Source organism: Methyloligella sp. GL2, from assembly GCF_013341275.1.
GTDB lineage: Bacteria > Pseudomonadota > Alphaproteobacteria > Rhizobiales > Methyloligellaceae > Methyloligella.
Map to the genome: position 1 here is coordinate 757,501 of NZ_CP054476.1, position 114,327 is coordinate 871,827.

A 114,327-nucleotide genomic window follows, 5' to 3' on the forward strand; every position below is an offset into this window, starting at 1 on the left:
AAGTCCAAGGGTTCCTGCGTAAAGCTAATCTGCGCAGGGTTAGCCGGCCCCTAAGGCGAGGGCGAAAGCCGTAGTCGATGGGAACCACGTTAATATTCGTGGGCCAGTGGGTGTGTGACGAATCCCAGACGTAGTTAGATCTTATTGGATTGATCTGGCTGCTAAGGGGTTCCAGGAAATAGCCCCCACATCAGACCGTACCCTAAACCGACACAGGTGGACTGGTAGAGTATACCAAGGCGCTTGAGAGAACTGCGTTGAAGGAACTCGGCAAATTGCCCCCGTAACTTCGGGAGAAGGGGGCCCCGTGCTCGGGCAACCGGGTGCGGGGGGCACAGACCAGGGGGTGGCGACTGTTTACTAAAAACATAGGGCTCTGCGAAGCCGCAAGGCGACGTATAGGGTCTGACGCCTGCCCGGTGCCGGAAGGTTAAAAGGAGGAGTGCAAGCTCCGAATTGAAGCCCCGGTAAACGGCGGCCGTAACTATAACGGTCCTAAGGTAGCGAAATTCCTTGTCGGGTAAGTTCCGACCTGCACGAATGGCGTAACGACTTCCCCACTGTCTCCAACGCAGACTCAGTGAAATTGAATTCCCCGTGAAGATGCGGGGTTCCTGCGGTCAGACGGAAAGACCCCGTGAACCTTTACTATAGCTTTACACTGGTATTCGTGATGGCATGTGTAGGATAGGTGGGAGGCTTTGAACCAAGGGCGCCAGTTCTTGGGGAGCCACTGTTGAAATACCACCCTTGCAATTATGGATATCTAACCGCGGCCCGTTATCCGGGTCCGAGACAGTGTATGGTGGGTAGTTTGACTGGGGCGGTCGCCTCCCAAAGAGTAACGGAGGCGCGCGAAGGTTGGCTCAAGCTGGTCGGAAATCAGCTGTCGAGTGCAAAGGCATAAGCCAGCCTGACTGCGAGACTGACAAGTCGAGCAGAGACGAAAGTCGGCCTTAGTGATCCGGTGGTCCCGTGTGGAAGGGCCATCGCTCAACGGATAAAAGGTACTCCGGGGATAACAGGCTGATGATGCCCAAGAGTCCATATCGACGGCATCGTTTGGCACCTCGATGTCGGCTCATCACATCCTGGGGCTGGAGCAGGTCCCAAGGGTTCGGCTGTTCGCCGATTAAAGTGGTACGTGAGCTGGGTTTAGAACGTCGTGAGACAGTTCGGTCCCTATCTGCCGTGGGTGTTGGAGATTTGAGAGGAGCTGTCCCTAGTACGAGAGGACCGGGATGGACGCACCTCTGGTGGACCTGTTGTCGCGCCAGCGGCACAGCAGGGTAGCTACGTGCGGAAGGGATAACCGCTGAAAGCATCTAAGCGGGAAGCCTTCCTCGAAACTAGATCTCCCTTGAGAGCCGTGGAAGACCACCACGTTGATAGGCTGGGTGTGGAAGCGCAGCAATGTGCGAAGCTAACCAGTACTAATTGCTCGATCGGCTTGATTGCTTTCATTGTCAGTGCCTCTCTATTCGTCCTACCGCGCTCTTGCGCTACTTGAGGACGAACGGATTGCGCTTGTCGCCCCCTGGGGCGAGTTTGAGTGCAATTCGAAATGGAGCAGGCAGTCAGCGCTTCGTGTTTTTCGAGCCTTTATGGCTTTGAGCACGAAGCGCGTAAGATCAGATTTGGAGAATAACCAGTTCTTCGTCAGCCTGGTGGCTATGGCGGAGTGCCCCCACCCGTTCCCATCCCGAACACGGCCGTGAAACACTCCAGCGCCGATGGTACTAAGTCTTAAGGCTTGGGAGAGTAGGTCGTCGCCAGGCTTACCAAGAACTGGAAGCTTCTCGCCTCTTACGAGGCTTCATCGAGACATCCCCTCTATAATCACGACAGAGACTCTCTCCGACCGCCGCCGGCATCCGCCTGCGGCGGTTTTTTATTGCCCGGTTTTCGGTGGCGGACGGGGCGTCGCCCTTCGAGACGGACCTTCGGCCCTCCTCAGGGTGAGGCGTAAGGCGGTGCTTTCAATCCTCATGGTGGAGGACAATCGCCTGCGGCGGTGCGTCTTAGAGCCAACGGGTTGCGCGCGCGAGCCCGCCCCGCCATAGTCCGGCGCGACAGCAAATCACCTGACACTGCAAACAGAAGGGAACGATCACATCATGAGTGAGCGCATCGTTATGAGAGTGGGCGAGAGCCTGGTTGCAGGCCCGCCCATGACGGCGGCCGAGCCGGAAGTGGCGATCGGCGAGATGGACGGCCCGATGGGCACGGCCTTCGCCAATCTGCTGGGCGATCAGGTGAAGGGCCATTCTCGCGTTCTGGCGCTGATGAACACCGATATCATGGTGCGCCCGCCGACGATCTGCGTCTCCAAGGTCACGGTGAAGGACAACCGCTACACCTCGATCCTGATGGGCACGGTGCAGTATGCGATCGCGCGCGGCGTGCTGGATAGCGTTGCCTCCGGCGTCATCCCGAAGGAGAAGGCCAACGACCTGGGCATCATCGTTTCGGTCTGGCTCAATCCGGGCATCGTCGATGTGGAGGATCTGGATCATCAGGCGCTGTTCGAGGTGCACCGCAAGGCGACCGCCCAGGCGATTCAGAAGGCGATGAATTTCGAGCCTTCGATTGACTGGCTGCTGGAGAACCAGGACAAGGTGGTCCACAAATATTTCGAGAAGGGCCTCAAGGGCGAGTAAACCAACGCCCTGATTTGGCAGAAGATTTCAAACCGCCGTGGGGCTTGCCTCGCGGCGGTTTTTTTATGGGAGCTCGGCTACCAGCCGAAGCTGGATTTCTGGATCTGGCTTGCGGTGGCGCCGACCGGCTGGGCAATGGGCACGGCGGGCGGCGGTGCTTGAGGCTCTGGGGCGGGGTCGGGCGCCACGGAAGCCCGCATGATCGACGGTGCCGGCTCCTCGGCTTCGGCGAGCGCCGCTTTCGGCTGCTCCAGCGCTTTCTTCGAGGCAACCGCGGAGATCGGCGGCTCCAGCGGTGGCAGCTGGCGTCCGCCGCCCTTCTTCTTCCTATAGAAGGCATTGCCGCCGGCGACGGTGACATAGTCGACATTGCGGTAGGGGATTCGGATCGTCATGGCGTGGAAATACATGGCGTCGCCGACTTGCTTGGAGCGCTTGCCGGAGAGCACCTCGTCGGCCATCTTTTCCGCCATGACCTTCTCGCGGTCGGCCATCTTGCGGGTCATCACGCCGGGGGCGAATTGCCGGTGCTGGCTGACCACGCCGCAGATGGTGTTCGGATAACGGGTCGAATCCACCCGGTTCATCACCACGGTGCCGACGGCGAGAAGCCCGTCCTCGCTGGTGCGGTTGGATTCGAAATACATCGCCCGGACCAGGCAGTTGCGCTCGCCCGACGCCGTCTCGGTGCCGCTGCCGAAGCCATCGAGGCCCGTACAGCCGCCGAGCAGCGCCCCGGCGATGCCGATCGCCAGAAAGCCGAAGCGAATTTTTACCGGTCGCGTCATGCCCCCGTCCGACCCTGCCCCGTGCGATCCAATCCTGTCGTCTTTTTCAGTGCATGGCGAATGTGTCAGGCCGGAGGCGGCGGCGTCCAGCCTTAGCCCCCATCCGACCTCTTGAAGCGCAGCATATTAAGCGGTCAGGCGTGCTTGGCTATAGTCGGGGGCATGGCAAAACAAAGCGCCGGCATTCTGCTTTATCGCGTCCCGGGGCGCGCGGATTCGCTTCAGGTTCTGCTGGTGCATCCGGGCGGGCCTTACTGGGCGCGTAAGGATGCGGGCGCCTGGTCGATCTCCAAGGGCGAATACGAAGCTAACGAAGAGCCGCTTGCCGCGGCGAAGCGCGAATTCGCCGAGGAGCTTGGCATCCCAGCGGAGGGGACGTGCGTGCCGCTCGGCGAGATCGCGCAGGCGGGCGGCAAGCATGTCACCGGCTTTGCGCTGGAAGGGGATTTCGACCCTGAACGCTTTCGCCCCGGCCTGTTTGAGATGGAATGGCCGCCGAAGAGCGGCCGGCGCCAATCTTTTCCCGAGGTGGACAGGGTGCAGTGGTTCGGGCTTGCCGAGGCGCGGATGAAGATCAATCCGGCGCAGATCGCGTTCCTGGAGCGCTTGCAGGAGCTTCTCCGCAACGGCTGAGCTTCTTGCTCCCGGCTTACCCATGCCCGGCGGAAAGGCAGACGCGCCGATACTATAGGCATCGGGGCGGGCACACTTTACGGTAGAAATGTGGGCTGGGGGCGCCGGTTGGCGCCGTATCGGGGCTGGGCAATGAGACGATTGCAGGATTCGCCGGCGCGAAATCTGATCCGTATCGGCGGCTTCATCGTGGTGGTGGTTCTATTCTCGACCGCCGGCTATCTGAAGGCCGGCTGGAGCTTCGAGGATGCCATCTACATGGTGGCCATCACCGTGTTCACCGTCGGCTATGGCGAAGTCCACCCCATCGACACGCCCTATTTGCATGGGCTGACCATGCTGACCATGATCCTGGGCTGTACCGGCATGATCTTCTTCACCGGTGCCCTGGCCCAATTCTTCACCATCGGCCAGATCCAGAAAATCTTCGGGGAGAGACGCGTGCAGACCGAAGTCGAGAAGCTTTCGGGCCACACCATTATCTGCGGTTTCGGCCGTATCGGCATGGCGGTGGCGTTGGCGTTGAGCGGCGGCGGCGCCGCTTTCGTGATCCTGGAGGAGAATGAGCGGCGTGCGGGCGAAGCGCGCGATGCCGGCTATCTCTGCCTGGAAGGGGATGCGACCTCAGAATCCCTGCTCGCCGCGGCGGGGATCGAGCGGGCGCATACTCTGGCGACGGTGCTCTCTAACGATGCCGCCAATGTGTTCATCACCTTGAGTGCGCGCAATCTCAATCCGGATCTGGAGATCATCGCCCGGGGCGATGCGGTGACCACCGAGAGCAAGCTGGTGCATGCGGGCGCCAACAAGGTGGTCATGCCAACTCATATCGGGGCGGAGCGGATCGCCGAGATTATCCTCTATCCGGAGACCTCGCGGTTCATCCGGGATTCCGACCGCATGCGCGATCTCGACCGCACCTTGCGCAATCTCGGTCTGGTGATGGAGGTGGTGGTGGCGCCGGAGGGTGGCGCGCTGACCGGTGTCACCATCGCCGAGGCCGAGCGCCGGGCCAATGGCGTCTTCTTCGTGGTGCAGCTCAACCGGGCTCATGGCGAGCCGATCACCCAGCCGGACCGGGATTTGCGCATCGAGCCGGGAGACGGGGTGGTGGTGGTCGGCCGCAGCGCCGAGGCGATCGGGGCGATGTTCTCCGCTCCGGCGCAGATCCGCGCCGGACGCATGCGGATTTAGGGCGCCACTCGGGAAAGCGGCGGAACGCGATCCGGTTCGAAACGGTTAGGTTGGCATGAGAATGAGGGAGGTCGCATGAGGCATTTGGTTCTCGCCGCCGCCGCTATCGTGCTTGCCGCGATGCCGTTCGGCGTATGCGCCCAAGACGCCAAGGAGGCGACGGACGACATGCCCAACATCGCCGTAAATATCTTGCCGGCGCCAAAGACGGATGCCGATCTGAAGCTCTCCTCGACAGCCTTTGAGGATGAGGCACCGATCCCGCCGGAATACACCGCCTATCACGACAATCTTTCCCCGGCGCTCAGCTGGGCGGCCGGACCGGAGGGCACGAAGAGTTTCGCGCTTCTGGTGGAAGATCCGGATGCGCCGGTGGCCAAGCCCTTCGTGCATTGGGTGGTCTTCAACCTTCCGCCGGATCTGACCGGACTGCCGGAGAATGTCGCCAAGGAGGCTAAGCCCGACGCGCTGAAAGGCGGGGTCCAGGGCTATCAGGGGCTCGGCAAAAGCGGCTATTTCGGACCGCGGCCGCCGGATGCGCCGCCGCATCGCTACTATTTTCAGCTCTTCGCCTTAGACGATACGCTGGATGTGCCGACAGGCGCAGATCGCGATGCGCTGGTTGCGGCGCTGCGAGGCCATGTGCTCGCCCAGGACGTGCTGATGGGCAGCTATCAGAAGGGAGCCGGCGGCGAATAGGTCGGCCGGCTGGACTAGAGCTGGGGCGGCCGCTTGAAGCGGGCCGCCAACCGGCTGATGCTGTCTGAGCCGCGTTTCGATTGGGTTTGCACCCATTGGCTCGAAGCCGCGCCGGCTTGCGCCAAAGGCGCCCGCCCCAGGAGCCGCCTGACAGCATTGCGGAGCCATATGGCCACCGAATTGAGCCGGGTATGGAGCGGTCCGCCATCGGCCAGTTCGGTCTCGAAGCGTTCGAAGACGATCCAATACATGCCGCGCACCACAAGCCCCATGAACACGCCGGCAAACACAACATCGCTGAAGAAATGCCCGCCGCCGGCGATGCGAACCAGCCCGACGAAAGACCCGACGGCGAGGGCGATCAGCAGCGCCCTGCGGCGGCGGCCTCCCACCACGAAAGCCAGGGCGAAGCCGAGCGCATAGATGGAGGCGGCCTCGCCGGCGACGAAGGAGCAATTTTTCTCGCATTGATTGGAGCGTTCCAGCGCCGGAGTGAAGTGCTCATTGCCGCCGAATTGCTCGATATAGCGGGGGCGAGCGCGGTCCCAATGGTCCTTCAGCAGCGAGTTGGCGATAAGCCCCGGGCCGACGATCAGCACCATGACCAGGCAGAGCCATTGCGGGAAGCCGAGACCGGAGAGGCGCTTGCGGAAGAAGATCGAGACCAGAAGCCCGATCGAGGCGCAGATCGAGGCAAGCAGGAAGGTGAGTTTGAAGGAATTGCGCAAGAATGCGCCGAGCCCGGCCGAGCCGGTGAGCCAGAATTCCCGGTCGCCGAGAAAGAACAGCCTGCTGACGGCAATATCGATTTGCGGGAAGCCGACGAAGATAACGGAAGCGGCGAGCCCGACAGCGAGGGTGAGCAATAGGAAGCTCGGGCCTTGAGCTCCGGGCTCCCGGCTATGCTCCTCACTCCTCATCGGCTATGCCTTTGAAGTTTTCCAGAGCCTCGAATGTCACGCGCCGCTTACTCTTCGGCCCTGCAGGTATCGTCACGGTTTTTATCTCGCGCACTGTCTCGAAATGATCGTCAACGCGATTTCGCGCCCCGCGTAAGGTCACCAGCAGGACCGGTTCGGCATCGGCGCCGCTGAACGGCCGGGTAAGCTCGAAATGGTCGTGAGGCGGCCCCGGACGGCGCCAAGCCCTTATCGGAACATCGCTTTTGCCTAAGTAATATAGAAGTTCCGTGACGAGCTGCCGATCGTCGGTGACGATGGTGCCATATTCATGCTGGCTAAGAACCTTCCGGGTTTCCTCCCCGAGCTGGCGCCAACCCAACATCCGGGCATAAGGATCGGTCTTTCCGGGGATCAGCCCCTGGTCGGCCACCACAGGCCCCACGGTGAGCGCCACGAACGCGATGGCGTTGACGGCCAACGTGGCAGCGAAAAGCGCCATGCGCTTGCGCATCAGCATGGTGGCGACGACGAGGATTGTCGCGGCCGGAAAGGCCGTGGCGGCCCAATTGGCGTGGGCCCGGGAGAGAAAGGCCAGCACGGTCACCAGCAGCACAATAGGGATCGAGAAGGACAGCAGCAGCTTGGTTTCCTCGCCGCTTGCCTGGCGGATGGCGCGGATCGCGATCCAGATCAGCATCGGAAACAGCACAGGTCCGAACACGCCGCATTGGGCGAGAATGAATTCCAGCATGTTGACGGGGTGGACCGGAATGCCGCCGATGCCGGCATTGTCCGCCGTGTGGGAGAAGGTGACCAGCCCGTGCTGCAGGTTCCAGCCGATGTTGGGGGCGAGGAACAGCAGCGGGATAGCGATCAGCGCGGCGCCCTTCCAATCCTTGAGCAGCCAGCGTCCCCGCGGCTCCACGGCGAACCAGATCGCGGCGCAGAGATAGAAATACAGCATGGCGTATTTCGACAGGGCGCCGAGACCGATAGCGACGGCGAGAAGCAGCGCGAAGCTCCAGTTTCGGTCCTGGATCAGGCGGATGCCGAAATAGAGCGCCGCCGACCAGAAAAATAACAGCGGCACGTCGGTGGAGACGATGTTGGACGAAAACGAGATGCCGGGCAGGGTGGCGAAGACAATGGCGCTCCAAAACCCGGTGCGGGCGTCGAACAGCTCTCGTGCGGCTAAAAATAGGAAGATGGCACTGCCAGCATGGAACAGTGGCGAGGAGAGCCGCACACAGGCTTCGCCGTCGCCGCAAAGGCTGGTGGTGCTCCAGATCGACCAGGCGATCAGCGGCGGCTTGGAGAAATAGCCGAAGGCCGGCTCTTGCGCCCAGGCCCAATATTGGGCTTCGTCGAAGAACAGATCGGTTTGCGAGAAGCTGAGGGAGAGAATTCGCAAGCCGGTCAGCACTGCGAGGCTCAAAATGAGCGGAATGTCCCAGCGGCAACGGTCTGACGCCAGAAAACCCCCGTCTCGGTAAATCCCTGCCGTCGACATTCGCCCCCCGATCCTAGGTGTATGCTGACGCCAAAAATGATATGGCATCGGCCCTCAATCCACGCCCCGAAGGGAGCCCCATGCGGATCAGCGTCGTCATACCGGCCTATAATGAAGAGGGCAATATTGGCCGTCTTGTGGAAGAGACCTATGCGGCTGTTCCACAAGACGTTCTTGGCGAAGTCATTGTGGTCGACGATGCTAGTGATGACGGGACCGAGGCTGAAATTCAAGCGCTTCGGCCCAAGTATCCGAATCTGCGCTATCTTCGCCACGAAAGCCGGGCAGGGCAGAGTGCCGCACTGCGTTCAGGCGCTTATGCCGCAAAGGAGCCGGTGCTCGCCACCATGGATGGGGACGCCCAGAACGACCCCAAAGATATCCCGAAATTGCTGGAAAAGCTGGGCCAGCCGGGCTCAAACGGGCCGGCGCTGGTCGGCGGGATCCGTACCGAGCGCAAGGATACCGGATCGAAGCGTTTCGCCTCCCGTGCGGCCAATTGGATCCGCGATTCCATCCTGAAGGACGACTGCCCGGATACCGGCTGTGGAATCAAAGTCTATTGGCGCGACGCGTTTCTGCGCCTGCCTTTTTTCACCAGCATGCACCGTTATCTACCTGTCTTATTCCTCACCTATGGCTACTCGGCTGCTTATGCCCCGGTCTCCGATCGGCCGAGGCAAGCCGGGCAGTCGAAGTACACGAATCTGGGGCGTGCACTGATCGGGCTATACGATCTTTTCGGCGTGACATGGCTGCGCAAGCGGACCATGGTACCGCCGGTTTTTGAAGTGAAGCTGCCGCCCCAGTCTGATACAGATGAGGGAACGGCAGGTCAGCGCGACTGACGCCGGCTATGGGAATTGAAACGTGACCGCAGCAGAAAGTTGGTTTGCGCACGCCTCGTGGACCGAGGTGATCTGGCTGGTGGTGGGATTCGCCGCCCAGATGATGTTCGCCATGCGCTTTTTGGTGCAGTGGGTCTATACGGAGCGCGCGCGGCAAAGTGTGGTGCCGGAGGCGTTCTGGTATTTCAGCCTCGCCGGCGGTTTGATGCTGCTGACCTATGCGATCTACCGGATGGACCCGGTGTTCATCCTCGGCCAGGCCATGGGGCTGATCGTCTATATCCGCAATCTCTACTTCATCTGGCATCACAAGCGCGCGCCGGAGCACCCGCCGGCGCCGGCCGAGTAGGCTTTAGCACCGCTCCTGTCGCTCGGAGGCGAGTATGCAGGAGCGCTTGAACCGGAAGCTCCCCGCCTGGGTAGAGCGCATCGTGCATCTGTCGCGCCGCGACAAGCTGGTGCTGATCGGGTCCGTCATAGCCTTCGGCATGTTCTTCATCGACCCGGCCGTCTATCGATGGGCGCGGGATCTCGATCCCAATGTGCGGGCGATCTTCAAATTCATCACCGATATCGGGAAGTCCGGCTGGGTCCTGATCCTCACCGGCACGCTGGTGATGACCTGCGTAGCGCTGGGCTACCGCGCCAGCCACCGGCGCTTGCGTATCGGGCGACTCTATGCCGGGCAGGTGATCGCCTTCATCTTCCTGGCCGTAGCGACGACGGGGATTGCCGCTTCGCTGTTGAAGAACAGCATCGGCCGTGCACGGCCGAAGCTATTCGAGCTGGACGGCTCGTTCCATTTCTCGCCTTTCGCTTTCGACTCCGATTTTGCCTCGTTCCCGTCGGGGCATTCGACCACGACCTTCGCGCTGGCCACGGCGCTGGCGCTGCTAATGCCGCGGATCGCGGTGCCGATCTATGCCGCCGCCGCCTGGATCGCGGCGAGCCGCTTCCTCACCGGCGCGCATTACGTCTCCGATGTGGTGGCCGGCGCGGCGCTCGGTATCGGCGGAACCTTGCTGCTGCGGGAGGTGATGTGCAGACGGCGCTCTCTGTTCGAGCGGCGCGCGGAAGGGGCACATCTGCGCGGTCAGCGGCTCGGCGATTGGGTGCTGACCGAGCTTCCCGATGCGGTGATGGCTTGGATACGCAGCGTCGTCGTTGCGCCGGTCATGGGGCTTTGGCGTGGCGACAAGCAAAAAGACACGCGGCCGCCCCGCGGCGGGGTTTCGCTGCAGGAGCTTGCCGCGGCACCGGAAGGTATGGGCGCCTTGTTCGCATCGCCCCATAGCCGGGTTTCCGATCCGATCGAAGCGGATCTTGCGCCGGACGCAACCCCCGGCCCTCTGCCGATGCCGTTTGCGGCGCACAGGGGCGGCAATGCCGAAGCGTCGGAGCCCTGCCCGCTCGCTGGCGCCGGAACGCCGCCGCAACAGTAAGCCAGCCCGTTTTTTCGCCGAACGGACCGGGACGAGGGCCGGTCCCGTGTGTTGCACGTTTTTCACAAGCTGCAATCTATGGTCGCATATGACGCATCGCGACCGACCGACGCGCGCGACATCACGGCGCGATACATCCCCCAGATGAGACGTTAAAGGTGCAAAAGGCGACGCGCCGAAAGGGAGCCGGCGCGGCCCGAAATAGCGAAAAGATCATGCGGCGGAGATCTGAATATCGAATGTTGAAACTCACGAAGTTTCGTCTCCTTGAGATTGGTTTTGCCTTGCTCCTCACGATTGCTGCTCTGGTCGTTCTCGGATTCAGAGTCTGGGCGGGCGAGCCGTTCACGGCGACTCACTTGGCGGAGAATCTTCCGTTGGCCGATGTCGAGCAGGGGCCTTTGAAATAGCAGCCAGGCAATAGCAGTCAGCCTTGGGGCGAGGGCCTTTCCGTAGCGCCGGGCAGCGCCTGGCGGACGCGGCAACTGCAAGTCATTTTCATTGTAAAAGATAGAACTTGCCAGGCACGGCGCCGGCGTCTTTAGGTGCGCCGGACGGCAACGGTTTTAGCGCGGCGAATTTTGCTCAGGATCTTCAGACCCCGGACGGCGGAGACGCTGGCCATCGGCAGTATCGTCGTGGCCTTTGTCGTGCTCGCGCTGAAATATCTCGCCTATCTGATGACCGGCAGCGTGGCGCTGTATTCCGACGCGCTGGAGAGCATCGTCAATGTCGCCACCGCCGTCACCGCCTTTATCGCGGTGCGGATGAGCGCCATCCCGCCGGACTCCAACCATCATTTCGGACATACCAAGGCGGAATATGTCTCCGCCGTCGCGGAGGGCGTGCTGATCGTGTTGGCGGCGTTCTCCATCCTGCGCCACGCCTATTTCGCGTTTCTCGATCCGCAGCCCATCGCCGCGCCGGTGGAAGGCCTGGCCATCAATGCGGGGGCGAGCGTTCTGAATGCCGGCTGGTGCCTGGTGCTGTTCCGGCGGGGCGGACGGCTGCGGTCCGAAGCGCTGGTTGCCGACGCCAAGCATCTTCTCACCGATGTGATCACCTCGATCGGCGTGCTGATCGGCGTTGCCGCTGTGGCGTTGTCCGGCATCCTGGTTCTCGATCCGCTGATCGCAGGCGTGGTCGCGCTCAATATTCTCTTCATGGGATGGCGCCTGATGCGGGACTCGATTGGCGGTCTGATGGATAAGGCGGCGCCGGAAGATGTGATGGAGCGGATCCGCGAGACCATCGCGACCAATGCCGAAGGCGCTATCGAGGCGCATGACGTGCGCTCCCGGCTTGCCGGGCGGGTGACCTTCATCGAGTTTCATCTGGTGGTGCCGGGCTCGATGGATGTCGCGGAGAGCCACAGGATCTGCGACCGGATCGAGGCGGCATTGGGCGAGGCTGTGCCGGAGGCCGCCGTCACCATCCATGTCGAGCCGGAAGAGAAGGCCAAGCATCACGGTGGAGTGCCGATCGTCACCGAGTTGCCGAAGCATCCGCGCCGCTGAGTGAGCGTTTATTCGGGGCGCGGCTGCGCGAACAGGACGGGTCGGGCCGGCGTGCATATGTGTCGGCAGACGAAATGCGCCGCCGGGCCGCGCCTCACGCCATCGTGGTGATCGAGCGCCGGAAGCGGGCGAGCGAGAGGGCGAACAGCGCCGCGCCGATCCCGATGAGCGCGAGGAATTGCGGCCAGACGATCGAAAATCCGGCACCGCGATACAGGATGGCCTGGGCCAGAGACACGAAATGGGTGTTGGGCGCGGCCAGCATGATGGTCTGGACGAATTCGGGCATGCTCTCGCGCGGCGTGGTTCCGCCAGAGAGCAGCTCCAAGGGCAGCAGCGTCAGGATCAGCAAGAGCCCGAATTGCGGCATCGACCGCGCCAGCGTGGCGAGGAAGATGCCAAGGGAGGTGGTGGCGAAGAGATGCAGCGCCGCGCCGGTCAGAAAGAGCGGGATGGAGCCTTCGATCGGCACCTGAAGGAAGCCCTGCACGATGAACAGGAGGGCGAAGGCGCAAGCCACCAGAACCACCAGCCCCATAGACCAGATCTTGCTCAGCATGATCTCCGCCGGGGTCAGCGGCATGACCAAAAGATGCTCGATGGTGCCGTGCTCGCGCTCGCGGATCAGCGCTGCACCGGTCAGCACGATGGAGAGCAGGGTCACGTTGTTGATGATCTCCATGATGGAGCCGAACCAGGCGTGATTCAGGGTGGGGTTGAAGCGGGCGCGCAACACGAGATTCACCGGCAGGTCGGTGACCGAGCGGTGGCGGTCGACGAAGGCGGCCGCCTCTTCCTGGATAATGGTCTGGACGTAGTTGTTGCCGGTGAAGGCCTGGGTCATGCGCGTCGCATCGATATTGAGCTGTATCGTCGGCTGGTCGCCTGCGAGCACATCGTGCTGGAATTTCGGCGGGATGCTGAGGGCGAAGGTGTCGAGCCCGGCATCCATGCGCGCATCCATCTCGGAGAGGGTAATGATCCGTGGCCGCGAGAAATAGGGCGGCTGGAATGCATCGATGATGCGCTCCGAGAGCTGGGAACGGTCCTCGTCGACGACGGCGATGGCTGCGTGGTTGAGCGTCTCGGGCATGCCGGTGGCGGCGGCGTAGATGGCCAGGGAGAAGGCATAAAAGACGAAGACCATCATCATGCGGTCGCGGAACAGGCTGCGCAGCTCCTTCACGCCGAGACGGAAAATATGAGCGACCCGCATGATCAGCGCTCCTGCTTGGCGAGAAAGAGGGCAGCGAGGCCGATCAGCACGGGGATGGCGATGACCAGCGGCACGAAGTCGGCCTGCAGATCGGAGAAGTCCAGCGCCTTGGAGAAGGTGCCGCGGGTGATGGTCAGGAAATAGGTGGTCGGATAGATCTCGCCGATGAGACGTCCGACGCCCTGTAGGGAGGAGACCGGATCGATCATGCCGGAGAAATTCACCGCCGGCAGGATGGTCAGGATGGCGGTGCCGAAGATGGCGGCGATCTGGCTGCGGGTGAAGCACGAGATCAACAGCCCGAGGGCGGTCGCTGTGCCGACATAGAGCAGGGCGCCGAAGCTCAAGGTCAGGAAGCTCCCCTCCAGCGGAACCTCCAGGATGGTGACCGCGAAGAAGGTGAGCAGCAGGAAGCTGATCACCGACAGGACGATATAGGGGAATTGCTTGCCGAGCAGGAATTCCAGCCGCGTCGTCGGGGTGACGTAGAAATTGATGATCGAGCCGAGCTCCTTCTCGCGCACCACGCTGAGCGCGGCCAGCATCGACGGGATCAGCATCAGCAGCATCGGGATCATCGCCGGGATCATGGCGACCAGGCTCTTGATATCCGGGTTGTAGCGGTAGCGCGCTTCGATATCGACGGGCGTATCCAGCGCGTCGGCCTGGCCCATCTCGGTCGCCTTGCGCGACAGCCAGAGGGAATGCATGCCCTCCACATAGGCCTGGACGGTTTCCGCCCGGGTCGGCATGGCGCCGTCGATCCAGGCGCCGACCGAGACGTCATCGCCTCGGGCCACGTCGCGGGCGAAATTGGGTGGGATCTCGATCGCCAGGCTGAGCTCGCCGGAGCGCATACGGCGGTCCAATTCGTCATAGCTGGTGATCGGGTCGTGCTCGTCGAAATAGCGCGAGCCGGCAATGTCGAGAATATAGTCGCGGCTGGTGCCGGTCTCGTCGCGGTCGAGCGCGGCGAAGGAGAGCTCCTCCACGTCGAGGCTGATGCCATAGCCGATCACGAACATCAAAATGACGCTGCCGACCAGGGCCATGGTCAGGCGGACTGGATCGCGAAAGAGCTCCAGGGTCTCGCGGCGGGCATAGCAGTAGAGACGGCGCGGATCGAACAGATTGCGCCAGGATGCTGGTTGCGGCGGGGCCTCTTCCGCCTCGATGAGGGGCTGCAGCGCGGCCTCGGACTCCGCCTCGACGGTCTCGCCGGTGGCCTCGGCGAGATAGGCGATAAAGGCTTCTTCCAGGTTGGCGGCGCCGCGCTGAGCGATCAGCTCGTCGGGCGCGCCGGTGACCAGCACCTTGCCTGCGTCCATGAAGGAGATGCGGTCGCATCGCTCCGCTTCGTTCATGAAATGGGTGGAGATAAAGATGGTGACGCCGTCGCGGCGGGACAGCTCCACGATGGAGCGCCAAAACGCGTCGCGGGCGATGGGGTCGACGCCGGAGGTCGGCTCATCGAGGATCAGAAGCTCCGGCCGGTGGATCATCGCCACCGCTAGGGAGAGGCGCTGGCGGTGGCCCAAGGGCAGCGCCGCCGGCAGGCTGTCCATCACGTCTTGCAGATCGAAACGGGCCGCCATCTCTTCGCTGCGGGATTCGACCTCGTGCTCCGGCACGTCGAACAGCCGGGCGTGCAGCACCAGATTCTGGCGCACGGTGAGTTCGCCATAGAGGGAGAAGGATTGCGACATGTAGCCGACCCGCCGGCGCATCGCCAAGCTGTCATTGCCGACCGGCTGGCCGAACAGCCAGGCCTTGCCTTCGCTGGCCGGCAGGAGACCGGTCAGCATCTTCATGGTGGTGGTCTTGCCGCAGCCATTGGAGCCGAGGAAGCCGAAGATCTCACCGCGGGTGATGCGGAAGCTGACATGGTCGACGGCGGTGAAATCGCCGAAGCGCTTGGTGAGGTCCTTGGCCTCGATGGCGACCTCTTGGTCGTCGGCACTGCGCGGCGGGATCTCGACGGGTTTGTAAAGCGCGCGCTCTTCCTCGGGGAGAAGGGCGATGAAGGCCTCCTCGAGCGTGGTGGCGCCGACCTGGGCCATGAGCTGGTCGGGGGTGCCGCAATCGAGGAGCTTGCCGGCATTCATGGCGATCAGCCATTCGAACTGCCGCGCCTCTTCCATATAGGCGGACGCGACGACGACGCTCATGGCCGGGCGGTCCCCGCGAATGCGCTCGATCAGCGCCCAGAACTGGCGGCGGGAGAGCGGATCGACGCCGGTGGTTGGCTCATCGAGGATGAGAAGATCGGGGTCGTGGATCAGGGCGCAGCACAGGCCGAGCTTCTGCTTCATGCCGCCGGAGAGCTTGCCGGCGGGGCGGTCGCGGAAAGGGGCGAGCCCGGTCGCCTCGGTGAGCAGGGCGATGCGCTTTTGCCGCTCTTTGCTGCCATGGCCGAACAGGCGGCCGAAGAAGTCGATATTCTCCTCTACCGACAAGGTCTCGTAGAGATTCTTGCCGAGGCCCTGGGGCATATAGGCGATGCGCGGACAGGTGACGTTGCGCGCTGCCTGTTTCGACATATCGGCGCCAAGCACATGCACCTGGCCGTCTTGCACGGCGCGAGCGCCGGCGAGCAGCGACAATAGGCTGGATTTGCCGACGCCGTCGGGGCCGATGAAGCCGACCAGCTTGCCGGCGGGAATATCGACGGTGATGCCGTCGAGGGCCGCTACCGTCTTGTAGCGAAGGCTGACATGAGAAAGGCGCGCCACCGCATCCGATGGGCCGGTGGCCGCCGGCTCGGCGACCTTATCAGTCACTTGGCAAATTCACCTTGAGCTTGTCGGGCCAGGGGGCATTGGGGTCGAGGCGGACATAGGCAACCCCGGGGAGCCCCGTCTTGACGTACTGGATGTATTTTTTCAGGAGCTCTGGGGCGATGGTCGCCTTGATGCGGAACATCAGCTTCTCCCGCTCCTCGGCGGTCTCGACCGATTTGGGCGTGAATTGCGCCACATCGGCGACATAGGAGACGGAAGCCGGGATGACGTATTCCGGCGCCACGTCCAGAACCAGATGCACCTCGCTATCCAGCCCGACGCGGCCCGCCTGCAAGGTGGGCAGGAAGAAGGTCATGTAGACATCGGAAAGATCGACCATGTTGAGCACGGTGCCGCCGGCGCTCAGCACCTCGCCCGGCTCGGCCACGCGGTATTGCACCCGGCCGTCGCGGGGCGAGGTCAGGGTGCTGTCATCGATATCGGCCTTGATGCGCTGAATGGTGGCGTCTGCCGCATCCAGATCGGCCTTGGCGCCGATGACTTCGGACTTGGCCGAATTGATGGCCGCCTGCGCTGCGGCGAGATCCGCCTTGGCTGCGCTGAGCGCGGCCTGGGCGGCGCGGAAGCTGGAGGTATCGTCATCCAGCCGCTGCACGGGCACCGCCTCCTTGGCCACCAGCTCCTTGCTGCGGTCGAGATTCTTTTGCGCGATGTCGAGCTCGGCCTGGCGCTGCGCCACCACCGCGGTGGCGGCTTCCTGTTCTGCTTGGCGCTGGGTGACCAGTTCCTGGGCGGTCTTGATGCTGATATCGGCGCGTTGGCTGTTGGCTTGCGCTTCGGCAAGCTCGGCCTCCAGCACCTTGGTATCCATCTTGGCGAGGGGTTGGCCGGCGGTGACGAAATCGCCCTCATGGGCATAGATATCCTCGACCCGGCCGGCGATCTTGGCGGCGATATCGATCTCGGTGGCCTCGATTCGGCCATTGCCGCTGGCAATGGTATCGGGCAGTCCGGAGGGCCATAGATAAAGCCAAGCCACCCATCCGGCGGCCCCAATCACGGCGACAACGGCGAGGGCGCGCCAGTAACGTTTCAGATAGTGCATTGCGGAAATTCCCAGCCTGATCCCGGCGAACGCTAGCACGATCAACAGCTGTTGTCTGGCTTCCGGATCGCCGCGCCGCAAGCTTGCCAGCTTAGTTTCAGAATTCTGTTACAAGGCTTGATTGCCGGGGCAAGACCGACTACATGTCTCCTCCACGGGCCGGGCGCAATGCACCGGTTGGAGTTCTCAATCTCCTGACGAATCTTTTCGCGATTCGGCCGTGCTCTCTTAAATTTAAGAGATATCGATTTTGGCGCGGGGTGGAGCAGCCCGGTAGCTCGTCAGGCTCATAACCTGAAGGTCGTAGGTTCAAATCCTACCCCCGCAACCAATTTTCCTTTCTTGGTAACTTCGCCAACATCGGCCGGCCTCTAGGTTGGCCGCCCGTCCGCGAGTTACGGCTGGGTGCGTCCATCTGTTCGGGGCGCGCAAGCATATCCTAACCCCGCGATCGAATTTTCTGATGTGAAATTCGAATCCTTTTACATTGGGCGGCACAGCCGCGTCTTGCTGGCGTGCTTTCGAGGGGCGTTGACCGTTATTGTAGGTCGCTAGCCTGACCGAATGTTTTTGAGCCGTGAGAGGAATGGCAACGGCATCGACCGATGCGCTCATAGCGGACAGACAAACGTTCGACCGTCCGCTATGAGCCGTTGATGTAAGACGAAGCTTAGTTTTCTGCTTTGGCTACGATGCCGTCCACACCAGCCTCATAGATCCCGGCGACTGTCTTTGTCGCATCGTCATCCGATGCGCCTTTTGCCTTGAATGTGCCCGACCAACTCACCATCGAGCCATCGCCCTTGGGGGTTACGCTGATGACAGACTCGTAATCGTCGACGGGCAGCGGGCCTTTTAGGATCTTGTAAGTGTAATGCATATCCTTGTCGTCGCGAGAAACCAGCTCCTCCTCGATCGTACCTCCACCTTTCAAGCTCAGCGTCCGTACCTGATGGCCGTCTGCGGTCGATGGAACGCACTTGATGATGGCGGGGTGCCAGGAAGCGATGCCGCAAAAATCCCCGACCGCGGCCCAGGCTTTCTCAGGCGAAGCGGTTGTCTCCTTGGTGGCTTTTGCATCCAACGCAAGGGCAGACGTAGCCGAACAAGTCAGCAGAACAGTGGCCGCCAAAACAATCTTCTTCATTTTGCTTCTCTCTCCCTAGTTGCCGTACGAACCGGCTTGAAAAATGCGGAAGACTTAACGTCTCTCACAAACTTATGTTCGCGGTTCTGTGAGCTTTTTTGCTCCGTAATTGTTGTCTCAACCGCTATTGGCATCTTAACTAAGCCGACTTGCGTTGACTCTCGACAATTGGACGATCAGTTTCGACCAAACGACACGCAATGGGAATCGGAATGCCGGGACATAAAGATTGGTTGGTAATAGAGGTGCCACCGATCACGGCGCTGCCACGGCCGGTCTTCCTCACTTCGCAATCCATCCCGGCGCGTCATCGCTTCCCGCTACACAATCACGTATGGGACCAGCTCACCTACGCGACGGAAGGCTTACTGCAGATAACGGTCGAGGAAGCTTGGTCCGTTGTTACCCCGCAGCAAGCAATCTGGATCCCAGCCGGCATGCGTCATACGACTGGTGGCCTCAGCGATGCGAGATACAATTCCGTTTACATTGCTGCGGGAATGGCGTCGCAAATGCCACAACGCTGCGCTTGCCTCACAGTCTCGCCGCTTCTGAGGGCTCTGATCCTGGAATTGGAGGCAATCAGCGACCACAAGGAATCGGAAGAGTATGTCGAGCGTATCGACAAGCTCGTCGTTGATCAGCTTCACCGTCTGGATAAGGAGGATTTCTGCCTCCCGTGGCCGAAAAGCGCGATGCTGCGTACGATTTCGGAAGTCTTATATGAGGCACCTGACGATGCGCGAGGCCTCGACTATTGGGCGGCGGAGCTAGGCGTATCCCCGCGGACCCTGACGCGTCGCTTCGAGAAAGAGGTAGGGCTCAGCCTGCGTGCCTGGCGCCATCGCTTGCGCCTGTTCCGGGCATTGGAGTGGCTCGGCTCTGGTCGCAACGTCACTGGAATTGCACTGGACTTGGGATACGCCTCGACCTCGGCCTTCAGCTACATGTTTCGCAAGGAGATGGGGTGCTCTCCGACCGATTGGCTAAAGCGTTAGCTGGGGGTTGAGGCACCGTCGCTTCGTCGAAAGCGGTGCATTGGAACTCAGGTCGCAACAATGACGGCCCGCATTAAAGATCGACGGCGTCGTTGTGACGATGCGCTTCCCGCACCGTCGACTTCGTGCCTAAGGCCAGTGAAGCGGTGGCATCATCAAAGAATGACGGCGCAGACAGAATGCTCGCCGCCAACATCGCGCCTTCAAGACAAGCCAAGACGTGAGCTGCTTTTTGAGGCGACAACCCACCCGTGACAAGCTTTTCCCGTGCGAGCTGGAAGAAGCGGCGCACCTCCTCCAAAACCTCTCCCGATAGAGTTGCGGGCGTTGCGCCGAGAGCAACGCAGAGACACATTCTGCCGTCGTGAAGCAGCGAGCGCCGGAAAGATTGGGTCCAGGTTTCGATTATGTCGTGCCCCTCACCAGTCTCCTGATCGATGGCTAACATAAAGCGGTCGATGTAGCGGCGAGCGACGGCGACGGCCAGACTTTCCTTGGTCGGGAAGTGGTAATGCACGCTGGAGCTTTTGACGCCGACATCAGCGGCGATCTCGCGAAAGCTGAAGCCATTATATCCCGCAACTCGTATCCGACGCTCCGCGGCGTCCAATATGGCGGCTGTCGTGTCGCTCAATTTTTTCACCTCTCTATCTGTCGATAGATAGGTGTTGCCACCAGTCAAGGCAATAGCTAAGACTTCTCTATCTACCGATAGATAGAGAAGGGAGATTGTTCATGAGCTTCGAAGGAAAAGTTGTGGCGATTACCGGTGGCAGCTCCGGAATCGGCAAGGAGACGGCTGCCCGCTTCATCGCAGAAGGCGCAAAGGTTGCTATCAATGGACGTGATCGTGAGAAACTCGAGGCAGCTGCGCATGAGATCGATCCGAGCGGGGAGAACGTCGTCATTTCAGTTGGAGACGTTGCCGATCCTCAAACGGGCGAGGCGCTCGTCAATGCGGCTACATCCCGTTTTGGAAGGCTGGATATTTTGGTCAACAATGCCGGCGTCTTCTCGCCGAAGTCTTTTTTGGATTTTACGGAGAGCGACTACGACTTCTTCCTCGACACCATCCTCAAGGGGAAGTTTTTCACCGCTCAGGCCGGTGCCAAGGCCATGAAGGACACAGGCGGTACCATCGTGCAGACCGGGTCGATGTGGGCCATTCAGGCAATTGGAGCAACGCCGTCATCGGCCTACTCCGCCGCCAATGCGGGTGTCCATGCCATGGTTCGCAATCTGGCTATCGAGCTGGCACCATTTAAAATCCGCATCAATGCGGTCGCGCCGGCGGTTGTGGAGACTCCCGCTTTCAAGGTCTTTATGACCGATGAGGAGATCGAAGCGGCCCTGCCGGGCTTGAACGCTTTTCACCCGCTCGGCCGGAATGGCCAGCCCAAGGACATCGCCGATGCGATCCTGTTCCTCGCTTCCGATCAGGCGTCTTGGATTACAGGCACGGTGCTCTCCGTCGATGGCGGCGTCACCGCTGGACGACATTGAGCGAAGAGCGTCGCTGAAACCGGTCGCCGCTCCGTTGGTATTGATATTGGAAACCAGCGGAGCGGTTGCTCGGCAAGCCATCTAAAAATTTGGCTTTTGTGAGTGGATGGTCAGTTTAGCGCGCAGAGCTATGCCCCGCATTCGATCTTCGCGACGCCGTTGGACTGGGAACACGTTATGAGGGGCCTGGAGGACCTAGTTTCCAGAGACGCCTAGCGCTAGGAGGAATTGTGCCAGAGCGAAGACTGAATGCGCCACGATCACGTATGCAATCATGAGAGCGGGATTGGGGGTCTTCCGTGCGAAGAGCCCGCCGCCTAGTCCCGGCATAAGTATCATGAGGCCGGCGAGACTGCTGACTACGACGCCGATCATAAAGACAGGAAAAACGGTGGGCGCCGCGATATAGCCGATGCCCCAGAAAAGCGGAAGCATTGCCGCGTAGGCCAAACCGACCAGGTAGTGGAAGATCCATCCGATTGTCCACTCCTCCATGGAAGCCGGCGTTTCGTTGTCTGTATCCAGCACAAGGTTGCCGTGCGGTATGCCTAGAAGCCAGCGTCCGACCATGCCCCAGTGTGTGCCGGGGAACCCCGCGAATTTGTCCAGGAGCAGGGCCCAGAGGTCCAGCGCGATCGTCGAACCTATGCCGACGATGAGTGTAAATTCGATGAGCTGAGAGAGCATCATGATAGGTTAATCATTCCCGCCACGTGACGCCCCGGGAACGGTAATCTGAAGGGGCGGTGAGGATAGGTCTCTCGTGAGAATCGGTACAATAAACTTTGTTGTCGAGCGAAACTCAGTTCGAAAATGAATGATGAAGAGAGACCGATAGAATCGCCCCGGGCTTCTGGGCTCGGCTACTGGGAGCAGTGGCTTTAGGCGGCCGCGATGGCGACTGCCGGTACCACTTCAATGTCCACATCGGCCTTCCTTGCCAGGTTGCCGACGACGCAGACCTTGTCAGCGGATGCGATGGCAGCCTCGCCGGCCATCTGGTCGGCTTCGCTCGAACCCGCTTTGAGCGTCACATGCGCTGTATGACGGATCGAGAAAGACTTGTCGTCGGCAACGGCCTCGGTCGTGACCGATAGTGTCTCGACGGGCACTTTCTTGTTCTCAGTGATCGCTCGCAAAGTCGCCAGGAAGCATGCGGCCGTAGCCGAGGTGAATAGCTCCTTGGGATTCGCGCCAGCGCCACTGCCGCCGAGGTCTGCGGGAATGCCGATTTCGACCTCGAACTTCTCTCCCGCAATCTGTCCCTTGCCCTTAAAGCCGCCATCCCAGGCGGAATTCAGCTTGATATTGGTTTTGGACATGTCGTCCTCCCTTGTTGAGGTCGCATGCGGGGTCTCCGACGCGCCTTCTCATCTGCTTGATTGTTTGGAGAATGTTTCGGTGTTCAGACCGCGTTGTTCACGGCGTCGACGTAACGCGCCTTGGCGTGCAGGCCGATGATCGTGTCCAGGGGCTTGCCGTCCTTGAACACCAGGACAGTGGGAACGCTACGGATGCCGAAAGCACCAGCAATTTCCGGAGCCTTGTCAATGTCGACTTCGGCGAAGCTAGCGCGTTCGCCCAATTCGCCCGCGACTTCATCGTATATTGGTTCCAGTGCGATGCAGGGGCGGCACCAAGTCGCCCAGAAACGCAGGACTTTGACTTGCTCCTCTCTCTGCATGAACGCATCGAAATTGCTGGTATCGAGGCTTTTGACATCAGCCATGTCGGGATCTCCTTAGCTTGGTTTTTTGGTCAGGCCGAAGCGCTTTGCGCGTTGCCGGCCGTTGCTTCGAGGGCAAGGCTCACGAGGTAGCGGTCAGCCTCCAGAGCCGCCATGCAGCCCTGGCCCGCGGCTGTCACCGCCTGGCGAAATTGATCGTCGGCGACGTCGCCAGCCGCGAAGACACCCGGTACGGCAGTCGCGGTGCTGTTCGGAGCGGTGTCGAGATAGCCGCCGTCGTTGGTCGGCAACTGCCCGGCAAAGACCTCAGTCGCCGGGCTATGCCCGATCGCAATGAAGACACCGTCGGTTGCGATCTTTCGAACGGCGCCGTCCCGGGTGTCGCGTAAGACGACCCCGGTCACGCCACGGGGGGCTTCGGTGCCAACGATCTCCGCAATCTCGGCATTCCAGATGACCTCGAGCTTTGGGTGGGCGAGCAGACGATCTTGCATCACCTTCTCGGCTCTCAGCCTGTCGCGTCGATGAACGAGAATGACTTTGTCTGCGATGCCAGCGAGGAAAAGGGCTTCCTCCACGGCCGTGTTGCCGCCCCCGACCACAACGACAGTGCGGTTACGGTAGAAGAAACCGTCGCAGGTCGCGCAGGCTGAGACGCCGAACCCCTGGAACTTCGCCTCCGACGGCAGGTCTAACCACTTCGCCTTAGCCCCTGTGGCAATAATCAGTGCGTCGGCGGTATATTCCCTGCCGCTATCCCCCGTAAGGCGAAATGGGCGCTGGGAGAGCGCGACCCGGGTCACAAGATCGGTCACGACCTCCGTCCCCATGCGCTTTGCTTGCTCCTGCATCTGCTCCATGAGCCAGGGGCCCTGGATTGGGTCGGCATAGCCCGGGTAGTTTTCCACATCGGTGGTGATCGTTAGCTGACCGCCGGGCTCCATGCCTGTCAGCAGGAGAGGGGCCAGTCCGGCGCGGGCTGCGTAGATAGCTGCCGTCCAACCAGCGGGTCCTGATCCGAGAATGATGAGGTTTCGATACATGACCTTGCCTTTTGTCGCTAAGGCAGTCATATATTCCGCGAGGGCGTGTAATTAAGTTCTAATATGAAATCTGTTTTAATTCGGAAAACGAATTAATTTAACGCTATGGAAATCAAACAACTGCGCTGTTTCGCCCACGTCGCTGAAACGCTGAATTTCAACCGTGCCGCCGACAGGCTGAACATGTCGCAGCCGGTGGTGACCAAAACCGTCGCTCAACTGGAGCACAAGCTTGGGGTGAAGCTTTTCGAGCGCACGACGCGGCGCGTGTCGTTGACACCTGCCGGGGTGGTGCTGCGGCGCGAGGTTGAGGGGTTGTTGGCCCATCTCGATAAAGTCCAGCGTGCGGTGCGGCATGAGATCGGCGCGGACAGCGGACGGTTCGCGATTGGGGTTACGCCGCTGGCGATGCAGACCGTCTTCCCGCAGGTCATCCGGGGGTTCCGCGAGGCATATCCCGAAATTGATGTCACGATCCGGGAGTTCACGACGGAGGCCCAGGTCAAGGCGTTGTTGGCGGCGGAGATCGACGTGGGCTTTCTGCTTGCACCCGCCACGGCGGCGGAGCTTGAGGTGAAAGTGATCCACGAGGAGGTGATGCGTCTCGCTATCCCGTCGGATCATCCGCATCTGCGACAGTTAAACGATAGCTCAATACCGCTTTCTGCTTTTGCAGGCGATACATTCATCATCCCGCCAAGGTCCCAAAATCCCGGCGTGCATGACGAGATCATCCGCGCCTGCGCTGTTTCGGGTTTTCGCCCCCGGGTACAGGAGTGTCATGAAAACCAGAGCTGTCTTTCTCTGGTCGAGGCCGGAATCGGGGTGAGCTTCGTGATGAACCAGATCGATTGCGTGGCGCGAGGTGACGTGCATATCGTCGATCTCGAAGCGCCGGCGCCGGTGCTTAGTATCGCGTTGGCCTGGCGAAGCGATGACCCGCTGCCGTTTCTGGAAAAAATCCGTTCCCTTGCATTCGGTATGGATTTGACGGCGGAGGCATAGCCTCCTTGGTCGCTATCGACGGCAAGCGCTAGCACATCATCTAGCACAAAGATTTCCTCATCCTAAAATTATTGTTGTATATCAATAAATTATATCACAGGCCGTTCGCCTCATAACCTGAAGGTCGTAGGTTCAAATCCTACCCCCGCAACCAATCTTCCCAACCATATTAGGCATTGGGTCGGCCGCCGTTTAATCCGGCCGCTGTTTGGTCGCGGCGCGGCCGGGGGGCTGAAGCCCGATTGTTGTCAGTTCCCGCGCGCGACGACAGCCAGAATGAGCCTTTAGACAGAGCCTTGGACTGAGCCTTGGACCGAGCCTTGGCGATCCTCCGCTTAGAACTCGGTCAGGCCGCGGGGATTGGCCGATGGAGCGGGTTTCGTCTCAGTGGGGCGGCCGCTCATCCAAGGCGGATAGATGAAGCGCTCGGTGTTGTAGGGCTCCGGCGCGATCATCGCCAACGGCGCTCTGAAGTCGTGGATCTGGTAGAAGATATGCGGCATGCCCAGCGAGGGGTCGGGCGTCAGCACCGGATAGGGGACGACGGCCTGCCAATCGGGATGATAGCGGATGGTGCCGTGCACGGTGCGGTAGATCATGCCTCTGAGGGCAAACGCCACTTTCCTGTTCTGCTCGAAATCGCCCGGCGCGCCGGAGCCGCCGGCCATCGCCGCGCCGACGGCGTAGTGATGCAGGTTGCTATAGGACTGGCAGCCGATGGTCGGCGTCGAGCCATCGCCGAACCTGGCCTTGTAGCGGGTCTCGAAGCGTTTCCCCATTTCGTCGCGGAGCAGGCCGATGATCGAGGAGACGATGACGCCGACGCTCGCCTCCTGGGCGATATCGGCGAAGGTCCGGTGGACCGCGCCGTATTGCAGATAGACCAGGCAGTCCATCGGGTTTTCCACGAATTGGCGTTGGAAATGCGCCAGATCGCCGGCGTAGAAATGGGTGTTGGCGAAAACGGCCGGATCGGTCGCCCGGACCTCCTCGATGACGTCGCGCCACTGGCTGGTCGGGGTCTGCACGATCTTCGGCCCGAAGCAGACCTGCCATCCATAGCTGGCCGCGGCCTTGGCCATCGAGTTGGAGATCACGATGCTGTAGGGCGTCGATCCGGAGACGATGGCGATGCGGTTGGATTTCGGGGTCCATTGCCCGCTATCCCGGAGCCAGGAGAGGAATTTGATCAGGCCGGGGCCATACCAATAGTCGGCCGGATCGGCCATGAAACAGCCGAAATACCGGTCTGGATCGCTCATCACCGTATCGTGGTGCTGGAGCAGCGTATTGGCGTGGACATAGATGATGCCGGCATCGGCGATCGGCTCGTATTCGGAGTTCTGCGCGCCGATATTGTAGCCGTTGACGATGGCGTGGACCTTGTGCTTCTCGATCAGGAGCCGGGCTGCGGAAACGACCTCCTTCGCGGTCTGCCGGCAGGTATCGACGAAGAAGGGTTTGATCGGGCGGCCGAGCAGCCCGCCGCGCGCGTTGAGCTCTTCGCAGGCCAGAATGATGCCGTTGCGGAACTCGGCGCCGTCGGCGGCCGAAGGTCCGGTAAGGGGCACCATGCTGCCGATGGGCACGAATTCGGAACTGTCGTCCACGTCGATTATCCCTCAGTTGAAAATGCGCGACCGGTGCTTCTGCCGCTGTGACAGGCTCAAGGACCCATCGTCTGTTTTAGAAAGTCCGGCTCGAAGAGAAGATTGTGCATCAGCACCCGCAGGCGCGGCGGGCTGACCGGCTTGACCAGAACCGGGATACCGGCCTTCTGGATGTTGCTGATCACCTTCGGCTCTGCGTCTGCGGTGACGACCATGGCGGGCATTTCAGGATCGTCGACGAGGTCGCGGACCGCTTCGATTGCCTCAAGGCCGGTTCGGGTCTGCAGATTGTAATCGGCGATGATCAGCTCCGGGGTGACCAATCCTTCCGAGACCAGCCGTATCGCCTCGTCCTTGTTGGGCGCGGGGTGCACGTCGATGCCCCAGCGGCGCAACAGCTGGGCCATGGATTCGCGCAAGATCTCGTCATCCTCGATGAGCAAGACCGGCGTTCCGGCGAATTCGCCGCCGACGGCTTCGCTGACATCGGCGGCGGGGCCGATATCGCTGTGCCAGATATTGCCGAGCGGCACCCAGACCGAGAAGATCGATCCCTTGTCCGGCCGGGAGCGCACGCCGATCGGATGTTCGAGAAGGTCGGCCAGGCGTTTCACGATATTGAGGCCGAGGCCGAGCCCCTTCCTCTGCTTCCGGCTGTCGTCGGTGACGCGGTAGAACTCGTCGAAGACGCGGGTACAATCCTCTTCGCTAATGCCGCGGCCGGTATCGACCACCTCGATGCGCAAGCCCCGCCCCTCTTTTCGGCAGCCGACAAGCACGCCGCCAACTTCGGTGAAGCGGATGGCGTTGGCGACGAAATTGCTCAGGATCCGCTCCAGCAGCGCGCGGTCGGTCGACACCGTCTTATGGGGGGTGACGAATCTGAGGTCGATCCCCTTCTCCTGGGCCTGATGATCGAATTGTATCTGGATGCGCTCGAACAGCTCCGAAAGCTGGAACGAGGTGATGCGCGGCTGAATCCGGCCGGCATCGAGCTGGCCGATCTGCAAAAGTGCGCCGAGGAGGTCCTCCATGATGGAGGCGGACACGCCCATGGCATGGAGAATTTCGCGACGCTGCTCCTCATCCTGCTCCTGCAGGCAGTTGTAGATCAGGATCTTCAGCGAGGCGAGCGGTTGGCGCAGGTCGTGATTGGCAGCCCGCAGAAAGCGCGATTTGGCTTCGTCGGTGGCTTCCGCGGCTTCCTTGGCTTCGCGCAGCTCCCGCTCGTTGCGCTTGACTGCGGTGACGTCGGTGAAGGTGACCGCCATGCCGTCGGCGCGGGTTGGCCGCTGCGCGACATGCATGGTGTTGCCGGTCGCGAATTGGAAGTCGGAATCGCTGAGGGTCCCGAAGTCGCCGATCTTGTCGTGCGCCCATTGTTCGGGATCGCCGGGAACCACCCATTCTTGCGAATGGGCGACGGCCGCGACGTAATCCTCATAGCGCATGCCAAGAGAGACGGGCAGGGCGCAGCTGCGATGGAAGCCTTCGTTGATGTAGACGAGTTTGCGATCGGACGACCAGATCAGAATGCCTGTATCGAGGACGTCGAGTCCTTCCCAAACGGCGTCCAGCTCAGATTCGCCTTCCGCAGCCTGAGCCGGCGCGTCAGCCATTGGCAGCACTAGCGGCGCTGCCGAAATGCGTCACAGCGTAGTGCACAGCGCTCGTCCGGTCGGGGAGGTTCAATTTCTTCATCGCGTTGCCGAGATGGATACGCACGGTCTGACTGCTGAGGCCGAGCTCTTCGGCGATATTCTTCACCGACGATCCGCTGCCGAGCAGAACCAGCACATCGCGCTCCCGGCTGGTGAGACTGCTTAAGTCTCGCTCTTCGGAAGTCGCATTCTTGGGGCGCTCCGCAGGCGCCGAAGAGCGCTCGATGATGCGGCGCGGGAAGGAGACTTCTCCGGCCAGCACGCGCTCCAGCGCCCGCACGATCTCGGGCCCGGCGGCCGATTTCGGGATATAGCCGATGGCGCCTTGCTCGACCGACCGGATGACGTGCTCGACATCTTCATGCACCGAGACGACCACCACCGGAATGTTGGGGTACTTCGCCCGAAGCGCATGCAGGCCGCCGAGCTCCTCCGAACCGGGCATGACGAGGTCCAGCAAGATCAAGCTGGTGTCGGGGTGCTCCGCCAGGAGCTCCATAAGCTCGCCGAAACTCTCGGCTTCGTAAATCTCAAGCTCCTGCTCCAGCCTGCGCATAATCTGCTTGAGAGACTGTCGGACCACCCAATGGTCGTCTCCGATAATGACCTTCATTCTGGAACGTTAGCTCCCTTCGCGTCGGCAGCGCGTGCGTCTAGAAGTGCCATGCCGGCGCGGCTGATTGATTCTCTATATCCGCTGGGGGATTTCGTTCACATATGGTCATAGTTCGTGACCGATTCCAAGCAGGAGGAATGATAAATAACATCTTTTAGTTGCACGAAAGATGCTGGGCCACCCCGCTCTAGAGGATCTGCTGCGCGCTCTCGGGCTGCCGGATCGTCAGGTGGATCGTTAACAGATCCTTTCTAAGTCGCTCATTTGCCCGATAAATTTGCGCAATGCACGTGAAAAAAACGCCAAGCGCACACGCTTTCGGCATTTGCGGCACTCTCCGATAAAAATTTTCGGCTGGCGCAGAAAAGGCATTGACGGCCTCCCTGCAATTCGCTCAAGTGTCTAGACGTTAATTCTAGTTCACTCACCGAATATCTAGCGTTGTGTGTCTAAGAGGCATGCGCGCTTCGCCATCAGGGGGATCGTATCAATGGACTTTACCCGCCGAAAACTCCTCAAGACGACGCTCGCTGCTTCTGCCGCATTTTCAGCGCCGCATCTCTGGCTCCCGGCTTCGAAGGAAGCCTGGGGCGCGACGGTGAAGAAGGGCGAGCCGATCAAGGTCGGGCTTCTCTTCTCGCTTACCGGCGCGCTCGCCGTACCGGAGGAAGACTCCACGCTGGTGCTGCAATACGCCTTCGACGAGATCAACAAGAACGGCGGCATCAACGGCGTGCCGGTCGAGCCGGTGATCGTCGACGCCAAGTCGGACTTCAACGTCTACACCGAGAAGGCCAAGGAGCTGATCATCCGCGACAAGGTCATCGCGCTGTTCGGCTGCTACACCTCGGCGAGCCGCAAGGCGATCCTGCCGACCGTGATGCAGCGCAATCATCTGCTCTACTACCCGACCTGCTACGAGGGCGCCGAGTGCACGCAGAACGCCATCTGCACCGGTCCGCTTGCCAATCAGCATTCCAAGGACCTGATTCCCTTCATGGTGAAGAACTTCGGCAAGAAGGTCTTCTTCGTCGGGTCCAACTATGTCTGGCCGAAAGAGTCGAACAAGAACGCCAAGATCTGGCTGGAGGAGGCCGGCGGCGAGCTGCTCGGCGAAGAGTATGTCCCGCTCGGCAGCTCCGAGTTCGGTCCGGTGTTCAATAAGATCCGCGACACCCAGCCGGACTTCATCTTCTCGACGGTCGTCGGCGCATCCGACATCGCCTTCCACAAGCAGTTCAAGCAGGAAGGCTTCAAGGTGGACAAGATGCCGATCGCATCGCTCACCACGGGCGAGATCGAGACCCGCGCCATGGGGCCGGAATTCGGTGCCGGCCACTTCCTCTCCGCGCCTTACTTCCAGAGCCTCGACAACCCGACCAACCACAAATTCGTCGAGGGCTTCCTGTCGAGCAAATACGGCAAGAACGGCGTGACCCACTACAACATGGAGGAGACCTATCTCTCCGCCTATGTGTTCAAATACGGCTTCGAGAAAGCCGTCGCGGCGGTCGGGGTCGAGAACGTCACGCCACGCATCATCCGCGATCATTCCGGCGGTGTCCGGGTGGAGGACAATGTCTCGCCGGAAGGCTTGGTCTGGATCGACGAGGACAACTTCAACACCTGGCTGAAGCCGAAGATCGGTCAGTGCCAGGGCGATGGCACCTTCAAGGTTCTGAAGGCGTCCGAAGGCCAGGTCCAGCCGCTTCCCTTCTCGATCTATCCCGACTCGGGCACCTGCACCAAGGACGGGCTGAAGGCGCCTGACGGCAAGATCCGCACCAACGTCATCTGACGCAAAACCGGGCCCGCGTTGTCACGGTGGCGCGGGCCCGGCTCCCGACTGAAACGAATTTGAAAAGTGCAAGGCGCGCCGTCGTTGCGGCGGGCGAAGGGCCGATTGCGGCTCCAAGCACGGGGGACCTTACGGATTATGGATCTCGGGACGCTCGCGAACGCTCTCATCCTCGGCGTCAGCATTGCCAGCATCTGGCTTGTTGCGGCGCTGGGGCTGACGGTTATCTACGGCACTGCCGGCGTGATCAACATGGCGCATGGCGAGCTGATCATGCTCGGCGCCTACAGCACCTATATGCTGCAGGTCTATCTCGGCGTTCCCTATCTCATCTGTATCCCGGCCTCGTTCGTGATCGTGGCGCTGGTTGGGCTTCTGCTCGAGCGCGGGCTCATCCGCTATCTCTACAATCGGCCGCTCGACACACTGCTGGCCACCTGCGGCGTGTCGCTGGTGCTGATGCAGAGCGTGCGGCTGATCTTCGGCAGCGATCCGAAATACATCTCCGTGCCGGAAATCTTCTCCAGCAATATCGCGCTCGGCTCGGTCTCCATCTCCACCTTCCGCGTCATCATCTTGGCGGTCACGGCGCTGCTGGTCTTCGGGCTGTGGTTCTTGTTCTACAAGACGCGCTTCGGCGTGCAGGTCCGCGCCGTGATGCAGAACAAGGAGATGGCCGCCTCGTTCGGCATCAATGCCGGCCGCGTCTACATGCTGACCTTCTCGCTCGGGGCGGGGCTTGCCGGCGTCGCCGGCTCGCTGTTCGGCGTGCTGGCCATCGTGCTGCCGACCATGGGCGCGAGCTACGTGGTGCAGTCCTTCCTGATGGTGGTGGTCGGCGGCGGTTCGCTTGCCGGCAGCGTCGCGGCGAGTGCCGCGACCGGGGAGATGCAATCCGTGCTGGCATCGTTCACCAACGCCACCTTGGCCCGCTTCATCATCTTCGTGCTGATCGTCGTGTTCCTCCGCTTCCGGCCGCAAGGGCTGTTCGCGCAAGGCGGGGTGAGGCGATGAGCGCGGTCAGCAAGCGGCAAGCGAAACGGGGCTGGTAATCATGGGCAATATCTATCACGACAAGAAGCTGCAATGGCTCGCCTATGCGGTGTTCTTCGCCGCCATCGGTATCGTGCCGCTATTCGTCGGCGACGCCTTTCTGCTCAACCAGCTCGCGACCTACGGCATCTACGCGATGTTGGCTCTGTCGATCAGCTTGTGCTGGGGCTTTGGCGGCATCCTCAATCTCGGCCAGGGCATTTCCTTCGGCCTTGGCGCCTACGGCATGGCGATGACCATGCAGATGCAGACCCAGACGGACTCCAACCCGATCCCGCCCTTCATGCTGAACAACAGCCTGGAGCATCTGCCGTGGTTCTGGGAGCCGTTCTCCAGCACGGCGGGCGGGCTGATCTTCGCGGTCGCGGTGCCGACATTCTTCTGCGCGGTGTTCGGCAGCATCATGTTCCGGGCGCGCGTCTCCGGTGTGTTCTTCACCATCATGACGCTGGCTATGCTGTCGGCATTCTACACCATCATCCTCGATCAGCAGGCCTATACCGGCGGTGCCAACGGCTTGACGCCGCCGGCCTCGCTGCAGATCGGCAGCTTCGAGATCGATCCCTATAGCGCCACCGCCTACTGGATCGTCTTCGCCCTTCTATGCGTTGCCACGGTGCTGGCGAAGCTCCTCACCCAGAGCTCGTTCGGGCTGGTGACCCAGGCGATCCGCGACGATGCCGAACGGGTGCGCTTCCTCGGCTATAACGTCGCCGGCTACGAGACCGCGATCTACACCATCTCCGGCATGATCGCCGCCATCGCCGGCTGCTGCTGGGTGATGCTGGTGCAGTATGTGTCGCCGGCTCAGCTCGATGTCAGCCTCAGCCTTTCCATGGTGATCTGGGCGGCGATCGGCGGACGCAACTCGCTGCTCTGGGCGATGATCGGCGCCTTCCTCATCCAGGGCGGCCAGAGCTATCTCGGCGACCAGTTTCTTTCGACCTGGCTTCTGCTTCTCGGCGGCTTCTTCATCGTCGTGGTGCGGTTCCTGCCGAACGGCCTGGCAAGCCTCGCCGAGGCGGGGCTCGGCTGGCTGAGCGCACGGCTTCCGTCGAAGTCGGGCCGGGCCATCGAATCCGTGACGGCAGAGGAGGGGGCATAAAGATGTCGGGACTTCTCGAAATCCAGCATCTGTCGAAGAGCTTCGATACGGTCCAGGTGATCAACGACTTCAGCATGGAAGTCACCGAGGGCACGATCTGCTGCCTGGTCGGTCCCAACGGCGCCGGCAAGACCACGACGATCGATCTGATCACCGGGCGGGTGAAGCCGACTTCGGGCAAGATCCTGTTCGCCGGCAACGACATCACCGGCCAGGACGAGCATGTCACGGCGCGAGCCGGGATCGGTCGCAAGTTCCAGGTGCCGGCCGTGCTGCGCGACATGACGGTGCGGCAAAATCTGGAGGTCGCCTATAGCCGGCAGACCAATCCCTTCACCAACCTGTTCACCTTTCACCCGAGCGGGCTGAAGCAGAAGTTCGACGAGATTGCGACGCTGGCCGGGCTGACGCACCGGCTCGAAGAGTTCGCGGGCAATCTCTCGCATGGCGAAACGCAATGGCTGGAGATCGGCATGGTGCTGATGCAGGAGCCGCGGCTCTTGCTGATGGACGAGCCGATTGCCGGCATGACCGAAGCCGAGATCGAAAAGACCACCAGCATCTTCAAGGATCTGCGCAAGAGCGCGACGTTGGTCGTGGTGGAGCACGATATGGGCTTCGTGCGCGAGATCGCCGATGTGGTGACGGTGATGCATATGGGTTCGCTGCTGGCGCAAGGCGACATCGCCGCAATCGAAGCGGATGCGCGCGTGCGCGACGTCTATCTCGGCGAGGAGGAGGAAGCGGCATGAGCGCGTTGCTGCAGCTGGAAAACGTCACGTCCTATTACGGCGCGACGCCGATCCTCAGGGACTTTTCCTTCGAGCTTAAGAAGGGGCAATGCGTCTGCGTGCTCGGCCGCAACGGCGTCGGCAAGACCACCTTGATGCGCACCATCATGGGGCTGACCGACAAATCGACCGGCGCGATCACGATGGACGGCGCCGAGATCGGCAACAAGCCGACCTATGTGCGGGCGACTTACGGGCTCGGCTACGTGCCTCAGGGGCGCGGCATTCTTTCGGATTTCACGGTGCGCGAGAACATCCTGCTGGGCACCTTCGCGCGCAAGGATCACGCCGCCGGTATCCCGGAGCTTTGCCTGAAGATCTTTCCCTATTTGCGGGAGAATCTCGACCGGCGCGCCGGGCTTCTTTCCGGCGGGCAGAAGCAGCAGCTCGCCGTGGCGCGCGCGCTCGCCGTCGATCCGCAAGTGTTGCTGCTGGACGAGCCGACCGAAGGCATCCAGCCCAACATCGTGCACGAGATCGGCGAGATCCTGCAGATGCTGAACAAGGAGCTCGGCATCAGCCTGATCCTGACCGAGCAGCATATCAAGGTCGCGCGCAAGCTCGGCGACGCCTTCGTCATGGTCGATAACGGCCGGGTGGTGGCAAGCGGGCCGATCGCGGAAATGACCGACGAACTCGTCGAGCAACATATGACGATCTAACGGTTTGGGAACGATAGTCGGCGCCCCCATCCGCGGCGCGCCGAACGATCGAGTGAGGAAGTGAATCAGCAACCAACGGAGCGAAACATGATTCCAATTCCGAAGAAGGGCACGCCGGAGCGTGAGGAACTCATTCGGCTGCACAGGGAGTGCGTCGACTCCATGAAGGGCGTCGCTGGGTTCTCGGTGCTGAAATGCGAGACGCCGGGCGACACCACCGTGGTGACTGGCGGCGTGCACGAGTATCCGACGCTCCGCCGGGTCCTGATGCGCATGCGCGGCGAGTCGCCGGCGGGCAAGCTCATCACCATCTGCACCAAGGTGGACAAGGAATGGCGCATCGGCCGCCTGTCGGGCATCCGCGGCGTGCCGCCGGAGTTCGTCAACGACAAGGTCTACACCGATGAGCAGGAGATCCAGCACGACATCTTCCTGATGCGCCTGGACGAGCTGCCGGAGACGGCGGGCATGCCGGAGAATTTCGAAGAAGGCTGGAAGCACCGCGACGACAACTGGCCGGTGACCTGAGCCTGACCGCTCCGGGCTAGGGGGCGTCCGCCCCCGGCTTCAACGAAACCATCGATTCTTGCCGCGTCTTCGAGACCCTGAGGACGCGAACGGCGGAGCTTTGCTCCACGTGCATTGAGAAACTGGAGACTACTATGTGTGCCATGAGGCTGACCGGATACGCCGATAAGTTCGGCGTTCACCCCGGCGAGAAGATCAAGTTCTACGTCAATTGCGACGGCCCTTCGGAGTTCAAGGCCGAGGTCGTGCAGATGATCCACGGCGACACCAATCCGCGCGGGCCCGGCTATATCGAGCGGCCGATGGATACGGCGGCGAACGGCGTCTACAAGGGCCGCAAGCAGATCATTCACAGCGGCTCCTACGGCTTTGTCGAGGATGCGCCGCAGTTCCACGTCGACAGCTTCACGCTGCAGTGCTGGATCTGGCCGACCACGCCGAAGACCCATCCGCGCTATTGGAAGCACGGCGCGCAAGGGCTGGTGACCAAATGGATGGACGGCAAGGGCTATGGCCTCTTCATCAACGAAGAGGGCTGCGTCGAGCTGCGCATCAACGAGCACAAGATCAGCACCGGCGTGCCGATCCGCGATCATGCCTGGCACTTCATCGCCGCCAGCTTCGATGCGGAGACCGGCGAGGTGGTGCTGTATCACGAGCCGCAGATCGTCTATGCGCTGGATCCGGTGATCGAGCCGGTGAAGACCACGGTGGACACCACCATTGCCCATACCGCCGCACCGACGGCGCTCGGCGCTTATGTGGAGAAGATCGACGGCAACGATGCGCTGGCCCAGTCTTCGCTGCCGGCCGGCGTCTGGTTTGCCGGCAAGTATAACGGCAAGATCGACAGCCCGCGCATCTGCAACAAAGCCCTCAACCGGTTCGAGATCGAGCAGATGAAGGGCGGTGCCCAGCCCGGCCTGACCGAGCGGCGCAATTCCGGTCCGACCGGCGCGCTGTCGGAGGTGATCGTTGCGGCCTGGGATTTCTGGGACGGCATCGACACCATCGCCGCCAAGGATAACGGCCCGTATGGCTTCGACGCGCAGCTGGTCAATTGCCCGACCCGCGCGCTGACCGGCTACAATTGGTCCGGCCAGAATTTCGACTGGAAGTTCGCCACCAAGGAATACGGCGCCATCCACTTCCATGACGACGATGTCGACAATGCCCGCTGGCAGGTCGACGTCGAATGGGATGTGCCGGCAGAAGGCATCAAGAGCCGCTTCTACGCGCTGAAGCTCACCACCGAAGACGGCGATGAGGACTACATTCCGTTCTGGGTGGTGCCGGAGATCGGCAAGGAGCAATCGAAGATCGCGGTGATGGTGCCGACCATCAGCTACATGGCCTATGCCAACGAGCATGTGGCGTGTAACGCGGGCGGCGCGGAGCTGTTTGTCTACCGCGTGCCGATCATGCAGCAGCAGAACATGTTCCTGGCCGAGCACCGGGAATATGGCGGCTCGATCTACGACACGCATACCGACGGCTCGGGCATCTGCCTGTCCTCGCGTCTGCGTCCGATCCTCAGCATCCGGCCGAAATACGATCACTTCCTGGCGCAGGCGCCGTGGCAGTATCCCGCCGACCTCCACCTGATCTATTGGCTGGAGACGATGGGCTACGAATACGACGTCATCACCGATGAGGACGTGACCTATGAAGGCCTGGCCCGGCTGGAGAACTACAACGTCATCATCACCGGCTCGCATCCGGAGCATAATTCCGGCACCCAGCTCGACGCTCTGCACAACTACACGCAGCGCGGCGGACGCCTGATGTATATGGGCGCGGATGCCTGGTACTGGGTGCATTCCTACCACCCGGCCTACGAGTCCGAAGGGCGCGGTGTGCTCACCGAGATGCGGCGCTGCGAATCCGGCATCCGCACTTGGCGCGCAGAGCCTGGCGAGTATTACCACCAGGGCACCGGTGAGCTCGGCGGCATGTGGCGCTTCCGCGGCCGCTCGCTCTACTCGGTCGCCGGTGTGGGCATGACCAATGAAGGCTTCGACGTCTCGACCTATTACAGCCGGACGCCGGATAGTCTCGACCCGCGGGTCGCCTGGGCCTTCGAGGGTATCGATTATGACGAGCCGATCGGCAATTTCGGCCTGGTGGGCGGCGGCTGCGCCGGCCTGGAGCTCGATATCGTCGACGTCACGCTGGGCTCGCCGCCGCACACGCTTGCGGTTGCGACCTCGGCCGGCCGCCATACCGAAGCCTATCTGTTGGTGATGGAAGATTTCGGCTTCAACCAGCAGGGCTTGGACGGCACCACCCATCCGCGTGTGCGTGGCGACATCGCCTTCCACGAGACGCCGAATGGCGGCGGTTGCTTCGCCTTCTCGTCGATCGCGTTCTGCGGCTCGCTTCCCTGGAACGAGGGCAAGAACAACGTCTCGACCCTGGTGGGCAATGTGCTCGACCGCTTCATGCAGGACGGCCCGCTGCCGGCGGCGCCGGCCGAGGCGATCAAGCATCGCGGACGGGCGGATTACGACACGCCGGAGCCTGCCACGCAGGCCTAAGGCTTAGGCGCATTTGTGGTGTCCGCGGGCTTGGCCGCGGGCACCTGCCCCTCCCAGCCGCAGCAAATGCGCCATGGTGCGGGCGGCCTTGCTTAAAGAGCCATCTAAGCAGCCGCCCGTGCCGCCGGGAGATCGAATGGAACTGTCAGACGAAGGGTTTGCTCGATGCTTCATCGCCCCGATTTCGGCTTTCAGGCGGAAGGCCACGACCTTTGCAGCGCGAGCTTTTACGCCGAGGCGCTTGACGGTCTCGGCGAGGCCAGCGTTTTACCGCCGGTGGTGTTCCGCTCGCTGCGCTTCAGCCTGCTCGAGGACGAGACGATCTGGACCCGCGACTGGGTCGCGATCGGTTGCGGCCACGAAATCCCGGGCGAAGGCGATCTGCTGCCTTTCACCGTCGGCAATCACGGCATTCATGTGCAGCGCGCCGGCTCCGGGCTGACCGGGCGCTTCAACAAGGCCCAGCATGGCGGCTGCCGCGCGATCCCGCTGCAATGCCAGACCGGCAAGAAGACCAAATGCTCTTTCACTTCTTGCGGCTATAGCCGCGACCGCAGCGCGATCTCCGCCGGCGAGCTGGGCGATGCCACGCCGGCCATGGAGCAGTATCTCGGAGTCCAGCCGGAGCGGCTGCTTCCGGTTCATGCTGCGAGCCTCGGGCCGCTGATCTTCGTCAATCTCGATGTCGCGCCGGCGACAGACGAACCGGCCTTTTCGGGTCTCGAACGCGCCGGCGGATTCTTCCAGACCAGCATGCAATGCATTGCCTCGGGCTGGCTGGAGTTCGCCGCCAACTGGAAGCTGCTCGGTCAGCATCTTTGCGACGGCAAGCCGGTCTCGGAAGACGAGGAGCAGGACTGGCTCCTCGCCGAAAGCTTCATTGCGGGCAAGCCGGCGGAGGTTGCTTGGTTGTTTCCCAATCTGGTTTTGATGCAGGCGGCGGGCGAGACCTGCGCCATCGTCCTGCAGCACACCGCGCTCGGCCAGACGCTCTGCCGCTATTTCGTCTTCGGCGACGTGCGGGACGGAAGCTCGGCCTTCTGGACCGGCGAGATCGAGCGGCGCGCGGCCAAGGCGTGTGCCGACCACCAGGAGACGGTGCGCTGGGGCACCAATTTCCGCTCCGAGACGATCGGCGCTCCGCTTCCGCGGCAGTCCGATCCGCTTGGGCTTTGGATGCAGCGCATGGTGGCGCGCCGGGTCATGCAGACGCCGAGCGCGCCATTCTCCCAACCGCTTTATCAGCACGCCAGAGGTTGACCGAAATGCTCTCACTCAATCTGAAGATCGACGAGAATTCCGCGCTAGCCGGCGCCGTCCGCGCCTATGAGAAGGGCGCGTTCGAGACCGCGTTTGCCTTGTTCTCCGGGCTTGCCGAAGGAGGCGATGCAGACGCCAAGGCCTGGCTTGCGGCGATGTACGCCAATGGCGACGGGGTGGAGACCTCGCTGGCGAAGGCGCGCGCGCTGTACCGCGAAGCCGCCGAGGCCGGGAACGTTCTGGCGCAGACCAATCTCGGCGCCATGCTGGCCATGGGGCAGGGAGGAACGGCGGACGAAGCCGAAGGCGCGCGCTGGCTGACCCGGGCCGCCGAGCAGGGCGATCTCTTCGCGCAATATAATCTGGCGACGCTTCTTTCCAAAGGAGACGGCATTGCCGCCGATCCGGAGTGCGCCGCCAAATGGTATCGGGCGGCGGCGGAGGCCGGGCATTACCCGTCTCAAGCGCGGCTCGGCTATCTCTACACGAACGGGATCGGGGTGGAGAAGGACCGGGTCGAAGCCTTCGTCTGGCTTTCGCTCGCCGCTCAACACGGCGTCGGCACGGCGCTGAATGCGCTGGAGGCCATCGTCTCGCAGATGTCGGCCGAGGAAAAGGGCCGCGGCGCGGAGCTGGTCGCGGCCTGGCGGTCGCGCACGTCGGAGATTTCCCGTCATGCCCGCCTGCAGCCGGATCCGGCATGAGCTCGTCCGTTTTCAGCCCGCAGCAAATCAAGTTCGAGTTCCTCAGCTACATCAAGGAATTTGGGGCCCTGCCGGAGGAATGGCGGGTGGGCTGCGCGGCGGACGCGCAAGAGGCGATGTTCGGTCGGAACGGCGTCGACCGGGAGCGGGATATCTGGCTGTGGAAGCCTGCGCTCTCGGCTAAGGCCGCCGCCATCGTCTATCGCTATCTGACCGAGCAAATGCATGTGCCGAGCGCCGAGGATGAGTGCCAAGGATCGCAAATATTTCTCTATAGACGGACGCCAAAAAACGCCGCGGGAAATGGCGCAACTGGCTGATTATGCCTGTAAATTACGCATCTGTGACGGATAGGCAACGCGCCTCTTAAACAGAGCTTTCTCTACTCTTTTTAGCTAGATAAAATATCTAGAGTCACCCTAGAGTTATCGCGTAAGTTCAAACTCCAGGGGGATAAAAATATGTCTTCGATGAAGCTGTCGCTGGCGACGGGATTGTTGGCGATGACCATCGCCGTCTCGTCTGCCCATGCGGAGGATGTGGAGCAGTCGCTCGACTCGACGTCGTGGCCGGTGGATATCCTGGTCGGGACCAAGTTCACCACCGACTACAATCTGCGAAGCGTCTCGCAGACGCAGGGTAATCCGGCTGTGCAGAGCTATGCCGAGATCAATCTCGATAACGGTCTTTATGCCGGTTTCTGGGCCTCGAATGTCGATTTCGAGGGGACCGATCCGTATGCCGAGTTCGACTATTATGGCGGTCTTCGCCATAGCTTCGACAAGCTGACGCTGGATGGCGGTTACGTCTATATCGATTATATCGGCGAGAATCCGGGCCCCGAGCTCGATTTCTGGAAGATCTACGGCATCGGCAAATACGCGCTTTCCGACGACATCACGATCGGTGCCAACCTATTCTGGACGAGCTCGTTCATCGGCTATAACGGCATTGACGGCACTCATTCGTCGGCCTTCGCCAGTGTGGCCTTGCCGCAGTTCGGCCTGCCGGAGAGCGTCGGGACTTATCTGTCCGGCGAGATCGGCCGGCAATGGGTGAGCGACGATTTCGCACCCGATTACACCTATTGGAATGCCGGCGTCGGCTTCACCTACAAGGCGGCGACGCTTGACCTTCGCTACACCGGATCCGACCTGAGCGAGGCCGGCTGCGCCGCGTTCATCGGGCAGCGGGATTCCTGCGGCAACCGCTTCGTTGCCAGCATCTCCTTCGACACGTCTTTCGATCAGCTGCGTTAAGCGCAGACTCGCCAGATGTCCCTGAGGGCTCTAGCCGGGTGATTGCGGATCTTCCCATCCGTGCATCCGGCTAGAGCCGCCCATTCGGCACTACGACGATTTCGGATAGACGCCGCGCCCTTGCAGGGTCTCCAGCATCTGGTTCTTGTCCTGGCTGACGTCGTCCTGCCCCCTGTCGTATCCGGCAGGCCGGTTCGTGACCATGGCGGCGAGCGCTCCGATGGCGCGCGTTCCGCGATCCGCTTCCGCGCAAGCGTTGGCTGGATAGATTCTTTCTCTTCTCAGGACAGGTTTTTGTGAGACGGGGCGACATGCAAGGCTTGTCGCATCGAGGCGATCACGGAGTGGGCGATGAAGGGCGAACCCAAGCTGCGGATGCCGGAAAACTGGACGCCGCCGGTTCCCTCCTACAGTTCACGCGTCGTGCCGGAGGAGGGCCATCTGGTCATCCTCTATCTGGGGGCGCAGGCTCGGTCACAAGACGTCTCTCGCGCCGCATTCTTAGAGATTTCCAGCTTTTTCGACGATGTGGACGACAGCCCGTATTGGCTGGATCGGGCCGCCTATTGCTCCGCCTCCGGGTATTGGGAGCACATCGTCATCGCTTATTTCGTGAGCGTCGAAGCCTTCGAGGCCTGGGTCACGGCGAGCGGGTTCGGAACTTGGTGGGCGGACAGCGCCCGGCTGAGCCAGGATGCCGGTCTCTGGCAGGAGCGCCTGGTGCTCTCGGGCGATCGTATCGAAGCGCTTCATTCTTCTCCTAATAAGGATGCGCATTCCCATGGCGGCGAGATCGTCGGTCCGATCCGGCATCATGCGTATTGGGGCGGCATGCGCGACCGGCTCCAGGTATCCCGCCACGATCACCTCGAAAGCGCGGTGACGGGGTATCCCGAACGGGGGGAGGTGGAGTCATACGGCCGGCGCGTCGTCGTGCCGGTGCCGCAGAACCTCGCGATAATCCGTTCGGGTCAGGACAGGCGGTTCGCATCTGTCGAAGAGCGTGCGCTTTACGACGAGATCGTGCGCGGCAATCTGCTCAAAGGCATGGCGTATCTGGAAGAGCGTGGCAGCGAAGTCGGGTGCTTTGCCTGCCGGTACGTCACCGAAATCGACGCATCCGGCCAAGAGACGGACCGCAATTTCGGCCATTGTCTGTTTCGCAGCCTCGAAGACCTGGAGAATTGGGCGAAATCGCATCCGACCCATCTGGCCATATTCGGCAGCTTCTTTGAGCTTCAGAAGCGCTGCGACAACGATATGACGCTGCGCTTCTACCACGAGGTCGGGGTCACCCCCGCATCGGGACTGCATTTCGAATACGTCAATTGCCATCCCGAAACCGGGCTTCTGGGATATTTTTGCCCCGGAGGCCGTCACGCATTTTTCCAAAAGCCAGGAGCATGAGTGCATGAAGAAGATCAAGGCGGCGGCGGTACAGGCGGCCCCGGTTTTTCTCGATCTGAACGGGTCGATCGATAAGGCAGAGAAATATGTCGAGGAGGCTGCGGCGAACGGGGCGGATCTCGTCGCCTTTCCGGAAACCTGGCTTCCAGGCTTCCCGTTCTTTATCTGGTTGGGAACGCCGCGGGAAAGTCTCGCTTATTTCCCGCGCTATCACGCCAACAGCATGGAAGTGAATTCGCCGGAGATGCGCCGGCTGCAATCGATCGCGGCCAAAAACAAGGTCACGCTCGTCATGGGCTTTTCCGAGCGCGATGGCGGGAGCCGGTATATGGCCCAGGTGATCATCGGACCCGATGGCGAAATCCTTCTGACCCGGCGTAAGCTTAAACCCACCCATGTGGAGCGGACCATCTTCGGAGAAGGCGACGGCTCCGATCTTCGAGTCGTGGATGCCGAATTTGGGCGTTTGGGCGCCCTCAATTGCTGGGAACACGTACAGCCGTTGATGAAGATGGCGATGTATGCCCAGCATGAGGAAGTGCATGTCGCCGGCTGGCCGAGCCTTTGCGTCGGACGCGACGTCGCTTATGCCTTGGGCCCGGAAGTGAACAATGCGGCCAGCCAGATTTATGCGGTCGAGGGCGGGTGCTACGTGCTTGCTCCCTGTGCCGTCGTCTCTCAGGAGATGTTCGACATCATGTGCGACACGCCGGAAAAAGCCCACGTGCTCAATCCGTATGGCAGCAAGCCGGGCGGCGGTTTCACCATGATTTACGGTCCGGATGGCCGTGAGATGTGCGACCCGTTGCCGGAAGACCAGGAAGGCATTCTGTACGCTGATCTCGATCCCGAAACGCTTATTCTCGCCAAGGCGGCCGCCGATCCGGTCGGTCATTATGCGCGCGCCGATGCGGTTAGGCTTGTCGTCAATCGCAAGAAGCGCGTCGTGATGGAGGAGATCGATAACGAGGATCGTCGTGCAAAGCCTGCCGGGAGCGGGCAGCAAGACGATGGCGAAGAAGATATCGTCGAATTCAGCGTCCAGTAGCTCCAGCCCTAGCGAGGGAGACCTGCGCCGGGCTTTATCGAGACTGGAGCGGCTCATTGCGTTTCCCGCCGTTCGGCGGCGGGGAACCATGAGCGGATCACCTGTTGTACACTCCGTCCTATGAGGAAGAGATTGCCTGCGTGGGCGTGAAGTCCACGCAGGCCAGGCTGAAAGCGCTGGGAAAAATCCTAGGCGCTAAAGCGAATCCCGCCGCAGCGGCGTGGTGGAGCAATGGATTCCGCCGCCATTCTTATGCATGGCGGAATAGGGGATCGTCTTCCAGGTGACGCCGTGTTTGGCGAGCCGGTCGAGGGTGCGGTTGGAGGCGCCCTCGGGCATCAGAAGCCTGCCGGGCGCAACGGCCAGCCCGTTGACGATCCAAGGATCGTCGGCCGGGTCGATCTCGATCAGATGGATGCCGCGCGCCTTCAGCTCCTCCAGGAAGGAATAGGGTAGGCCGAACGGGTTCACCAAGGCGAGATCCTTGTCGACCATCAGGAAGGAGACGTCGATATGGATGTCGTATCCGGTGAGGTCGACGATCAGCAGGTCCACACCCTGGCGCTTCAGCACCTCGCCGACCTGCTCGGCGCCTTCCCGATTGACGCGGACGCCGACGCCGATCGCCGCCGTCTTCTCGTCGATCCAGGTGAAGCTTCCGCCTTCCATGACGCCTGTGCCGGAGACGGTGCGCAGGATCGGAATGCCGATATTGGCGAGCGTCCGGGTGATGGGCAGCTCCTCGCCCCGGCGGATGCGCGCGCCCATACGGCAGACGATGGCGCCGCCCTTCACCATGATCAGCGGATCGCGCGTGTAGCAGAATTTGAGGCGGTTGCGCTCCACGCCCTCCACATGGAAGACCTCGATGCCTTCGTCCTTGAGGGCTTGGACCAGCCCGTCATGCTGGGCCTGCATCGCCGCAATGTCGGGGAGGGTGTCGCTCTGGAAATACCATCCGGTTTCGGGATCGCCGAAGGAGCCGATTTCGGGGATGCGCTTGTCGGCGCTGACGATCTCCATCTCCGGGCCGGGGCGGTGCACCAGGATGCTCCTGATGCGTCCGACATCGTTGTCGATGCCCCAAAGATTGCCCCAATTCGCCAGCTGTTCGCTCTCGTCCTCGAAGGGCGGCGAGGCGGGGGCGGCAAATTTCTTGATGGTCTGGGTGTAGACCCAGTGAGGATTATTAGTCGTCATCCCCTAACTCCCGGTTTGACTCTTCAGTTGTATCTGTCGGCCGCGTGAACTTGCGGCCGTGACCTTGCTCGCGACGGGCCTTCGCCGCTCTTGCGAACGGTTGCTAAGGCACGCGAATGAGATCTGCGATGAGGCGGTTCTGCGCATCGACATGCGCCTTGAGCTCATCCAGCGACAATGTCTCGTCCTTGGCGAATTCGATGAACCGCATGTTGAGATTGTTGAACAGAACCTCGCCGATAAGCATCGGGTCGACGGCGCCGGAGACCAGCGTCTTCTGCTGCAGGATCTCGATCAGCCTGACGATCTGTTGGGCCAAGCGGCGGTCGAGATCGGTGTAGAGCTTCGAGGCCGTCGTCTCCGGCTGCTGAATCGAAATGGCCATCGCCGTGCGCCACATCTCCTTGGAGAGATAGACCAGCGAATGGTCGTAATACTGATGCACCAGGCGGCGGAGAGCCTCCTCGGCGTTCTGCGGCGGATCGGCGAGCAGCGCTTCGCCCGCGGAGAGGACCTCGGCGACCTCCATCGCCACCACGGCCACCAGTAGATCGCCCTTATTCTCGTAGTAGTTATACAGCGTGCCGGCGCTCACATTCGCCAGGGCGGCGATGTCCTCCATCCGGACGCTGCTATAGCCGCGCGCGCGGAACAATTGCGCCGCCGACTCCACGATACGGCGGTCCGTATCCGCCTTCTTACGTGCTCTCAATCCCGTCATTCTTCACCGAACACTTTGCGACGAAAGGGTTATTGACATAAAAATGAATCTATTCAATCTTTTTCTCAGGGCACTGACGAGAGTGTCACACCCGCTAGATTCACCCCGCCTGACCGCCTTCCAGAGGATACAGATTTATGATTTCGCGCTCACTTGGAACGTCGCTCCGCCGCTTGCTGCTTTCTACCGCTTTCGCCACCTGGGCGTTCAGTCCTTCGCCCGTCTTGGCCGCGGAGGAGCTGAATGCGCTGGTCTGGTGCGACCACACCGATGCGGCGCTGATCGAGCCCTTCGAGAAGGCCAACAACGTCAAGGTCAACCTCAAGGAATATGAAGGCACAGGCGCGGGCCTTTCCATCATCGAGCAATCGCAGCCGGGCGATTGGGACGTGCTGGTGGTCGACGGTGTCGACGTCAAGCGCGTTGCAGATATGGGCATTCTCGGCGAACTGCCCGCCGATATCGTGCCGACATCCGACATCTTCCCCGAAGTCGTGATGGCGGAGAACAACAGCAAGGACGGCAAGATCTACGCCGTCACCGAGAAGTTCGGCTACAACACGATCTCCTACAATAAGGACAAGGTCGATCCGGCCGATATGGAGGATCTCTCGATCTTCTGGTCCGACAAATACAAGGGCCGCATCGCTCTCTACGACTATTACATTCCGATGATCGGTCTGACCGGGCTCGCCCTGGACAAGAAGACCGCCGACCTCACCGAGGACGATCTGCCGGCCATCAAGGAGAAGCTGTTCGAGATGAAGGCGGTGGCCCGTCAGGTGAGCGACGTCGTGGCCTCGCAGACCGCGCTGGTCGGCGGCGAGGTGGACATCATCCTCGGCGGCGGCGAGTGGGTGACCGCCAGCCTTGCCAAGGAGCGGCCGGAATTCGACTGGACCGTCCCGAAGCAGGGCGCGGTGCGCTGGACCCAGTCGATCGGCGTGTTCGCGGATTCGGAGAAGAAGGATCTGGCGCAAAAGTTCGTGCAGTACATTCTCAGCCCTGAAGGCCAGGCCCGGCTCGCCACGTCGTCCTGCTATTGGGGCATGCCGGCGAACTCCAAGGCGGGTGAGCATCTCGACGAGCAGCAGAAGGCTGCGCTGCGCTGGGACGAACAGCCCGAATATCTGAAAAACACGCAGCTTTATCCCGTGGTCGACGCCAAGATGGACGCCGCCATGCAGGATGTCTGGACGGAGATGCTGCAGCACTAGGGGCGCCCCTCTTGCTGTTACGCGTCATCGACCGCGTCGATTTCAGGGCCCGCCGATTGGCGGGCCCCCTTCGTTCCCCCGCAAACGAACCGGAGCTGGGTTGAATGAGCACACTCACCCATGAACGCGCCGAACGCCGGAAAGCGTGGGGATTCGTGCTGCCGGCGCTGCTGTGGACTTTCGCCTTCTTCGTCGTGCCGTTCATCTATATGGCGGCGGTCAGCCTGTGGACGCGGCAGGGGCGGGAGACCATCCATAGCTGGACGCTGGACAACTATCTGAACTTCTTCGGCAAGCCGCATCTGCTGCAGGCGCTGTTCAATTCTCTCGAGGTGACGGTGATCGTCACCGTGATCTCGGTCATCCTCGCCTATCCTCTGGCATGGATCATCGCCGAACGCGTGCCGCGCCGGTTTCAGCGGCTCGCCTTGGTCCTGAGCATTCTGCCGTTCTGGACCTCCTATGTGATCCGCTCCTATTCCTGGCTGCTGGTGCTTTCCGATAGCGGCCCGGTGAACCAGGCGCTGGTCTGGACCGGGGTGATCGACACGCCGCTCGCCTTGAGCGCCACGCGCACGGCGACGGTGATCGGCTTCGTGCATTTCTTCGTCATGCTGCTGACGCTGACGATCTACGCCAATCTGGTGCAGCTCTCGCCCAATTACCGCCGCGCCGCCGCCGATCTCGGGGCAGGCGGCCTGCAGACCTTCTGGCACATCATTCTGCCGCTGACGCTGCCGGGCATCATGGTGGGTGCGTTCCTCACCTTCGTGCTGTGCATCGGCGACTACATCACGCCACAGATTCTCGGCGGCAATAACGAGTTGCTGCTGCCGCAGGTGATCATGCTGCAGTTGGGGCGTACCGCGAATTTCCCGATGGCCGCGGCGCTCTCGCTGGTGCTGATGGCGGTGGTTACGATCGCCTATCTGCTCTGCGCGCGCTGGCTGAAGATCGAGAGAGCCTGAGGCCATGAAAGCTCTGCGAACCATCCTCTCGATCGCCTATGCGGGCGCGATCTACGTCTTCATCTTCCTGCCCGTGGTCGTGCTGGTGCTGTTCTCGTTCCAGGACGGACGGCTGCCGGTGCCGCCGCTGCAGGGCGTGACGCTGCATTGGTATGGCGAGATCTTCAGCGACTCCCGGCTGATGTCGGCGCTGGCGAACTCGGTGCTGGTCGCTGTGGTGTCCTCCGGCATTTCCTGTCTGCTCGGCTTCCTCGCCGCATACGGTCTTGCGCGCTACACCTTGCCGGCGGCGCGGCTGCAACGGGCACTGATCATCGCGCCGATGACGGTGAGCACGCTGATCATCGGCCTCGGGCTGCTGTCGCTCTTCGGTGCGCTCGGCATTTTCCGGAGCCTGTGGACGGTCGGGATCGGCCATGTCGTGATCAACCTGCCGCTATGCTTTGCCATCATCTACGGCTCGATGGGCGCGCATCAGGTCAATGTGGAGCGCGCCGCCCGCGATCTCGGGGCGGGCGAATGGCAGGTCATGCTGCTGGTCACCGTGCCGATGCTGATGCCCTCCATCCTGGCCGCCTTCTTCTTGGCCCTCACCTTCAGTTGGGACGAATTCATCATCGCTTTTCTGCTTTCGCGTTTCGACGTCACCTTGCCGGTTGAGATCTGGAGCATGCTGCGCTCGGGCCTCAACCCGAAGACGAACGCCATCGGTAGCGTCGTCTTCCTGGTTTCCATCCTGCTCCTGCTGGTCATGGAGCTTCTGGTGTTCAGAAAGCCTCGGAGGGCCTCATGACCGCAGACGTATCGATCAGAAATGCCACCAAGAGCTTCGGCACGTTCAAGGCGCTGGACGATCTGTCCCTGGATATCGCGGCGGGCGAATTCATCGTCCTGCTCGGCCCCTCGGGCTGCGGGAAGACGACGCTGCTTTCCATCCTTGGCGGGTTTCTGGAGCCGACGAGCGGAAGCGTCTTCATCGGCGGACGGGACATGACCCATGTGGCGCCGGCAAAACGCCCGACGACGACGATGTTCCAGGATTACGCGCTGTTTCCCCATATGACGCTGGCCGCCAATGTCGGTTTCGGCCTGCGCATGCGCGGCATGGGGCGGGGCAGCCGCGACGAGAAAGCGCGCGGCTATCTCGATCTCGTCGGGCTGGGGCAGGATGCACGGAAGAAGCCGCACGAGCTTTCCGGCGGTCAGCGCCAGCGGGTCGCGCTGGCGCGCGCGCTTGCGGTCGATCCGGATGTGCTGCTGCTCGACGAGCCGCTCGGCGCGCTGGATCTGAAGCTTCGCCGCCAGATGCAGGACGAGCTCAAGGTGATCCAGAAGCGCGTCGGCACCACCTTCATCCACGTCACCCACGACCAGGAGGAGGCGATGGCGATCGCCGACCGCATCGTGGTGATGAATCGCGGGCGGATCGAGGATTCCGGTTCGCCATCGGAAGTCTATATGCGGCCGCGCTCGCATTTCTCGGCGAGCTTCATGGGCGAGGCCAATTTCGTTCATGCTACGGTCGCCGATGTGGCGGCCGACGAGGTTACGGTGGAGACGGCGTTGGGCCGGATGCGCCTGCCGAAGCAATCCTTCCCGGACGGGGCTGCCGCAAGCGGCGGCGACGTCACCTTGTGCATCCGTCCGGAGCATTTCCGGGACGATGCGGCGCAGGGGCGCTCAATTCACATCGGAGAGGCCCGGGTGAGCGATGTCGCCTTCTTCGGCACCCATCACGGCTGCAGCTGCGTGATCGAGGGCGGCCCGGACACGGTGTTCAAGGCGCATCTGCCGCAAACCTCCGATCCGCGTCCCGGCTCGACCATCAGCCTCGACGTCAATGCAGACCATATCGTCATTCTCGCCGCTGAGCCGAAAGGAGACTAAGCCATGCGTATAAAGCCCGAAGATTGGTACAGCCTCCGCAAGATCGGCGACGACATCACCTTCATCGAGGAGCCCTTCATCAAGGAGTTCTTCCGCTGCAATATCTGGCATGTGCGCGGGCGCGACCGCGACATGCTGGTGGATAGCGGCATGGGCGTCGTCTCGCTGACCGAATGGGTGCCGCTGGTCACCGAACGCCCGCTTCTCGCCGTGGCGAGCCATACGCATTTCGACCATATCGGCTGCCATCACGAATTCGAGCACAGGGCGGTGCATGGGGCGGAGGCCGATATCCTGGCGCAGCCGACGCGGGCGAATACGCTTGCCGATCCTTACGTGACCGACGAGATCTTCGATGCGCTGCCGCCGGAGCCGTATTGCTCCACGTCCTATAACGTCGAAGGCGCGACGGCGACGCGGGTGCTTGCCGATGGCGATGTGATCGATCTCGGCGACCGTCATTTCGAAGTGATTCATACGCCCGGACATTCGCCGGGCGGCATCGCGCTCTACGAGAAGAAGACGCAGATCCTGTTTTCCGGCGACATCCTCTATGACGGGCCGCTGATCGAGGACACCTATCACGCCGATGCGGCGGACTATTTGCGCTCGATGGAGCGTCTGCTGGAATTGCCGGTCAGCCAGGTGCATGGCGGGCATTTCGGGAGCTTTGGCCAGGATCGCTACCGCGAGCTGATCTCCGGCTGGCTCGACGAGAAGCAACGCGCCGCCAAGTAGCGGCGTGCGAGCCGGTTGTGGGGGCAAGCGCCCGCGACCGGCATGCTCCCTGCTGCAACAAATCTTAACAATCTGCCGCGGCAGCAACCGTGCAGACCGTGCTAAATAGCGCCGGTTGTGCACGGAGGACGATCATTGCTTGACGCCAAGTCCAGCTCGGCTGTTCTGGAAAAGCCGAAGATCTTAATCGTCGAAGACGACACTCAGCTCGCACAAATGCTTCAGGACAGCTTGGTGGAGCATGGGATGAGCGTCGCGCTAGCGTATCGCGGAACGGATATCGATCCAAAGAACGGCGCCGCGGAGTTCGATCTTGTGGTTCTCGACGTCATGCTGCCCGGCGAGGACGGTTTCAGCATTTGCCGCCGGCTGCGGGATTCCAGCAATATCCCGATCCTGATGCTCACCTCCGTGGGCGGCGAGGTGGACCGCATCGTGGGGCTGGAGATCGGCGCGGACGATTACGTCACCAAGCCGTTCGTCTTGCGGGAGCTGATCGCGCGCATCAAAGCGCTGCTCAGACGCTCCTCCTCGGCGCCGCACCGCAAGGGCCATCAGCGCCAGGCGCGGCTCAGGTTCGAGGGCTGGACCATCGACCCCATCCGCCGGCAGGTCCGCGACCCGAGCAATGCCAGGGTGGCGATGACCACCCACGAGTTCGATCTCCTGCTCGCCTTCTGCCGCAATCCGGGGCGGGTTCTCACCCGCGAGCAGCTTCTCGGTGTCACCCATGCCGGACTTGCCGGGCCGATCGAGCGCAGCGTCGACGTCCATGTCAGCCGGTTGAGACAGAAGATCGAAAAGGATCCCAAAGACCCCAGCCTGATCCAGACGGTTCGGCTCGGCGGCTATATGTTCGCCGCCACGGTCGAAGAGCTCCATGCTTAGGCGTCTTCAATGGGCACCGAAGACAATCCGGGGCCAGATTACGATCGTCATCCTGCTTGCGCTCCTGACCGTCATCGTCTTGGGGCGGGCGCTGGAGCGCTGGGCGAAGGACGACTATCTGGTTCCCGATCTGGAAAGGATCGCCGAGCGCGCCGATACCATGGCGCTGCTGATGCGCCATGCCTCGCCGGCGGAGCGCGAGACCTTGATTACCCATGCCGAGGAGGCCGGGTGGCGGGTTTCGCTTGCACCGCCCTCGAAGGCGAATGCGTTCACGACATCGTCGACGGATATTCTGGGGAGGGCCATCGAGTGGCTGTTCCCGCCCGATAGCCCGCCGCCCATCGGCGGCTGGCGAACCTATCTGGATGGCGAGCGGGTCATTGCGGTGAAGGTCGACGCGCGGACCATCCTGATCCTATCGGGCTTCCCGGATTCGATCCTGACCAGCTCGGTGCTCGGACAGGGGTCGTATTATTTCGTCGCCCTTGTCGTCCTGATCCTGTTCTTCTTCATCTTCGCCATCCGGACGATCACCGAGCCGATCAAGCGGATCTCCGAGGCGGCGGCCGAGGCGGATATCAAGGACAGGGGTGCGATCTTCGCCGAGCGCGGAACCGTCGAGATCGTGGCGCTGGCCCATGCGCTGAACGGTATGCGCAACCGCATCAGCATCATGGCGGATGCCCGCACGCGGATGCTGCGGGGCATTGGACACGATCTGCGGACGCCGCTCACCCGGCTTCGGGTGCGTGCCGAACGGATGGAGGAGGGGGCGCTGCGGGAATCGCTTCTCTCCGACGTCGATCATATCGATCGCCTGATCGCGGAGAGCCTCAACTATCTGCGCAACGAGTTCGCCAACGAGGATGTCGAGCGGGTCGATGTCGCGAGCATTCTGCAGACGGTGTGCAACGATTTCGCCGATATCGGGCATTCCGTCTCCTATTCGGGACCGGCGAAATTCGTGGCGGCGTGCCGGCCGCTCTCGCTCACAAGGGCGGTGACCAATCTTTGCGATAACGGGGTGAAGTTCGCGGAGACTGTCGAGGTGCGGCTCGAGTCCTGCGGCAACGGGTTTGCGATTTCGGTGGCCGACGATGGGCCCGGCATTCCCCCGGCCTTGCGCGAACGCGTCTTCGAGCCGTTCTTCAAATGCGATCCATCGCGGACGGACGGAAATTCCGGCTTCGGCCTCGGACTTTCGATCGTCCAGGACATCGCCCATTCGCATCGCGGCAGGCTGAAACTGCTGTCCCGCGCGCCGCACGGGCTTATCGCCCGTATCGAGATCCCCGGAAGCTAGAAGCGATATCCGAGCAGTAGCATCGTCTTGGACTGGAACTCTTCCTGGACGATCGGGCTGTCTGCCGCATCGCCCGTCAGGACGCTAAACTTCTGCTCGCCGCGAAGAAGCCATTTCTCGTTGATCAGCCAGGTCGCCGAGACGGCCGCATCGACGCTCTTGATGCCGGCTTCGGGTTTGTATTCGGCATATCCGGAATTTGCCGACTGCTTCCGGTCGACGCCGAAATAGGACTCCATGTATTTGTCGTCGGCGAATGTTGCGCCGGCCTCCGCGCCCAGAATGACGCGCTCCGAAACCGGCCGCTGCACCGAAATGCCGGCGCTGGCGAGGAGGCCTTCGCCGCCGCCGACGATTTGTTCGACCGACAGGAAGAGGCCAACGGGCCCGACATCCATGGTGGCGCGGCCGCCAATGCCGACGCCCCAATCGATGTCGCCCATGCCGCGCAAGGCCTTGGAATCGTCCTCGTCGCGGCCGCTCTTATAATGAGCCGAGAAATCGAAATGGAACGGGCCGTTCTCATAGGCCGTAACACCGGCGCCGGTCGGGTCGACATTCAGAAAGTCGAAGAACTGGAGCGAGACGAAGGGAACCGCCTGAAACTCATATTCGTCGGCGCCCTCGTATTTCGGCTTATACATCACGCCGGATCCGACGATGACGTCCCAATCGTGGAGCTTTTGCCGGATCGGCCCCCGGGTGGTTTTCGGCACTACCGTCTCGGTCGGGGTTACGAGACCGCCTGCGGACGCCACACCGGGAAGCGCGAGCGGAAGGGTAAAGGCGAGGCATGGCAGCAGAAGCCGCAAAGCGGATTTGTCGACGTGGGGGGACATGCGATCTCCGAGAATTCTGACGTTTCCCGAGCTGGTCCGGGACGCGATGACGTGCCCTCATGCTTGCCATATCCGCCGATGGCGTCGTGTTTGATATTGTTAAGAAATGTTGCGGCGACCAGTTGTGGGAACGATGCGGCTCCCGCTCGCTTCTGCCGAATGCGCCGCCGGATGCGCCAGGCGCAACCGAGACGCCTGTTTATGATGCCGCTTGGCGCGGCGCAGGAGCTTGTCCCCGCTGCAGAAAGGTGGCGAGGCCGGCCAAAGCGGTGAGTGCCAGCGCCAATAGCAACGCCGAGGAGTAATCTCCGGCTTGCTCGAAGAGCAGGGCCGACATCCAAGGCCCGATAAGGCCGGCCAGCCCGTAGCCGATGGACAGCCGACCGTAGATCGGGCCGATGGAGGCGGCGCCGAAGCGCTCGGCAATGACCTGGGGCATGATGGATGCAGCGCCGCCGAGCACCATGCCGACCGCACCGGTGGCAGCCAGCGCCCAGGCGGGAGTTTCGGCGAAAAGGGCGGCGCTCAAGCCGAACGCCAAGAGGCCGAAGCAAAGCCTCAAGGTCGGAACCGAGGAGAGCTTCTGCACCAAGACGCCGCCGATCAGCGAACCGGCGATGTAGGTGGTGTTCAGGATCATCGGCCCCCACGCCAGATGGCTTTGCGCCACGCCGCTTTCGGCCAGGATCGCGGTGGAATGGGCGACGAAGGTCAGGCCCGGATAGCACAGCGCGAAGAACAGGAAGCCGAGAAGCAGCAGCGGGCCGAGCGGCTGTGGCGCGGTGTCCAAGGCGTCGGGCGCTTCATCGCCTTCGTCGGCGATCCTTCCCGTGCCGGAAACGATCAGGCTGACAATCGCGCCGATTATGAGAAGAGCGATGCCGATGCCGATCAGCACCGCGCGCACGCCCGCCGTCTCGATCAGCTGCGGCAGGAAGGCGGAGATCGCCACGCCGCTGATGGCGAAGCTCGCCGTGGTCACCCCGATGGAGATGCCGCGCTTTGCTTCCGGCATGTCGGAGGCGAGCGCCAAAGCGAGGCCATATCCGGATCCGCAGCCAAGTCCGAACAGCACCGCATAGCCGATCAACAGCGCCGGGTAGGTGAAGACCGCACCGGCGAACAGGAAACCGCCGCCTGCGAGGGCGAAGCTGAAGACGGCAAAACCGACCCGGCCGAAGCGGTGCAGCAGGGAATGGTGGATCACCATGCCCAGGGTGAACAAGCTGAGCGCGATGGCGGGGGCGAGGCTCAGCGCGGCGCGGGATACGCCGAGCGCCTCCTCCAAAGGCAGCAGGAAGAGGCTCCAGATATAGAGCACGCCCATTGCCGCCATGGTGAGCACGGCGCCAGATAAAAGCTCGATCGGTCGAAACAACTCAGCCCCCAAAGGCTACGCCAGCCCAAGGCCACGCGCGCTGCCGGAATAGATTATCTGCGATAGCCTAGCGCAGGCTCGACCGCCGATAGGGGATTGCGCGAGGGGGTAAATGGTCGCGTTAGATGCGACCCGCGCCAGCCGCGGTGGGGGACCGGGCTGACGCAGTGTCGTTTGCGTCGGGGTGTGGCTACCAATCCACCTGGGCGCGCATGGCCACGCCGGTGATGTCCGCGCCGTCATTGACGCCGCCGTCGATCTCCGACTGGGCGACGTTGAGCATCAGCCTGGTGTGATTGGTGAGGTACCAGTTGAGGCCGATCAGCCAGGTATCCTGCTCGCCGCATTCGAGGCAGCCGCCCTCGGAGAGGTCGATGACGTCGTAGCGGCCCGCAATCTGCCAAGCGCCCCAGCCGCCGTCATTGACCGGGTTCTTCACCTTCACGCGACCGAACACGCCTTCCTTGTAGGGGCGGGTCTCGCCGGTGAGGAAGTAGCTGGTATCGACATACCAGCCGTCATAGGTGGGGTCGGAGGCGAAGCTCGGCGCGTCCACCTTGTTCTGCATATACTCGCTCTGCACCGAGAACGGCCCCCAGACGCCGGCAAATTCCAAACCCCAAAGCGTATCGCTCTCGCCGATATTGCCGGTGTCGACGAAGCGGTCGGTGAGATGGAAATCGTCCGCCCGCTGGCGATAGCTGTAAGGGGTCAGATCCCCGGCATTGCGATGACGGACGCTGGCACCTAGATGCAGCACCTTATCGTCGGTCAGCACCGGCGCGATGGTGGCGCGGGCCGCGAAGGTGCCGCCCTCGTCGGGAGCGCCGTCGTCCACATTGGCGCCGTATAGGCCGGCGCCGAGGGTCCAGCGTTCGCGCTTCATGTCGGCGCCGATGCCGATCTGGCGCTGAAGGCCGAAGGCATCGGTGATCGCGGCGCGCTCCATGAAGGTGATGTAGTTGGAGCTGGTGAGCTCCTCGAGGGAGTTATAGGTCTTGAAGTGGCCGATGGTGATGTCCGCGGGCAGGGCCGTATAGCGAAGATAGGCGTCGTCGACCTCCGCCCCATCGGCGAAGTTCATCTCGAAGCGGTATTTGAAATCTCCGAACATGACACCGTCGACGCCGAGCCGCGCCTGACGAAGCTCGGTGGCGTTGATGTCCGGTGCGCCGGTGATAGGTCCGTCCTGATCGACATTGGCGTAATCGGTCAAGACACGGCCGCGGACCTTGAATTGGAAGTCGCCATCCTTGCTGGTGATCTGCGGCGCGCCTTTCCATTTCACCGTGTAGTCGGGCTCAGGCGCAGGCGCCGGTGCGGCGGTAGAAAGCCTGGCCGTATTCTGTGCCGAGCGTGCATTGGCATTGGCGCGGGCGGCCTCCGCTTCGGCCGCTGCGACCTTTCTTTGCAGCTCCTGAAGCTGCGCCTGCATGGCTTCGATCTGGGCCTGCAGCTCGGCTGCCGTCTGGGCTTCGGCATGGCGCGGAAGTCCGGAGGCGAGCAGCATAAACCCGAGCCCTGCGGCCAGGTAAGTTTTTGAAAATGCCCCCATTTTTTGTCTCCTGCTAGGGTTGATATAAAAACACTACTTGATCAGTAGAGTTTTACAAGACTTGGATTTTTCTTTCTTTTGCCGGATCGGAAAACGGAATTCCGTGCGCTGCGATTGCGGCGGTCAAAGTTGTTCGGCTCGCTCAAAAGAAGGCCAAGTGGAGTGCCAGGATGGCGGCCCCTCCCGAAAGCAGAACAAGCGGCAGGCCGAGGCGTGGAAACGTCGTGAAGCGATAGCCGGCGACACTCATCACCAGCGCATTGTTGTGGTGGCCGAAGGGGGCCAAGAAATCCAAAGAGACGCCGACGGCGATGGCCAGGAGATAGGGCTCCGGCGCGAGACCGGCCCCTTCGGCAACGGCGATGGCGATGGGCGCCAGGGCGATGGCGGAAGAGACATTGTTGACGAAGGGCGTCAGCGCCACGGCGCAGAACAGCATGCAGGCGAGCAGCACGGTCGGATGGTTCGGTCCGACGAAGCCGATCACCGCCTCCGCCGACGCATTGGCCAGCCCGGTCGTTGCGACCGCCTCGCCGATGGGGATCATGGCCGCCAGCATCAGCAGGATCGGCCAGTTGAGATCGGCGACGAGATTGCGCAAATCGGCGGCGCCCGCTAGGGCGAGGACGAGAACCGCACCGCCGAATGCGATTTGCGGCGGCAGCAGATTGGCCGCGGCCAAAGCCACGGCGGCGGCAAAGACGCTTAAGGCGAGCCAGCCTTGAGTTTCGCCTGGGCCAAAACTTTGTGGCGCCAGGGAAAGACAGTCGGTCTCGTCTAGCGCGGCGGCAATGGCGTCCGGCTCGCCCCGGAGCAGCAGGATGTCGCTTGGCCGGATCTGCAGATCGGCCAGGCGGCCCTCGATACGCTGCTGGCGGGTGGAGAGGGCGATGATCTCGATATCGCGGCTGAGGAAGGCTTCGATCGTATTGGCGGTCGAGCCGACGATCATGCTCTGGGGCAGCACGATCGCCTCGGTGTAACCCGCGCCGCGTGCAATGTCGGTTCCGGCGATCTCGACTTCGCCGTCCCCGCTGAGCCGCTCGATCTCCGAAGACGGTGCCTCGACGATAAGGATGTCGCCTGACTCAAGCAGCGCTTCGCCGGGCTTGGCGAAGATGCGGCGGCCGTCGCGGATATGGCCGAACACCTCGCCCTCTAGCCAATCGCCCATCATGCTCACCGGGCTTCCCTTCAGGCTGGAGCCGGCGGGAATACGAAGCTCGGTGACGAAGCGGCGTGTCCGTTCCGGCGCTTGCTCTTTGCTGCCACCGCCATGACCGAGCAGCTTCGGCGCGGCGAGGACCAGAAAGGCAAGGCCGATCAAGGTGGCGGGGAGGCCCGCGATCGCAATATCGAAAAAACCGAGCGGCTGGCCGGTGGCGGATTGCTCGAAATTGGAGACCACCAGGTTCGCTGGCGTGCCGATCACCGAGCAGGTGCCGCCGAGCAGTGTGGCGAAGGAGAGCGGCATCAGGATCCGCGCCGGTGTGGTTCCGGCGGAGCGGCACAGCACCAGCGCGACGGGCAGCCAAAGCGCGAGCGCGCCGATATTGTTGATGAAGACCGAGGTGAGCGCGCCTAAGCCGCAGACCAGGATCAGCACTTGCCGCTCGGTTTGGGCGATGGCGGCGAGGCGCCGCGTGAGACCTTGCATCAGATGCGAGCGCGACAGCACCCGCGTTAGGATCAAAAGCTCGGCGAGGGTGATGACCGCGGGGTTGGCGAAACCGCCAAAGGCGCTGCCGAACGGCACCAGGCCGAGCAGCAACGCGGCGGCAAGACCGCCGAGCGCCACGAGCTCGATGCGGAACCGGTCGAGCGCGAAAAGCACCAGCAGCCCGACCAAAAGCAGCAGTAACACAATCTGAGGTGACGTCATCCCCGCCGCGTTCCGTCAAAGGGCCAGCCTCGCCGGTGACGGCGCGCCGTTCTTGGCGTCCCTTTGGCTCTAAGCGTCCGCTCCGCCGCGCGACGCATCGGCATAAAGACGCCAGCGCCGCGGAAGCACCGACACCGGATCGCCGGAATTGAGCACGGATTCGGCAATAATCTCAATCTCGAAGCGCCCGATGCCGGGAACGGCGATCTCGGCGAAGCGGGAACGGCCGCTCCGGCGCAAGCTCTCCACAATGCCTTCGATCGCGCCGGTGCCGGCCTCGACAAGCTCGACCTCGTGCGGGCGGAAATAGAGCGAGGCGGCGCCTTCGGCGGTGTCGCCCGGATCGATGGCAAGCGGCACGCCGTCGAGCAGCACCTCGCCGGATTTGACGTTGACGGGCAGCACGCTGGATTCGCCGATAAAGGAGAAGACGAAGGGCGAGTTCGGCGCATCGTAGATTTCGTCCGGCGTGCCGGCCTGCTCGATCCGGCCCTGGCTCATCACCACGACGCGGTCGGCCAGCTCCATCGCCTCCTCCTGATCGTGGGTGACGAACAGGGTGGTGTGGCCGGTCGTGTCGTGGATCTCGCGCAGCCAGCGGCGCAGTTCCTTGCGAACCTTGGCATCGAGGGCGCCGAAGGGTTCGTCGAGCAGCAGAATGCGCGGCTCGGTGGCGAGCGCCCGGGCGAAAGCGACGCGCTGGCGCTGACCGCCGGAGAGCTGGGTGGGGTAGCGGCGGCCGAGGCCGGAAAGCTGCACCAGCTCGAGCAGCTCTTCGGCCCGCTTGCGGATGGCGGCGGCGCTGGGCCGGCGGAAGAAGGGCCGCACCTTGAGGCCGAAGCCGATATTGTCGAGCACGCGCATATGGCGGAACAGGGCGTAGTTCTGGAACACGAAGCCGATATTGCGCTGCTGCACGGTCAGCGCCGAGGCATCGTCCTGATCGAACAGGATGCGGCCGGTATTGGGGAATTCCAGCCCGGCGATGATGCGCAGCAGCGTGGTCTTGCCCGAGCCGGATGGGCCGAGCAGGGCGACCAGCTCGCCGCCTTCGATCTTCAGCGAGGTTTCGTGCAAGGCGGCCGCGGCACCGAATGTCTTCGATACGCGGTCGATGGTGAGGTCGACGGAATCGCTCCAGCCGCGCGCTTCCGTAGCGCGGGGTTCGTTTGCGGATCTTACAAGCGCGTCCATAGCGGCCTCCTAGTGGCGGCGGGTGCCCGCGATCTGGTCGGCGTAAAGCCACTCCAGCACGAGCTTGACGATGAGGGTGAGAAGCGCGAGCAGCGCGAGAAGCGAGGCCACAGCGAAGGCGGCGGCGAAGTTGTACTCGTTGTAGAGAATCTCGACATGCAGCGGCATGGTGTTGGTCTCGCCGCGGATATGACCGGAGACCACCGAGACGGCGCCGAACTCGCCCATGGCGCGGGCGTTGCAGAGGATCACGCCGTAGAGCAGCGCCCAGCGGATATTGGGCAAGGTGACGTGCCAGAAGGTGCGCCAGCCGCTGGCGCCCAGGGTGAGGGCGGCTTCCTCCTCCGCAGTGCCTTGTTCCTGCATCAGCGGGATCAGCTCTCGGGCGATGAAGGGGAAGGTGACGAAGATGGTCGCTAGCACGATGCCGGGCAGGGCGAAGACGATCTCGATGCCGTGCTCGCGCAAGAACGGGCCGAGCACGCTTTGGGCGCCGAACAGCAGGATATAGATCAGGCCGGAGATCACCGGCGAGATCGAGAAGGGCAGATCGATCAGCGTGTTCAGCAGGCTCTTGCCGCGGAACTCGTATTTGGCGATGGCCCATGAGGCGGCGATGCCGAAGACCAGATTGGCCGGAACGGCGATGCCGGCGGCCAGCAAAGTGAGCTTGATGGCGGCGACGGCGTCGGGCTCCGAGACCGCCTCCCAATAGGCCCCGAACCCGGCGCGGAAGGCCTCCGCGAACACCGCTCCCAGCGGCAGCAGCACGAAGAGAGCGAGGAAGCCGATCGCGATGGCGATCAGCGTCCAGCGGGTTGCGGCCTTCTCGCCCGTGGCGCTCGTCTTGGAGTGTGCAGGCGGCAGAAGCGGCGCGATGGCGGCCTCGCCGAGCGGCGGTGTGCTAGCCAAATTCGCGTTAGCCATGGGTGAACCTCCGGCGCTGCCAGAGCTGGATCAGGTGGATGAGAAGCAGCAGCGAGAAGGAGATCATCAACATCGCCGCGCCGATGGCGGTGGCGCCGGCATAGTTGAACTCCTCCAGCCGGATGGTGATCAGCAGCGGGGCAATCTCCGAGACGTAAGGGATGTTGCCGGCGATGAAGATTACCGAGCCGTATTCGCCGACGGCGCGGGCCAGCGCCAGAGTGAAGCCGGTGAGGATGGCTGGCATAAGCGCCGGCAGGATGACCGAGCGCAAGGTGCGGAAGCGACTTGCGCCGAGGGTCGCGGCGGCTTCCTCCAGCTCCTTGTCGAGATCCTCCAGCACCGGCTGCACCGTGCGCACGACGAAAGGCAGGCCGATGAAGATCAGGGCGATAACGATGCCGAGCGGCGTATAGGCCACCTTGATGCCGAGGGGCGCGAGCAGCCCGCCGATGGGGCCGTTCGGCGCATAGAGCGCGGTGAGCGCGATACCGGCCACGGCGGTGGGCAAAGCAAAGGGCAAATCGACCAGCGCATCGAACAGGCGCCTGCCGGGAAAATCATAGCGCACGAAAGCCCAGGCGATGATCAGCCCGAACACGGCGTTCACGCTGGCGGCGAACAGGGCGGCGAGGAAGCTGAGGCGCAGCGCGGCGAGGGTGCGCGGCTCCAGCATGATGTCCCAGAAGCCGGACCAGCCGAGGCTGGCGGCATTGAGCAGCAGCGCTGCCAGAGGCAGCAGCACGATGAGGCCGAGATAGGTGAGGCTGAAACCGAGCGCCAACCCGAAACCGGGGATGACGCTCGGCTCCTTCCATCGCCACCTGCCGGCCGAAGCGGCAAGTGTCATGGTCTAGCTGCCCTTCTTGTAGATCTGGTCGAAGATGCCGCCATCGGCGAAGAAGCGCGGCTGCGCCTCTTTCCAGCCGCCGAAGCTGTCGATCCCGACAAGCTCAAGATCGGGGAAGCGCTTCAGATCGGCCGCGTCCGCCAGCTCCGGCTTGGCGGGGCGGTAATAGTTCTTGGCCGCCAGCTCCTGGCCCTGCTTACTGTACAGAAATTCCAGATAGGCCTCCGCCACCTTGCGGGTGCCGTGGGCGTCGACATTGCCGTCGACCAGGGCGACCGGGGGCTCCGCCTTGATGGAGAGGGTGGGCACGACGATCTCGAATTGGTCGGGGCCGAGCTCCTGCAGCGCCAGGAAGGCCTCGTTCTCCCAGGCGAGCAGCACGTCGCCGATGCCGCGCTGGACGAAGGTGGTGGTGGCGCCGCGGGCGCCGGTATCGAGCACGGGTACGTTTTGATAGAGCTTGGCGACATAATCGCGCGCGGCCTGCTCGTTACCGCCGGCCTTCTCCGCATAGGCCCAGGCGGCGAGGAAGTTCCAGCGCGCGCCGCCGGAGGTTTTCGGGTTGGGGGTGATGACCTCGACGCCGTCCTTGGTCAGGTCCGGCCAATCCTTGATCGCCTTCGGATTGCCTTTGCGGACCAGGAACACGATGGTCGAGGTGTAGGGCGCGCTGTTATCGGGGAGGCGCTTGCGCCAATCGGCGTCGATCTTGCCGGTTCTCTCGGCGATGGCGTCGATATCGGCTTCTAGAGCCAGGGTCACGACATCGGCCTGCAGCCCGTCGATCACCGCGCGGGCCTGCTTGCCCGAGCCGCCATGGGACTGGCGGATGCGCACATCCTCGCCGGTCTCCTGTTTCCAGTGCTCGGCGAAGGCTTGGTTGAAGGTCTTATAGAGCTCCCGCGTCGGGTCGTAGGAGACGTTGAGGAGCGTGGTCTGGGCGCTGGCGAGGCCGGTGCCGAAACCGGTGAAGGCGATGACCGCGGTGGCGGCCAAGATGGTTCGCAATCGTCTGGTTCGAAGCTTGGTCATGATCGTGTCTCCGTGTTGAAGGAGATTAAACACTACAAGTTTAGTAGAGTTTCACAAGTCAGCCAAATGCCAAATTCGCGCGGCGGCATGCGCGCGCGAATGCGCCGTTTCCGGCGGCTTGAGAAAAATCGTTTCGGGGAAAGGGTGGGCCGCTTACGCGGATTTCGCTTCCGTCTCGCTTAGATCGCCGACCTCGGCAAGGCCCGGCTTCTGCATCGCTTCGGCGATGGTGACGCGATCCAGCACGTCGCGGGCGGATTCGGCGACGCGGGCGAAAACCCGGCGGATCTCGCAGGTTTTCTCGTCCCTGCAATCGTTGCAGGGCTTATACGCGGTGCGGCTGAGGCAGGGGAGCGGGGCGATCGGTCCGTCGATGATGCGCAGCACCCGGCCGAAGGTGATCTGGTCGGCCGGCATGTGCAGCTCATAGCCGCCGGAGCGGCCGCGCCGGCTCGAGACAAGCCCCTGATATTTCAGGTCGAGAAGGATCTGCTCCAGAAATTTGCGCGGAATCTTCTGCTCCTCGGCAATCTCCCCAATGGTGGGGGATTTGCCTTCGGCGAGGGCGAGCAGCGCGCGCAACGCATATCGGGCTTTCTGAGAGATCATTATCTCTATCTAGTTACTCGTGTAAGCGGCGGCACACAAGACCTCGTGGGGCAAAATGACTTGGCGGGCGGCGCTACATCACGGTACGCCAGCTTTGTCTTTTCGGCGGAGCGTCGCCCGCTTAGGGTACGCCCACAACTCCCGAGGGCTTTCTCTTGCAGCTTCTTTATGCGCATAGCCAGCTTGTCTGGCTCGTCGTCGCGTTGCTGGGCGGCGGCTTGGTCACCGGCTTCCTCGCCGGGCTGCTAGGCATCGGCGGCGGCGGCATTCTGGTACCGGTGCTGTTCGAGGTCTTCGGCTTTCTCGATACGCCCGACGATATCCGCATGCAGATGGTGCTCGGCACCTCGTTCGCGGTGATCGTGCCGACGGCGCTCCGCTCGTTTCTCTCGCACCGGAAGCGGGGTGCGGTGGACGAGAAGGCGCTGATCCGTCTCGGCCCCTTCGTGGTGGCCGGTGTGCTTGCCGGCATCGGGCTCGTCTCGGTGGTCTCCGGCGCGTTTCTGACCTGGGTCTGGGTGGTGTTCGGCGGGCTGCTCGGCTTCAAGATGATCTTGGGACGGGAGGATTGGCGCATCGCCGACGATCTTCCTTCCAGCCGGATCATGGAGGGGATCGGCTTTGTCATCGGGCTGCTCTCGACGCTGATGAGCATCGGCGGCGGCATGTTCCTGGTCAGCCTGTTCACGCTGTGCGGCTGGTCGATCCGGAAATCGGTGGCGACATCGAGCGGGTTCGGGCCGCTGATCGCGGTGCCGGGGCTGCTCGGCTATATCTGGGCCGGTTGGGGCAATCCGGATCTGCCGCCCTATTCGCTGGGCTATGTCAGCCTTTTGGGTGCGGCGTTGATTATCCCGTTGAGCGTGCTTGCCGCGCCGTTCGGCGTGCACGTCGCCCACAGCATCTCCAAGCGCAAGCTGGAGCTGGCCTTCGGGATTTTCCTGCTGCTGGTCTCGCTGCGGCTGCTGATCTCGGTTCTGCCCTGAGCGCGGACGCGACGAGCAGCAGCGCTTAGCCCGCTTTGCGCCGCAGCCAGATGGCGCGGGCGGTGACCACCAGCGTGACCACCACGATCATCACCACGGAGATGGCAGCGACCGCCGGATCGACATTGTCGCGCAAGCCCGTCCACATGCGCCGGGGCAGGGTGATGGCGTCGATGGAGGTGACGAACAGCGTCACGTTGATCTCGTCCCAGGACAGCACGAAGCAGAGGAAGAAGGCGCTGATCACACCGAAGCGGATATTGGGCAGGATGATGCGGAAGATGCGCGTCGTGACGCTCGCCCCCATGGAGCGGGCGGCAAGGTCCAGCTTCCTGTCGAGCTGGGCGAGGGCGACCATCAGGATCACCACGGCAAAGGGCACGACCATTACCGCATGCGCCACCGCCACGCCGGCCCAGGTGTCGTAGCCGACGACGTCGTTCACCTGGCTCATCTCGTTGAGGAAGAAATAGAAGGTCAGGGCAGAGACCACGGGCGGCGCCACCATGGGCAGCAGCACGAAGCCGGTCATCAGCCCGCCGCGGCGCGGCTGCATCATCCACAGCCCCAAGGTGAAGAGCAAAGCGAGCAGGGTGGCGAGCGCGGCGGCGGCGGCGCCGACCTGCGCCGAAAGCAGGATGCTGTGCCACCATTCGGGGGCGAGCAGGCTCTGGTAATGGCGGAAGGACCACTCGTCCTCGGGCAGCGAGATATAGCGCTTCGGCGTGAAGCTGACCGGGAAGACGGCGATCAGCGGCAGCAGCATGAACAGGCAGGCGAGCGCTGCCAGGATGGTGGCGATGGGGCCGGGCCGGGTGCGCATCATTTCACCATATCCTCGGTGCGCCGGATGATGATCACCAGCAGTCCGCCGACCAGCAGCATCAGCAAGACCGAGATGGCGGCGGCGAGGCCCCAATCGGGGATCTGGAATATGCGCAGATAGATCAGCTCGGCGAGCATCACAGAGCGGCCGCCGCCGAGCAGCGCCGGGGTAATGTAGAAGCCGAAGGACAGCACGAAGACCAGCAGCGCGGCGCCGACCACGCCATGCAGCGTCATCGGCACGAAGATCTGCCAGAAGATGCGAAGCCGCGAGGCGCCCATGCCGCGGGCGGCCATCAGCACCCGCTCATCCACCGCGCGGATGGCGGATGCGAGCGGGAAAACGGCGAAGGGAATGAGGAAATGCGCCATGCCGACCACGACGCCGAACTCGTTGCGGACCAGGGTGAGTGGAGAGGCGATGAGGCCGAGATCCAGCAGCCAGGTGTTGATCATGCCGCGATTGGACAGCAGCGCGATCCAGCCGAAGGCGCGGCTCAGCACGGAGATCCAGAGCGGGATCATGATGCACAGCTCCACCACCAGGCTGGTGATGCGGTTGCCGCGCACCCAAAGCAGGGTCAGCACATAGGCGGCGGTGACGGAAAGGATGGTGACGCCGATGCAGAAGATCAGGGTGCGCGCGAACACGCCGAGCACAAGCGGATCGGTCAGCGCCTTCTGATAGTTCTGGAGGCCGAGTTCGGGTTCGCTCACGCTCATCTGGATGATGCCGAGGAAGGGCACCAGATAGGTTGCGGCGATAAAAAGCATCAGCGGCGCGAGCAGAAGCCACGCCGCCGGCATTTGGGATTTTACCGGCACTTGGGACTTTAAGCGGGTGTCCCGGCGCGCTGGGCGCCGGGACGTTTCAGTGCTCATGCTCTGCATCAGGACGAGATGACGGTGAGATATTCCTCAAGCGCCGTGCTGTAGTGCTTCTCATACCAATCCATGTCGAGCGGCACCTGGAGCGGGAAGTTCTTCGGATCGGTGGGGCTGAACTGGCGCTCGGCCTCCGGCACCAGCGCATCACCTTCCGGGTTGCCCGGGCTGACATAGAGCAGCTCGAACAGCTCGGCCTGGCGCTTGGCGTCCTGGCTGAAGGCGATGTAGTCGTTGGCGGCTTTGGAGCCTGCCGGGTTGTCCTTCACGATGCCCGTGGAGCCCGGCATCAGAATGCCCTGGTTCCAGGTGAAGCCGAAATCGTCGCCGGCTTCTTTGGTCATCATCGCGGCGCGGTTGCTCCACAGCAGCACCATGGAGGCATCGCCATTGACCAGCAGAGACTGGCCTTCCATGCCGTTGCCCCAGAAGGAGGCGACATGGGGCTTGATCTCGGCGATCTTGGCGTGGGCGCGCTTCAGATCCAGCGGGTAGAGGTCGGCCGGCTTGACGCCGTCGCCGAGCAGCGCCGCTTCCCACATGGCGGTGCCCCATTTGTACATGCCGCGTTTTCCCGGGAATTTCTCGACGTCGAAGAAGTCGGCCATCGAGGTCGGCGCGGTCTCGAAGCGGTTCTTATCGTAGACGATAAGGTAGGAGTAGAAGTAGCTCGAGGCGGCGTATTTCCAGAGGAACTGCTCGCGGATCTTGGCCTTGTCGACGATGTCGTAATCGATGGGCTGCATCAGGCCTTTCTCGCCGAGGGTCTTGGCGGAGAAGGGCTCGCAGTCGACGAGGTCCCAGGTCGGATGGCCGCTGGTGGCCTGGGCGGAGATGGCGCCTTCGGTCGGGCCGGAGCCGTCATATTTCACCTTGATGCCGGTGTCCTCGGCGAAGCCGTCGCCGAACGCCTTGGCCATGGCCTTGACCGCGTCGCCGCCCCAATTGGCGAAGACCAGCTCCTTGGTCTCGGCATGGGCGAGCGGCATGCGGCCGCCGATGGCGGAAGCGCCGAACAGCAGGGCGAGACCTTGGGTGAAGCGGCGGCGCGAAATCTGGCCCGTCTTCAGCTTGTGGGACAGGATCTCGGCACAATCCTTCTGGAAATTCGAATTCATTCTGTCAGTCCTTGCTTCGTTGGTTCGCGGGTTTTGCGGATGGTCAGAAGATGAGGCTGTCGCTGGGATCCCAGCCGAGCCAGACCTGGCTTCCGGGCGCGACGGTGTCGGCAAGCCCCGAAGTCGGCACTTCGAGGATCGCCGGTGTGCCACTATCGGTGGCAAGCAAGAGGCGCGTGGAGGCGCCGAGATAAATGCGGTCGGTGACGGTGACGGGCAGCGTGTTGCCCTCGGCTTTGCCGTCCTTCACGAGGTCCATATTCTCCGGCCGCACCGCCAGATGCTCGGCGCCGGCGGGCGCGGCTTGCGCAAGGCGGATGGCATGGCCCTCGATCTCGGCGGTCTTGGCCGAGCAGAGCGCGGGGAAGATGTTGATCTCGCCAAGGAACTCGGCGACGAAGCGGTTGGCCGGCCGCTCATAGACGTCCGAGGGACTGCCGATCTGCTGCAGCTTGCCCTGATTGAAGATCGCCACATCGGTGGAGAGCGCCAGCGCCTCTTCCTGGTCGTGGGTGACGAAGATGAAGGTGGTGCCGAGATCGCCATGGACATGGGGATCGCGGTGGATGCGGCGAAGCTCCTCCTGCATCTGGCTGCGCAGGTTCTTATCCAGAGCAGAGAAGGGCTCGTCGAGAAGCAGCACCGGAGGCTCGTAAACGAGCGCGCGGGCCAGCGCCACGCGCTGCTGCTGGCCGCCGGAGAGGCCGGAGGGTTTCTTGTGGCTGTGACCGGCCAGACCGACCAGATCGATCATGTCGCCGACCCGGCGCTTGATCTCGGCGGCGGGGCGGTTCTGCACCTTGAGGGGGAAGGCGATATTCTCTTCAGCCGTCATATGCGGGAATAGGGCGTAGCCCTGGAACACCACGCCGAAGCCGCGATGCTCGGCCGGCACGCCGGTCTTGTCCTCGCCGTCGATGCGAAGTGTGCCGCGGCTTGCTTGCTCGAAGCCGGCCAGAATCATCAAAAGCGTCGTCTTGCCCGAACCGGAGGGGCCGAGCAGGGTCAAGAACGCGCCGCGATCGATGCGAAAAGACACGTCATCCAGCGCACGGAACGCGCCGAAATCCTTGCCGATGCCGATGGTCTCGATGCCTATGGAAGAGCTGTCCACGATACTCTCATACAGGTTGTCTCCGCCTCATTTCGAGGCACGGTAGTTGCGGAGATGCGGGGCCGACAAACGAAAGTTTTTCGCGTCAACGGGAAATGAAATTTCCCGTTATGCCTTGGTGCGGTTGAGCGATGAGATGTTGCGCACACTGCCTATCACGGGTGCACATAAAAGAAGCAGTTTAGCCGGATCGGTGTTGTCCAAGCCGGCGCCAGCCTATCAGGCGGGAACGTATCTGTGGCCGTCCGGGAGTCTCATGCGACAATAAATATAAAAGCTTTGGTCCTGCTTCGGTGTTCCTTCCGGGTGCCCCGTATGGCGCCCCAAGAGAGACGTGTAACCCCCGAGTTTTGATGTGAGCGGACAGTCTCGGATGCAAGCCGCACAGCGGCTGCTCTTGCTGTCGGCGAATTTGGTTTTCCAATACCAGGAAAAGTTTTCACTTTTTCCTGGCCTGCCGGGAGGCGTAAGCCAAAGCTCCCGAGCCGCCGGCGGGGCTTCCCCAAACGGCCGCGATCGGCTGTCCGCCGGCTCACGATATTTCATGAGGATTGACGATGAACATGACCGCCGTTCGCCCCGCTTTCTCACTGCAACGCCGCCTGGCGGGAGGCGGCACCCCGACGCTGGAATATTGGGGCGCCGCGAATGAAACCGACCGGCTGACGGATGTTCTTCTGGGGTCTCCGGGCGCGCTGAAGCGCTTGGCGACCAGCTCGCTGACGCGGAAATATCTGCGCGATCCTTGGGACGAAAAGGTCGCCAAGGCGCAGCATGCCGAGCTGGTTTCGGCTTATGAGACCTTCGGCGTGAAGGTGCATATGGTCGGGCCGGAGCCGGAGCTGCCGATGGAGGTCTACACCCGCGACAGCTCGTTCATGACGCCCTATGGCGCGGTGATCACCAACATGTCGCAGTGGTGGCGCCGGGGCGAGAACTTCGCGCTGATCCGCAAATACGAAGAGCTCGGCATCCCAATCTACGACATGGTGACGGCCGGGTATCTCGAAGGCGGCGACTTCAACGTGATCGAGGAGAACACCCTGCTGCTCGGCTGCAGCGGCGAGCGGACCCAGGAAGAGGGCGCCAACCAGGTGGCCGAGTGGTTCCGGGCCGAGGGCTGGGAAGTTAAGATTGCCCTCTTCGATCCCTATTACGTTCATATCGATCTGATGGTGGTGCCGGTTGCGGAAAAGCTGACGGCGGTTTGCCTGACCTGCACCGATCCGAAGGTCGTCGACTGGCTGAAGGCCAAGGGGCACGAGCTGATCGACGTTCCGTTCCAGGACACGATGGATCTTGGCTGCAACTTCATGTCGCTGGGCGGCGACCGGGTTATCCTGCCAAAACGCTCGCAGGATCTGAGCCAGAAGCTGAAAGCCCGCGGTTTCGAGGTCGCCGAGGTCGAGATGAGCGAAATCTCCATGACCGGCGGCGGCATTCACTGCATGGCGCAGGCTTTGCGGCGCGTGAAATAAGCTCGCGCATCGGCGCGGGCGATCTCGAGGTGGCATGACCAGGAACGACGAAGAGTTCGATTATGTGATTGTCGGCGCAGGCTCGGCGGGCTGTGTGCTCGCCGACAAGCTCTCCGCCGATGGCGCAAGCAAGGTCCTGGTGCTCGAGGCCGGGCCGATGGACCGCAATCTCTTCATCCATATCCCGGCCGGTCACCACGCGATCTACAAAGGGCCGAAGCTCAACTGGAACTACGAGACGGTTCCGGAAGAGAGCCTGTTCGACCGCAAGATCGAGCAGCCGCGCGGCAAGGTGATCGGCGGCTCCTCGTCGATCAACGCCATGGTCTATATGCGCGGCCATCCGCTGGACTATGACGGCTGGGCGGCGGATTTCGGCTTGGAGGAATGGGACTACGCCCATTGTCTTCCCTATTTCAAAGCGGCCGAGACCAGCAATCGCGGCGCCAGCGAATGGCGCGGCGGTTCGGGCCCGCTGCACGTGACCCGCGGCACCACGCCGAACCCGCTTTACGATGCGCTGCTGGAAGCCGGCACCCAGAGCGGGCAAGGCACGTCCGACGATCTGAACGGCTATCAGCCGGAAGGCACGGCCCGTTTCGACCGCACCACCACGCCGGACGGGCGGCGGTGCAGCGCCGCGACGGCCTATCTGAAGCCCGCCTTGCAGCGCTCCAACCTCACGTTGAAGACCTCGGCTTTGGCGCGGAACGTTATCGTGTCGGGCAACCGGGCGGCGGGGGTCGCTTACGAGCATCGCGGCAAGATCCGCACCGCCCATGCAGCGAAAGAGGTGATCCTGTCCGGCGGGGCGATCAACTCGCCGCAGCTTCTGATGCTCTCCGGCATCGGGCCGGCGGATCATCTTCGCGAGATGGGGATCGACGTGGCGCTGGACCTTCCGGGGGTCGGGCAGAACCTGCACGACCATCCCGAGGTGGGGCTGAAATATGCCTGCACCAAGCCGGTGACGCCGCATCACCTGCAGACGCTGCTCGGCAAGGCCTCGGTCGGCATGCAGTGGATGGCCTTTGGCAGCGGGCTCGGGGCCAGCAATATGTATGAGGGCGGCGGGCTGGTGCGCTCCAGCGCGAAGGCCGCCTATCCGGATATCCAGTATCACTTCTGCCCCGTCGGCGTCGGGTTCGACTCGCGCGGCAACATCAAGCTCGATCAGGGCTTCCACATCCATCAGGATCTGATGCGCCCGACCAGCCGGGGCGAGCTGTGCTTGCGCTCGGCCGATCCGAACGACAAGCCGTCCTTGCGCTTCAACTATCTGCAGACGGAAGAGGACCGGCGGGTGCTGGTCGACGGTTTGCTGCGCGGCCGCGAGGTCGTTGCGCAGCGCGCGTTCGATCACCTGCGTGGCGAAGAGATCTATCCGGGCAAGGACGTGACCGGTTACGCCGATCTGGAGAGATATATCCGTTCGACCATGGATACGGTGTTCCATCCTTGCGGCAGCTGCCGCATGGGCTCGGATGAGATGGCGGTGGTGGATGCGGAGCTGCGGGTGCACGGCATCGAAGGCTTGCGCGTGGCCGATGCCTCGGTGATGCCGCGGGTCGTCAGCGGCAACACCAATGCGCCGACGCAGATGCTTGCCGGGCGCGCTGCCGACTACATTCTCGGGCGCCCCCGGCTCGCGCCGTTCCACGCCCATTTCAGCTTCCAGGAAAAATCCGCCGCCTAGCCAAGGCGGCGTAAGCGCGCCTCCGGCTTCAGCGTCAGCTTGCTTCCGCCGTCTTGCAGACGGCCTGCAGCAGCACGTTGGCACCGGCGGCCGCCCAGTCGGGCGTGATCTCTTCGGCTTCGTTATGGGAGATGCCGTCGACGCAGGGGCAGAAGATCATCGTGGTCGGCGCGACGCGCGAGATCCAGCAGGCATCGTGGCCGGCGCCGGAGATGATGTCGCGATGCTTCAGCCCGAGTTCTTCTGCCGCCTCGCGCACATTGATGACAAGGTCCGGGTCGAAATGCACCGGCGCATATTGGCCGACCGCCTCGACGGCGCAGCCGACGCCGAGCTCGGCGCAAATTGCTTCGGCCTTCTGCTCGACGGTTTCGCGCAAGGCATCGAGCACCGCCTTGTCGGGGCAGCGCAGATCGACGGTGAATACGACCGTCTGGGGCAGCACGTTCCGAGAATTGGGGGTAAAGCCCATATGGCCGATACCGCCCATGGCGTGATGGGCGGCCTGGCTCTCCACCACCTCGCGCACCATGGCGACGATCTTGGCCATGGCGAGGCCGGCATCGATACGCATGGACATCGGGGTCGAGCCGGTATGGGCGGCGCGGCCGGTGAGGGTGAATTCCAGCCACCACAGCCCCTGGCAATCGGTGACGACGCCGATATCGTCGCCTTCCGCCTCGAGCACCGGGCCTTGCTCGATATGCAGCTCGTAATAGGCCTGCATCTTACGCTGGCCCACGGGCTCCGACCCCTTCCAGCCGATGCGCTCCAGCTCCTCGCCGATCGACTTGCCTTCATCGTCGCGGCGGTCATAGGCCTCCTGAAGGGTGAGGGCGCCGGCGAAGACCCCGGAGCTGACCATGGGCGGGGCGAAACGCGCGCCCTCCTCGTTGGTCCAGTTGGCGATGGCGACGGGATAACGGGTCTCAACGCCGGCCTCATTCATGGCGCGCACCACCTCAAGCCCCGCCAGCACGCCGAGCACGCCGTCGTATTTGCCGCCGGTCGGCTGAGTGTCGAGATGGCTGCCCATATAGACCGCCGGCAGGTCGGGCTCGGTGCCGGGACGGACGGCGAACATATTGCCCATCTGATCGGTGGCGAGCTCCAGCCCGGCCCCCTTGCACCATCGGGCGAACAGGGCGCGGCCTTCCGCATCTTCGTCGGTCAGGGCCTGGCGGTTATTGCCGCCGGCGATGCCGGGGCCGATCTTCGCCATCTCCTCCAGGCTGGTCCAAAGGCGGTTGGCGTCGATGCGGAGGTTTCCGTAATTGGGCATGTCGGTACTTTTCAAACAGAGGAAGAAAGCGGGTGGGAATTGCGCTGCGTGCGGCTCAGACTTTGTTGATCTCGTCCTTCAGCCAGTCGCGGAAGGCTTCGACCGTGGGGTTGCCGAGGCTCTTTCGCGGCGTGGCGAGGTAATAGCCGTCCAGCTGCGGGATCGAGACGTCGAAGGGGCGGACAAGCTGGCCCTTCTCCATGGCGTCGCGGCAGACGAACTCGTCGCCGATGGCGATGCCTTGCGAGGCGCGCGTCGCGGCATAGACCAGGTTCACGTCGGAGCAGCGGATGCCGTGACGTGCGGTCTCCACGGGAAGGCCGACCTCGCGCACCCAATTTTCCCAATCGTGATAGCTGTCGATATGCAGCAAGGTGGCGCGGCTCAGGCTACGCGGGTCGCCGAACCCCTCATGGCGGTTGAGATAGGCAGGGCTGCAGACGGGGGTGAAGCGTGCTGCTTTCAACAGTTCGACATCGATATCGCCCTCGAAGTTGCGGCCGAAAGCGATGAACAGATCGATCTCCGGATTGCTGGTGTCGTCCAGCCTGCGGGGGGTGGAGATAGAGAGCGAAATCTCCGGATAGCGCTCGACGAATTTCTCGATGGAAAGGCAGAGCCAGCTGCTGGCGAGGCCCGGCGGGCAGCTGAGACTGATGCTGCCGCTGACCCCGCGCGAGGCATTGCGCGATGCCGAGGCGGAGACCATGTCGAGGGCTTTGCGCACATCAGCGGCGTAGGCACGGCCGCGCAAGGTGAGCTCCGCCCGGGTGCCGTTGCGGGTGAAAATGGTGAAGCCGAGATCGCGCTCCAGCAGACGAAGCTGATGGCTCACCGCGCTGCGGGTGAGGTTCAGCTCGTCGGCGGCCTGCCAGACCGTGCCGTGGCGGGCGAAAGCCTCGACGGCACGGAGGGCCTGAATGGATGGAATACGGTGCATGCTCCCCCGCGCCGGTTTTTGGCTGGCGCTCAAGCGATGAATTTCGTTTCTCATTATAGCGCTTGAACGTCATGGATCAATCGACGGATTTTGTTGAAAATCCGGTAGTTGGTCAATCACGTTTATGCAGATGAGAAAGGTCGTTTTTGAAACGGGCGGTGTCGCTTTCAGACTCCTGTCAGGAGAGCTGGGTGCCGACGCAGGCGGCCAGGATCTCCGCAGTGCCGCCGGACAAGGTCCAGCCGAGATGGCCGTGGCCGGTATTGTAGAAGACGCGCGGTTTCTTGCCGGGCCCGACCCGTGGCAGCATATCGGGCATCATCGGGCGCAAGCCCGCCCAGGGCACGACGCTCTCATGGCGGATGTCGGGGAAGCGCTTGCGCGACCAGGCGGTCAGCGGCGCGATGCGGTCCTCACGGATATCGCGGTTGAAGCCGTTGAACTCCGCCGTGCCGGCGATGCGGAGGCGGTTGTCGCCGAAGCGGCTGGAGACGATCTTCGCGGCATCGTCGAGTAGGCTGACCCAGGGGGCGCCCTTCCGGCTGTTCTCGTCCTCCAGGTCGACGGTGATGGAGTAGCCTTTGACGGGGTAGATATTCAGCCGGTCGCCGAGCATGGCGGCGAAGCGGCGGCTGGCGACGCCGGCGCAGATTACCACCGCATCGGCGTTGGTGATCTCGCACGCGCCGTGGTTCTGCGCCGTCTCTCCCGGCGTCCAGGCGAGGGAGACGCCGTTCGCCTCGGCATCGATGCGATGAATCTCGGTGTCGTAGTGGAAGGTCGCGCCCTTGTCGCGGCAGACCTCGGCGAGACCGCGGCTAAACATATGGATGTCGCCGGAGGCGTCCGAAGCGGTGTAGAAGCCGCCATAGAATTCGCCGTGCAGCGCCGGTTCGATGGAGGCGATCTCCTGCGGCGTCACCGGGCGGCGTTCCAGCCCGCCTTCCTTCAGCATCGCATTGACCTTCTCGGCATGGGCGAAGGATTTCTTGTCCTCGTAGATGTGCAGGATGCCGCGCTTCTCCAGATCGAAATCGATATTCTCGCGCGCGGCGATATCCATCAGCGCCTCGCGCGAGCGCACCGCCAGCTGCACCGTGGAGACGGTGTTCTTGCGGTAGTTGGGGATCTGGGCCAGGAACTCGGCGAGCCAGCTATATTTATGCCAGCTCGGCTTCAGATTGAGCAGCAGCGGGGCCGCGGGCTGGAACAGCGATTTGGGCCATTTCAGCACGTTGGAGACATGGTTCCAGACCTCGGCATTGCTGGCCGAGAGCTGGCCGCCATTGGCGTAAGACGTCTCCATCGCCGCTAAGGAGTGGCGCTCGAAGACGGTGACGTCATGGCCCTGCTCCAGCAGAGCGTAGGCCGAGGTTACGCCGGTGATTCCGGCACCAACAATCGCAATATGAGCCAAGCGGGGACCTCCCGAGAGAAGCGTTGATCGGATCGAACCGACCTCCGGTTCGATGATCCCCATCTGTCCTGGTACCTGAGAGTTTGCCCTGCCGCCACCAAAGCGCGACAGGTATCCCCTTCGGTGGGCGCATGCGCCTCTCTCCAGATTGTCCAGCCATACGGTCCTTTTGCCTGAGAGTTTCCGGGGGGTTGCTCCGTCGGCGCCGATGCACATCCGGCATCGATCTCTCCCGCATGACCCTTTCGGGACAAGCGCATCGAGTCTTAGAGGCGGGCGAAAGACTTGGCTATGGCGGGAAGCGACATGACTTGTGACAGATCGTTGCATCGACGTCGTGTTTGCAACCAAAGACGTCGCCTTCGCGCCCATCGCATTTTGGCGTCTCCGCCGTGCGGCTGGTTAGACGGCATCAAGCCTGTGACCAGGATTTTTCTATTTTACCCGGGCCGGGCATAGGGGTTTGCATAACCCCATCATCAAACGCATTTCCGGCAAGGCAGAACATGGCTGACAAGAAGCAGATCGTCGTTGGGGCTTTGATTTATCCGAACGGCGCGCATGACGCGTCGTGGCTCGTGCCCGGTGCGCAGGGCAACGCTTCCAACGATATCGGCTATTATCAGCGCATGGCCCAGCTCTGCGAGCGGGGGAAGCTGGACCTGTTCTTCATCGCCGATACGCCGGCGGCGCGAACCGACGATCTGAAGGCGTGGAGCCGCTCGCCGGATCCGGCCTTCATGAATGTGTTCGACCCGCTGCTGCTGCAGACGGCGGTGGCCGGGGCGACTAAGCATATCGGTCTCGGCGCGACGGTCTCCACTAGCTTTGCGGAGCCCTACACCGTGGCGCGCCAGTTCGCGACGCTGGATCATATCTCCAACGGCCGCGCCGGCTGGAACGTCGTCACCACGGCGAACGATTATGCGGCACGCAATTACGGGCTCGACAATCTGCCGCCCCATGGCGAGCGCTATGCGCGGGCCGAAGAGTTCGTCGATGTGGTGACCGGGCTTTGGGATACCTGGGAAGACGATGCCTTCATCTACGACACGGAGACTGTGCGCGCCTTCGTGCCGGAGAAGTTTCATGCTCTCAAGCACGAGGGTGACTTCTACAAAGTGAATGGCGGGCTGAACTTGTCGCGTCCGCCGCAAGGTTATCCCGTGATCTTGCAGGCGGGTTCGTCGGAGACCGGCAAGGAGCTGGCGGCGCGGACCGCCGAGGTGGTGTTCGGCTCGGCGGCCTCGCTGGATCTGGCCAAGGAGTTCTCTCGCGACCTGAAGGGCCGCATGGCGAAGTTCGGCCGCTCGCCGGATGAGCTGAAGATCCTGTCCGGCATCACCGTCGTGGTCGGCGAGACGGAGGAGGATGCGCGCAAGACGCTCGCCTCCTGGCAGGAGTTGATCCATCCGGATGTCTTCGTGGCGCAGCTCGGCCGCGACCTGGAGACGGATCTTTCCGACCTGCCGCTGGACGAGCCGGTGCCGGCGGAGCGGGTGCCCTCGGTCTCCAACTTCCACAAGACCTATTTCGACGAGATCGTCGGGCTGATCAAAGAGGGGCTGACCTTGCGCCAGATCGCCGGCCGCTATAACCGCGCCAAGGCGACGTTCTGCGGCTCCGCCAAGCAGGTGGCCGATCACATGGAGCAGTGGCTGGAGGAGGAGGCCTGCGACGGCTTCATGATTCCCTTCCCGGTGCTGCCGGGCACGCTGGAAGATTTCGTCGACCAGGTGGTGCCCGAGCTGCAGCGGCGCGGCATCTACAAGATGGACTATGTCGAGGGCACGTTGCGCGACAATCTCGGCCTGACCCGGCCGGCGAACCGCTATGCCGCCGGGACGGAAAAGCGCACTGCCAAGGCGTCCTGACCGGCTTCAACTCCGCGCCAAATCGTCCCGGAAGCGCGACTAAATCGGCGCGTTTCCGGGCATCTCGTTTGCGCGGGCGATCGGTCGCATCAGAAAAATAAATGCTGCCGCGCTACAAGATAGACTTCGTGTAATGCCGGATGGGCAGGATTGGAGAAGTCGTCTTTGGCCAATATCACCTTGAAGCAGCTGGCTTATTTCAAAGCCGCCGCGGAAACCGGTAGCGTCGCCGATGCCGCCAAGCGCGAAAATCTCACCCAGCCGTCGATCTCTTCGGCGCTTCTGAAGATGGAAGCGACGCTTGGGGTGAGCCTTTTCGTCCGCCATCATGCGCAAGGGGTTTCGCTGACGCCGACGGGCTTGCGGCTACTGCCTCTCGCCCGGGCGCTTTTGCGCCAGGCGGACGAGTTCGAGGATCTCGGCCGCTCGGAAGCCGAAGAGCCGGTGGGCAATCTGAAGATCGGCTGCTACCCGACCTTGGCACCGACTTTCATGCCCGCGGTGATCGAGACCTTCCGCAAGGATTATCCGCGTATCGAGCTGGAATTTGTCGAGGGCACCGAGGACGATATCCTGCCGAAGATGGAAGCCGGCGAGATCGATGCCGGCATCTTCTACGACACCTGCCTGCCCGACAACGTGAAGCGGGTGACGCTGCAGACGCTGGAGCCTCATGTGCTGCTTTCCGCCGGGCATCGCATGGCGGGGCGGAAGGAGATCGACCTGGCCGAGATCGCCGAGGAGCCGCTGATCCTTCTCGATACCAAGCCGGGGCGGGAATATTTCCTGCAGGTGCTGGCGGCGGCGGATCTGAAGCCGAACATCTATTTCCGCTCGCCGTCTTTCGAGGTGATCCGCGGCCTGGTCGGGCGGGGGCTCGGCTATTCGATCCTAGTCACCAAGCCCCGCTCGCAAATGACCTATGACGGGCTGCCTCTGGTGCATGTGCCGGTGAAGAAGCCGGTGCCGAACACCTCGGTCTGTCTGGTGCGCATGCCCACCTTCACCACCACCAAGGCGGTGGCGATTTTGCAGGAAACCTGCCGCGCCATCTCCAGAGCGCTCTGAATTTCGAACCTGTGCCGATCGGCCTACGGATCGCCGGGAACGCCATAGGCGGGGGCCGAGGCGGGATCGATGGCCCGGGTGATGTAGTCGGCCATCTCCGGCTTGTAGGAATCCCAGAGCTTGCGCAGCTCCGCGATGGGATCCTCCTCGTTCCAGTCGACGCGAAGATCGACCAGCGGCCAGTTATAGCGGTCGGCCACGAGGAGCGAGGCGGAATGCACCGGGCCTTGCTCGCCGCCGGCGGTGTAGAGCCCTTCTTCCAAGGCCTTGAGCAGCCGTTCGGCGATATGCCGTTCGGGCTCGGCCTCGAACGAGGCGACCATGGTGGCAGGCAGATCCTCCGACTTCAGCAGATTGCCGGCGGCGATGCAGTTTTCGCCGGGCACGGCTCGGTGTGTTCCGAGAGTCTTGTCGCCGGAGAAATGCGCGGTGCGGCCCTTATTGTCGATGACGGTCACCTGACGGTAATCGGCATAGAGCGGGCGCGCCATGACGATGTCTAGCGCCTCCTGAGCGGTCTTGCCGTCGGCGATGGTGTCCAGCACGTCGGGGCCGATGGAGGGCAGGGTGATGTTCTGGGTGGCGACGGCACCGACGCCGGCACGAACCCAGGGGCAACGCGCGCCGACGCAGATGGAGGAGGTGGTGATCGCCACCCCCAGCATTCCGGTTTGTGCGCAGCGTCCGGCAATGGAAAAGGTCATGACTCGTCTTCAGTCTGGAATTACGGCGGTGGCTTCGATTTCGACCATCCATTCGGGGCGCGCCAGAGAATCGACGACAATGCCGGTGGAGCAGGGATAGACGCCCTTCAGCCACTGGCCCATCTCGCGATAGACGTCCTCGCGGTAACGGATGTCGGTGAGATAGACGACGATACGGCAGACATGGTCGAGGCTGCTGCCGGCTTCTTCAAGCAGCATTTTGATGTTCTCCATAGCCTTGCGGGTCTGCAGGCCGGCATCGCCGATATGGAGAGATTCGCGCGTATCCAGATCCTGGGCGACCTGGCCGCGCAAGAACACGGTGGTGCCGCGGGCGACAACCCCCTGGCTCAGATCGTTGTCCAGATTCTGCTCGGGATAGGTGTCCTTGGTATTGAACTTTCGCAGTCTTACGTGAGCCATTGCCCTGCTTTCACATGCTTCGTCGGTATCGAGATCGGCCGGTCGGGCACGCGGCGGCGGCGAGAGGTCTCGTTGCGGCCGGCACGTCCAGCGATACTGCCGAAGCTAGAGGCATCGCCGGGCCCGCGAAAATTCGTTTTTTGTATTCCTTGAAGACACGATGCCTATGCAGAGGGCAGCCATGTGATGGAATTCTTTGCATGGCGGCTATGTGCATAGACATCCCCTATGCAAGGTAAAGCCCCAATCTCATTTATCTCCAGATACTTACCGCTTAGCCTTCGGCGCAGAAAAATGACGGTAATTGGCTGAAATGGAGCTTGCGCTGCAGTGTCTAGAAAGCTGCTGATCAACAATCAATGGGTCGACGGATCCGGAACCGGCAAGATCGCTTGCATCAATCCGGCAACCGAAGAGGTGTTCGCCGAATTGCCGGAGGCGACGGCCGACGATGTGAGCCGCGCGGTCAATGCTGCGCGCAAGACCTTCGATCAGGACTGGAAATTCAGCAGCGGCGCCGAGCGCGGCGCGATCCTGCGCAAGCTTGCCAGCGGCATCAAAGAGAACCGCGAAGAGCTCGCCAAATACGAGACCATGGATAACGGCAAGCCGCTGGCCGAGGCGCTCTACGACGTCGATACGGCGGCGCAGATCTACGAGATGTATGCCGGCATGGCCGAGGATCTCGACAAGCAGGGCGAGGAAGAGGTCGCGCTGCCGGTTGAGTTCCTGAAGACCACGGTGGCTTACCGGCCGATCGGCGTGATCGCCATGATCACCCCGTGGAATTATCCGATCGAGCAGTTCACCTGGAAGGTGGCGCCGGCGATTGCGGCGGGCTGCACCTGCGTGGTGAAACCGTCGGAATACACCTCGCTCACCGCGCTGATGCTCGGAGAGCTGGCGATCGAGGCCGGACTTCCGGCCGGCGTGCTCAACATCGTTCTGGGCACCGGCCCCGCTGTCGGCGAGCCGCTGGTCGCCCATCCTGATGTCGACAAGATCTCCTTCACCGGCAGCACCAAGACGGGCCGCCGCATCATGGAGATCGCGGCGCAGGACCTGAAGCGGGTCAGTCTGGAGCTGGGCGGCAAGAGCCCGGTGATCGTGTTCGACGATGTCGATATCGACAAGGCGGCCGAGTGGGTGGCGTTCGGCGCTTTCGTCAATCAGGGGCAGGTCTGCACGTCGACCTCGCGGCTCCTGGTGCAGAACAAATGCGCCGATGCGCTGCTTGAGAAGGTCAAGGCCTATGCCGAGACCATCAAGGTCGGCGATGGCCTAAGCGAGGGCGTCCAGATGGGGCCGCTGGTCAACCAGGCGCAGTTCGACAAGGTCTCCGACTATATCGATGCCGGGCTCACCGGCGGTGCCACGCTATTCGCTGGCGGTAAGCGTCCCGCCGGGCTGAATTCCGGCTATTTCGTTGCGCCGACCATCTTCACCGATGTGCATCCGGCGATGCGCATCTGGAAGGAAGAGATCTTCGGTCCGGTGTTGAGCGTGATGCGCTTCGAGACCGAAGAGGAGGCGGTCGAGCTTGCCAATGCCAGCGAGTATGGCCTGGCCGGCGCGGTGCTCTCCGGCGACAACGACCGGGTGGAGCGCGTGGCCGACAAGCTCGATGCCGGCATCACCTGGCTGAACTGCAACCAGCTTGTGGTGATCCAGGCGCCTTGGGGCGGGGTGAAGAAGAGCGGCATGGGCCGCGAGCTCGGCCGCTGGGGCCTGCAGAGCTATCTGGAGCCGAAACAGAAGACCCGCTGGCTGCTGGATGCGGGGATCGGCTGGTACGGCGCGGCCGGCGGCCAATCTTGATCGTGTCGCGGGAGATCGGCCGGATGGCGCAGCGCATGTCCGCAGTTCTTTGCACGTTCGTCTCTGGCCGTCGCATCTTCGGAGCGGCGGCATGAGCGGGACGCTTGCGGACAAGACGGCGGATCGCGGCAAGTCGGTCGAGATAAAGGCGGTATCGAAGCGCTTCGGCAGTTTCGAGGCGCTGAAGACCGTCAGCTTCGACATCTACGACAACGAGTTCTTCACGCTGCTGGGACCGAGCGGCTGCGGTAAGACCACCTTGCTGCGGATGATCGCCGGGTTCGAGCGGCCGACCGGCGGCGATATCGCCCTTAAGGGCAAGAATATCGACTCTCTGCCGCCCCATAAGCGGCGGGTGAACACGGTGTTCCAGAGCTATGCGCTGTTCCCGCATATGACGCTGGAAGAGAATATCGGCTTCGGGCTGCAGAATCTCGGCTGGGATAAGGAGCGGCAGCGCGAACGCGTCTGGCAGATGCTGCAGATGGTGCATATGCAGGAGTTCCGCCTGCGCAAGCCCACGCAGCTTTCCGGCGGTCAGCGGCAGCGTATCGCGCTGGCCCGGGCACTCGCGCCGGAGCCGGAGGTGTTGCTTCTCGACGAGCCGCTCTCGGCGCTCGATCTGAAGCTGCGCCAGGCGATGCGCAACGAGCTGCAGGCGCTGCAGCGGCAGACCGGCATCACCTTCATCTTCGTCACCCACGACCAGCAGGAGGCGATGGATATGTCCGATCGCATCTGCGTGCTGGGCGATGGCCAGGTGCAGCAGCTCGGAACGCCGCGTGAGATCTACGAAGATCCGGCCAACCGCTTCGTCGCCGACTTCATCGGCGAGAGCAATTTCCTGGCGGTCAACGTGCTGAGCGTCGCCGGCGACAAGGCGAAGGTGCGCACGCCGTTCGGCTTCGATATCGAGGCCCGGCAGAAGGCGGCACAGCCCAAGACCCGGGCGATGCTGTCGCTGCGTCCGGAAAAGATCACCATCGGTGACCGGGGCGCCGCGGCCACCATGGAAGGCGAGATCATCCAGCAGAATTATCTCGGCACCCACAGCCAATATGTCGTGCGGGTGGGCGAGACCGATGTGCTCGTCACCAGCGCCAACGACCGTAACGATACGATGGGCTACGAGGTCGGCGAGACCGTGAGTCTCGGCTTCGATCCCGCCTCGGCGAGGGTGCTGGGCGAATGAAACGGCCGGGCTTCAATTTCTGGGGCCTGCTGCCGGCGCAGCTGATCATGCTGCTGACGATGATCATTCCGATTGGGATCATCGTCGTGGTCAGCTTTTCCACCCGCGGCGCCTATGGTGGGTTCGACTACATCTTCTCGCTGGAGTCCTATCAACGGCTACTGTTCTCCGTCGGCTGGACCGACGAGCTGGAGTTCAATCCGCAATATCTGCTGATCATCGGCCGCACCATTTTGCTGGCGGCGACGACCACGGCGATCTGCCTGCTGATCAGCTTTCCGGCGGCCTATTTCATCGCCCAGCGGCAAGGGCAGCTGAAGGTCATCCTGCTTTATCTGGTGACCCTGCCGTTCTGGGTCTCGATGATCGTCCGCGTCTATGCCTGGCTGATCATCCTGGGCAAGAACGGCGTCATCGACGGCACTCTGTCCAAGCTCGGCATCGTCGACAATCTGGGCAGCCTCCTGTTCAACAACGGCGCCATGCTGGTGGGGCTGGTCTATAGCTATGTGCCGCTGATGATCCTGCCGGTCTATGCCTCGATCGAGAAGCTGGACCCGGCCCTGATCGAGGCCTCGCACGATCTTTACGGCGGCCGCTGGAAGACCCTGTTCCGGGTGATCGCGCCGCTGTGCAAGCCCGGCATGGTGGCCGGCGCGGTACTGGTGTTCATCCCCTCTCTCGGCGCGGTGATCGAGCCGATGCTGCTCGGCGGCGGCAAGAAGATGATGATGGGCAATCTGATCCTCAACCAGTTCGGCATGGACCGCAATTGGCCGTTCGGTGCCGCGGTCGCGGTGGTGATGATGGGGCTGGTGATGGCGGTGATGATCCTCAACGCGCTACGCGCGGCGCGCAAGCAAGCGGAGACGGCGTGATGGGCGGCGCGAAAACCGATGTGAAACGCTATCCCGGCCTCGGCCTCTTCGTCGTGCTGTTCTTCTTCTATCTCTATCTGCCTATCGCGGTGGTGGTGTTCTTCTCGTTCAATGCCAGCAAGCTTGCCTCGATCTGGGGCGGCTTCTCCATGCGCTGGTACGAAAGCGCGCTTCAGAACGATGCGCTGCTGGATGCGGTGAAGACCTCGCTGACCGTCGCCACCGTGGCGAGCCTGGTCGCCACTACTGTCGCTCTGATGGCGGCCTTGGTGCTGGTGCGCGGCAAGGGCGTGAAGTTCCGCAAGACCTCCGAGACGATCGTCAATCTGCCGCTGTTCCTGCCGGAGGTGGTGCTCGCCGTCGCGGTGCTGCTGCTGTTCTCCAATATCGGTCTGCAGCAAGGCGTGACCAAGCTGATCATCGCCCACACCACGTTCTGCATTCCGTTCGCGTTCCTGCCGATCCGCGCTCGGCTGCAAGGCATGACGCTCGATCTGGAGGAGGCGGCGCAGGATCTTTATGCCGGTCCGTGGACGACGTTCCGCAAAGTGACCCTGCCGACCATCGCGCCCGGCGTCTTTGCCGGTGCCATGCTGGCCTTCGTCATCTCGATGGACGACTTTATCACCTCGGTGATGCTGAATGCCGGCGGTGCTACCACCTTGCCGGTCTACATTTTCTCGCTGATCCGCAGCGGCGTCAGTCCGGAGCTGAACGCGATCTCCACGCTGATCATCCTGGTTTCGCTGGTCTTGGCGTCCATCGCATTGGCCCTGCAGCGGCGCTCCTAGGGTTACATCAGAGAACCCTTATCAGCGCATAGAATTTATCAAATTTACCCCTGGTTTTGGCCCGCCATACTGAACGGCGGACCGAACTTGGAGTAGACAAGATGATCTTAAGATCCACACTATTAGCAGGCGCGACTTTCCTCGCGATGACCTCCTTTGCGGAGGCCGCCGAGACCCTCAACATCTATGCCTGGGCGGACTCGATTTCTCCCGAACTTATCGAGAAATTCGAGAAAGAGACCGGCATCAAGATCAACACCGACAGCTATACCTCGAACGAAGATGCGCTGACCAAATTGCAGGCCGGTGCCAGCGGCTATGACCTGGTGATGCCCTCGCAGCACTTCGTGAAGATCATGGTTGACGAAGGTCTTCTGGAAGATATCGACGCCAAGGACATGCCTGCCTTCAAGCAGGTCGACGACAAGTGGAAGCATCAGTGGTGGGACGAGGAGAACGACTACTCGATCCCGTTCGCCTACGGCACCACCAGCTTCACCGTGAACCGCGACGTTTATAAGGGCCCGGTTGATAGCTGGAAGGTGTTCTTCGAGCCGCCGGAGGAGCTGCAGGGCAAGATCGCCGACTCCTCGTCCGGCGACGAGACCATCAGCGAGGCGCAGCTCTATCTCGGCGTTCCGTTCTGCACCGAGGACAAGGCGGAAATGAAGAAGGTCCGCGATCTTCTCCTGGCGCAGAAGCCCTATGTGGCGGTTTACAGCACCGACAATATCGGCAACCGCATCGGCGGCGGCGAGGTCGGCGCCCACTCCTGGTGGGACGGAAACTCCCTGAAGATCCGCATGAATGACGGCGCCAATGTCGAATATGCCTTCCCGAAAGAGGGCGTGGTCGGCTGGATGGATTCGCTGGTCGTGCCGAAGGGCTCGAAGAATGTCGAGAACGCCAAGAAGTTCATCAACTTCATGAGCGAGCCGGAGAATGCCACGGTCCAGTACAACTTCTATGCCCATTCCTCGCCGGTGGAGATCATCAAGGAGAAGGCGAAGTACACGCCGGAGACCGCGCCGGAGCTGTTCCCCGACGTGCCGGTGGAATTCCAGAAGGCCTGCTCGCCTGAGGCGCAGGAGCTGGTTTCGAAGGTCTGGAACGAGGTCATGCAGTAGCGCGCTGCTGGTTTCTCAAAACTCCCTTCGAGGTCTCCGCCTCGGAGGGGGTTTTCTGAGTTCCTAATGTCGGGGGAGGCCGCCAATGGGGTCGAAGACGGCGGCGTTCCCTCGCTCTGATGGGTTTGCAATAGAGATAAGAGATGACTGAGACATCCGCAGAAAGCAGCTTCGACTATATCGTCATCGGCGCCGGCTCCGCCGGCTGCGTCTTGGCCAACCGGCTGAGCGCCGATCCGAAGACACGTGTCTGCGTGATCGAGGGAGGCGGCAGCGCCGACGATCTGCGGTTGAAAGTGCCGGCCGGTATTTTCCTCGCTTATTGCAATCCGAAATTCGACCACATGTACGAAGGCGCGCCGCAGTCGGAGTTCAATGGACGCGCCATCTGCGTCAATCGCGGCAAGGCGGTCGGCGGATCGAGCTCGATCAATTCGATGATCTATATTCGCGGCGCCCATGAGGATTACGACGAGTGGGAAGCGCTCGGCTGCAAGGGCTGGTCCTATGATGACGTGTTGCCGGTGTTTAAGGATCTGGAGCGCAACCGCATCGGCCAGGATCCGAAATATCACGGCTTCGACGGCGAGCTGATCGTCGAGAACCAGCGCGACCCGAACATCGTCTCCAAGATGTTCGTCGAGGCGGCGAACCACCAGCAGATCCCGGAGAACACCGACTTCAATGCCGAGTCGCAGTTCGGCGTCGGCATCTACAATGTCACCCAGGACCGGGGCGAGCGCTTCTCCTCCTACACCGCCTTCCTGAAGCCGGTGCAGAACCGCAAGAACCTCACCGTGCTGACCAACACCACGGTGAAGAAGCTGAATTTCGACGGCGCTCGCGTGACCGGCGTTGATGTCGATATCGACGGTACGGCGAAGACCATCGGGTGCCGCGGCGAAGTGGTGCTGAGCGCCGGCGCGATCGGGTCGCCGCAGATCCTGCTCGCTTCGGGCGTCGGCCCGGCGGCGGAGCTGAAGGAGGCGGGCGTCGCGCCGCTGTTCGATATTCCCGGCGTCGGCAAGAATCTGCTCGATCATGTCGACGGGCTGGTCACGGTGCGCTCGTCGAGCCCAAAATCGCTCGGCATCTCGTTCAAGAATCTGCCGCAGGTGCTGTCCGCACCGTTCGCCTATTTCCTCGCCCGCAAGGGGATGATGACCTCCAACTATGTCGAGGCGGGCGGTTTCGCGAAGACCAAATATTCCAGCGGCTTGCCGGACATTCAATTTCACTTCTTCCCGGGTTATCGCAGCCATCGCGGCAAGGTGTTCGAGTTCGGCCACGGCTTTGCGCTGCATACTTGCGTGCTGCGGCCGAAGAGCGTTGGCGAGATCACGCTGAAGCCCGGCAGTGACGGCCGCGGCATGGTGATCGATCACAAATTCTTCACCGCCGAAGAAGACGCGCTGACTTTGGTCGAAGGCATCAAGATCGCCCGGTCTATCTTGGATGACAGCGTTTTCGAGTCCATCCACGGCAAAGAGATGCTGCCTGGGCCGGACGTGCAGAGCGACGAGGAGATCCTCGATTATCTGCGCCGTACCGCGCTGACCGTGTTCCATCCGGTCGGCACCTGCAAGATGGGCACCGACAAGGCGGCGGTGACCGATCCGTCGAGCTTGAAGGTGAACGGTATCGAGAATCTGCGCGTGGCGGACGCCTCGGTGATGCCGACGCTGATTGGCGGCAACACCAATGCGCCGAGCATGATGGTGGGCGAGAAAGCCGCGCGGATGATGCTGGCGAGCTAGGTCGCGCGGGTCGGCTTGGAGCCTGCTAGAGACCGGCCTCGAGCCGGTCGAGCAGACGTTCCATCACCCGATCGCAGTGGGCGAGCTGTTCTTCGGCGATGAACTCGTCGGGCTTGTGACCTTGCGCCATGCTGCCCGGTCCGCAGATGGCGGTGGGAATGTTCAAGCGCTCGGCGAATAAACCGCCCTCGGTGCCGAAGGCGACCTTCCGGGTGTCGGTCTCGCCGGTGATCTCCTGCAGCAGCTGCACCACGCTAGACGATGCCGGTGTGCCGAGCCCCGGATAAGCGTTGGTCTCAATGATCTCGATGGCAGCTTCGGGGAAGCGCGCCTTATAGGGTGCGACGATGGCCTCCGCATCGCGATGCAGCTTGTCCAGGATCGCCTCCACATCCTCGCCCGGCACATTGCGCAGCTCGAACTCGATCTCGCATCTGTTGGGCATGATGTTCAGCGCTGTGCCGCCGCTCATCTTGCCGGCATGCAGCGTGGAATAGGGGATGTCGAATCCGCCGTCCCTCATGCCCGTCTCGGCGAGCTCGGCCTGGCGCGCGCGCAGCGCTTCGATGAAGGCGGCGCCGAGATGCAGCGCGTTGAGGGCGTCGGGCGCAAGCGCCGAATGGCCTTCGCGTCCCGTGCAGACGGCACGCATGGCACGCTTTCCCTTATGGCCGGTGGCGATCTTCATCTCCGTCGGCTCGCCGATCAGACAAAGCGCGGGCTTCGGGCCTCCTTCGGCCAAACTCTCCAGCATGGGGCGGACGCCGACGCAGCCGATCTCCTCGTCATAGGAGAGCGCCAGATGGAGCGGCGATTTGAGTTGCCGAGTGCTGGCTTTTAAAGCCGTGGCGATTGCCGAGGCGACGAACCCCTTCATGTCGGCAGTGCCGCGGCCGTAGTAGCGGCCGTTTTGAAAACGCAGCTTGAACGGATCGCGCGACCAGGTCTGGCCTTCCACCGGCACCACATCGGTATGGCCGGAGAGGACCACGCCGCCATCGCCTACCGGACCGATGGTGGCGAAGAGATTGGCCCGGCTGCCATCCGCGCTCGGCATCACGCGGCAGGAGATTCCGGCGGTCTGCAGCAGCGAGCGGACGTAGCCGACAAGTGCCGTGTTGGGTTGCCGGGTGACCGAGGCATAGCCGATCAGCCGTTCAAGAATATCGCGTGTGGGCATGGTTTCTCGGGGTCTCGTTCGCAATGCCGCAGGGCGGTGCCGGGAGGGCCGCTTGGACTGCGGCGGCGGCAATTTTAGGAGCGCGGAGACGCGTAAGAAAATTCGGTTTTTGAATGCCTTAGCGAAGTCCTGCCTATACAGGCCGCGTATCGGCCTGGTCGAGATAGACGCGGCCTATGCAAGGCAAACGACCAATCTAATTTATCTCCCCTCGCTCCCTGGCTAGCCTTCCCATCAAGAACGACAGCTTTGGGAAGACGCAAATGATACGTACCGGCGAGGAATACAAAGACTCCATCCGCGACAATCGCGAGGTCTATGTGAATGGCGAGAAGGTCAAGGACGTGACCAGCCATCCGCAGTTCAAGCCGCTCGTCGACATCCGGGCCCGCATCTACGACATGCAGCACGATCCGGCGACCAAGGATGTGATGACGGTGGCGCAGGACGGCGAGGTCAACGCCGTCGGCAATGCCTTGCCGATGACCCAGGATGATTGGTGGGCGAAGCGCCGCGCCACCGACACCATGATGGAGACCATCGGTGGTGTCGTGACGCGCGTCGGCGACGAGACGGTCGGCGAGATGTGGTCGCTGTATGACGGCCAGGACGTGCTCGCCGAGATCGACTCGCAATTCGCCGACAATATCCGCACCCATATCCACAAGGTGCTGAAGGCCGATCCGTTCCACGTCTCGGCCAATACCGATCCGAAGGGCGACCGCTCCAAGCCGCCGCAGGAGCAGGATCCCGACATGCTTCTGCATGTGGTGAAGGAGACCGATGCAGGCATCGTGGTGCGCGGCGCCAAATACGAGACCGCGGCCGCTTACGCCAATCAGGCCTTCACCAAGCCGACCATCGCCAATTGGGGCAATGAGGCGCTGTCCGACTATGCGGTTGGTTTCATCTGCGATCTCGGTTCGCCGGGGCTGAAGTTCATCTGCCGTACCGGCTTCGCCGGGCGCGGTCCGGAGGTCGACTATCCGCTGTCGAACAATTTCGACGAGGTGGACGCACTGGTGATCTTCGACAATGTGCTGATCCCTTGGGAGAACGTGCTGTTCTACCGGCACACCCGCGCGGCGGCCTTCATCCGGCAGACGCTGCACCGCTATTCGGCTTTCGCCTTCGTGCAGCGGAACCTGAAGCTTGCCGACATGATGATCGGCACGGCGCTGTTCAACGCCCGCCAGACCGGTCTGGACAAGCAGCCGGCGGTGCAGGAGAAGCTGGCCACGCTGGCGGTCTATCGCGAGGGCATCAACGCCCATCTGACCGGCGCCATCGCGCTCGGCGAGCGCTCGCCCGCCGGCCTGCTGATGCCGAACCAGTCGCTGCTCTATACGGGCCGCGTGCTGGCCTGCTCGCAGCTGCACGAGATGATGCATCTGACCCGCGAGCTTTGCGGCGGGCAGATCTGCGTCACCCCGGATGCGGCCGCGTTCGAGGCGGAAGAGACCAAGCCGTGGATGGAGAAGTTCTACTCCATCAACGAGGACTGGGTGGCCGACGACCGGCGCAAGCTGTTGGCCTTCGCTCGCGACATGCTGAATTCCGACTATGCCGGGCACCGGCTGACCTTCCAGCTGTTCGCCCAGTCGCCGCCTTTCGCCCATCTCGCTGCGGTCTACCGCAACTTCGATTGGGACGGTCCGCTCGACTTCGTCAAAAAGGCCGCCGGCCTTTCCGACAGGGTCCGCCCCGAATCCGGGCGCCCCGCCGGCGACAGCGCGGTAGTGCAGTGGTTTGAAAGCGAAACGCCGATGGCGGCGGAATAGCAATGCTGGGCGGCGGCGGTCCACCCCTCCGACGGGCTTCCGCCGCCCTCAGTTCAATGGAAGTTAGAAAGCGCTTTATGTCCGTTATAGAGAGCCGAGATATCCGCAGCGAGTTCACGCAAGCGATGAGCTGCGCCGCCTGCACCGTCAATGTGGTCACCACGGACGGTCCGGCAGGGCGTGCGGGCGTCACGGTCTCGGCGATGTCGTCGGTCTCGGCCGATGGCGAGACGCCGACCTTGCTGGTCTGCGTGCATCACAAATCCAGCGCCGCGGATGCGATCCTTCAGAACGGTGCGTTTTGCGTCAACGTGCTGCGCGACGATCAGAGCTATATCTCCGACACCTTCGCCGGTCGGCTGAAGACGGAGGACGGCGACAAGTTCTCCTGCGCCGAGTGGGTGCCGATGACGACCGGCGCGCCGCGCGTGACCGCGCCTTTGGCCGCGTTCGATTGCACGGTGCGCAGCGGCGAGCGGGTCGGCACGCATCACATCTTCATCGGCGAGGTGCGCGACATTCATATCGCGCCGAGCGGCAATCCGCTGATCTTCGCCAACCGGGCCTATGGCTCGCCGGTGCGCATCATGCCGGGACGTCCCGATGCCACCGCGGCGCCGGATCCTTCCGCGCCGACGATGCGTCTGGGGTCGCTGCATACCATCGGCCCCTATCTTCTGCCGAAGCTGCTGCGCGATCTGGAGAATTCCTCCGGGCCGATCGGGCTGGAGCTGCATGAGGGCGATCAGCGCAAGCTGACCGAGCTGCTCAAGTCGGGCGCCATCGATGTGGCGCTGCTCTACGATCTCGATCTCGACGAGGGGTTCGACGTCATCCCGCTCACCGAGCTCCGTCCCTATGTGCTGCTGCACGAGCAAGATCCCCTGCGGCAGGAGAGCGAGGTCTCGCTCAGCCAGCTCCTCGACCACCGCATGGTGCTGCTCGATGCGCCGCCGAGCCGGGACTATTTCCTGTCGCTGTTCGACGGGATCGGCGAGCCGACCATCGGCTATCGCGCACAGAGCTTCGAGATGGTGCGCGGCATGGTGGCCCACGGGCTCGGCTATTCGCTGCTCGCCACCAAGCCTGCCTCGTCGATGAGCTATGACGGCAAGGCGCTGGTGGTGCGACCGCTGAAGGAAGACGTGAAGGGGAGCCGGCTGGCTCTGGCCACCTCGGGCAAGGCGCCTAGCTCTTATCTCACTATGCGGTTCATTCAGGATTGCCGTTCGGTTTTTCGCGATCGCGCGGCCTAGCCGACGGATCTGTACGGTGCGGGAAGCCGGTCTCGCCCGGATGCGCTGAGACAGTTTGTCCCTAAGCAAAGCATTAAAATTATCGAATTGATCCTGGAACTTGGGTCCGGGATTATGTCTCATAGGTCGGACCATAAGACCAAAGAGTCTATTGCTAGCGGTGAATGGCCCCGTGTCAGCCATGTCCTGTCAGGACAAGCCGCTAGTCCCTGCGAGACGGTCCCTTCCCAAGCTCAACGGCGGGAAGGGGCCGTCACGAGGGAGGAGGAAGCCAAGCTTTTGGACGGTGGCAATATCGCCGGCGGGTGATGTGTGCCGCCCTTTTGATGATGGTAATCGTGTGACTCCGGACTGCCCGACAGCGCTAGGCCCGTTTCCCGGTTTTCCGACCGACCGCGTCGCGTCCGCCCGGCGGATCGGATTCCTGACACTCGACGAATTTCCCACCGTTGCGCTGTCTTGTGCGATCGAGGTGCTTCGGGCCGCCAATCAAGTGGTCGGACGCTCCGAATATCAGTGGTCGATCGTCACCGCCGGCGGGGAGACGGTCCGCTCCAGCGATGGGGCGATGCGAGCCACGGCGGTGAGCTATGCCGAAGCGGCGCCCCTCGACCTGCTTCTGGTTTGCGGTGGTTCCAATATTGCCGATGCGGTCGACGAGCCGCTGATTACGCTGCTGCGGCAGATGGCCGACGATGCGGTGATCCTCGGCGGGCTGTGCAGCGGCGCGTATGCGCTGGTCAAGGCAGGGCTGCTGGACGGCTATCAATGCGCGCTGCAGTGGGACGACATGGTAGGTTTGCGCCAGGCCCATGCCGGCACGGTGTTCCTGGACCGTCTTTCGGTGATCGACCGGGACCGAATCAGCTGCGCAGGCGGCATCGCACCGATCGAGTTGATGCTCTCGCTGGTCGGCAAGCAGTTGGGCGCGGAGATTGCCGGCAATATCGCAGCACGTTTGGGCGCGAGCCAGCAATCTCGCCCGGCCAATGCCATCGACGGTGCGCACCGCCCGCCGCTCAATACGGAGCAGCAGAGATTGGCGCGCGTTGTGGCGCTGATGGAGGACAATCTGGAGGAGCCGCTTTCGGCCACCGAGCTGGCCGAGCAAGCCGGCCTTTCGCTCCGCCAGGTGCAGCGGGTGTTTCAGCTCACGGTGGGGGTGCCCCTATCGGCCTATTATCTGCGCCTCCGCCTGAAACGGGCGCGGGAACGGGTGCTGCACGGCACCGAGTCGCTGACCCAGATTGCGGTCGCTTTCGGCTTTGCCTCGCCGGCGCATTTCAGCCGATCCTACAAGGCTTGCTTCGGCCGGTCGCCGAGCAGCGAGCGGCGCCCAGCCGCCGCCGCCGGCGATTCGTTTCCCTGCGACGACTGATCGTCGCCGTTTGAGTAAATCCCTCAAGAAGAACGACGATACGATCCTTGGTTGTGTTAAATGAAACATGCAACACAACGCGTATTGTGAAATACAACTTGTCGTTTTTTGAAATGAGCTGATCCGGAGGCTCTTGCGACGGGATTTTGCTTCAATGCGGCAGCCATGCTGCTCGCACGGCAGGCAATTTATGGCGCTCGATTAAAAATTGCCCAAAAATTAGCACGCAGACGCGAATTGTAACGAAAATACAACGCATTGCCCTTTTCGCCTCAAGCGACGCCAGCAGTCAAGTCGATGTCGCCTAGGTGTTAGCGACATGCGTGGCTGCCAGTGCAGTCTTTGCTCCAGCTGATAACCGCTTGTTTTGGAAAGCAGCAGTCGTGAGGCGCGTCACCGTGCCTTGCCAAGTAAAAGATCAATTGTGGGCGTCAGGGTGCAGGTAAAAACACCGCACGCTTGGAGAAGGGGACTTCGATGAAAAAAACAACGATTGCAGGGGCCATTGCCGCATTGGCTCTGAGCTTCGCCGCCGCGCCGGCGTATGCGCAGAACGCCGAATACGACTATCCGGAGCAGGGCGACCAGTCCGGCTTCTTTAACGACGGGAAAGAGTTCGGCTACTGGCTGACGCTGACCGGCACCACGGACTACATGTTCCGCGGTATTTCCCAGAGCGATCAGAAGCCTGCCTTCCAGGCCGATCTCGGCGCGTCCTATGGCGATTTCTACGGCGGTTTCTGGATGTCGACGATCGACTTCGAAGACACCTATGGGCCGGTTGAGTTCGACACCTATCTTGGTTGGGCACCCGTCACCGGGGCGATCAGCTGGGACTTTACCGCTTGGTACTATGCCTACCAGGTGCAGGATTCTTCGCTCGGCAGCGGCGATCTGAACTATTTCGAGTTCACCGGTAAGGCCTCGATCAACCCGATCGACAAGTTGACCCTCTCGCTGTTCGGCGCTTTCACGCCGGAGCAGGATATCGCCATCACCGATACCCAGACCATCGAAGGTCAGTTCGAATACGCGATGAACGATTGGGGCCGGTTTACCCCGACGATCAGCGGTCTCATCGGCTTCACCAATACCGACATCGATGGCTATTGGCTCGGCGAGGAAGACTACACCTACTGGAATGCCGGCCTGAACCTTGCGCTCGACAAGGTCAATTTCGACTTCCGCTATTGGGACACCGACATCGACAACGAGCTGGCCGATTCCCGCTTCGTGTTCTCTGCCGGTATCGCGCTGCCGTAATTATCGAGAACCCATCCATCTCTCGAGAAGACCGCCGGGGCTGCGAAGCTCCGGCGGTTTTTTTATGTCGGCCACGGCCGGCAGTCCGGCGCGGGCAATTCGAAAAAACCAAACTAGCCATTCCAGAACTTATTGTTTTGCCGCTTCGAGCCGCATGGCATCCCTGTAAGGAGATAGACCTTCGCGGAAGATGAGGCAGATCTCATCGTGGCCGAAGATCCCCTGAAGACTTAGGCCCTGCGACGTGACGGAGGGCATCTTCCTCCGGCCGCCCCCCTCCGGGCGGAGTGCTTGACAGCAGAAGGCCGGACCTCCTAAGGAATATGCAATGTTATAACATTGCAATAAGGTTGAGATGCTGCATCACGTCGAGCCGGTTGCGCTTGCGCAATCCGTGGCCGAAGGAGAGGCGCCGGAGATCCTGGATCGGATCGGATCGCCCGGCTGCGCCGTCGCCGTCTGGCAACGCCAGCATGGGGCGGAATTCCAGCAATGGATCGACGGGCTGTCGCCGAACCAGCTGCCTGAGGCACGGCTCGTGTTGCGACCGGATCGGGTCGAGGATGCCATGGTTTCGCTCTGCGCGGATTGCGGGATGGATGAGAGCTCGAACCGGCGCCTTTTGACCGGCGATATCGCCGCGCTCGCGGCTTTGTTCGCGCAGGTGATGGGGGCCGAGACGGTGCAGCTTCGTCTCGATGTGGTGAGCGACAATGCCTGCCGGAAGTTTCATCTCGACAACGTTCCGGCGCGCTTGCTGTGCACTTATCGCGGCCGTGGAACCGAATACGGCGAAGCGCGGCGCGGTGAGGAACCGCGTATCATTCACGAGCTCGCCACCGGATCGGTCGGATTGTTCCGCGGGCGGCTGTGGCCCACGGAACAGTCAGGCATCGTGCATCGTTCTCCGCCGATTTCGGGGCTCGGAGAGACCCGGCTTCTGCTGGTGCTCGATCCCGTGACCGGCGCGATCTAACGGGCAGACTCCGTATGCGGCGCACCGGCCCGTTGGTGTGTCGCCGAGAAACTGGCGATTGTCGTGCTTGGCGCGGTTCGGAGTTTCCAAGACAGCGGATCGTCGATTGGGACGTAGACGCTGGTCAGTCCGCGCCGTCCTAGTTCGTCGAGAAGCTCATCCTTCGTCGATCGGCTGTCGAGAGGTTCGCCAGAGGCTTCACCTTGCGGTGTGCGGATGACGACCTCGATGCAGTCCCAACCGCTGTGCATGAGCGCGTCAAAGCCCTCGGGGATGACGTGCGCGGCTTGCGGCCGCGCGCCGACGCGAAGCAAGGGATGGCCGGTGGCGATGCGATGAAAAAATCCCGCCATGATTTGGCTGGCCTCATTTTCGGCGAGACCGATGCCGACCCTGATGCCGGCCTCGCGCAGCTTGCGGAATCCATTGCCGTCGACACGCGGGTCCGGGTCTTGCAGCGAGGCATGAACGGCCCGAACGCCGGCGCGAATGATGGCGTCGGCGCAAGGCGGCGTCTTGCCCCAATGGCAGCACGGCTCCAGCGTCACGTAGAGCGCCGCATCGCGCGCCCGCTCGCCGGCTTGATCAAGAGCCATGCGTTCGGCATGAGGCCGGCCGCCGAATTGCGTGCAGCCCCGGCCGACGATCTCGCCTTCGCGCACGATGACGCAGCCGACTGGCGGGTTGGGCCAGACCTTTCCTTGCATCGATCGGGCAAGCGCAATGGCCTCGCCCATCCAGCGTGCATGGTCAGCGTCAGGGCATGACTGCCGATCCTGTGGCGGTGTCAGCGTCATGGGCGTGATCCTTCGCTAAAGCTGTGTCGGGTTCGGCGCATCGCCATAAACTGCGACAGGGTCGAAGGTCTTCTCCGTTTCGGCGAAGGTCAGGGCGATCGGGCGCTGTGCAGGCTGCAGCGGAACCGCTCGATAGAAGCAGGACCGGTAGCCGACATGACAACTTGCGCCACCGGCGACGTTTACCCGCAGCCAGATCGCGTCCTGGTCGTCGTCGATCCTGATTTCCACCACTTTCTGGATCAGGCCGCTGGTTGCGCCCTTATGCCAAAGGCATTTACGGCTTCGGCTCCAATAATGGGCCTCGCCGGTCTCGATGGTGCGCAAAAGCGCGTCCTCATTCATCACCCCCATCATCAGCACTTCGCCCGATGCCGCGTCTGTGGTGACGACGGGCAGTAGGCCGTCGGCGCCGAACTTAGGGGCCAGCACCGCTCCCTCCTCGACCTGCGTGATGGAGCGGCGCTCGGCGAAGGGTTTTCTATCCGTCATCGGAGCTGCTAGCCGAAGGATTCGCCAGGGGTGGCGACGACGTTCAGGAATTCCCGGCGAAGGTCCTGATCGGTCTGGAATTCGCCCAGCAGGCAGCGGGTGGTCATGCTGACGCCCGGTTTGCGGATGCCGCGCGTTGTCATGCACATATGCGCGGCTTCGATATAGACGGCGACGCCCCGAGGTTGCAGCACGTGCTGGATGGTGGTGGCGATTTGCGAGGTCAGCGATTCCTGAATCTGCAGACGCTTGGCATAGACCTCCACCAAACGCGCCAGCTTGCTGATACCGACGACGCGGCCCGCCGGCAAATAGGCGACGTGGGCCTTGCCGATGATGGGGACGATGTGGTGTTCGCAATGGGATTCCAGCCGCATATTGCGCAGCAGGATCATGTCATCATAGTCGTTGGTCTCTTCGAAGGTCTTGGCCAGAAGTTCGGCGGGGTCGGTCTTATAGCCCTCGAAAAATTCTTCATAAGCGCGCACCACGCGGTCGGGCGTGCCGATCAGTCCCTCGCGATCGGGATCGTCGCCGGCCCATTCGATCAAGAGACGAACCGCCGCTTCGGCTTCTTCGCGCGCGGGCCGGCGTTTCGGCGCTTTCCGTTCCTGCGGCTTGGTTAGTGTACTCACAGCCAGGGACATGGGATGTGCTTCTCCACAATGTTGAATCTGCGCGGCAAATTGCAACGTTATAATATAACATGCAAGTTTTTTGGCTGAGACGTTTGTGCTGCTTGCATTCGCCAGCCGATCCGGCTCGACTGTCGGGATGAAGATGGGGACGAGTTTTTCCGAATGAGCGGAGTTCGCAGCGAGCTCGAAGCCCGCATCGCGGCTCTCGGTTTTTGGGATGGGCCGGTCACGCTGCAGTCTCTCAGCGGCGGCATCACCAATCATAATTTTCTCGTCGACTGTGCGGGCCGGAAATTCGTGGCGCGGGCCGGCGACGATATTCCCGAGCATCAGGTCATGCGCTTCAACGAGCTGACGGCGAGCCGCGCCGCGGCGGCGGCCGGGCTCTCGCCGGCGGTGGTGCATGCCGAACCGGGCATTCTGATCCTCGACTATATCGATGCGCCGGCGCTCGGACCCGAGCAGGTGCGGGCGCCGGAGATGGTCAAGCGCATCTTGCCGCTGATCCGGCGCTGTCATCGCGAGGTGCCGAATTGCCTGCGCGGGCCGGTGGTGATGTTCTGGGTCTTCCATGTATTGCGTGACTATACGGGCCGCCTTCTGGAGGAGGGCAGCCGGCATGCGGCGCGGCTGCCTGAGCTGCAGGCCGAGGCCGCGCTTCTGGAAGAGGCGGTGGGGCCGATCGAGGTGGTGTTCGGCCATAACGATCTTCTGGCGGCGAACTTCCTGGATGCGGGCGACAGGCTGTGGCTGATCGATTGGGATTATGCCGGGTTCAACTCGCCGCTGTTCGATCTTGGCGGTCTCGCCTCCAACAACGAGTTCTCCGAGGCCGCCGAGCGGGAGATGCTGGAGAGCTATTTCGAAACGCCGCTCACGGACGCGCTGTGGCGGCGCTATGCGGCGATGAAATGCGCTTCGCTCCTGCGCGAGACGCAATGGTCGATGATCTCGGAAATCCACTCGGAGGTGGATTTCGACTACGCCGCCTACACGGCGGAGAATCTCGCCCGCTACGAGCGCGCCTTCGCCGATTTCAAAACTCTATGAGGATGTAATGGCTGAGTTCCCCAAGACGGCTAAGGTCGTCGTCATCGGTGGCGGCATTGTCGGCTGCTCGACCGCCTATCATTTGGCAAAGGCCGGGTGCGACGAGGTGGTGCTGCTGGAGCGGCATAAGCTGACCTCGGGCAGCACCTTCCATGCCGCGGGGCTCGTCGGCCAGCTTCGCTCCAACGCCAATATCACCAAGCTGCTCACCTATTCGGTGGCGCTTTACGACAAGCTGGAAGAGGAGACGGGGCTCGCCACCGGGTGGAAGCGCAATGGCGGCTTGCGGCTTGCCTGCAACGAAGCGCGCATGGCGGAGCTGACGCGGCAGACCGAGACTGGACGCTCCTTCGGCCTGCCGATGGAGCTTTTGACGCCGTCGGAGGCGAAAGAACTTTGGCCGCTGATGGATATCTCCGACGTGGTCGGCGCGGCCTTCCTGCCGACGGACGGGCAGGCAAACCCCTCCGACATCACCCAATCCCTGGCCAAGGGTGCGCGGCTTGCCGGCGCCCGCATCATCGAGGATGTGACGGTCACCGGGTTCGAGATCGAGGGCGACAAGGTCACCGGCGTGGTCACCGAGTCCGGCACCATCGAATGCGAGCGGGTGGTGAATTGCGGCGGGCAATGGGCGCGGGAGATCGGCGCCTGGGCGGGGGTGAATGTGCCGCTCACCTCGGTGCAGCATCAATATCTGATCACCGAGGCGATCGAGGGCGTGACGCCCAATCTGCCGACCTTACGCGATCCCGACCGGCTGACCTATTACAAGGAAGAGGTGGGCGGTCTGGTGATGGGCGGCTACGAGCCGAACCCGATCCCCTGGGCCGAGGACGGCATTCCGGAGGGGTTCAACTTCACACTCCTGGATTCCGACTGGGACCATTTCGAGCAGCTGATGCTGCTGGCGCTGGGGCGCGTGCCGGCGCTGGAGAATGCCGGCATCAAGGAGCTGGTGAACGGGCCGGAGAGCTTCACGCCGGACGGCAATTTCATCCTCGGGCGCGCGCCGGAGCTGAACAATTTCTATGTCGGCGCCGGGTTCAACGCCTTCGGCATCGCCTCGGGCGGTGGGGCCGGCATGGCGCTGGCCGAATGGGTGCTAAACGGCGAACCGCCTTTCGATCTTTCGCCCGTCGATATCTGCCGCTTCGGCCCCGAATATCGCGATATCGACAAGGTGCGCGCCGACACGCTGGGCGCCTATGCGCGGCATTACGCGCTGTCCTAAGGGCGCGCGGTCGCCAGCGGCCGGCGGCCGTTAGCGGCACCGGCTCGCTGCGCTTCCCGGCTCGACGAAGCGCACGGGCTTTTCGTAGATCAGCAGCGCGATGCAGCCGGTTTTGCTGCCCGGCGAATGGCGGGTTCCCGGCGGGTGGATCACCAGGCTGCCGGCGGGGTAGCTGCCTTTCTCGTCATACTCGTCGCCTTCCAGAACGAGCATGTGCTCATAGCCGACATGCTCGTGCTCGGCGACGCGGGCGCCGGGCTGATAGCGCAGCAGCACGGCGGAGGCGCCGCTATCGGCGTCGCGATAGAACCAGTGGGCGCTCACCCCTTCGTGGAAGGGCTGCCAGTCTTCCGGCCCAAGCTTGCTCACATAGTCTCGCAGGTCGGGCAGGACGATCGAGTGGAGCAAGGGCGGTATTCGCGTTTCAGCTTTTTGCATGATGCTAGCCGGGTTTGGGGTTGGGTGTGGTCGTTTCGGGGTCGGGCTCGGCGGCGTCGAACCAGCGGCGCTCCAGCCATCCGAGGCCAAGCATGAGCCAGGTGGTGAAGACGAAGGGCGCCGAGAGCGTCTGGACGCCGAAGGCGGCGATAACAGGCGTCAGGATGGTGGCGATAAGAGCGCCGAGGATGGCAAGACGAAGCTTGCCGCCGCAGACCACGAAGACGGAGACAGCGGCGAGCACGCCGTTGAAGCCGTAAAGGCCGAGATTGGCGCTGCCGGCATCGGCATCGCTGTAATAATAGGCCACCAGCGTGCCGATGATCGCGCCGCAGACGGCAAGCACGCCGTGGCGCCAATTGCTGAGCGTCACGCCGGCTGCGAACAGGATCCCCGACAGGACGGTTGGCGCGAACAGGGCCTGGCCGAGGCTGGTCAGCACGGCGGCGACGGGATGGAATGTCGCCGGCTCGGGCGGTAGCGATGCGACCGGCTGCAGCACATCGAGATGCGGTGCCAGAGCAATGAGCGCCCAGAGCACGATCAGGAACGGCAACGCCAGAATGGGGAAGGGCAGGATCGCCTTGCAGAGGCTCACCAGCACGATGGCGCTCGCGACGCTTATGACGAGCACCGCCCACATGCCGGCATCGGTCCAATCGGTCTGGAAGAAGACGGGCAGGGCGAGCGCCACCAGGCCCGGGTTGAGGCCGGGAAGGCCGGAGGCGAGCACGGCGCCGCGATCGCCCATCAGCATACGGCCGGCCGGGGCCATCACCGCGGCGACCAGGAAATAGAGAAAGCCGATGGGAGAGGCCACCAGCACCGCCCCCAGGAAGAACAGGCCGGTCAGCTCATTGCTCTGGAAACACAGCTGGGAGCAGCCGCGCAGCACCAGGCGCCAATAGGGCACCGATCCGGTTTCGACCGGCGGGAAGAGGGTATCGGCGAGGGCGCGCATGACCGGCTGGCGGACGCCCGGACCGCAAGCCTGCGGTCCGGTGCGAACCCCTCTTAGGCGGCCGCCGCCCGCACGCCTGGGGCGCCCGGCGCGAGCGCCTGCAGGATCGCCTCGGACTTGCAGGTCCAGCCGACGATGCCGCCTTGGGCGACCAGGGCCCGCAAGGTGACGTCCTTGAACTCGGGGAAGAAGCTGTCGGTGCCGTCTTCGACCAGCACACAGTCATAGCCGCGGTCGTTGGCGCAGCGCATGGTGGTCTGCACGCAGACCTCGGTGGTCACGCCGGTGATCACCAGATGGGTGATCTTGCGGGTCTTCAGATAGTCGTCGAACACCGTGCTGTAGAAGGTGTCCTTGCCGGGCTTGGAGATGACCAGCTCGAACTCCTCCGGGGCGCATTCGGGAATGAAATCGGTGCCCGGCTCGCCGTCGATCAGGATGCGGCCCATGGGGCCCTTATCGCCGATTTTCAGCTTGGGATTGCCGCGATTGCGCTTGGCGGTCGGCAGGTCGGAGAGATCCGGCTTGTGGCATTCCTTGGTATGGATGATGGGAAGCTTGCATCTGCGGAAGGCTTCCTGAAGCTTGGCGATCACCGGAATGCAGGGCTGCAGCTTGGAAATGTCGTCGCCGAGGGATTCGGCGAAGCCGCCCGGCTGGCAGAAATCGCGCTGCATATCGATGCAGACCAGGGCTACGTGGTCGAAACCGAACTCGTACGGAAAAGGTTGTGCGTCGATCGTAGGCATGGGCGTCGCTCTCCATTGCTGGGCACATCCCTCTCCAGATTGGAACGCATCGCGATGCGGGAGCGCCGGGGACGACACACGGTTTACGCGTCACATCTTAATGGTCTCTTGAGTGATCAGGCGCGTGCGGCGGGTCGCTCACGGCAGATAGGCGATCAGCTCGTCCTTCGACATCACGGCGCAGTAGATCATGTTCATGATCTCCAGCTCCTGGATATGGAGTTCGTCGGTGCCGGCGGCGCAGGCATCCTCCACCACGATCACGTCGAAGCTCTCATCGGCCAGGCTGCGCACGGTGGATGAGACGCATTGATCGGTGAAGACGCCGACGCAGACCACATGTTTGATGCCGAGATTGTGCAGGATCAGGCGCAGGTTGGTGCCGGTCAGCGCGCTGTCGGTGGTCTTGGTGACGACGATCTCGTCGCCGACCGGTGCGATCTCCTCGATGATCTGGGAGTCGAACTCGTTCTTCGGCAGCAGCAGGTTGTTCCAGCCCGGCTTCTTCTGGCTCAAGGAGCGGTCGCGCCCGTCGGGCAGCTGGCAGGCGATGCGGGCATGCAGCACCTCCATATCGCGGTTGCGGAACTCGGCGATGAGCGAGGCGATCGCCGGGGTGACGATCTCGTCCATACGCTTGTGGAACGGCTCCCAGCCTTGCGGGATCTCCGGCTCGCCCGCCGCGCCTGGGGGCTGGCGGTGGAGATAGGTGTTCTGCACATCGATGACGAGGAGCGCGGTGTCGCCGGCGGTGAGCACCGGATCTTCCGGCTCCGGTGCGCCCTGATAATAGAAGCTGCGATAGGCGGTTTTCCAACTCGTCATGCGGGTCCCCTAAGCGCTCAGCGAAACGACGCTCGCTAGGCTGCCGTATCGCCGAGCCGTTCGCTAGCCCATGCGCTGCCGCAGGCGGCCACCGAGCTGCACGGGTGTTGGCCGTGCGGGAGAGGTCTCGCGCGTCGCGACGCTCAGTCTGTGCCGAGCCGCTTGTGCTTCTTGTGGTGCTTCTTTCTCGGGAAGAGAGGCTTGGCCGGCTCCTCTTCGTCGGGCTCATGCCATTCGCCATTCAGAAAATATCCGTCGTCGAGGTCTGAGCCGTCGCCACCGTCGTCGCTCATGACCTGGGCCGATGCGGGATGGGCGCCGACGCCAGCGCAGGCGGTTGCCACGAGAAGAGCGAAGAGAATCGTGCGAGCGTTGAGCGTCATGGCCGGCCTCGTCCGGTTGCAGCATGATCAACGGGTCAGCTCGGCCGGGGTTCCTGATGCATGGGGACGTCTGTCCCGAAATTGTGTCTCGGTTAGAGACGGTGAAAATAACTAGGAACAGGCGTCAACTAGCGTCTGGGCAATGTCCAAGGTGCTTGCTGATTGCAAGCGAATTCGCACGGGAATGACTTTTCGGATCGGGTTCGAGAGGTTTTCGGCATGAATACAGCACTCCAACGAGCCCTCGGTCTCCCTTTCTCTGAAATCAATGTGGAGTTCGCCCTCGAAAAACTCAGGCGCTATTCCATGTCGCCATTGTTTGCACTCCAGCTCGAAGGACCTTACTGGGTCCGAGGGGCGTTTGGGCTTGTAATAGAACGCATTCGGGTCTCGTGAGAGAGGTCTTCCTAAGTCCCTAATGCGAGGCATCTTCGGTTCTTTAAACGCAAACTGGATCAAGTCGAGTTCGGGTACTCGCCACGTACCTTTCGGTGCTTTTGGTGGGTCCGGCAGTCGCAATTCTTCTTGTGGCGTGCCAGCATCTCCGTCGCCTAAATCGGCCTCTCGGTCGTGATAAGGCGGAGGCATGACCTCAAGCTTACCCGTTGCCGTGATGGTAATGAGCGCGTCTTGGGCAGGTCTCGTTCCGGTATTCTTAGCTACAAAGTTAAAATGTGGCACGCTATCGCGTTCTTGCAGTTTGAAATGTAGATGACGGAAAAACAGCTCGCACTTCTGCAGCCAGGTTTCATATTGGTTCTCATATGCCTCGATCTCGTCGTCGCTTGCCGGCTTAAAAACTTCAGTGAGTCCGAACGTGGAGGGAGACTGCGATATTCTTTCGGATCTATCGCGCTTACCGAAGTCAGACGTTATAGGGCAATTTCGCTTCAGTCTTTCGACTAACTCGGCGACCTCGTCAGCGCGCAATGGCTCGTATCGCGGTAGATCGAAGTTAATCCGTTCTACGGCCTGCCCTTGGTCGTCAATATATTCGATTAGGAAGTTCGGTTTAGCCTCCCTAAGGCTAGACACCTCAGCTTCGAGCTTTTTAATCCGCTTGTCAGCTTGGTTCGGCTCGGGGGGCAAGAGCCAATGGTCGGGGACCACGGCGAACTGAATGCCAACCATCTTGGCCGTCGCCATTGGACCGGTATCGTGGGTCAGCAGCCGCACGTCGGCTTGTGGCTCGATTTGATCGAAGGCGTGGACGGTACCCACGAGACGATCATCGTTCCTACTGTAATCCAAGCGATCATTTAACGCGTCCGTCGGCAGAGTCGTGTCGAGAAAAAGTTTTACGCAAGGCTTGGCGTCTCGGACGATCTTGTAGGTCTCGTCGCTAAGCAAGATCTCGCGTAGCAGCGTCGACGCCTTCCGTGCTCGTTTCGCTAATCGATCTCCGCCACGACTTTTCTGATGATCGATTTCAGAATGGACAGGGCGTGAGACTATTAAGTGAACCTCGTCAAAATTATTCCATTCGCTCCAATCTAATTGATCAAACGGGCGGCATTGTACGAGAACATTAGTATCGACAAAGAGATGTGCGATCTTAGCCATACGCTTTTCTATGAAGCGAAGCGTACGGCGTCGAGACTTTTCAGGAGCGATTTTCTGAAGAGTACGCCCGCCTACCCCATCCGCGCCATGAGGTGATCGCCGACCCGCATGGCGTTGGCGATGGCCGTGAGGGAGGGGTTCACCGCGCCGATGGAGCAAAAGAAGCTGGTATCCACCACATAGAGATTGTCGAGCTCGTGGGCCTTGCAGTCGGTGTCGAGCACGGAGCTTGCCGGATCGGTGCCGAAGCGGCAGGTGCCGGCCTGATGGGCGCAGCCGGCGATGGGGATGTCGGTCTTCATATAGGCATCGCGCGGGACCAGATGGCCGGGCCGCATGCCCATATCGCCGAGCATCGATTTCAGCTTGTCGTAAAGCTTCTGCCGCGGCACCTGATTGTTGGGCGTGTAGCTCAAGGTGAGCTTGCCTTCCGCATCGACGGTGACGCGATTATCCGGATCGGGCAGGTCTTCGGTGGTGAGCCAGAAATCCACCGCATGCTCGGCGAGCTCGTCCAGCGCCATCTCCGGCACCAGCGCGGTCATCACCGGGCTTTGCGCCCGATACATCGCCCCTTGCGACTTGCCCATCATCTGGATGTTGCCGACGGGAAAGTCGAAGCCTTCCATGCCGAAATAGAAATCGTTCAGAGCCACGGTCTTCTGGAACATGGTCGGGTTGCGCTCCAGCGAGAAGGCGAGCACGGCCTGAGAGTTGTGGAACATGTAATGGCGGCCGACCTGGTCTGAGCCGTTGGCAAGGCCGTTCGGGTGCTTGTCGTTGGCGGAGGAGAGCAGCAGCTTGGCGCTGTTGGCCGCGCCGCAGGAGACGACGACGATATCGCCGCGGAAGGTTTCCGGCTCGCCGTTCACCTCCGCCTCGATCTCGGTGACGGTCTTGCCGCTGGCATCGGTGAGAAGCTTCAGCGCATGGGCGTTGCGCAGCAGCGTGACGTTGTCGAAGGTGACGGCGGGGCGCACGGCGCAGACCTCGGCGTCGGATTTGGCGTGCACCAGGCAAGGATAGCCGTCGCAGGTCTGGCAGCGGATGCAGGTGCTGTAGGCCATGTTCGCTTCATCGAGCTGAATGGCGCATGGCGCGGGGAAGGGGTGATAGCCTTCCGCCTTCAGATTATCGAAGAGCTGCTGCATGCGCGGCTCGTTGGAGACCGGCGGGCAAGGGTAGGGCGTGCTGGCGGGGGGCTCGGTGGGATCGGTGCCCCGCTCGCCATGGACGAAATACATCTCCTCCGCCTTGCCGTAATAGGGCTCCAGCTCTTCATACTGAATAGGCCATGCCGGCGAGATGCCGTCGTAATGCTGGCGTTCCCCGAAATCCTCCTTGCGCAGGCGGTAGAGCGCGGCGCCGTACATCTTGGTGGCGCCGCCGACGAAGTAATGCACCTGAGGCTGGAAGGCGTGGCCCTCGCGGTCGTACCAGGTCTCCGGCGAGATATAGCGGTTGTCGCCGAACACGGCGGTGGCGTCCCAGTTCTTGGCCTCGCGAGTCAGCCAGTCGCCGCGCTCCAGGATCAGAATGCTTTTGCCCGAGGGCGCCAGATGCCGAGCGAGCGTGCCGCCGCCGGCGCCCGAGCCGATGATGATGACGTCGTAATGCTTGTCCATGACGGCTCCTTGCTGGCTCTCCGCTGGCTTATGAACCTGGTTCCGTTTCCATCCGCGCCCGTTCTCGGCCCGGCTATTTTGACCCCCACCCTGGCCCTCCCCCTTCTAGGGGGAGGGAATGGCACGGGCTGACTCTCCCCCCTAAAAGGGGGGAGCAGGAGGGGGGTCAGCTACGACCTCGACCTCCTTAAATCCGATCACAGCTACAGCCCGACGCTGCCCTGCATGATGCCGCCATCGGCGAAGACCGTAGTGGCGGTGAGGTAGGTCGCGCCGGGGCCGGCGAGGAAGGCGACGACATTGGCGATCTCCTCGGGCTTGGCCATGCGCCCCAGGGGGATCGCCGCGTCGAGCTTCTTCAGCAGTGCCGGGTCGTCCATCGTGGAGGTGTTGATCGGGGTCTCCACCGCGCCGGGGCCGACGCCGACCACCTGCACGCCGTGAGGGCCGAGCTCCACGCCTGCGGTGCGGGTCAGCATGCGCATGCCGCCCTTGGCGACGCAGTAGGGGGTGTTGCCGGGCATCGGCCAATCCTCATGCACCGAGGTGATGTTGATCACGCGGCCGCCGCCGCCCTGTTTGATCATCTGCTTGGCGGCGAGCTGGGTGCCGAAGAAGGCGCTCTTCATGTCGATCTCCATCACCTTCTCGTATTGCTCCTCGGTGGTGTCGAGGATCGAGGTGCGGGTCTCCACGCCGGCATTGTTGACCATGATGTCGAGACGGCCGAACTTCGCCACCGCGGTGTCGACCAGCTTCTGCAGATCGGCGATCTTGCTGACATCGGCTTCCACGCCGACCGCCTTCTCGCCATAGCTGGCGATCTCCTTCTCCAGTTCCTCGGTGGCTTCAGGGTTCACCACCCAATCGATCACCACGCTGGCACCCTGACGGGCGAGGGCGCAGACGATCGCCTTGCCGATGCCGCTATTGCCGCCGGTGACGATGGCGACCTTGTTCTCCAAAGACATGATCCGTGACCTCCTTATTGCGCCCGTCCGTCTTTCTTCACGGCGGGCTTTCGGCCGAGCGAACCGCTCAGCCGGTGGTGAAGCGATACTCCGTGCTACTGCGAAACGTTTCGTCCGGACGCAGCACGGTGGACGGAAATTCCGGCCGGTTCGGCGAATCCGGGAAATGCTGGGTCTCGAGACAGAACGCGGTGCGCGGCGCGTAAACCGCGCCGCCGGGCGAATGCAGCGTGCCGGTCAGATGATTGCCGGTGTAGAACTGCACGCCGGGCTGAGTGGTCTTCACCTCCAGCACGCGGCCGCTATCCGGTTCGTAAACGCGGGCAGCAAGCTGCGGTTCGCTCCGGTCTTCGAGGGTGAGGACGAAATTCTGGTCGTAGCCGAGAGCGGTCTCAAGCTGCGGATCGGGCTCGCCGATACGCGCGCCGATTTTCTGGGGTTTCCGGAAATCGAACGGCGTGCCGGCGACGGGCAGCATCTCGCCGGTGGGGATCTGGCGCTTGTCCGTCGGGGTAAAGCGCTCCGCGGCGATGGTCACCTCGTGGTCCAGCACGTCGCCGCATCCCGCGCCCTTCAGATTGAAATAGGTGTGATTGGTGAGGTTCAGCACGGTGGGGCGGTCGGTGGTGGCGCGATAGGCGATGCGCAGCGTATTGCCGCCGATCACGCTGTACGTCACCTCGACGGTCAGCGTGCCGGGAAAGCCCTGGTCGCCGTCGGGGCTGATATGGCGGAGGGTGAGATGGGGCTCCGGCGTCTCGCCCTGGCTCACCACCTGCCAGACCGCCTTGTTGAAGCCTATGCGTCCGCCATGCAGGCAATCGCCATCGTCGTTGTCGGAGAGCCGAAAGGTCTCGCCGTCGAGGCTGAAGGCGGCACCGGCGATGCGGTTGGCATAGCGGCCGACCAGGGCGCACAGATAAGCGTCCTGCTTGCGGTAGTCGTCGAGGCTGGCGAGGTCGAGCACCACATTGGCGCGGGTGCCGGTCCGGTCCGGCACCTCCAGATACGCGATGGTGCCGCCATAGGTGAGGATATGGGCGACGAGGCCCGGCGCTTGCCCAAGAACATATCGTTCCACCGGCGTTCCATCCGGCATCGTGCCGTCGCTTTTCACGCCTATCGCGTCTCGCGCTAGCTGCATGCGGCCCCGCGGGTTTGAAGCTGCGCCTGCCAGATGACGGTGTCGCAACAGATGAAGAGACAATCGCCCGCCGGGCCGCCGAAGGTGAAATTGGCGACGCCGGGGCTTACGATCTCGCCGAGCAGATCGCCGTTTGGCGTGAAGACTTGCACGCCGCTGCCTGACGAGGTGTAAACCCGGCCCGCCGTATCCAGCTTGATGCCGTCGGGCACGCCGGGGCTGACCACGGCGAAGAGGCGGCCGTGGCGCAGGTACCGCCCGTTCTCCACGTCGAAGGCCCGGACGTGATGGGGCAAGGTGGGGAAGTAGGTGTCGGGCGCCTGGTTGGCGCCGGTATCGGTGATGTAGAGCACGCTCTCATCGGGCGAAAAGGCGAGCCCGTTGGGCTTGTTGAAATCGTCGGCGACGACGGCGGTCTCGCCGCTCGCCGGGTCATGGCGATAGACATAGGCGCCGGCTTGCGGGGGGCCTTTGAAGCCCTGCAGCTCGCCGTAGTTCGGATCGGTGAACCAGACCGTGCCGTCCGATTTCACCACCACATCGTTGGGCGAGTTGAATTGCAGACCGCGCCAATTCTCGACCACGGTCGAAAGAGCGCCGGTAGCAAGATCCATGCGGCTGATGCGGGCTGGGGTCTCCTCGAAGCCTTGCTCGCAGATAATCAGCGATCCGTCCGGCGCAAGCGTCATGCCGTTCGCCATGTTGGAGGGAAACTGCATGGTGGTCAGCGCGCCGGCCTGGAAGGGAAAGCTCATCCCTTCGAGCTGCAGCCGCTTTATCGCGATGTTCTTCGGCCCCGGCTCGGGCACGGTGGTGAAATAGAGGGCGTGCTCGGCGGCGACATAGACCGGCCCTTCATGGGCATTGGTCTCGATCAGCGCGCAGCGGGAGGCGTGCGGACCGGCAACGTCATGAAATTCCTCGCGGAAGGCGGAAAATGTCGCCTTACCGTCATGATCAAAATCAGCCATCGCCTCTCACCTCAACGCAATCATAGTAAGGCGCGAGGTGTAAAATTGAACCTAACCCGGCCAATACTCTTGCAGGCGCGATAGGGGCGGACACGATTTCTTTCCCATCAAGTTGCGTTTTCGCGTTGGGAGACTGGAAATCATTGTTTCGTTTGGTACTCGCACGGTTTGCAAGAATCACGTTACATCGGGGCATTACAAACCGAGCACACGACTGTTCAATCGACCTTGCAAGGCGTGATCGTGAACCGAACGCTCATCCGTCGATCGCAGAAGGTGGCGGTGGCCCTCAGCATAACGCTGCTGTGCGGTGGCTGTGGCATTCTGACGAGCCCCGATCTCAATCCGAAGGGGCCGATCGCGCACGCCGAACGCCAGCTGTTGTTCGATGCCTTGTCGGTGATGATGATCGTGATCGTGCCGGTCTTCATCATGGCGGCACTGTTCACCTGGCGCTATCGCGGCAGCAACGCCAAGGCGCGATACACCCCGAAATTCGATTTCTACTGGCCGCTGGAGTTCCTGGTCTGGGGCGCGCCGCTGGCCATCATCGTATGGCTTGGGGTGTTTCACCTGTGGCCCGGCACGCACCGGCTCGATCCCTATAAGCCGCTTCCCTCGGATGTGGCCCCGCTACAGGTCGAGGTGGTGGCGCAGGATTGGAAGTGGCTGTTCATCTATCCGGAACAGGACATCGCCGTGGTCAACGAGCTGGCGTTTCCGGTCAACACGCCGCTCAGCCTGAAGATCACCTCCGACACGGTGATGAACTCCCTGCTGATCCCATCGCTTGGCGGGCAGATCTACGCCATGGCGGGAATGCAGTCGCGGCTGCATCTCCTCGCCGACGAGGAGGGCGAATATTGGGGGCGCAACGTCCAATATAGCGGCAAGGGATTCGCCGATCAGCAGTTCCACGCTATCGCCATGTCCAGGGACGATTTCGACGCCTGGGTGGCGAAGGCGAAGCAGTCTTCCGGCGCGCTCGATGCGGCCGCCTATCAGGCGCTCGCCAAGCCGAGCTCGAAAGTGCCGGTGACCTATTATTCCGGGGTCGAACCGGATCTGTTCGATTCCATCATCGCCAAATATGCCCATGGCCACGATCGCCTCGCCGCCGAGGCGGCCGAGGCCGGGCATGAGCCGGCGCAGCCGTGAACGGGGGGCAGAGCCATCTTCGGTAGACTGACCATAGACGCCTTGCCGTTCTATAGCGCGATCGCGGCCTCGGGTGCGGCGGTCACCGTGCTCGGTGGTGTGGCGGTGATGGCGGTGGTCACCTGGTTCCGCTTCTGGCCCAGCCTGTTCGGCGAGTGGCTCTCCAGCCTCGATCACAAGAAGATCGGCATCATGTACATCATCGTCGCCTTCATCATGCTGGCGCGCGGTTTTGTCGATGCGGCGATGATGCGGGCGCAGCAGGCCATCGCCTATAACAGCGACGGCTATCTGCCGCCGAGCCATTTCGACCAGATCTTCTCCTCCCACGGCACTATCATGATCTTCTTCATGGCGATGCCGTTCCTGACCGGGCTGTTCAATCTGATCGTGCCGCAGCAGATCGGCGCGCGCGACGTCGCCTTTCCGTTCATGAACTCGGTGAGCTTGTGGCTGACCTCGGCCGGCGCAGGTCTGGTGCTGATCTCACTGGTGATCGGGGTGTTCTCGACCGCCGGCTGGACCGGCTACCCGCCCTATTCGGAAACCCAGTACAGCCCCGATGTCGGCGTCGATTACTGGCTTTGGGCGGTGCTGGTCTCAGGTGTCGGCTCGACCATGGGCGGCATCAATTTTCTCGTCACCATTGTCAAATGCCGCGCGCCGGGCATGCATTTTCTGCGCATGCCGCTGTTCACCTGGACCGCGCTGATCACCAGCATCCTGATGATCTTCGCCTTCCCGGCGCTGACCGTGGTCTGCTCCATGCTGGCGCTGGACCGCACGCTCGACTTCCATTTCTTCACCAATGGCGACGGCGGCAACATGATGAACTACATCAACCTGTTCTGGTTGTGGGGGCATCCTGAGGTCTACATCCTGATCCTGCCGGCCTTCGGCGTGTTCTCCGAGGTGGTGGCGGTGTTCAGCCAGAAGCGGCTGTTCGCCTATATCTCGCTGGTGCTGGCGACCTCGGCGATCGGGCTGCTCTCGTTCTGTGTCTGGCTGCATCACTTCTTCACCATGGGCTCGAGCGAGACGGTGAACTCGTTCTTCGGCATCATGACCACGATCATCGCGGTGCCGACGGGGGTGAAGGTGTTCGACTGGCTGCTGACCATGTATCGCGGCCGGCTGATCTTCAAACCGCCGATGCTGTTCACCATCGGCTTTCTGGTGACCTTCGTGATCGGCGGGCTGACCGGCGTGCTGATGGCGATCCCGCCGGTCGACTACATGGTGCACAACACCACCTTCCTGATCGCCCATTTCCACAACATGATCATCCCCGGCGTGCTGTTCGGCTTCCTCGCCGGCTACATGTACTGGTTCCCGAAAGCCTTCGGCTTCAAGCTGAACGAGTGGTGGGGCGCGGCCTCGTTCTGGTGCTGGATCATCGGCTTCTATCTCGCCTTCATGCCGCTTTACGTGCTCGGGCTGATGGGTATGCCGCGGCGGATGGAGCATTACGATATCGCCGCCTGGCAGCCGCATCTGATCGTCGCGGCGATCGGCGCCTTCATCATCTTTCTCGGCATCGTCTGCCTCGGCGTGCAGCTGGCCGTCAGCATCAGGGACCGGAAGCAATTGCTGGATCTGACCGGCGATCCCTGGAACGGGCGTACCTTGGAATGGCTCACCTCCTCGCCGGCGGCGCCGTATAATTTCGCGGTGCTGCCCAAGATCGAGGGAATCGACGCGTTCTGGCATTTGAAAGAGCACGGGCTCGCCTATAAGCGGCCGGCGAAATACGAGCCGATCGTGTTGCCGAAGAACAGCCTGATCGGCCTCTTCATCGGCGGTGCGGCCTTCGCCTTCGGCTTCGCCATGGTCTGGTATATCTGGTGGCTGGCGGTGTTGAGCCTTGCGGCGATCGCGGCGCTGATCGTGATCCGCGCTTCGGATGACGAGCCCGATTTCGTCATGCCGGCGAGCACGGTGCAGGCGATCGAGGATGAGCGTTTCGAGCAGCTGGCGAAGGCGCCGCGCAACGAGATGGAGGACGAGCCGGGCTTTGTCGGCTTTCCCGCACCGGAGGCCGCCAAATGAGCGCCGTTGCCGCCAATTTCACCGAGACGCCGATCCCGCCGGACGAGGCACGAGGCTACGAAGAGAAGGCGTTCGGCTTCTGGGTCTATCTGATGAGCGATGCGGTGATCTTCGCATTGCTGTTCGCCACCTATGTGGTGATGGTCGGCAATACGGCGGGCGGGCCGGACGGAGCCACGCTGTTCAGCCTGACGCGGGCTTCGGGCGAGACGGCATTGCTGCTCACCAGCAGCATCACCTTCGGCATCGCCACGGTGGAGGCGGCACGCGGCCGCCGCGATATGGTGCTGATCTGGCTGCTGGTCACGGCGGCGCTGGGACTCGGCTTCCTGTTTTTGGAGTTCGGCGAGTTCAGCAGCATGATCTCCGAAGGTGCCGGCCCTCAGCGCAGCGGCTTCCTCTCCAGCTTCTTCACGCTGGTCGGCACCCATGGGCTGCATGTCAGCCTGGGGCTGTTCTGGCTGTTCGTGATGGTGGGGCAGATCGTGACCAAGGGGCTCACCGCGCCGGTCGCTTCGCGGCTGATGCGGCTCGGCCTGTTCTGGCATTTCCTGGACATCATCTGGGTCGCCATCTTCTCCATCGTCTACTTGCCGGGGTTACTCTAGATGGATGTGACAGGCCTTCCCTCCGAGACAAGCCTCAAGCCGTATCTGATCGGTTTCGTGCTGGCGGTGTTGCTCACGGCAATTCCGTTCGGCCTGGTGGCGGCCGGGGTGCTGGCGCCGAAACCTGCATTGCTGGTCATCGCCGGTCTCGCGGTGATCCAGATCCTGGTGCATCTGCATTTCTTCCTGCATATCGATTTCACCTCGACGCCCCGGGAGAATTTGATCGTGCTGGCATTCGCCGCCGTCCTCATCTTCCTGATGGTGGGCGGCAGCCTATGGATCATGTTCGACCTCAACTGGCGCATGATGGTTTGAGGCGCGCCGGGCGATACGCGACTTAAAGGGGGATAGTCATGGAATGGCTGGTCAACGATGCGCTGCCGGTGCTGGCGCGCATTTTCATCGTGTGGATCTTCCCGTTCAGCTTTCTCGACAAGGTGATCAACTGGAAGCACGCCGTGGCTCAGGCGGAGTCGAGCTGGGTGCCCGGCGCGAAGGTTTTGCTAGTGCTGGCGGCCATCTGCGAGCTGGTGACGCCGCCGATGATCGTGTTCCATTTCTATGACGGGATTGCCGCTTTCGTGCTCGCCGGCTATTGCGTGCTGACCGCGGTGCTCTACCACAATTTCTGGAGCTACCCGCGCTTCTGGTCGCCGGATAGCGAGGGCTATCCGCATATCTGGGATTTCTTCAAGAACTTTGCCATCGTCGGCGGGTTGATCTTCGTGATGTATCAAGCCGGTTTCATTCAGGCGACCGCCACCGATATCGAGGATGCGGCCTCGCTGACGCCGCCGGCTTCGGTCAGCCAGCTCGGAGGGTGATGTGTCGGACGCAGCGCCAAAGCTCGCCTATTGGCATGTCTGGGCCGACGATGACGGCGTCAGCCATCAGACCCGCTGTGCGCTGACCGGGTTCGAGATGCAGAGCATGGGCGGCAAGGCTTCGCCGCAATGGAATGATCACCTGCTCACCGGCGAAGCGCATCTGATGTTCTGCGAGCTTCCCGTGGGCTGGACCGGCGATTGGCACGAGAACCCGAAGCCGCAATGGATCGTGGTGGTGTCGGGGCGCTGGTTCGTGGAGACCATGGACGGCACGCGGGCCGAGATGGGGCCGGGGGATGTTTCCTTCGGCGGCGATCAGGGCTGCAAGGATCCGGGCGACGGCAAGGTCGGGCATCGCTCCGGCACGGTGGGCGACGAGCCGGCCAAGCTGATGCTGGTGCAGCTCGGGCCCAAATGGTCCGGCGCCAAGCCCGGTGCGTTCGATTAAGGCAAGCGGATCTCCATGGCTGTCACGCAGCTTCTCAGGGTGAGCCTCACGGTTAGCGATCTCGGCGAGGCGTGTGCGTTCTTTCGCGATGCGCTGGGGCTCGAAGCCGGGCCAGAGCAGGCGCTCGGCGATCCGGCCTGGAACGCATTGCTGGGGCTGGCCGAGGGAACCACGGCGCGGGGTGCCGATATCTCCTTCGGCGATGAGACCCTCAAGCTGGTGGCGTTCGATCCGCCCGGCGCCGCCTATCCGTCTCCCCGCGCCTCCAACGATCAGTGGTTCGAGCATATCGCGCTTGCCACCGGCGATATCGTCCCGATGTGGGAGAAGCTGGAGCGGGCTTCGCCCGAAACGATCACCGAGGGGGCGCCGGTGCTGCTGCCGCCCAATACCGGCAGCGTCACCGCGTTCAAATTCCGCGACCCGGAAGGCCATCCGCTGGAGCTGCTTTCCTTCCCGAAAGGCGTCGGCGATCCGCGCTGGCAGAAAGGCGGTGCCGGCATTCGCGGTTACGATCACACCGCCATTTCCGTCACCGATCTGAAGCGCAGCGTCGCCTTCTATACCGATCTGTTGGGGCTGCACATTGCCGGGCAGTCGCTGAATCAGGGGCCGGAGCAGGATCTGCTGGACGGGCTGGAAGGCTGCGAGGTGGATGTGGTGGCGCTGGCCCCTTCGGAGACTCCAACGCCGCATCTGGAGCTGTTGCATTATCGGCGGCCTAAGGGTGCGCTGCTCAGCGCCGATGTCGCCGCCAGTGATGCCGCCTCGGTGCGCCAGGTCTATGGCGTGGACGATCTCACAAGCTTGGTTGCGAAGCTCGAAGCGGCGGATGTGGCCTTCGTTTCGCCCGGCATCGTCACGCTCAAATCGGGTGCGAAAGCCGCTGCGATCCGCGATCCCGACCGGCATATGATCGTGCTTCTGGAGCCCAGCTAAGATATGCAATCATAAGTTGTGTGTGAGTCGTTTCTAACCTAACCTCCTCGGGCAGCAATTGGAGGGAAGGACATGGTTCTCGCACGACTCCTGACATTTCTCATCGCTTTTGCGTGGCTCGCACCGTCCCAGGCGGTGGAGATCACCAAGAAGGACCTCGACGCTTTCGGCAATTCGCCGGTGCCGGAGGCTTGTCGCCGCATCGACTACGACAATGTCGATATCGTTCCGGGCTTCGTGAACGACACCTGGATTGCCATCGTCTCTGGAACGAAACCCTGGGCGACCATGGAGGTCAGCCTGGTTCCGCTGATCTATGTCGCCCAGCCAGATTATTGGGAGATCGAGGTCGTCGGCTGCCAGAACGGTGTCGGCTTGCCGGTGGAGGCGCCCTATTCGGAGTTCATGGAAGTACAGGATATGGGCAAGAAGGGTGTGGCATTTGTCGGCACCGGGAAGCCGGAGCCGTTCGACGTTCCACCGAAATAGTCGCGACGCTGGCTGCGTTTACGCCTCGCGGAAGGTGCGCATGATCTGATCGCGCAAGGGCTTGACCAGGAAGGACAGCACGGTGCGCGGTTCGGTCTGCATGAAGACCTCCACCGGCATGCCGGGCACCAGCTTCAAATCGCCAAGCTGCGGCAGTGCGGCTTTGTCAATGTCGACGCGGACGAGGTAGTAGCGGGCGCCGTTTCGCTCGTCTTCCGAAAGATCGGCACCGATGCGGGCGACGGTGCCGGGGATCTCCGGGGTGGTGCGCAGGTTGAAGGCGGAGAAATGCAACATCGCCTTCTGCCCCTTGCGGAGCTGGTCGATATCGGTGGGCGAGATGCGCGCCTCGACGATGAGCCGGTCCGCCTCCGGCACGATCTGCACGATCGGATCGCCGGGCGCGACGACGCCGCCGACGGTGTGGATCTGCAGCTGATGCACGATGCCGTCCTGCGGCGAGCGGATATCGACGCGGCGAAGCCGGTCCTCGGCGGCGATTTTGCGCTCGTTCAACTCGGCGAGCGTGGCGCGGCCGTCGGCCAGCTCTTCGGCCACCTCCGAGCGCATATCCTCGTCGATCTGAATGATCTGCAGCTTCACCTCGGCGATCTTGCCGCGGGCCTGGGCGATGGAGGCGATCAGCCGGCCGCGCTCGCCGTCGAGCCGCGCGGCGTCGCGCTCAAGCGCGGTGAGGCGGGTGATCTGCACCAGGTTCCGCTCCCACAGGCTGCGCACGCCTTCGAGCTCCTTTTCGAGCAAGGCGATTTCCTCGTCCTTGGCTTCGGATTGCTCGGTCAGGCCTTCGATCTCGGTCTTAAGCTGCTCGATGCGCTCGCGCAGCTGTGCCTTCTGGCCGGCGCGGGCATTGCGGCGGAGCTCGAACAGCT

At 62.4% G+C, this 114,327-nt stretch carries 107 protein-coding genes, 1 tRNA gene, 2 rRNA genes, 1 pseudogene and 1 riboswitch (2 of these 112 cut by a window edge); of the genes and pseudogenes, 61 read left to right on the forward strand and 50 right to left on the reverse strand.

Annotated elements, in window-relative coordinates; translation table 11 throughout:
- The 3 genes from HT051_RS03545 to fae all read left to right on the forward strand — a co-directional run.
- A 23S ribosomal RNA gene (locus HT051_RS03545) occupies positions 1-1,458 on the forward strand (it extends 1,283 nt beyond the left edge of the window).
- Positions 1,459-1,663: 205 nt separating this feature from the next.
- Positions 1,664-1,778 (forward strand): 5S ribosomal RNA (gene rrf, locus HT051_RS03550).
- A gap of 339 nt (positions 1,779-2,117) precedes the next feature.
- Complete coding sequence (fae, locus tag HT051_RS03555; RefSeq protein WP_174540758.1) at positions 2,118-2,660, forward strand: formaldehyde-activating enzyme; 543 nt, start codon at positions 2,118-2,120, stop codon at positions 2,658-2,660.
- 77 nt (positions 2,661-2,737) lie between these two features.
- Here the strand turns inward: fae and HT051_RS03560 are convergent, their stop codons facing one another.
- Entirely contained in the window at positions 2,738-3,448 is a 711-nt protein-coding gene (locus HT051_RS03560; protein WP_174540759.1) for a cell wall hydrolase, read from the reverse strand.
- 162 nt (positions 3,449-3,610) lie between these two features.
- On the opposite strand from HT051_RS03560, the gene HT051_RS03565 reads away from it, so the two are divergent.
- The 3 genes from HT051_RS03565 to HT051_RS03575 all read left to right on the forward strand — a co-directional run bounded on the left by HT051_RS03565 (position 3,611) and on the right by HT051_RS03575 (position 5,974).
- The gene (locus HT051_RS03565; RefSeq protein WP_174540760.1) at positions 3,611-4,081 is read left to right on the forward strand and encodes an NUDIX domain-containing protein; all 471 of its coding nucleotides are present in this window, start codon (positions 3,611-3,613) and stop codon (positions 4,079-4,081) included.
- Between the two features lie 132 nt (positions 4,082-4,213).
- Positions 4,214-5,275 (forward strand): TrkA family potassium uptake protein, encoded by a 1,062-nt coding sequence (locus HT051_RS03570; protein ID WP_174540761.1) that lies wholly within the window; start codon positions 4,214-4,216, stop codon positions 5,273-5,275.
- 75 nt (positions 5,276-5,350) lie between these two features.
- The gene (locus HT051_RS03575; RefSeq protein ID WP_208454375.1) at positions 5,351-5,974 is read left to right on the forward strand and encodes a YbhB/YbcL family Raf kinase inhibitor-like protein; all 624 of its coding nucleotides are present in this window, start codon (positions 5,351-5,353) and stop codon (positions 5,972-5,974) included.
- Between the two features lie 14 nt (positions 5,975-5,988).
- Here the strand turns inward: HT051_RS03575 and HT051_RS03580 are convergent, their stop codons facing one another.
- Positions 5,989-6,894: a phosphatase PAP2 family protein gene (locus HT051_RS03580; protein ID WP_174540762.1), complete on the reverse strand. Its 906-nt coding sequence runs from the start codon at positions 6,892-6,894 to the stop codon at positions 5,989-5,991.
- Positions 6,884-8,311, reverse strand: coding sequence for a glycosyltransferase family 39 protein (locus tag HT051_RS03585; RefSeq protein ID WP_174540763.1), 1,428 nt, complete (start codon positions 8,309-8,311; stop codon positions 6,884-6,886). Before HT051_RS03585 ends, HT051_RS03580 begins: the two co-directional genes overlap by 11 nt.
- A gap of 155 nt (positions 8,312-8,466) precedes the next feature.
- On the opposite strand from HT051_RS03585, the gene HT051_RS03590 reads away from it, so the two are divergent.
- The 5 genes from HT051_RS03590 to HT051_RS03610 all read left to right on the forward strand — a co-directional run bounded on the left by HT051_RS03590 (position 8,467) and on the right by HT051_RS03610 (position 12,193).
- Complete coding sequence (locus tag HT051_RS03590) at positions 8,467-9,234, forward strand: glycosyltransferase family 2 protein (RefSeq protein ID WP_174540764.1); 768 nt, start codon at positions 8,467-8,469, stop codon at positions 9,232-9,234.
- 100 nt (positions 9,235-9,334) lie between these two features.
- Positions 9,335-9,583 (forward strand): lipid-A-disaccharide synthase N-terminal domain-containing protein, encoded by a 249-nt coding sequence (locus HT051_RS03595; RefSeq protein ID WP_174542845.1) that lies wholly within the window; start codon positions 9,335-9,337, stop codon positions 9,581-9,583.
- 34 nt (positions 9,584-9,617) lie between these two features.
- A complete protein-coding gene (locus tag HT051_RS03600; protein WP_174540765.1) occupies positions 9,618-10,676 on the forward strand; it encodes a phosphatase PAP2 family protein in 1,059 nt (352 codons plus the stop codon).
- Positions 10,677-10,915: 239 nt separating this feature from the next.
- Positions 10,916-11,086: a hypothetical protein gene (locus HT051_RS03605; RefSeq protein WP_174540766.1), complete on the forward strand. Its 171-nt coding sequence runs from the start codon at positions 10,916-10,918 to the stop codon at positions 11,084-11,086.
- Positions 11,087-11,257: 171 nt separating this feature from the next.
- Positions 11,258-12,193 (forward strand): cation diffusion facilitator family transporter, encoded by a 936-nt coding sequence (locus HT051_RS03610; protein ID WP_371740598.1) that lies wholly within the window; start codon positions 11,258-11,260, stop codon positions 12,191-12,193.
- A 94-nt stretch (positions 12,194-12,287) separates the two neighbouring features.
- Here the strand turns inward: HT051_RS03610 and HT051_RS03615 are convergent, their stop codons facing one another.
- The 3 genes from HT051_RS03615 to HT051_RS03625 are packed head-to-tail and all read right to left on the reverse strand — an operon-like array spanning position 12,288 to position 17,255.
- Positions 12,288-13,409, reverse strand: coding sequence for an ABC transporter permease (locus tag HT051_RS03615; protein WP_174540767.1), 1,122 nt, complete (start codon positions 13,407-13,409; stop codon positions 12,288-12,290).
- 2 nt (positions 13,410-13,411) lie between these two features.
- On the reverse strand, positions 13,412-16,189 hold the full coding sequence (rbbA, locus tag HT051_RS03620) for a ribosome-associated ATPase/putative transporter RbbA (RefSeq protein WP_246810162.1): 2,778 nt from the start codon (positions 16,187-16,189) through the stop codon (positions 13,412-13,414).
- Entirely contained in the window at positions 16,182-17,255 is a 1,074-nt protein-coding gene (locus HT051_RS03625) for an HlyD family secretion protein (RefSeq protein WP_174540768.1), read from the reverse strand. The genes rbbA and HT051_RS03625 overlap by 8 nt, the downstream gene beginning before the upstream one ends.
- Before the next feature lie 254 nt (positions 17,256-17,509).
- On the opposite strand from HT051_RS03625, the gene HT051_RS03630 reads away from it, so the two are divergent.
- A tRNA-Met gene (locus HT051_RS03630) sits at positions 17,510-17,586 on the forward strand.
- A gap of 339 nt (positions 17,587-17,925) precedes the next feature.
- Here the strand turns inward: HT051_RS03630 and HT051_RS03635 are convergent.
- Positions 17,926-18,402, reverse strand: coding sequence for an SRPBCC family protein (locus HT051_RS03635; protein WP_174540769.1), 477 nt, complete (start codon positions 18,400-18,402; stop codon positions 17,926-17,928).
- A 212-nt stretch (positions 18,403-18,614) separates the two neighbouring features.
- Here HT051_RS03635 and HT051_RS03640 point away from each other — a divergent pair, with 212 nt between their 5' ends.
- The gene (locus tag HT051_RS03640; protein ID WP_174540770.1) at positions 18,615-19,400 is read left to right on the forward strand and encodes a helix-turn-helix transcriptional regulator; all 786 of its coding nucleotides are present in this window, start codon (positions 18,615-18,617) and stop codon (positions 19,398-19,400) included.
- Positions 19,401-19,473: 73 nt separating this feature from the next.
- On the opposite strand, the gene HT051_RS03645 is transcribed toward HT051_RS03640, so the two are convergent.
- Positions 19,474-20,034 carry a TetR/AcrR family transcriptional regulator gene (locus HT051_RS03645; protein WP_174540771.1) on the reverse strand — a complete coding sequence of 187 codons (561 nt, stop codon included), beginning with the start codon at positions 20,032-20,034 and terminating at the stop codon, positions 19,474-19,476.
- 101 nt (positions 20,035-20,135) lie between these two features.
- On the opposite strand from HT051_RS03645, the gene HT051_RS03650 reads away from it, so the two are divergent.
- Positions 20,136-20,903: an SDR family NAD(P)-dependent oxidoreductase gene (locus HT051_RS03650; RefSeq protein WP_174540772.1), complete on the forward strand. Its 768-nt coding sequence runs from the start codon at positions 20,136-20,138 to the stop codon at positions 20,901-20,903.
- A 195-nt stretch (positions 20,904-21,098) separates the two neighbouring features.
- On the opposite strand, the gene HT051_RS03655 is transcribed toward HT051_RS03650, so the two are convergent.
- From HT051_RS03655 to trxB, 4 genes are all read right to left on the reverse strand, one after another.
- On the reverse strand, positions 21,099-21,593 hold the full coding sequence (locus HT051_RS03655; protein WP_208454376.1) for a DUF2938 family protein: 495 nt from the start codon (positions 21,591-21,593) through the stop codon (positions 21,099-21,101).
- A gap of 191 nt (positions 21,594-21,784) precedes the next feature.
- The gene (locus tag HT051_RS03660) at positions 21,785-22,225 is read right to left on the reverse strand and encodes an OsmC family protein (RefSeq protein WP_174540773.1); all 441 of its coding nucleotides are present in this window, start codon (positions 22,223-22,225) and stop codon (positions 21,785-21,787) included.
- A gap of 83 nt (positions 22,226-22,308) precedes the next feature.
- Positions 22,309-22,632 (reverse strand): co-chaperone YbbN, encoded by a 324-nt coding sequence (locus HT051_RS03665; RefSeq protein WP_174540774.1) that lies wholly within the window; start codon positions 22,630-22,632, stop codon positions 22,309-22,311.
- Positions 22,633-22,661: 29 nt separating this feature from the next.
- Complete coding sequence (gene trxB / locus HT051_RS03670) at positions 22,662-23,663, reverse strand: thioredoxin-disulfide reductase (protein WP_246810163.1); 1,002 nt, start codon at positions 23,661-23,663, stop codon at positions 22,662-22,664.
- Between the two features lie 75 nt (positions 23,664-23,738).
- Here trxB and HT051_RS03675 point away from each other — a divergent pair, with 75 nt between their 5' ends.
- Positions 23,739-24,638 carry a LysR family transcriptional regulator gene (locus tag HT051_RS03675; protein ID WP_174540775.1) on the forward strand — a complete coding sequence of 300 codons (900 nt, stop codon included), beginning with the start codon at positions 23,739-23,741 and terminating at the stop codon, positions 24,636-24,638.
- Positions 24,639-24,973: 335 nt separating this feature from the next.
- Here HT051_RS03675 and HT051_RS03680 read toward each other — a convergent pair whose 3' ends face one another.
- Genes HT051_RS03680 through HT051_RS03690 form a run of 3 tightly spaced genes read right to left on the reverse strand, consistent with a single transcriptional unit; the run spans position 24,974 to position 28,522 of the window.
- Positions 24,974-26,248 carry an ABC transporter substrate-binding protein gene (locus HT051_RS03680; RefSeq protein ID WP_246810164.1) on the reverse strand — a complete coding sequence of 425 codons (1,275 nt, stop codon included), beginning with the start codon at positions 26,246-26,248 and terminating at the stop codon, positions 24,974-24,976.
- A 56-nt stretch (positions 26,249-26,304) separates the two neighbouring features.
- Positions 26,305-27,867, reverse strand: coding sequence for an ATP-binding protein (locus HT051_RS03685; RefSeq protein WP_174540776.1), 1,563 nt, complete (start codon positions 27,865-27,867; stop codon positions 26,305-26,307).
- Positions 27,860-28,522 (reverse strand): response regulator transcription factor, encoded by a 663-nt coding sequence (locus HT051_RS03690; RefSeq protein WP_174540777.1) that lies wholly within the window; start codon positions 28,520-28,522, stop codon positions 27,860-27,862. The genes HT051_RS03685 and HT051_RS03690 overlap by 8 nt, the downstream gene beginning before the upstream one ends.
- A 493-nt stretch (positions 28,523-29,015) precedes the next feature.
- Between HT051_RS03690 and HT051_RS03695 the strand changes: the two genes are divergently transcribed.
- The 13 genes from HT051_RS03695 to HT051_RS03755 all read left to right on the forward strand — a co-directional run bounded on the left by HT051_RS03695 (position 29,016) and on the right by HT051_RS03755 (position 42,677).
- On the forward strand, positions 29,016-30,323 hold the full coding sequence (locus tag HT051_RS03695) for a transporter substrate-binding domain-containing protein (protein WP_174540778.1): 1,308 nt from the start codon (positions 29,016-29,018) through the stop codon (positions 30,321-30,323).
- 138 nt (positions 30,324-30,461) lie between these two features.
- Positions 30,462-31,337, forward strand: a complete 876-nt coding sequence (urtB, locus tag HT051_RS03700) for an urea ABC transporter permease subunit UrtB (RefSeq protein WP_174540779.1) — start codon at positions 30,462-30,464, stop codon at positions 31,335-31,337.
- Positions 31,338-31,377: 40 nt separating this feature from the next.
- Complete coding sequence (urtC, locus tag HT051_RS03705; protein ID WP_174540780.1) at positions 31,378-32,481, forward strand: urea ABC transporter permease subunit UrtC; 1,104 nt, start codon at positions 31,378-31,380, stop codon at positions 32,479-32,481.
- Positions 32,482-32,483: 2 nt separating this feature from the next.
- Entirely contained in the window at positions 32,484-33,233 is a 750-nt protein-coding gene (gene urtD / locus HT051_RS03710; RefSeq protein WP_174540781.1) for an urea ABC transporter ATP-binding protein UrtD, read from the forward strand.
- Positions 33,230-33,934, forward strand: a complete 705-nt coding sequence (gene urtE / locus HT051_RS03715; RefSeq protein WP_174540782.1) for an urea ABC transporter ATP-binding subunit UrtE — start codon at positions 33,230-33,232, stop codon at positions 33,932-33,934. Before urtD ends, urtE begins: the two co-directional genes overlap by 4 nt.
- Before the next feature lie 87 nt (positions 33,935-34,021).
- Positions 34,022-34,462 carry a N,N-dimethylformamidase, small subunit gene (locus tag HT051_RS03720; RefSeq protein ID WP_174540783.1) on the forward strand — a complete coding sequence of 147 codons (441 nt, stop codon included), beginning with the start codon at positions 34,022-34,024 and terminating at the stop codon, positions 34,460-34,462.
- 143 nt (positions 34,463-34,605) lie between these two features.
- Complete coding sequence (locus HT051_RS03725; protein ID WP_246810165.1) at positions 34,606-36,999, forward strand: LamG domain-containing protein; 2,394 nt, start codon at positions 34,606-34,608, stop codon at positions 36,997-36,999.
- 165 nt (positions 37,000-37,164) lie between these two features.
- Positions 37,165-38,259, forward strand: coding sequence for a ring-hydroxylating oxygenase subunit alpha (locus tag HT051_RS03730; RefSeq protein ID WP_174540785.1), 1,095 nt, complete (start codon positions 37,165-37,167; stop codon positions 38,257-38,259).
- A 5-nt stretch (positions 38,260-38,264) separates the two neighbouring features.
- A complete protein-coding gene (locus HT051_RS03735) occupies positions 38,265-38,963 on the forward strand; it encodes a tetratricopeptide repeat protein (protein ID WP_174540786.1) in 699 nt (232 codons plus the stop codon).
- Entirely contained in the window at positions 38,960-39,283 is a 324-nt protein-coding gene (locus HT051_RS03740; protein ID WP_174540787.1) for a hypothetical protein, read from the forward strand. Before HT051_RS03735 ends, HT051_RS03740 begins: the two co-directional genes overlap by 4 nt.
- A gap of 141 nt (positions 39,284-39,424) precedes the next feature.
- A complete protein-coding gene (locus HT051_RS03745; protein ID WP_246810166.1) occupies positions 39,425-40,222 on the forward strand; it encodes a TorF family putative porin in 798 nt (265 codons plus the stop codon).
- A gap of 351 nt (positions 40,223-40,573) precedes the next feature.
- Positions 40,574-41,629, forward strand: coding sequence for a phenylacetaldoxime dehydratase family protein (locus HT051_RS03750; protein WP_174540788.1), 1,056 nt, complete (start codon positions 40,574-40,576; stop codon positions 41,627-41,629).
- Between the two features lie 4 nt (positions 41,630-41,633).
- The gene (locus HT051_RS03755) at positions 41,634-42,677 is read left to right on the forward strand and encodes a carbon-nitrogen hydrolase family protein (RefSeq protein ID WP_174540789.1); all 1,044 of its coding nucleotides are present in this window, start codon (positions 41,634-41,636) and stop codon (positions 42,675-42,677) included.
- A gap of 195 nt (positions 42,678-42,872) precedes the next feature.
- Here the strand turns inward: HT051_RS03755 and HT051_RS03760 are convergent, their stop codons facing one another.
- Together HT051_RS03760 and HT051_RS03765 are read right to left on the reverse strand one after the other, a co-directional pair.
- Complete coding sequence (locus HT051_RS03760; RefSeq protein WP_174540790.1) at positions 42,873-43,877, reverse strand: dimethylarginine dimethylaminohydrolase family protein; 1,005 nt, start codon at positions 43,875-43,877, stop codon at positions 42,873-42,875.
- Between the two features lie 103 nt (positions 43,878-43,980).
- Positions 43,981-44,598, reverse strand: a complete 618-nt coding sequence (locus HT051_RS03765) for a TetR/AcrR family transcriptional regulator (RefSeq protein ID WP_174540791.1) — start codon at positions 44,596-44,598, stop codon at positions 43,981-43,983.
- A gap of 137 nt (positions 44,599-44,735) precedes the next feature.
- On the opposite strand from HT051_RS03765, the gene HT051_RS03770 reads away from it, so the two are divergent.
- From HT051_RS03770 to HT051_RS03800, 7 genes are all read left to right on the forward strand, one after another.
- Positions 44,736-45,815, forward strand: a complete 1,080-nt coding sequence (locus HT051_RS03770) for a PotD/PotF family extracellular solute-binding protein (RefSeq protein ID WP_174540792.1) — start codon at positions 44,736-44,738, stop codon at positions 45,813-45,815.
- Between the two features lie 104 nt (positions 45,816-45,919).
- Complete coding sequence (locus tag HT051_RS03775) at positions 45,920-46,783, forward strand: ABC transporter permease (RefSeq protein ID WP_174540793.1); 864 nt, start codon at positions 45,920-45,922, stop codon at positions 46,781-46,783.
- A gap of 4 nt (positions 46,784-46,787) precedes the next feature.
- A complete protein-coding gene (locus HT051_RS03780; protein ID WP_174540794.1) occupies positions 46,788-47,576 on the forward strand; it encodes an ABC transporter permease in 789 nt (262 codons plus the stop codon).
- Positions 47,573-48,670: an ABC transporter ATP-binding protein gene (locus HT051_RS15275; RefSeq protein WP_174540795.1), complete on the forward strand. Its 1,098-nt coding sequence runs from the start codon at positions 47,573-47,575 to the stop codon at positions 48,668-48,670. The genes HT051_RS03780 and HT051_RS15275 overlap by 4 nt, the downstream gene beginning before the upstream one ends.
- A gap of 3 nt (positions 48,671-48,673) precedes the next feature.
- The gene (locus HT051_RS03790; RefSeq protein WP_174540796.1) at positions 48,674-49,408 is read left to right on the forward strand and encodes an MBL fold metallo-hydrolase; all 735 of its coding nucleotides are present in this window, start codon (positions 48,674-48,676) and stop codon (positions 49,406-49,408) included.
- A 135-nt stretch (positions 49,409-49,543) separates the two neighbouring features.
- Positions 49,544-50,296, forward strand: coding sequence for a response regulator transcription factor (locus HT051_RS03795; protein ID WP_174540797.1), 753 nt, complete (start codon positions 49,544-49,546; stop codon positions 50,294-50,296).
- Entirely contained in the window at positions 50,289-51,602 is a 1,314-nt protein-coding gene (locus tag HT051_RS03800) for a HAMP domain-containing sensor histidine kinase (RefSeq protein WP_174540798.1), read from the forward strand. The genes HT051_RS03795 and HT051_RS03800 overlap by 8 nt, the downstream gene beginning before the upstream one ends.
- On the opposite strand, the gene HT051_RS03805 is transcribed toward HT051_RS03800, so the two are convergent.
- The 9 genes from HT051_RS03805 to HT051_RS03845 form a co-directional block, all read right to left on the reverse strand.
- Entirely contained in the window at positions 51,599-52,441 is an 843-nt protein-coding gene (locus HT051_RS03805) for a MipA/OmpV family protein (protein ID WP_174540799.1), read from the reverse strand. The two genes, HT051_RS03800 and HT051_RS03805, sit on opposite strands and share 4 nt — an antisense overlap.
- Positions 52,442-52,640: 199 nt before the next feature.
- A complete protein-coding gene (locus HT051_RS03810) occupies positions 52,641-53,819 on the reverse strand; it encodes a nitrate/nitrite transporter (protein ID WP_174540800.1) in 1,179 nt (392 codons plus the stop codon).
- Between the two features lie 190 nt (positions 53,820-54,009).
- A complete protein-coding gene (locus HT051_RS03815; protein WP_174540801.1) occupies positions 54,010-55,374 on the reverse strand; it encodes an OprO/OprP family phosphate-selective porin in 1,365 nt (454 codons plus the stop codon).
- A gap of 142 nt (positions 55,375-55,516) precedes the next feature.
- On the reverse strand, positions 55,517-57,256 hold the full coding sequence (locus HT051_RS03820) for an SLC13 family permease (protein WP_174540802.1): 1,740 nt from the start codon (positions 57,254-57,256) through the stop codon (positions 55,517-55,519).
- Positions 57,257-57,325: 69 nt separating this feature from the next.
- The gene (locus tag HT051_RS03825) at positions 57,326-58,450 is read right to left on the reverse strand and encodes a sulfate/molybdate ABC transporter ATP-binding protein (RefSeq protein WP_174540803.1); all 1,125 of its coding nucleotides are present in this window, start codon (positions 58,448-58,450) and stop codon (positions 57,326-57,328) included.
- 9 nt (positions 58,451-58,459) lie between these two features.
- Entirely contained in the window at positions 58,460-59,377 is a 918-nt protein-coding gene (cysW, locus tag HT051_RS03830) for a sulfate ABC transporter permease subunit CysW (RefSeq protein WP_174540804.1), read from the reverse strand.
- The gene (cysT, locus tag HT051_RS03835) at positions 59,370-60,227 is read right to left on the reverse strand and encodes a sulfate ABC transporter permease subunit CysT (RefSeq protein ID WP_174540805.1); all 858 of its coding nucleotides are present in this window, start codon (positions 60,225-60,227) and stop codon (positions 59,370-59,372) included. The genes cysW and cysT overlap by 8 nt, the downstream gene beginning before the upstream one ends.
- Positions 60,228-60,230: 3 nt before the next feature.
- Complete coding sequence (locus tag HT051_RS03840; RefSeq protein WP_174540806.1) at positions 60,231-61,259, reverse strand: sulfate ABC transporter substrate-binding protein; 1,029 nt, start codon at positions 61,257-61,259, stop codon at positions 60,231-60,233.
- A 153-nt stretch (positions 61,260-61,412) separates the two neighbouring features.
- On the reverse strand, positions 61,413-61,868 hold the full coding sequence (locus HT051_RS03845) for an Rrf2 family transcriptional regulator (RefSeq protein WP_174540807.1): 456 nt from the start codon (positions 61,866-61,868) through the stop codon (positions 61,413-61,415).
- Positions 61,869-62,023: 155 nt separating this feature from the next.
- On the opposite strand from HT051_RS03845, the gene HT051_RS03850 reads away from it, so the two are divergent.
- Positions 62,024-62,854: a sulfite exporter TauE/SafE family protein gene (locus HT051_RS03850; protein ID WP_174540808.1), complete on the forward strand. Its 831-nt coding sequence runs from the start codon at positions 62,024-62,026 to the stop codon at positions 62,852-62,854.
- 25 nt (positions 62,855-62,879) lie between these two features.
- Here HT051_RS03850 and HT051_RS03855 read toward each other — a convergent pair whose 3' ends face one another.
- The 4 genes from HT051_RS03855 to HT051_RS03870 all read right to left on the reverse strand — a co-directional run bounded on the left by HT051_RS03855 (position 62,880) and on the right by HT051_RS03870 (position 66,796).
- The gene (locus HT051_RS03855) at positions 62,880-63,680 is read right to left on the reverse strand and encodes an ABC transporter permease (protein WP_174540809.1); all 801 of its coding nucleotides are present in this window, start codon (positions 63,678-63,680) and stop codon (positions 62,880-62,882) included.
- Positions 63,677-64,486 carry an ABC transporter permease gene (locus HT051_RS03860; protein ID WP_174540810.1) on the reverse strand — a complete coding sequence of 270 codons (810 nt, stop codon included), beginning with the start codon at positions 64,484-64,486 and terminating at the stop codon, positions 63,677-63,679. The genes HT051_RS03855 and HT051_RS03860 overlap by 4 nt, the downstream gene beginning before the upstream one ends.
- Positions 64,487-64,569: 83 nt before the next feature.
- Positions 64,570-65,682 carry an ABC transporter substrate-binding protein gene (locus HT051_RS03865; RefSeq protein ID WP_174540811.1) on the reverse strand — a complete coding sequence of 371 codons (1,113 nt, stop codon included), beginning with the start codon at positions 65,680-65,682 and terminating at the stop codon, positions 64,570-64,572.
- Positions 65,683-65,725: 43 nt separating this feature from the next.
- A complete protein-coding gene (locus HT051_RS03870) occupies positions 65,726-66,796 on the reverse strand; it encodes an ABC transporter ATP-binding protein (protein WP_246810167.1) in 1,071 nt (356 codons plus the stop codon).
- Between the two features lie 557 nt (positions 66,797-67,353).
- Here HT051_RS03870 and HT051_RS03875 point away from each other — a divergent pair.
- Positions 67,354-68,274 carry a dimethylarginine dimethylaminohydrolase family protein gene (locus HT051_RS03875; protein ID WP_174540812.1) on the forward strand — a complete coding sequence of 307 codons (921 nt, stop codon included), beginning with the start codon at positions 67,354-67,356 and terminating at the stop codon, positions 68,272-68,274.
- Positions 68,275-68,308: 34 nt separating this feature from the next.
- Positions 68,309-69,970 carry a choline dehydrogenase gene (locus tag HT051_RS03880; protein ID WP_174540813.1) on the forward strand — a complete coding sequence of 554 codons (1,662 nt, stop codon included), beginning with the start codon at positions 68,309-68,311 and terminating at the stop codon, positions 69,968-69,970.
- A 34-nt stretch (positions 69,971-70,004) separates the two neighbouring features.
- Here HT051_RS03880 and HT051_RS03885 read toward each other — a convergent pair whose 3' ends face one another.
- The 3 genes from HT051_RS03885 to HT051_RS03895 all read right to left on the reverse strand — a co-directional run bounded on the left by HT051_RS03885 (position 70,005) and on the right by HT051_RS03895 (position 73,609).
- Positions 70,005-71,252, reverse strand: a complete 1,248-nt coding sequence (locus HT051_RS03885) for a Zn-dependent hydrolase (protein WP_174540814.1) — start codon at positions 71,250-71,252, stop codon at positions 70,005-70,007.
- A 55-nt stretch (positions 71,253-71,307) separates the two neighbouring features.
- Positions 71,308-72,192, reverse strand: coding sequence for a LysR substrate-binding domain-containing protein (locus HT051_RS03890; protein ID WP_174540815.1), 885 nt, complete (start codon positions 72,190-72,192; stop codon positions 71,308-71,310).
- Between the two features lie 178 nt (positions 72,193-72,370).
- Positions 72,371-73,609, reverse strand: a complete 1,239-nt coding sequence (locus HT051_RS03895; RefSeq protein ID WP_174540816.1) for a D-amino acid dehydrogenase — start codon at positions 73,607-73,609, stop codon at positions 72,371-72,373.
- 151 nt (positions 73,610-73,760) lie between these two features.
- Positions 73,761-73,854, reverse strand: a riboswitch (glycine riboswitch).
- 261 nt (positions 73,855-74,115) lie between these two features.
- Between HT051_RS03895 and HT051_RS03900 the strand changes: the two genes are divergently transcribed.
- Together HT051_RS03900 and HT051_RS03905 are read left to right on the forward strand one after the other, a co-directional pair.
- Positions 74,116-75,483 carry an LLM class flavin-dependent oxidoreductase gene (locus HT051_RS03900; protein ID WP_174540817.1) on the forward strand — a complete coding sequence of 456 codons (1,368 nt, stop codon included), beginning with the start codon at positions 74,116-74,118 and terminating at the stop codon, positions 75,481-75,483.
- 165 nt (positions 75,484-75,648) lie between these two features.
- Positions 75,649-76,551 carry a LysR family transcriptional regulator gene (locus HT051_RS03905; RefSeq protein ID WP_174540818.1) on the forward strand — a complete coding sequence of 301 codons (903 nt, stop codon included), beginning with the start codon at positions 75,649-75,651 and terminating at the stop codon, positions 76,549-76,551.
- A 23-nt stretch (positions 76,552-76,574) separates the two neighbouring features.
- Here HT051_RS03905 and HT051_RS03910 read toward each other — a convergent pair whose 3' ends face one another.
- Both HT051_RS03910 and HT051_RS03915 read right to left on the reverse strand, forming a co-directional pair.
- Positions 76,575-77,255: a DUF1028 domain-containing protein gene (locus HT051_RS03910; protein WP_174540819.1), complete on the reverse strand. Its 681-nt coding sequence runs from the start codon at positions 77,253-77,255 to the stop codon at positions 76,575-76,577.
- Positions 77,256-77,264: 9 nt separating this feature from the next.
- Positions 77,265-77,678: a RidA family protein gene (locus HT051_RS03915; protein WP_174540820.1), complete on the reverse strand. Its 414-nt coding sequence runs from the start codon at positions 77,676-77,678 to the stop codon at positions 77,265-77,267.
- A 330-nt stretch (positions 77,679-78,008) separates the two neighbouring features.
- On the opposite strand from HT051_RS03915, the gene HT051_RS03920 reads away from it, so the two are divergent.
- The 6 genes from HT051_RS03920 (at position 78,009) to HT051_RS03945 (ending at position 85,241) form a co-directional block, all read left to right on the forward strand.
- Positions 78,009-79,496: an aldehyde dehydrogenase family protein gene (locus tag HT051_RS03920; protein WP_174540821.1), complete on the forward strand. Its 1,488-nt coding sequence runs from the start codon at positions 78,009-78,011 to the stop codon at positions 79,494-79,496.
- Between the two features lie 91 nt (positions 79,497-79,587).
- Positions 79,588-80,688 carry an ABC transporter ATP-binding protein gene (locus HT051_RS03925; protein WP_246810168.1) on the forward strand — a complete coding sequence of 367 codons (1,101 nt, stop codon included), beginning with the start codon at positions 79,588-79,590 and terminating at the stop codon, positions 80,686-80,688.
- Complete coding sequence (locus HT051_RS03930; protein ID WP_174540823.1) at positions 80,685-81,566, forward strand: ABC transporter permease; 882 nt, start codon at positions 80,685-80,687, stop codon at positions 81,564-81,566. Before HT051_RS03925 ends, HT051_RS03930 begins: the two co-directional genes overlap by 4 nt.
- A complete protein-coding gene (locus HT051_RS03935) occupies positions 81,566-82,357 on the forward strand; it encodes an ABC transporter permease (RefSeq protein ID WP_174540824.1) in 792 nt (263 codons plus the stop codon). The genes HT051_RS03930 and HT051_RS03935 overlap by 1 nt, the downstream gene beginning before the upstream one ends.
- Before the next feature lie 146 nt (positions 82,358-82,503).
- Entirely contained in the window at positions 82,504-83,484 is a 981-nt protein-coding gene (locus tag HT051_RS03940; RefSeq protein WP_208454377.1) for an extracellular solute-binding protein, read from the forward strand.
- Between the two features lie 143 nt (positions 83,485-83,627).
- Positions 83,628-85,241 carry a GMC family oxidoreductase gene (locus tag HT051_RS03945; RefSeq protein ID WP_174540826.1) on the forward strand — a complete coding sequence of 538 codons (1,614 nt, stop codon included), beginning with the start codon at positions 83,628-83,630 and terminating at the stop codon, positions 85,239-85,241.
- Positions 85,242-85,266: 25 nt separating this feature from the next.
- Here HT051_RS03945 and argE read toward each other — a convergent pair whose 3' ends face one another.
- Entirely contained in the window at positions 85,267-86,421 is a 1,155-nt protein-coding gene (argE, locus tag HT051_RS03950) for an acetylornithine deacetylase (protein ID WP_174540827.1), read from the reverse strand.
- 263 nt (positions 86,422-86,684) lie between these two features.
- Here argE and HT051_RS03955 point away from each other — a divergent pair, with 263 nt between their 5' ends.
- The 5 genes from HT051_RS03955 (at position 86,685) to HT051_RS03975 (ending at position 93,075) form a co-directional block, all read left to right on the forward strand.
- Positions 86,685-88,202: a 4-hydroxyphenylacetate 3-hydroxylase family protein gene (locus HT051_RS03955; protein WP_174540828.1), complete on the forward strand. Its 1,518-nt coding sequence runs from the start codon at positions 86,685-86,687 to the stop codon at positions 88,200-88,202.
- Positions 88,203-88,279: 77 nt separating this feature from the next.
- Complete coding sequence (locus HT051_RS03960) at positions 88,280-89,458, forward strand: flavin reductase (RefSeq protein ID WP_174540829.1); 1,179 nt, start codon at positions 88,280-88,282, stop codon at positions 89,456-89,458.
- 340 nt (positions 89,459-89,798) lie between these two features.
- The gene (locus HT051_RS03965) at positions 89,799-90,836 is read left to right on the forward strand and encodes a GlxA family transcriptional regulator (RefSeq protein ID WP_174540830.1); all 1,038 of its coding nucleotides are present in this window, start codon (positions 89,799-89,801) and stop codon (positions 90,834-90,836) included.
- 477 nt (positions 90,837-91,313) lie between these two features.
- Positions 91,314-92,099 (forward strand): TorF family putative porin, encoded by a 786-nt coding sequence (locus HT051_RS03970; protein ID WP_174540831.1) that lies wholly within the window; start codon positions 91,314-91,316, stop codon positions 92,097-92,099.
- A 355-nt stretch (positions 92,100-92,454) separates the two neighbouring features.
- Positions 92,455-93,075, forward strand: coding sequence for a DUF1826 domain-containing protein (locus HT051_RS03975; protein ID WP_174540832.1), 621 nt, complete (start codon positions 92,455-92,457; stop codon positions 93,073-93,075).
- Here the strand turns inward: HT051_RS03975 and ribD are convergent.
- From ribD to folE, 3 genes are read right to left on the reverse strand one after another with little or no spacing between them, the layout of a single operon-like run.
- Complete coding sequence (gene ribD / locus HT051_RS03980) at positions 93,072-93,872, reverse strand: bifunctional diaminohydroxyphosphoribosylaminopyrimidine deaminase/5-amino-6-(5-phosphoribosylamino)uracil reductase RibD (protein ID WP_208454379.1); 801 nt, start codon at positions 93,870-93,872, stop codon at positions 93,072-93,074. The two genes, HT051_RS03975 and ribD, sit on opposite strands and share 4 nt — an antisense overlap.
- A gap of 15 nt (positions 93,873-93,887) precedes the next feature.
- The gene (gene hisI / locus HT051_RS03985; protein ID WP_174540833.1) at positions 93,888-94,364 is read right to left on the reverse strand and encodes a phosphoribosyl-AMP cyclohydrolase; all 477 of its coding nucleotides are present in this window, start codon (positions 94,362-94,364) and stop codon (positions 93,888-93,890) included.
- Positions 94,365-94,372: 8 nt separating this feature from the next.
- Positions 94,373-95,011: a GTP cyclohydrolase I FolE gene (gene folE / locus HT051_RS03990; protein WP_174540834.1), complete on the reverse strand. Its 639-nt coding sequence runs from the start codon at positions 95,009-95,011 to the stop codon at positions 94,373-94,375.
- Between the two features lie 153 nt (positions 95,012-95,164).
- On the opposite strand from folE, the gene HT051_RS03995 reads away from it, so the two are divergent.
- Positions 95,165-96,052, forward strand: a complete 888-nt coding sequence (locus HT051_RS03995; RefSeq protein WP_174540835.1) for a phosphotransferase — start codon at positions 95,165-95,167, stop codon at positions 96,050-96,052.
- 7 nt (positions 96,053-96,059) lie between these two features.
- Positions 96,060-97,283, forward strand: a pseudogene (locus HT051_RS04000) (FAD-dependent oxidoreductase); the annotation flags it as partial.
- 33 nt (positions 97,284-97,316) lie between these two features.
- Here the strand turns inward: HT051_RS04000 and HT051_RS04005 are convergent.
- From HT051_RS04005 to HT051_RS04050, 10 genes are all read right to left on the reverse strand, one after another.
- On the reverse strand, positions 97,317-97,724 hold the full coding sequence (locus tag HT051_RS04005) for a cupin domain-containing protein (protein ID WP_174540837.1): 408 nt from the start codon (positions 97,722-97,724) through the stop codon (positions 97,317-97,319).
- 4 nt (positions 97,725-97,728) lie between these two features.
- Complete coding sequence (locus HT051_RS04010; protein ID WP_174540838.1) at positions 97,729-98,685, reverse strand: urea transporter; 957 nt, start codon at positions 98,683-98,685, stop codon at positions 97,729-97,731.
- A 53-nt stretch (positions 98,686-98,738) separates the two neighbouring features.
- Positions 98,739-99,434, reverse strand: coding sequence for a cysteine hydrolase family protein (locus HT051_RS04015; RefSeq protein WP_174540839.1), 696 nt, complete (start codon positions 99,432-99,434; stop codon positions 98,739-98,741).
- A gap of 138 nt (positions 99,435-99,572) precedes the next feature.
- Complete coding sequence (locus HT051_RS04020; protein WP_174540840.1) at positions 99,573-100,259, reverse strand: cysteine hydrolase family protein; 687 nt, start codon at positions 100,257-100,259, stop codon at positions 99,573-99,575.
- 143 nt (positions 100,260-100,402) lie between these two features.
- On the reverse strand, positions 100,403-100,642 hold the full coding sequence (locus HT051_RS04025) for a hypothetical protein (protein ID WP_174540841.1): 240 nt from the start codon (positions 100,640-100,642) through the stop codon (positions 100,403-100,405).
- 111 nt (positions 100,643-100,753) lie between these two features.
- On the reverse strand, positions 100,754-102,205 hold the full coding sequence (locus HT051_RS04030; RefSeq protein ID WP_174540842.1) for a PIN domain-containing protein: 1,452 nt from the start codon (positions 102,203-102,205) through the stop codon (positions 100,754-100,756).
- 71 nt (positions 102,206-102,276) lie between these two features.
- Positions 102,277-103,830: a GMC oxidoreductase gene (locus HT051_RS04035; protein WP_174540843.1), complete on the reverse strand. Its 1,554-nt coding sequence runs from the start codon at positions 103,828-103,830 to the stop codon at positions 102,277-102,279.
- Between the two features lie 203 nt (positions 103,831-104,033).
- Positions 104,034-104,801 carry an SDR family NAD(P)-dependent oxidoreductase gene (locus HT051_RS04040; protein WP_174540844.1) on the reverse strand — a complete coding sequence of 256 codons (768 nt, stop codon included), beginning with the start codon at positions 104,799-104,801 and terminating at the stop codon, positions 104,034-104,036.
- Positions 104,802-104,868: 67 nt separating this feature from the next.
- Positions 104,869-105,882, reverse strand: a complete 1,014-nt coding sequence (locus HT051_RS04045) for an aldose epimerase family protein (RefSeq protein ID WP_246810169.1) — start codon at positions 105,880-105,882, stop codon at positions 104,869-104,871.
- Positions 105,883-105,935: 53 nt separating this feature from the next.
- Entirely contained in the window at positions 105,936-106,916 is a 981-nt protein-coding gene (locus tag HT051_RS04050) for an SMP-30/gluconolactonase/LRE family protein (protein ID WP_174540846.1), read from the reverse strand.
- 282 nt (positions 106,917-107,198) lie between these two features.
- Here HT051_RS04050 and cyoA point away from each other — a divergent pair, with 282 nt between their 5' ends.
- The 8 genes from cyoA to HT051_RS04090 all read left to right on the forward strand — a co-directional run bounded on the left by cyoA (position 107,199) and on the right by HT051_RS04090 (position 113,437).
- A complete protein-coding gene (cyoA, locus tag HT051_RS04055; RefSeq protein ID WP_246810170.1) occupies positions 107,199-108,074 on the forward strand; it encodes a ubiquinol oxidase subunit II in 876 nt (291 codons plus the stop codon).
- Positions 108,075-108,089: 15 nt separating this feature from the next.
- Positions 108,090-110,123 (forward strand): cbb3-type cytochrome c oxidase subunit I, encoded by a 2,034-nt coding sequence (locus tag HT051_RS04060; protein WP_174542854.1) that lies wholly within the window; start codon positions 108,090-108,092, stop codon positions 110,121-110,123.
- Positions 110,120-110,731 (forward strand): cytochrome o ubiquinol oxidase subunit III, encoded by a 612-nt coding sequence (gene cyoC / locus HT051_RS04065; RefSeq protein WP_174540848.1) that lies wholly within the window; start codon positions 110,120-110,122, stop codon positions 110,729-110,731. The genes HT051_RS04060 and cyoC overlap by 4 nt, the downstream gene beginning before the upstream one ends.
- Positions 110,732-111,049, forward strand: coding sequence for a cytochrome o ubiquinol oxidase subunit IV (cyoD, locus tag HT051_RS04070; RefSeq protein ID WP_174540849.1), 318 nt, complete (start codon positions 110,732-110,734; stop codon positions 111,047-111,049).
- A 38-nt stretch (positions 111,050-111,087) separates the two neighbouring features.
- Positions 111,088-111,558, forward strand: coding sequence for a DoxX family protein (locus HT051_RS04075; protein ID WP_174540850.1), 471 nt, complete (start codon positions 111,088-111,090; stop codon positions 111,556-111,558).
- Between the two features lies 1 nt (position 111,559).
- Positions 111,560-112,009 (forward strand): cupin domain-containing protein, encoded by a 450-nt coding sequence (locus HT051_RS04080; protein WP_208454380.1) that lies wholly within the window; start codon positions 111,560-111,562, stop codon positions 112,007-112,009.
- A 15-nt stretch (positions 112,010-112,024) separates the two neighbouring features.
- On the forward strand, positions 112,025-112,948 hold the full coding sequence (locus HT051_RS04085; RefSeq protein WP_174540851.1) for a VOC family protein: 924 nt from the start codon (positions 112,025-112,027) through the stop codon (positions 112,946-112,948).
- Between the two features lie 72 nt (positions 112,949-113,020).
- Complete coding sequence (locus tag HT051_RS04090) at positions 113,021-113,437, forward strand: hypothetical protein (RefSeq protein WP_246810171.1); 417 nt, start codon at positions 113,021-113,023, stop codon at positions 113,435-113,437.
- Between the two features lie 18 nt (positions 113,438-113,455).
- On the opposite strand, the gene HT051_RS04095 is transcribed toward HT051_RS04090, so the two are convergent.
- Positions 113,456-114,327: the 3' portion of an HlyD family type I secretion periplasmic adaptor subunit gene (locus HT051_RS04095; protein ID WP_174540852.1), read on the reverse strand. 439 nt of this gene lie beyond the right edge of the window; 872 of the gene's 1,311 nt are visible here — the last part of the coding sequence; its start codon lies off the right edge, out of view; the stop codon is at positions 113,456-113,458.

Coding starts and splice junctions, on each gene's coding strand:
- fae (WP_174540758.1), top strand. CDS start 2,118: ATGAGTGAGCGCATCGTTATGAGAGTGGGCGAGAGCCTGGTTGCAGGC.
- HT051_RS03560 (WP_174540759.1), bottom strand. CDS start 3,448: ATGACGCGACCGGTAAAAATTCGCTTCGGCTTTCTGGCGATCGGCATC.
- HT051_RS03565 (WP_174540760.1), top strand. CDS start 3,611: ATGGCAAAACAAAGCGCCGGCATTCTGCTTTATCGCGTCCCGGGGCGC.
- HT051_RS03570 (WP_174540761.1), top strand. CDS start 4,214: ATGAGACGATTGCAGGATTCGCCGGCGCGAAATCTGATCCGTATCGGC.
- HT051_RS03575 (WP_208454375.1), top strand. CDS start 5,351: ATGAGGCATTTGGTTCTCGCCGCCGCCGCTATCGTGCTTGCCGCGATG.
- HT051_RS03580 (WP_174540762.1), bottom strand. CDS start 6,894: ATGAGGAGTGAGGAGCATAGCCGGGAGCCCGGAGCTCAAGGCCCGAGC.
- HT051_RS03590 (WP_174540764.1), top strand. CDS start 8,467: ATGCGGATCAGCGTCGTCATACCGGCCTATAATGAAGAGGGCAATATT.
- HT051_RS03595 (WP_174542845.1), top strand. CDS start 9,335: ATGATGTTCGCCATGCGCTTTTTGGTGCAGTGGGTCTATACGGAGCGC.
- HT051_RS03600 (WP_174540765.1), top strand. CDS start 9,618: ATGCAGGAGCGCTTGAACCGGAAGCTCCCCGCCTGGGTAGAGCGCATC.
- HT051_RS03605 (WP_174540766.1), top strand. CDS start 10,916: ATGTTGAAACTCACGAAGTTTCGTCTCCTTGAGATTGGTTTTGCCTTG.
- HT051_RS03615 (WP_174540767.1), bottom strand. CDS start 13,409: ATGCGGGTCGCTCATATTTTCCGTCTCGGCGTGAAGGAGCTGCGCAGC.
- HT051_RS03625 (WP_174540768.1), bottom strand. CDS start 17,255: ATGCACTATCTGAAACGTTACTGGCGCGCCCTCGCCGTTGTCGCCGTG.
- HT051_RS03635 (WP_174540769.1), bottom strand. CDS start 18,402: ATGAAGAAGATTGTTTTGGCGGCCACTGTTCTGCTGACTTGTTCGGCT.
- HT051_RS03640 (WP_174540770.1), top strand. CDS start 18,615: ATGCCGGGACATAAAGATTGGTTGGTAATAGAGGTGCCACCGATCACG.
- HT051_RS03650 (WP_174540772.1), top strand. CDS start 20,136: ATGAGCTTCGAAGGAAAAGTTGTGGCGATTACCGGTGGCAGCTCCGGA.
- HT051_RS03655 (WP_208454376.1), bottom strand. CDS start 21,593: ATGATGCTCTCTCAGCTCATCGAATTTACACTCATCGTCGGCATAGGT.
- HT051_RS03660 (WP_174540773.1), bottom strand. CDS start 22,225: ATGTCCAAAACCAATATCAAGCTGAATTCCGCCTGGGATGGCGGCTTT.
- HT051_RS03665 (WP_174540774.1), bottom strand. CDS start 22,632: ATGGCTGATGTCAAAAGCCTCGATACCAGCAATTTCGATGCGTTCATG.
- trxB (WP_246810163.1), bottom strand. CDS start 23,663: ATGACTGCCTTAGCGACAAAAGGCAAGGTCATGTATCGAAACCTCATC.
- HT051_RS03675 (WP_174540775.1), top strand. CDS start 23,739: ATGGAAATCAAACAACTGCGCTGTTTCGCCCACGTCGCTGAAACGCTG.
- HT051_RS03685 (WP_174540776.1), bottom strand. CDS start 27,867: ATGGCTGACGCGCCGGCTCAGGCTGCGGAAGGCGAATCTGAGCTGGAC.
- HT051_RS03690 (WP_174540777.1), bottom strand. CDS start 28,522: ATGAAGGTCATTATCGGAGACGACCATTGGGTGGTCCGACAGTCTCTC.
- HT051_RS03695 (WP_174540778.1), top strand. CDS start 29,016: ATGGACTTTACCCGCCGAAAACTCCTCAAGACGACGCTCGCTGCTTCT.
- urtB (WP_174540779.1), top strand. CDS start 30,462: ATGGATCTCGGGACGCTCGCGAACGCTCTCATCCTCGGCGTCAGCATT.
- urtC (WP_174540780.1), top strand. CDS start 31,378: ATGGGCAATATCTATCACGACAAGAAGCTGCAATGGCTCGCCTATGCG.
- urtD (WP_174540781.1), top strand. CDS start 32,484: ATGTCGGGACTTCTCGAAATCCAGCATCTGTCGAAGAGCTTCGATACG.
- urtE (WP_174540782.1), top strand. CDS start 33,230: ATGAGCGCGTTGCTGCAGCTGGAAAACGTCACGTCCTATTACGGCGCG.
- HT051_RS03720 (WP_174540783.1), top strand. CDS start 34,022: ATGATTCCAATTCCGAAGAAGGGCACGCCGGAGCGTGAGGAACTCATT.
- HT051_RS03725 (WP_246810165.1), top strand. CDS start 34,606: ATGAGGCTGACCGGATACGCCGATAAGTTCGGCGTTCACCCCGGCGAG.
- HT051_RS03730 (WP_174540785.1), top strand. CDS start 37,165: ATGCTTCATCGCCCCGATTTCGGCTTTCAGGCGGAAGGCCACGACCTT.
- HT051_RS03735 (WP_174540786.1), top strand. CDS start 38,265: ATGCTCTCACTCAATCTGAAGATCGACGAGAATTCCGCGCTAGCCGGC.
- HT051_RS03740 (WP_174540787.1), top strand. CDS start 38,960: ATGAGCTCGTCCGTTTTCAGCCCGCAGCAAATCAAGTTCGAGTTCCTC.
- HT051_RS03745 (WP_246810166.1), top strand. CDS start 39,425: ATGTCTTCGATGAAGCTGTCGCTGGCGACGGGATTGTTGGCGATGACC.
- HT051_RS03750 (WP_174540788.1), top strand. CDS start 40,574: ATGAAGGGCGAACCCAAGCTGCGGATGCCGGAAAACTGGACGCCGCCG.
- HT051_RS03755 (WP_174540789.1), top strand. CDS start 41,634: ATGAAGAAGATCAAGGCGGCGGCGGTACAGGCGGCCCCGGTTTTTCTC.
- HT051_RS03760 (WP_174540790.1), bottom strand. CDS start 43,877: ATGACGACTAATAATCCTCACTGGGTCTACACCCAGACCATCAAGAAA.
- HT051_RS03765 (WP_174540791.1), bottom strand. CDS start 44,598: ATGACGGGATTGAGAGCACGTAAGAAGGCGGATACGGACCGCCGTATC.
- HT051_RS03770 (WP_174540792.1), top strand. CDS start 44,736: ATGATTTCGCGCTCACTTGGAACGTCGCTCCGCCGCTTGCTGCTTTCT.
- HT051_RS03775 (WP_174540793.1), top strand. CDS start 45,920: ATGAGCACACTCACCCATGAACGCGCCGAACGCCGGAAAGCGTGGGGA.
- HT051_RS03780 (WP_174540794.1), top strand. CDS start 46,788: ATGAAAGCTCTGCGAACCATCCTCTCGATCGCCTATGCGGGCGCGATC.
- HT051_RS15275 (WP_174540795.1), top strand. CDS start 47,573: ATGACCGCAGACGTATCGATCAGAAATGCCACCAAGAGCTTCGGCACG.
- HT051_RS03790 (WP_174540796.1), top strand. CDS start 48,674: ATGCGTATAAAGCCCGAAGATTGGTACAGCCTCCGCAAGATCGGCGAC.
- HT051_RS03800 (WP_174540798.1), top strand. CDS start 50,289: ATGCTTAGGCGTCTTCAATGGGCACCGAAGACAATCCGGGGCCAGATT.
- HT051_RS03805 (WP_174540799.1), bottom strand. CDS start 52,441: ATGTCCCCCCACGTCGACAAATCCGCTTTGCGGCTTCTGCTGCCATGC.
- HT051_RS03815 (WP_174540801.1), bottom strand. CDS start 55,374: ATGGGGGCATTTTCAAAAACTTACCTGGCCGCAGGGCTCGGGTTTATG.
- HT051_RS03820 (WP_174540802.1), bottom strand. CDS start 57,256: ATGACGTCACCTCAGATTGTGTTACTGCTGCTTTTGGTCGGGCTGCTG.
- HT051_RS03825 (WP_174540803.1), bottom strand. CDS start 58,450: ATGGACGCGCTTGTAAGATCCGCAAACGAACCCCGCGCTACGGAAGCG.
- cysW (WP_174540804.1), bottom strand. CDS start 59,377: ATGGCTAACGCGAATTTGGCTAGCACACCGCCGCTCGGCGAGGCCGCC.
- cysT (WP_174540805.1), bottom strand. CDS start 60,227: ATGACACTTGCCGCTTCGGCCGGCAGGTGGCGATGGAAGGAGCCGAGC.
- HT051_RS03840 (WP_174540806.1), bottom strand. CDS start 61,259: ATGACCAAGCTTCGAACCAGACGATTGCGAACCATCTTGGCCGCCACC.
- HT051_RS03845 (WP_174540807.1), bottom strand. CDS start 61,868: ATGATCTCTCAGAAAGCCCGATATGCGTTGCGCGCGCTGCTCGCCCTC.
- HT051_RS03855 (WP_174540809.1), bottom strand. CDS start 63,680: ATGATGCGCACCCGGCCCGGCCCCATCGCCACCATCCTGGCAGCGCTC.
- HT051_RS03860 (WP_174540810.1), bottom strand. CDS start 64,486: ATGCCGGCGGCGTGGCTTCTGCTCGCGCCGCTGATGCTTTTTATCGCC.
- HT051_RS03865 (WP_174540811.1), bottom strand. CDS start 65,682: ATGAATTCGAATTTCCAGAAGGATTGTGCCGAGATCCTGTCCCACAAG.
- HT051_RS03875 (WP_174540812.1), top strand. CDS start 67,354: ATGAACATGACCGCCGTTCGCCCCGCTTTCTCACTGCAACGCCGCCTG.
- HT051_RS03880 (WP_174540813.1), top strand. CDS start 68,309: ATGACCAGGAACGACGAAGAGTTCGATTATGTGATTGTCGGCGCAGGC.
- HT051_RS03885 (WP_174540814.1), bottom strand. CDS start 71,252: ATGCCCAATTACGGAAACCTCCGCATCGACGCCAACCGCCTTTGGACC.
- HT051_RS03890 (WP_174540815.1), bottom strand. CDS start 72,192: ATGCACCGTATTCCATCCATTCAGGCCCTCCGTGCCGTCGAGGCTTTC.
- HT051_RS03900 (WP_174540817.1), top strand. CDS start 74,116: ATGGCTGACAAGAAGCAGATCGTCGTTGGGGCTTTGATTTATCCGAAC.
- HT051_RS03910 (WP_174540819.1), bottom strand. CDS start 77,255: ATGACCTTTTCCATTGCCGGACGCTGCGCACAAACCGGAATGCTGGGG.
- HT051_RS03915 (WP_174540820.1), bottom strand. CDS start 77,678: ATGGCTCACGTAAGACTGCGAAAGTTCAATACCAAGGACACCTATCCC.
- HT051_RS03925 (WP_246810168.1), top strand. CDS start 79,588: ATGAGCGGGACGCTTGCGGACAAGACGGCGGATCGCGGCAAGTCGGTC.
- HT051_RS03930 (WP_174540823.1), top strand. CDS start 80,685: ATGAAACGGCCGGGCTTCAATTTCTGGGGCCTGCTGCCGGCGCAGCTG.
- HT051_RS03935 (WP_174540824.1), top strand. CDS start 81,566: ATGGGCGGCGCGAAAACCGATGTGAAACGCTATCCCGGCCTCGGCCTC.
- HT051_RS03940 (WP_208454377.1), top strand. CDS start 82,504: ATGACCTCCTTTGCGGAGGCCGCCGAGACCCTCAACATCTATGCCTGG.
- HT051_RS03945 (WP_174540826.1), top strand. CDS start 83,628: ATGACTGAGACATCCGCAGAAAGCAGCTTCGACTATATCGTCATCGGC.
- argE (WP_174540827.1), bottom strand. CDS start 86,421: ATGCCCACACGCGATATTCTTGAACGGCTGATCGGCTATGCCTCGGTC.
- HT051_RS03955 (WP_174540828.1), top strand. CDS start 86,685: ATGATACGTACCGGCGAGGAATACAAAGACTCCATCCGCGACAATCGC.
- HT051_RS03960 (WP_174540829.1), top strand. CDS start 88,280: ATGTCCGTTATAGAGAGCCGAGATATCCGCAGCGAGTTCACGCAAGCG.
- HT051_RS03970 (WP_174540831.1), top strand. CDS start 91,314: ATGAAAAAAACAACGATTGCAGGGGCCATTGCCGCATTGGCTCTGAGC.
- HT051_RS03975 (WP_174540832.1), top strand. CDS start 92,455: ATGCTGCATCACGTCGAGCCGGTTGCGCTTGCGCAATCCGTGGCCGAA.
- ribD (WP_208454379.1), bottom strand. CDS start 93,872: ATGACGCTGACACCGCCACAGGATCGGCAGTCATGCCCTGACGCTGAC.
- hisI (WP_174540833.1), bottom strand. CDS start 94,364: ATGACGGATAGAAAACCCTTCGCCGAGCGCCGCTCCATCACGCAGGTC.
- folE (WP_174540834.1), bottom strand. CDS start 95,011: ATGTCCCTGGCTGTGAGTACACTAACCAAGCCGCAGGAACGGAAAGCG.
- HT051_RS03995 (WP_174540835.1), top strand. CDS start 95,165: ATGAGCGGAGTTCGCAGCGAGCTCGAAGCCCGCATCGCGGCTCTCGGT.
- HT051_RS04005 (WP_174540837.1), bottom strand. CDS start 97,724: ATGCAAAAAGCTGAAACGCGAATACCGCCCTTGCTCCACTCGATCGTC.
- HT051_RS04010 (WP_174540838.1), bottom strand. CDS start 98,685: ATGCGCGCCCTCGCCGATACCCTCTTCCCGCCGGTCGAAACCGGATCG.
- HT051_RS04015 (WP_174540839.1), bottom strand. CDS start 99,434: ATGCCTACGATCGACGCACAACCTTTTCCGTACGAGTTCGGTTTCGAC.
- HT051_RS04020 (WP_174540840.1), bottom strand. CDS start 100,259: ATGACGAGTTGGAAAACCGCCTATCGCAGCTTCTATTATCAGGGCGCA.
- HT051_RS04025 (WP_174540841.1), bottom strand. CDS start 100,642: ATGACGCTCAACGCTCGCACGATTCTCTTCGCTCTTCTCGTGGCAACC.
- HT051_RS04030 (WP_174540842.1), bottom strand. CDS start 102,205: ATGGCTAAGATCGCACATCTCTTTGTCGATACTAATGTTCTCGTACAA.
- HT051_RS04035 (WP_174540843.1), bottom strand. CDS start 103,830: ATGGACAAGCATTACGACGTCATCATCATCGGCTCGGGCGCCGGCGGC.
- HT051_RS04040 (WP_174540844.1), bottom strand. CDS start 104,801: ATGTCTTTGGAGAACAAGGTCGCCATCGTCACCGGCGGCAATAGCGGC.
- HT051_RS04050 (WP_174540846.1), bottom strand. CDS start 106,916: ATGGCTGATTTTGATCATGACGGTAAGGCGACATTTTCCGCCTTCCGC.
- cyoC (WP_174540848.1), top strand. CDS start 110,120: ATGAGCGCCGTTGCCGCCAATTTCACCGAGACGCCGATCCCGCCGGAC.
- cyoD (WP_174540849.1), top strand. CDS start 110,732: ATGGATGTGACAGGCCTTCCCTCCGAGACAAGCCTCAAGCCGTATCTG.
- HT051_RS04075 (WP_174540850.1), top strand. CDS start 111,088: ATGGAATGGCTGGTCAACGATGCGCTGCCGGTGCTGGCGCGCATTTTC.
- HT051_RS04085 (WP_174540851.1), top strand. CDS start 112,025: ATGGCTGTCACGCAGCTTCTCAGGGTGAGCCTCACGGTTAGCGATCTC.
- HT051_RS04090 (WP_246810171.1), top strand. CDS start 113,021: ATGGTTCTCGCACGACTCCTGACATTTCTCATCGCTTTTGCGTGGCTC.